At 70.2% G+C, this 115,343-nt stretch carries 92 protein-coding genes and 5 pseudogenes (1 of these 97 running past the window's edge); 70 read left to right on the plus strand and 27 right to left on the minus strand.

Annotation, left to right across the window (positions count from 1 at the left end):
• Positions 1-161, minus strand: a pseudogene (locus H149_RS23130) (IS5/IS1182 family transposase); the annotation flags it as partial.
• A 30-nt stretch (positions 162-191) separates the two neighbouring features.
• Here H149_RS23130 and H149_RS24465 point away from each other — a divergent pair.
• The 3 genes from H149_RS24465 (at position 192) to H149_RS0107735 (ending at position 4,694) form a co-directional block, all read left to right on the plus strand.
• Complete coding sequence (locus H149_RS24465) at positions 192-461, plus strand: permuted SH3 domain-containing protein (RefSeq protein WP_211213563.1); 270 nt, start codon at positions 192-194, stop codon at positions 459-461.
• A gap of 22 nt (positions 462-483) precedes the next feature.
• Positions 484-3,588 carry an efflux RND transporter permease subunit gene (locus H149_RS0107730; RefSeq protein ID WP_020649174.1) on the plus strand — a complete coding sequence of 1,035 codons (3,105 nt, stop codon included), beginning with the start codon at positions 484-486 and terminating at the stop codon, positions 3,586-3,588.
• A 146-nt stretch (positions 3,589-3,734) separates the two neighbouring features.
• Positions 3,735-4,694 (plus strand): beta-ketoacyl-ACP synthase III, encoded by a 960-nt coding sequence (locus H149_RS0107735; RefSeq protein ID WP_020649175.1) that lies wholly within the window; start codon positions 3,735-3,737, stop codon positions 4,692-4,694.
• Between the two features lie 568 nt (positions 4,695-5,262).
• Here H149_RS0107735 and prpR read toward each other — a convergent pair.
• Positions 5,263-6,888, minus strand: a complete 1,626-nt coding sequence (gene prpR, locus H149_RS0107745; protein WP_020649176.1) for a propionate catabolism operon regulatory protein PrpR — start codon at positions 6,886-6,888, stop codon at positions 5,263-5,265.
• Between the two features lie 240 nt (positions 6,889-7,128).
• Here prpR and prpB point away from each other — a divergent pair, with 240 nt between their 5' ends.
• The 5 genes from prpB to prpF all read left to right on the plus strand — a co-directional run bounded on the left by prpB (position 7,129) and on the right by prpF (position 13,769).
• A complete protein-coding gene (gene prpB, locus H149_RS0107750) occupies positions 7,129-8,013 on the plus strand; it encodes a methylisocitrate lyase (protein WP_026352974.1) in 885 nt (294 codons plus the stop codon).
• A 36-nt stretch (positions 8,014-8,049) separates the two neighbouring features.
• Positions 8,050-9,207: a bifunctional 2-methylcitrate synthase/citrate synthase gene (gene prpC / locus H149_RS0107755; RefSeq protein ID WP_020649178.1), complete on the plus strand. Its 1,158-nt coding sequence runs from the start codon at positions 8,050-8,052 to the stop codon at positions 9,205-9,207.
• A 147-nt stretch (positions 9,208-9,354) separates the two neighbouring features.
• Positions 9,355-11,970 (plus strand): Fe/S-dependent 2-methylisocitrate dehydratase AcnD, encoded by a 2,616-nt coding sequence (gene acnD / locus H149_RS0107760; protein WP_020649179.1) that lies wholly within the window; start codon positions 9,355-9,357, stop codon positions 11,968-11,970.
• 115 nt (positions 11,971-12,085) lie between these two features.
• Positions 12,086-12,535, plus strand: coding sequence for an SRPBCC family protein (locus H149_RS0107765; protein WP_020649180.1), 450 nt, complete (start codon positions 12,086-12,088; stop codon positions 12,533-12,535).
• Between the two features lie 31 nt (positions 12,536-12,566).
• Positions 12,567-13,769: a 2-methylaconitate cis-trans isomerase PrpF gene (gene prpF, locus H149_RS0107770; protein WP_020649181.1), complete on the plus strand. Its 1,203-nt coding sequence runs from the start codon at positions 12,567-12,569 to the stop codon at positions 13,767-13,769.
• Between the two features lie 115 nt (positions 13,770-13,884).
• Here prpF and H149_RS23135 read toward each other — a convergent pair whose 3' ends face one another.
• On the minus strand, positions 13,885-14,358 hold the full coding sequence (locus tag H149_RS23135; RefSeq protein WP_154654695.1) for a hypothetical protein: 474 nt from the start codon (positions 14,356-14,358) through the stop codon (positions 13,885-13,887).
• Between the two features lie 242 nt (positions 14,359-14,600).
• On the opposite strand from H149_RS23135, the gene H149_RS0107775 reads away from it, so the two are divergent.
• Positions 14,601-16,058, plus strand: coding sequence for a bifunctional 2-methylcitrate dehydratase/aconitate hydratase (locus H149_RS0107775; protein WP_026352975.1), 1,458 nt, complete (start codon positions 14,601-14,603; stop codon positions 16,056-16,058).
• Between the two features lie 72 nt (positions 16,059-16,130).
• On the opposite strand, the gene H149_RS20150 is transcribed toward H149_RS0107775, so the two are convergent.
• Together H149_RS20150 and H149_RS0107785 are read right to left on the minus strand one after the other, a co-directional pair.
• Positions 16,131-16,901 (minus strand): DUF2182 domain-containing protein, encoded by a 771-nt coding sequence (locus H149_RS20150; RefSeq protein ID WP_020649183.1) that lies wholly within the window; start codon positions 16,899-16,901, stop codon positions 16,131-16,133.
• Positions 16,902-16,908: 7 nt separating this feature from the next.
• Positions 16,909-17,676 carry a DUF899 domain-containing protein gene (locus H149_RS0107785; protein WP_020649184.1) on the minus strand — a complete coding sequence of 256 codons (768 nt, stop codon included), beginning with the start codon at positions 17,674-17,676 and terminating at the stop codon, positions 16,909-16,911.
• A gap of 353 nt (positions 17,677-18,029) precedes the next feature.
• Here H149_RS0107785 and H149_RS0107790 point away from each other — a divergent pair, with 353 nt between their 5' ends.
• From H149_RS0107790 to bcsG, 9 genes are all read left to right on the plus strand, one after another.
• Positions 18,030-19,250 carry a hypothetical protein gene (locus H149_RS0107790; protein WP_020649185.1) on the plus strand — a complete coding sequence of 407 codons (1,221 nt, stop codon included), beginning with the start codon at positions 18,030-18,032 and terminating at the stop codon, positions 19,248-19,250.
• Between the two features lie 44 nt (positions 19,251-19,294).
• Positions 19,295-19,942 carry a Vgb family protein gene (locus tag H149_RS0107795; protein WP_020649186.1) on the plus strand — a complete coding sequence of 216 codons (648 nt, stop codon included), beginning with the start codon at positions 19,295-19,297 and terminating at the stop codon, positions 19,940-19,942.
• A gap of 289 nt (positions 19,943-20,231) precedes the next feature.
• Entirely contained in the window at positions 20,232-21,626 is a 1,395-nt protein-coding gene (locus tag H149_RS0107800; protein ID WP_020649187.1) for a TAXI family TRAP transporter solute-binding subunit, read from the plus strand.
• Positions 21,627-21,689: 63 nt separating this feature from the next.
• Complete coding sequence (bcsR, locus tag H149_RS0107805) at positions 21,690-21,881, plus strand: cellulose biosynthesis protein BcsR (RefSeq protein ID WP_020649188.1); 192 nt, start codon at positions 21,690-21,692, stop codon at positions 21,879-21,881.
• The gene (locus tag H149_RS0107810; RefSeq protein ID WP_020649189.1) at positions 21,878-23,473 is read left to right on the plus strand and encodes a BcsE family c-di-GMP-binding protein; all 1,596 of its coding nucleotides are present in this window, start codon (positions 21,878-21,880) and stop codon (positions 23,471-23,473) included. Before bcsR ends, H149_RS0107810 begins: the two co-directional genes overlap by 4 nt.
• Positions 23,470-23,685: a hypothetical protein gene (locus H149_RS0107815; RefSeq protein ID WP_020649190.1), complete on the plus strand. Its 216-nt coding sequence runs from the start codon at positions 23,470-23,472 to the stop codon at positions 23,683-23,685. Before H149_RS0107810 ends, H149_RS0107815 begins: the two co-directional genes overlap by 4 nt.
• A 7-nt stretch (positions 23,686-23,692) precedes the next feature.
• Positions 23,693-24,433: a cellulose biosynthesis protein BcsQ gene (gene bcsQ / locus H149_RS0107820; RefSeq protein WP_020649191.1), complete on the plus strand. Its 741-nt coding sequence runs from the start codon at positions 23,693-23,695 to the stop codon at positions 24,431-24,433.
• Positions 24,430-26,973, plus strand: coding sequence for a UDP-forming cellulose synthase catalytic subunit (bcsA, locus tag H149_RS0107825; protein WP_020649192.1), 2,544 nt, complete (start codon positions 24,430-24,432; stop codon positions 26,971-26,973). Before bcsQ ends, bcsA begins: the two co-directional genes overlap by 4 nt.
• A 7-nt stretch (positions 26,974-26,980) precedes the next feature.
• Positions 26,981-28,558: a cellulose biosynthesis protein BcsG gene (gene bcsG / locus H149_RS0107830; protein WP_020649193.1), complete on the plus strand. Its 1,578-nt coding sequence runs from the start codon at positions 26,981-26,983 to the stop codon at positions 28,556-28,558.
• Here the strand turns inward: bcsG and H149_RS0107835 are convergent.
• Positions 28,552-32,094 (minus strand): cellulose biosynthesis protein BcsC, encoded by a 3,543-nt coding sequence (locus H149_RS0107835; protein ID WP_020649194.1) that lies wholly within the window; start codon positions 32,092-32,094, stop codon positions 28,552-28,554. The genes bcsG and H149_RS0107835 overlap by 7 nt on opposite strands.
• Entirely contained in the window at positions 32,091-34,331 is a 2,241-nt protein-coding gene (gene bcsB, locus H149_RS20155) for a cellulose biosynthesis cyclic di-GMP-binding regulatory protein BcsB (RefSeq protein WP_083930880.1), read from the minus strand. The genes H149_RS0107835 and bcsB overlap by 4 nt, the downstream gene beginning before the upstream one ends.
• 316 nt (positions 34,332-34,647) lie before the next feature.
• On the opposite strand from bcsB, the gene H149_RS20160 reads away from it, so the two are divergent.
• From H149_RS20160 to H149_RS0107880, 8 genes are all read left to right on the plus strand, one after another.
• On the plus strand, positions 34,648-36,063 hold the full coding sequence (locus tag H149_RS20160) for an alkaline phosphatase family protein (RefSeq protein WP_020649196.1): 1,416 nt from the start codon (positions 34,648-34,650) through the stop codon (positions 36,061-36,063).
• 160 nt (positions 36,064-36,223) lie between these two features.
• Positions 36,224-37,471, plus strand: coding sequence for an alkaline phosphatase family protein (locus H149_RS20165; RefSeq protein ID WP_039748470.1), 1,248 nt, complete (start codon positions 36,224-36,226; stop codon positions 37,469-37,471).
• 5 nt (positions 37,472-37,476) lie between these two features.
• Complete coding sequence (locus tag H149_RS0107855; protein ID WP_020649198.1) at positions 37,477-39,093, plus strand: Aq_1262 family (lipo)protein; 1,617 nt, start codon at positions 37,477-37,479, stop codon at positions 39,091-39,093.
• Positions 39,094-39,246: 153 nt separating this feature from the next.
• On the plus strand, positions 39,247-39,957 hold the full coding sequence (nfi, locus tag H149_RS0107860) for a deoxyribonuclease V (protein ID WP_020649199.1): 711 nt from the start codon (positions 39,247-39,249) through the stop codon (positions 39,955-39,957).
• A gap of 186 nt (positions 39,958-40,143) precedes the next feature.
• Positions 40,144-40,833 carry a heavy metal response regulator transcription factor gene (locus H149_RS0107865; RefSeq protein WP_020649200.1) on the plus strand — a complete coding sequence of 230 codons (690 nt, stop codon included), beginning with the start codon at positions 40,144-40,146 and terminating at the stop codon, positions 40,831-40,833.
• Positions 40,830-42,200, plus strand: a complete 1,371-nt coding sequence (locus H149_RS20170) for a heavy metal sensor histidine kinase (protein ID WP_020649201.1) — start codon at positions 40,830-40,832, stop codon at positions 42,198-42,200. Before H149_RS0107865 ends, H149_RS20170 begins: the two co-directional genes overlap by 4 nt.
• A 121-nt stretch (positions 42,201-42,321) precedes the next feature.
• Entirely contained in the window at positions 42,322-42,651 is a 330-nt protein-coding gene (locus tag H149_RS0107875) for a high-potential iron-sulfur protein (protein WP_020649202.1), read from the plus strand.
• Between the two features lie 159 nt (positions 42,652-42,810).
• The gene (locus H149_RS0107880) at positions 42,811-43,848 is read left to right on the plus strand and encodes a hydrolase (protein ID WP_020649203.1); all 1,038 of its coding nucleotides are present in this window, start codon (positions 42,811-42,813) and stop codon (positions 43,846-43,848) included.
• Here H149_RS0107880 and H149_RS0107885 read toward each other — a convergent pair.
• Positions 43,812-44,849: a YeiH family protein gene (locus H149_RS0107885; RefSeq protein WP_020649204.1), complete on the minus strand. Its 1,038-nt coding sequence runs from the start codon at positions 44,847-44,849 to the stop codon at positions 43,812-43,814. The two genes, H149_RS0107880 and H149_RS0107885, sit on opposite strands and share 37 nt — an antisense overlap.
• A 113-nt stretch (positions 44,850-44,962) precedes the next feature.
• Here H149_RS0107885 and H149_RS20175 point away from each other — a divergent pair, with 113 nt between their 5' ends.
• Entirely contained in the window at positions 44,963-45,865 is a 903-nt protein-coding gene (locus H149_RS20175) for a LysR substrate-binding domain-containing protein (RefSeq protein ID WP_020649205.1), read from the plus strand.
• On the opposite strand, the gene H149_RS20180 is transcribed toward H149_RS20175, so the two are convergent.
• Together H149_RS20180 and uvrA are read right to left on the minus strand one after the other, a co-directional pair.
• The gene (locus H149_RS20180) at positions 45,855-46,565 is read right to left on the minus strand and encodes an SIR2 family NAD-dependent protein deacylase (protein ID WP_020649206.1); all 711 of its coding nucleotides are present in this window, start codon (positions 46,563-46,565) and stop codon (positions 45,855-45,857) included. The two genes, H149_RS20175 and H149_RS20180, sit on opposite strands and share 11 nt — an antisense overlap.
• A 197-nt stretch (positions 46,566-46,762) precedes the next feature.
• Positions 46,763-49,600, minus strand: coding sequence for an excinuclease ABC subunit UvrA (gene uvrA, locus H149_RS0107905; RefSeq protein WP_020649207.1), 2,838 nt, complete (start codon positions 49,598-49,600; stop codon positions 46,763-46,765).
• A 150-nt stretch (positions 49,601-49,750) separates the two neighbouring features.
• Between uvrA and H149_RS20185 the strand changes: the two genes are divergently transcribed.
• Together H149_RS20185 and H149_RS20190 are read left to right on the plus strand one after the other, a co-directional pair.
• Positions 49,751-50,134 (plus strand): YbaN family protein, encoded by a 384-nt coding sequence (locus tag H149_RS20185; protein WP_020649208.1) that lies wholly within the window; start codon positions 49,751-49,753, stop codon positions 50,132-50,134.
• A gap of 185 nt (positions 50,135-50,319) precedes the next feature.
• Entirely contained in the window at positions 50,320-51,498 is a 1,179-nt protein-coding gene (locus H149_RS20190; RefSeq protein WP_020649209.1) for an MFS transporter, read from the plus strand.
• A 78-nt stretch (positions 51,499-51,576) separates the two neighbouring features.
• On the opposite strand, the gene H149_RS0107920 is transcribed toward H149_RS20190, so the two are convergent.
• Positions 51,577-53,802: a xanthine dehydrogenase family protein molybdopterin-binding subunit gene (locus H149_RS0107920; protein WP_020649210.1), complete on the minus strand. Its 2,226-nt coding sequence runs from the start codon at positions 53,800-53,802 to the stop codon at positions 51,577-51,579.
• A gap of 4 nt (positions 53,803-53,806) precedes the next feature.
• Positions 53,807-54,259: a (2Fe-2S)-binding protein gene (locus H149_RS0107925; RefSeq protein WP_020649211.1), complete on the minus strand. Its 453-nt coding sequence runs from the start codon at positions 54,257-54,259 to the stop codon at positions 53,807-53,809.
• 304 nt (positions 54,260-54,563) lie between these two features.
• Here H149_RS0107925 and ssb point away from each other — a divergent pair, with 304 nt between their 5' ends.
• The 11 genes from ssb to H149_RS0107980 all read left to right on the plus strand — a co-directional run bounded on the left by ssb (position 54,564) and on the right by H149_RS0107980 (position 64,730).
• Positions 54,564-55,046, plus strand: coding sequence for a single-stranded DNA-binding protein (gene ssb / locus H149_RS0107930; RefSeq protein WP_020649212.1), 483 nt, complete (start codon positions 54,564-54,566; stop codon positions 55,044-55,046).
• A 123-nt stretch (positions 55,047-55,169) separates the two neighbouring features.
• Positions 55,170-56,144, plus strand: a complete 975-nt coding sequence (locus H149_RS0107935) for an NADPH:quinone oxidoreductase family protein (protein ID WP_020649213.1) — start codon at positions 55,170-55,172, stop codon at positions 56,142-56,144.
• Between the two features lie 140 nt (positions 56,145-56,284).
• Positions 56,285-56,722, plus strand: a complete 438-nt coding sequence (locus H149_RS0107940; RefSeq protein ID WP_020649214.1) for a low molecular weight protein-tyrosine-phosphatase — start codon at positions 56,285-56,287, stop codon at positions 56,720-56,722.
• A 158-nt stretch (positions 56,723-56,880) separates the two neighbouring features.
• Positions 56,881-58,257, plus strand: coding sequence for a tRNA (N6-isopentenyl adenosine(37)-C2)-methylthiotransferase MiaB (gene miaB, locus H149_RS0107945; protein ID WP_051101820.1), 1,377 nt, complete (start codon positions 56,881-56,883; stop codon positions 58,255-58,257).
• Positions 58,258-58,271: 14 nt separating this feature from the next.
• The gene (locus H149_RS0107950; RefSeq protein ID WP_020649216.1) at positions 58,272-59,237 is read left to right on the plus strand and encodes a threonine dehydratase; all 966 of its coding nucleotides are present in this window, start codon (positions 58,272-58,274) and stop codon (positions 59,235-59,237) included.
• Positions 59,234-60,241, plus strand: a complete 1,008-nt coding sequence (locus tag H149_RS0107955; RefSeq protein ID WP_020649217.1) for a PhoH family protein — start codon at positions 59,234-59,236, stop codon at positions 60,239-60,241. Before H149_RS0107950 ends, H149_RS0107955 begins: the two co-directional genes overlap by 4 nt.
• The gene (gene ybeY, locus H149_RS0107960; RefSeq protein ID WP_020649218.1) at positions 60,238-60,705 is read left to right on the plus strand and encodes an rRNA maturation RNase YbeY; all 468 of its coding nucleotides are present in this window, start codon (positions 60,238-60,240) and stop codon (positions 60,703-60,705) included. The genes H149_RS0107955 and ybeY overlap by 4 nt, the downstream gene beginning before the upstream one ends.
• On the plus strand, positions 60,702-61,571 hold the full coding sequence (locus tag H149_RS0107965; protein ID WP_020649219.1) for a CorC family transporter: 870 nt from the start codon (positions 60,702-60,704) through the stop codon (positions 61,569-61,571). The genes ybeY and H149_RS0107965 overlap by 4 nt, the downstream gene beginning before the upstream one ends.
• A 101-nt stretch (positions 61,572-61,672) precedes the next feature.
• Positions 61,673-62,929: a lipoprotein N-acyltransferase Lnb domain-containing protein gene (locus H149_RS0107970; RefSeq protein ID WP_020649220.1), complete on the plus strand. Its 1,257-nt coding sequence runs from the start codon at positions 61,673-61,675 to the stop codon at positions 62,927-62,929.
• 218 nt (positions 62,930-63,147) lie between these two features.
• Positions 63,148-63,555 carry a GFA family protein gene (locus tag H149_RS0107975; RefSeq protein WP_026352979.1) on the plus strand — a complete coding sequence of 136 codons (408 nt, stop codon included), beginning with the start codon at positions 63,148-63,150 and terminating at the stop codon, positions 63,553-63,555.
• Between the two features lie 266 nt (positions 63,556-63,821).
• Positions 63,822-64,730, plus strand: coding sequence for a DMT family transporter (locus H149_RS0107980; protein ID WP_020649222.1), 909 nt, complete (start codon positions 63,822-63,824; stop codon positions 64,728-64,730).
• Here H149_RS0107980 and H149_RS0107985 read toward each other — a convergent pair.
• Together H149_RS0107985 and H149_RS0107990 are read right to left on the minus strand one after the other, a co-directional pair.
• A complete protein-coding gene (locus tag H149_RS0107985; protein WP_020649223.1) occupies positions 64,727-65,488 on the minus strand; it encodes a class II aldolase/adducin family protein in 762 nt (253 codons plus the stop codon). The two genes, H149_RS0107980 and H149_RS0107985, sit on opposite strands and share 4 nt — an antisense overlap.
• 97 nt (positions 65,489-65,585) lie before the next feature.
• Positions 65,586-66,611, minus strand: coding sequence for an MBL fold metallo-hydrolase (locus H149_RS0107990; protein WP_020649224.1), 1,026 nt, complete (start codon positions 66,609-66,611; stop codon positions 65,586-65,588).
• A 143-nt stretch (positions 66,612-66,754) separates the two neighbouring features.
• Here H149_RS0107990 and H149_RS0107995 point away from each other — a divergent pair, with 143 nt between their 5' ends.
• The 11 genes from H149_RS0107995 (at position 66,755) to H149_RS20205 (ending at position 79,005) form a co-directional block, all read left to right on the plus strand.
• Positions 66,755-67,351: a Maf family protein gene (locus H149_RS0107995; RefSeq protein WP_020649225.1), complete on the plus strand. Its 597-nt coding sequence runs from the start codon at positions 66,755-66,757 to the stop codon at positions 67,349-67,351.
• A complete protein-coding gene (gene rng, locus H149_RS0108000) occupies positions 67,348-68,805 on the plus strand; it encodes a ribonuclease G (protein WP_020649226.1) in 1,458 nt (485 codons plus the stop codon). The genes H149_RS0107995 and rng overlap by 4 nt, the downstream gene beginning before the upstream one ends.
• A 137-nt stretch (positions 68,806-68,942) precedes the next feature.
• On the plus strand, positions 68,943-72,851 hold the full coding sequence (locus H149_RS0108005) for a YhdP family protein (protein ID WP_020649227.1): 3,909 nt from the start codon (positions 68,943-68,945) through the stop codon (positions 72,849-72,851).
• Entirely contained in the window at positions 72,848-73,696 is an 849-nt protein-coding gene (locus tag H149_RS0108010) for a carbon-nitrogen hydrolase family protein (RefSeq protein ID WP_020649228.1), read from the plus strand. The genes H149_RS0108005 and H149_RS0108010 overlap by 4 nt, the downstream gene beginning before the upstream one ends.
• 140 nt (positions 73,697-73,836) lie before the next feature.
• Positions 73,837-75,282: a metalloprotease TldD gene (tldD, locus tag H149_RS0108015; RefSeq protein WP_026352981.1), complete on the plus strand. Its 1,446-nt coding sequence runs from the start codon at positions 73,837-73,839 to the stop codon at positions 75,280-75,282.
• Positions 75,279-75,737 (plus strand): GNAT family N-acetyltransferase, encoded by a 459-nt coding sequence (locus H149_RS0108020; RefSeq protein WP_020649230.1) that lies wholly within the window; start codon positions 75,279-75,281, stop codon positions 75,735-75,737. Before tldD ends, H149_RS0108020 begins: the two co-directional genes overlap by 4 nt.
• A 65-nt stretch (positions 75,738-75,802) precedes the next feature.
• Positions 75,803-76,153 (plus strand): TfoX/Sxy family protein, encoded by a 351-nt coding sequence (locus H149_RS20195; protein ID WP_020649231.1) that lies wholly within the window; start codon positions 75,803-75,805, stop codon positions 76,151-76,153.
• A complete protein-coding gene (gene rsmD, locus H149_RS20200) occupies positions 76,153-76,719 on the plus strand; it encodes a 16S rRNA (guanine(966)-N(2))-methyltransferase RsmD (RefSeq protein ID WP_020649232.1) in 567 nt (188 codons plus the stop codon). The genes H149_RS20195 and rsmD overlap by 1 nt, the downstream gene beginning before the upstream one ends.
• Positions 76,720-76,779: 60 nt before the next feature.
• The gene (gene coaD / locus H149_RS0108035) at positions 76,780-77,289 is read left to right on the plus strand and encodes a pantetheine-phosphate adenylyltransferase (protein ID WP_020649233.1); all 510 of its coding nucleotides are present in this window, start codon (positions 76,780-76,782) and stop codon (positions 77,287-77,289) included.
• Positions 77,290-77,341: 52 nt separating this feature from the next.
• Entirely contained in the window at positions 77,342-77,590 is a 249-nt protein-coding gene (locus H149_RS0108040; protein ID WP_020649234.1) for a YfhL family 4Fe-4S dicluster ferredoxin, read from the plus strand.
• Between the two features lie 86 nt (positions 77,591-77,676).
• Positions 77,677-79,005, plus strand: coding sequence for a gamma-glutamyltransferase (locus H149_RS20205; protein WP_051101822.1), 1,329 nt, complete (start codon positions 77,677-77,679; stop codon positions 79,003-79,005).
• A 24-nt stretch (positions 79,006-79,029) separates the two neighbouring features.
• Here the strand turns inward: H149_RS20205 and H149_RS20210 are convergent, their stop codons facing one another.
• Positions 79,030-80,025 carry a hypothetical protein gene (locus tag H149_RS20210; protein WP_020649235.1) on the minus strand — a complete coding sequence of 332 codons (996 nt, stop codon included), beginning with the start codon at positions 80,023-80,025 and terminating at the stop codon, positions 79,030-79,032.
• A 147-nt stretch (positions 80,026-80,172) separates the two neighbouring features.
• On the minus strand, positions 80,173-80,958 hold the full coding sequence (gene xth, locus H149_RS0108055) for an exodeoxyribonuclease III (RefSeq protein ID WP_020649236.1): 786 nt from the start codon (positions 80,956-80,958) through the stop codon (positions 80,173-80,175).
• Between the two features lie 163 nt (positions 80,959-81,121).
• Between xth and H149_RS20215 the strand changes: the two genes are divergently transcribed.
• Positions 81,122-82,870, plus strand: coding sequence for an alkaline phosphatase family protein (locus tag H149_RS20215; protein WP_020649237.1), 1,749 nt, complete (start codon positions 81,122-81,124; stop codon positions 82,868-82,870).
• 85 nt (positions 82,871-82,955) lie between these two features.
• Here the strand turns inward: H149_RS20215 and H149_RS0108065 are convergent, their stop codons facing one another.
• The 3 genes from H149_RS0108065 to H149_RS0108075 all read right to left on the minus strand — a co-directional run bounded on the left by H149_RS0108065 (position 82,956) and on the right by H149_RS0108075 (position 86,673).
• Positions 82,956-85,019: a M3 family metallopeptidase gene (locus H149_RS0108065; RefSeq protein WP_020649238.1), complete on the minus strand. Its 2,064-nt coding sequence runs from the start codon at positions 85,017-85,019 to the stop codon at positions 82,956-82,958.
• 140 nt (positions 85,020-85,159) lie between these two features.
• Complete coding sequence (locus H149_RS20220; RefSeq protein WP_020649239.1) at positions 85,160-86,092, minus strand: GIDE domain-containing protein; 933 nt, start codon at positions 86,090-86,092, stop codon at positions 85,160-85,162.
• A gap of 8 nt (positions 86,093-86,100) precedes the next feature.
• The gene (locus H149_RS0108075; protein ID WP_020649240.1) at positions 86,101-86,673 is read right to left on the minus strand and encodes a LemA family protein; all 573 of its coding nucleotides are present in this window, start codon (positions 86,671-86,673) and stop codon (positions 86,101-86,103) included.
• Positions 86,674-86,767: 94 nt separating this feature from the next.
• Between H149_RS0108075 and H149_RS20225 the strand changes: the two genes are divergently transcribed.
• The 6 genes from H149_RS20225 (at position 86,768) to H149_RS0108105 (ending at position 93,613) form a co-directional block, all read left to right on the plus strand.
• Positions 86,768-87,748, plus strand: coding sequence for an alpha/beta hydrolase (locus H149_RS20225; protein ID WP_020649241.1), 981 nt, complete (start codon positions 86,768-86,770; stop codon positions 87,746-87,748).
• A gap of 7 nt (positions 87,749-87,755) precedes the next feature.
• Positions 87,756-88,286 carry a gamma carbonic anhydrase family protein gene (locus H149_RS0108085; RefSeq protein ID WP_020649242.1) on the plus strand — a complete coding sequence of 177 codons (531 nt, stop codon included), beginning with the start codon at positions 87,756-87,758 and terminating at the stop codon, positions 88,284-88,286.
• Between the two features lie 216 nt (positions 88,287-88,502).
• Entirely contained in the window at positions 88,503-89,255 is a 753-nt protein-coding gene (gpmA, locus tag H149_RS0108090) for a 2,3-diphosphoglycerate-dependent phosphoglycerate mutase (RefSeq protein ID WP_026352983.1), read from the plus strand.
• A gap of 244 nt (positions 89,256-89,499) precedes the next feature.
• A complete protein-coding gene (locus H149_RS0108095; protein WP_026352984.1) occupies positions 89,500-90,798 on the plus strand; it encodes a cytochrome c in 1,299 nt (432 codons plus the stop codon).
• A gap of 29 nt (positions 90,799-90,827) precedes the next feature.
• Positions 90,828-91,313: a (2Fe-2S)-binding protein gene (locus H149_RS0108100; RefSeq protein ID WP_020649245.1), complete on the plus strand. Its 486-nt coding sequence runs from the start codon at positions 90,828-90,830 to the stop codon at positions 91,311-91,313.
• On the plus strand, positions 91,310-93,613 hold the full coding sequence (locus H149_RS0108105; RefSeq protein ID WP_020649246.1) for a xanthine dehydrogenase family protein molybdopterin-binding subunit: 2,304 nt from the start codon (positions 91,310-91,312) through the stop codon (positions 93,611-93,613). Before H149_RS0108100 ends, H149_RS0108105 begins: the two co-directional genes overlap by 4 nt.
• Before the next feature lie 61 nt (positions 93,614-93,674).
• Here H149_RS0108105 and H149_RS0108110 read toward each other — a convergent pair whose 3' ends face one another.
• From H149_RS0108110 to H149_RS0108140, 7 genes are all read right to left on the minus strand, one after another.
• Entirely contained in the window at positions 93,675-94,196 is a 522-nt protein-coding gene (locus H149_RS0108110; RefSeq protein ID WP_154654698.1) for a C40 family peptidase, read from the minus strand.
• On the minus strand, positions 94,193-96,346 hold the full coding sequence (locus tag H149_RS0108115) for a TonB-dependent receptor (protein ID WP_020649248.1): 2,154 nt from the start codon (positions 96,344-96,346) through the stop codon (positions 94,193-94,195). The genes H149_RS0108110 and H149_RS0108115 overlap by 4 nt, the downstream gene beginning before the upstream one ends.
• A 54-nt stretch (positions 96,347-96,400) precedes the next feature.
• Positions 96,401-96,697 (minus strand): hypothetical protein, encoded by a 297-nt coding sequence (locus tag H149_RS0108120; RefSeq protein WP_020649249.1) that lies wholly within the window; start codon positions 96,695-96,697, stop codon positions 96,401-96,403.
• Positions 96,698-96,746: 49 nt separating this feature from the next.
• Entirely contained in the window at positions 96,747-97,964 is a 1,218-nt protein-coding gene (gene clsB / locus H149_RS0108125) for a cardiolipin synthase ClsB (protein ID WP_020649250.1), read from the minus strand.
• Positions 97,961-98,725: an endonuclease/exonuclease/phosphatase family protein gene (locus H149_RS0108130; RefSeq protein ID WP_039748537.1), complete on the minus strand. Its 765-nt coding sequence runs from the start codon at positions 98,723-98,725 to the stop codon at positions 97,961-97,963. The genes clsB and H149_RS0108130 overlap by 4 nt, the downstream gene beginning before the upstream one ends.
• A gap of 98 nt (positions 98,726-98,823) precedes the next feature.
• A complete protein-coding gene (locus tag H149_RS0108135) occupies positions 98,824-99,300 on the minus strand; it encodes a hypothetical protein (RefSeq protein WP_020649252.1) in 477 nt (158 codons plus the stop codon).
• Positions 99,301-99,389: 89 nt separating this feature from the next.
• Positions 99,390-100,433 carry an AraC family transcriptional regulator gene (locus H149_RS0108140; protein ID WP_020649253.1) on the minus strand — a complete coding sequence of 348 codons (1,044 nt, stop codon included), beginning with the start codon at positions 100,431-100,433 and terminating at the stop codon, positions 99,390-99,392.
• Between the two features lie 199 nt (positions 100,434-100,632).
• On the opposite strand from H149_RS0108140, the gene H149_RS20230 reads away from it, so the two are divergent.
• From H149_RS20230 to H149_RS20240, 5 genes and pseudogenes are all read left to right on the plus strand, one after another.
• Positions 100,633-103,248 (plus strand): efflux RND transporter permease subunit, encoded by a 2,616-nt coding sequence (locus H149_RS20230; protein ID WP_154654699.1) that lies wholly within the window; start codon positions 100,633-100,635, stop codon positions 103,246-103,248.
• A gap of 39 nt (positions 103,249-103,287) precedes the next feature.
• Positions 103,288-104,643, plus strand: coding sequence for a DUF1329 domain-containing protein (locus H149_RS0108150; protein ID WP_028009266.1), 1,356 nt, complete (start codon positions 103,288-103,290; stop codon positions 104,641-104,643).
• Positions 104,644-104,750: 107 nt separating this feature from the next.
• Positions 104,751-107,246 carry a DUF1302 domain-containing protein gene (locus H149_RS0108155; protein WP_020649256.1) on the plus strand — a complete coding sequence of 832 codons (2,496 nt, stop codon included), beginning with the start codon at positions 104,751-104,753 and terminating at the stop codon, positions 107,244-107,246.
• 12 nt (positions 107,247-107,258) lie between these two features.
• Entirely contained in the window at positions 107,259-108,218 is a 960-nt protein-coding gene (locus H149_RS20235) for a YCF48-related protein (RefSeq protein WP_020649257.1), read from the plus strand.
• Positions 108,219-108,258: 40 nt separating this feature from the next.
• A pseudogene (locus tag H149_RS20240) lies at positions 108,259-109,588 on the plus strand (transposase).
• Positions 109,589-109,727: 139 nt separating this feature from the next.
• Here H149_RS20240 and H149_RS0108170 read toward each other — a convergent pair.
• The gene (locus H149_RS0108170) at positions 109,728-110,126 is read right to left on the minus strand and encodes an AraC family transcriptional regulator ligand-binding domain-containing protein (protein WP_020649258.1); all 399 of its coding nucleotides are present in this window, start codon (positions 110,124-110,126) and stop codon (positions 109,728-109,730) included.
• A gap of 436 nt (positions 110,127-110,562) precedes the next feature.
• Here H149_RS0108170 and H149_RS20245 point away from each other — a divergent pair, with 436 nt between their 5' ends.
• From H149_RS20245 to H149_RS0108210, 7 genes and pseudogenes are all read left to right on the plus strand, one after another.
• Positions 110,563-111,396 carry a fatty acid desaturase gene (locus H149_RS20245; protein ID WP_245540487.1) on the plus strand — a complete coding sequence of 278 codons (834 nt, stop codon included), beginning with the start codon at positions 110,563-110,565 and terminating at the stop codon, positions 111,394-111,396.
• A pseudogene (locus H149_RS24210) lies at positions 111,396-111,653 on the plus strand (ferredoxin reductase domain-containing protein); the annotation flags it as partial. The gene H149_RS20245 and the pseudogene H149_RS24210, both read left to right, overlap by 1 nt.
• A 36-nt stretch (positions 111,654-111,689) precedes the next feature.
• Positions 111,690-112,426, plus strand: a pseudogene (locus H149_RS20250) (transposase); the annotation flags it as partial.
• Between the two features lie 81 nt (positions 112,427-112,507).
• A complete protein-coding gene (locus H149_RS0108190; protein ID WP_020649260.1) occupies positions 112,508-112,828 on the plus strand; it encodes a 2Fe-2S iron-sulfur cluster-binding protein in 321 nt (106 codons plus the stop codon).
• Between the two features lie 55 nt (positions 112,829-112,883).
• Positions 112,884-114,293, plus strand: a complete 1,410-nt coding sequence (locus H149_RS20255; protein WP_051101823.1) for a cytochrome P450 — start codon at positions 112,884-112,886, stop codon at positions 114,291-114,293.
• A 460-nt stretch (positions 114,294-114,753) separates the two neighbouring features.
• Positions 114,754-114,975, plus strand: a pseudogene (locus H149_RS24355) (transposase); the annotation flags it as partial.
• A 46-nt stretch (positions 114,976-115,021) separates the two neighbouring features.
• Positions 115,022-115,343, plus strand: the 5' end (the start) of a protein-coding gene (locus tag H149_RS0108210; protein ID WP_020649264.1) for an MFS transporter. Its footprint extends 719 nt past the window's final position; 322 of the gene's 1,041 nt are visible here — the first part of the coding sequence; it begins with the start codon at positions 115,022-115,024; the stop codon falls past the right edge of the window.

Consider the following 115,343-nt stretch of genomic DNA (forward strand, 5'->3'; position numbering starts at 1 on the left):
AGGCCTTCGATCGGGCGTCCCTGCCGGTCCTGACGGGCAAAGCACGGCGCCAGCGCCGATTCGATCTCGGCCCACGGCATGCGGGTTGCCAATACCGCGAGCGGGTGACGCAGATCGATCATCGCATCCAGCCGGGCGCGGAAAAAGTCCGGGGTGGTCATTGAAAACCTGCGCTCCAAATCTTCCAGAAAGTGAATGCGATTGCACTGGAAACTGGAGGATTCGGCAAGGCCTCAAGGGTGCTCAGCCCGCGCCGGGTAAGGGGCGGGCGGGTTGTTCAGGGCCGACTCGTTACTGTCGGTCCGACGCGTGGCGACCAGATCGCGATCCTCAAGGGCCTGAAGGCGGGCGACGAAGTCGTCACCAGCGGCCAGCTCAAGCTGAAGACCGGCACGGCGGTGACCATCGACAACAAGGTGCAGCCGCTGAACGAGGCCGATCCGCGGCCGACCGAAGAATGAAGGGGCGGCCCGGGGCGCAGCCATGAAATTCACAGACATCTTCATCCGCAATCCGGTCCTGGCGACCGTGGTGAGCCTGCTGATCCTCGTGCTCGGCCTGCGCGCGCTCGCGCAGCTGCCGGTGCGCGAGTTCCCGCAGTCGGAAATCGCCACGGTCACGGTGACCACGCAGTACTACGGCGCCAACTCCGACGTCATCGCCGGCTTCATCACCACGCCGCTGGAGGCGGCGATCGCGCAGGCGCAGGGCATCGACTACATGAGCTCGACGAGCCTGGCCGGCACCAGCACGATCACCGCCAGCCTGCAGCTCAACTACGACTCGAACCGCGCGCTGACCGAGATCAGCGCCAAGGTCAACTCGGTGCTGAACCAGCTGCCGCCGCAGTCGCAGCAGCCGGTCATCACCGTGTCGACCGGCGAATCGACCGACTCGATGTATCTCGGCTTCTCCAGCGAGACGCTGCCGGGCAACAAGATCACCGACTACCTGATCCGCGTCGTCAAGCCGAAGCTGCAGACGATTCCCGGCGTGCAGCTGGCCGAGATCCTCGGCGAGCGGCAGTTCGCGCTGCGCGCCTGGCTCGATCCCGACAAGCTCGCCGCGCACGGCCTGACCGCGCAGGACATCTACACGGCGCTGTCGGCCAACAACTACATCTCGGCGCTCGGCAGCACCAAGGGCCAGATGGTGACGGTCGACATCACCGCCGGCACCGATCTGCACACCGTCGAGGAATTCAAGCAGCTCGTCGTCAAGCAGAGCGGCATCTCGGTGGTGCGGCTGCAGGACGTCGCCAACGTCACGCTCGGCGCCGAGCAGTACGACTTCGACGCGCTGATGGACGACCGGCAGGCCGTGTTCGTCGGCATCAAGGTCGCGCCCGAAGCCAACGTACTGGAAGTGATCAAGAAGGTCCGCGACGCGTTCCCGGACATCCAGGCGCAGCTGCCGGCCGGCATCAACGGCAAGATCAACTACGACGCCACCGACTACATCAACAACGCCATCGACGAGGTCATCAAGACGCTGATCGAGGCGCTGGTGATCGTCACGCTGGTGATCTTCCTGTTCCTCGGCGCGCCGCGCTCGGTGCTGATTCCGGCGCTGGCGATTCCGCTGTCACTGATCGGCGGCTTCTTCATCATGCTGGTGCTCGGCTACTCGATCAATCTGCTGACGCTGCTGGCGCTGGTGCTGGCGATCGGCCTGGTCGTCGACGACGCGATCATCGTCGTCGAGAACGTCGACCGCCATCTGAAGGAAGGCAAGACGCCGATGCAGGCGGCGCTGATCGGCGCGCGCGAACTCGCCGGTCCGATCATCGCGATCTCGGTGGTGCTGATCGCGGTCTACGTGCCGATCGGCTTCCAGGGCGGCCTGACCGGCTCGCTGTTCTCGGAGTTCGCGTTCACGCTGGCCGGCGCCGTCGGCGTGTCGGCGGTGGTGGCGCTGACCCTGTCGCCGATGCTGGCCTCGCGCTTCCTCAAGCAGGAGCATCAGGAGAGCCGGCTGGTCAAGCTGATCGACCGCAACTTCGAGTGGGCGCGCGGCCGCTACGAGCGCATGCTCGGCGCGATTCTCAAGGGCTGGCCGGCGGTGGTGACGTTCGGCTTCATCATCATCGCCCTGATCTTCGTGATGGTGAAGATGTCGCAGCAGGAGCTGGCGCCGGAGGAAGATCAGAGCTTCATGATCGTCTACGGCTACTCGCTGCCGAACGCCTCGACGCAGCAGATGCGCGGGTACAGCAAGCAGATCTACGACATCATCGCCTCGCATCCGGAGCACCAGCAGGTGTTCCAGTTCACCGGCGTCAACGGCCAGAACACGACGCTCTCCGGCATCATCCTCAAGCCCTGGGACCAGCGCGAGATGACCGCCGGCCAGCTGCAGCCGATCCTGCAGAACGAGGTCAACGGCGTCGCCGGCGCGACCGTGTACGCGTCGCTGCCGCCGCCGCTGCCGGTCGGCACCGGCGGCGTCAACACGCCGGTCGCCTTCGTGCTCGGCACGACCGAGCCGTTCGCCAACCTCGACGAGGTCGCGCAGCGCATCCTCGCCAAGGCCCAGGCCAGCGGCAAGTTCTTCTACATCGATACCGATCTGAAGATCGACAAGCCGCAGGTGACGGTCAATGTCGACCGCAACAAGGTGGCGGCGCTGGGCCTGACGATGCAGGACGTCGGCAGCGCGCTCGGCGCCATGCTCGGCGGTGGCTACGTCAACTACTTCAGCATCTCGGGACGTTCGTACAAGGTCATCCCGCAGGTCCAGCAGTTCGACCGCATCAATCCGGAGCAGTTGAAGGACTACTACATCCGTACCGCCAGCGGCGCGGTGGTCCCGGCGTCGACGGTGATCTCGATGAAGACCGAGGCGATCCCGACGCGCATCAGCCACTTCCAGCAGCTGAACTCGGCGACGTTCTCGGCGGTGCCGAACGCGTTCGCCGGCGTCACGCTCGGCGATGCGCTGACGTACCTGCGCGGCCTCGCCGACGAGATGGCGCCGCTCGGCTATACCGTCGACTACGCCGGCCAGTCGCGCCAGTACATGCAGGAGTCGAGCTCGTTCGCGCTGACCTTCGCGTTCGCCGTCATCATCATCTTCCTGGCGCTCGCCGCGCAGTTCGGCAGCTTCCGCGATCCGCTGATCGTGATGATGTCGGTGCCGATGGCGATCTTCGGCGCGATGGTGTTCATCTTCTGGGGCGTCAAGAAGGCGACGCTGAACATCTACACGGAAGTCGGTCTCGTCACCCTGATCGGCCTGATCGCCAAGCACGGCATCCTGATCGTGCAGTTCGCCAACGACGAGCAGAAGGCCGGCCGCTCGAAGTGGGACGCGGTGACGGCCGCGGCCGGCATCCGCCTGCGTCCGATCCTGATGACGACGGCGGCGATGGTGCTGTCGGTCGTGCCGCTGGTGATCGCCACCGGCGCCGGCGCCGTCGGCCGCAACCACATGGGTCTGGTGATCTTCGCCGGCATCTCGATCGGCACGCTGTTCACGCTGTTCGTGGTGCCGGCGATGTACCTGTGGCTCGCCGCCGAGCATCGCCAGAAGGAAGTCGGCGCCGACGAGGACGTCGACGCGGTCCATCCGGCACCCGGCGTGCCCTGAGGCGCGCCGCGCTCTCGCGTCGGATCTGGCCCCGCGGCTCGCCGCGGGGCTTTTTTCGTTTGGCCCGCGCGCCGCGCTAAGATGGCGGACCGGCCGCAACGCACGGCCCCCGGACGACAAGTCCTCATATCCCCTGCGAGAAAGAGATGGCGTATTCCCGTATCGTCGGTACCGGCAGCTACCTGCCTGCCCAGGCCCTGAGCAACCAGGAGCTGGAGAGCCGCATCGACACCAGCGACGAGTGGATCTTCTCGCGCACCGGCATCCGCAGCCGCCACGTCGCGGCGCCGGACGAAAAGACCTCGGATCTCGCGCTGAACGCCGCGCGCCAGGCGCTCGACGCCGCCGGCATCGAAGCCGCCGAGGTCGATCTGATCGTCGTCGCGACGACGACGCCGGACATGATGTTCCCGTCGACCGCGGCGCTGCTGCAGCACAAGCTCGGCATCAAGGGCTGCGCCGCGCTCGACGTGCAGGCGGTCTGCACCGGCTTCGTCTACGCGCTCGCGATCGCCGACAAGTTCGTCTCCAGCGGCCAGAGCAAGTGCGCGCTGGTCGTCGGCGCCGAGGTGTTCTCGCGCCTGCTCGACTGGAGCGACCGGCGCACCTGCGTGCTGTTCGGCGACGGCGCCGGCGCGGTGGTGCTCAAGCGCAGCGACACGCCGGGCATTCTGTCGACGCATCTGCACGCCGACGGCAGCCAGAGCGGCATCCTCAACGTGCCGGGCTCGGTCCACAACGGCGAGATCCAGGGCCGCGCCTTCGTCTACATGGACGGTCCGGCAGTGTTCAAGTTCGCGGTCAAGGTGCTCGACGAGGTCTGCCGCGAGGCGCTCGACGCCAACGGCCTGAAGGGCAGCGACCTCGACTGGCTGGTGCCGCACCAGGCCAACATCCGCATCATCCAGGCCACCGCCGACAAGCTCGGTCTGCCGCGCGAGCGCATCGTCACCACGGTCGAGCAGCAGGGCAACACCTCCGCCGCCTCGGTGCCGCTGGCGCTCGACGCGGCGGTGCGCGACGGCCGCATCCAGCGCGGCCACAAGGTCATGCTCGAAGCGGTCGGCGGCGGCATGACCTGGGGCGCCGCGCTGCTGGTGTTCTGAGCGCGAATTCGCCTGCTGCGCGGGCCGATCTCGCGTCCCTCGTGCTCGCTGTGCACTAGTACCGCTGTGCGCGGCGAACGCGGCCTCGGCCCTGCTTGCAACGGCGACTTTTCCGCGCGGTGAGCGGGATGTGGCCGGGCGCGGCGCGGCGCTTCGCGCGCGCCGCAAGAGTCCCGAAGAGTCCGTGCAGCCAGGCATCCAGCTGGAGCGCAGCGCCGCGCCGTTGCGTCGGCTCTTGCTTTTTTGGGGGCCCTGAGGGGCGCACCGAGCAGTGCAGCGCGCACAGGGGATGGCGTGCCAGGACGGCGCGACCAGTCGCCATCGCGACCGGGATGTCGCGTTGGCAACGACCCCGAACACGTGAGCAGCGCAGACTCCGCTCGCGTCAGCGAGCGGTGCGGCCCTCAGGGTATACTTTCTTTTGGCCGAAAGGCGAAATGAAAAGGCCGGATCCAGAAGCACGGCGCAAAGATGCGGCACGCGCGCAGGGCCGGGAACGCCGCTTTCGTCACGATGACGGTCCCGGGCCTGGTGGACTTCCGTTGCTGCGGACGACAAGCTCGGCGCCTCAGAGTCGCGCCTTCTCCATCGCCTTCAAATGCCGCCACAGCGTCGTGCGCGAGATGCCGAGGGCGTCGGCGGCGCGCTGGCGGTCGCCGCCATGGCGCCGCAGGGCATCGGCGATCCGCGCCGGGTCGAGCGTGCCGCGCGCGGCCTTCGTGTCGGCGGCGACGGGCGCGGGCTGCGGCGCCGGCGTGGCGGCGACCGGCGCGGACGCCGCGGCATCGGCGAGCTCCGGCGCGCAGCGCAGCAGCAGCGGCCGCGTCAGCGCCGACAGCGGCGATTCGGCATGCGCGAGCACGGCGAGCCGCTCGGCGAGATTGCGCAGCTCGCGCACGTTGCCGGGCCAGGCGTACTGCAGCAGCAGCGTCTGCGCGGGATCGTCGAGCGTCATCGCGCCGGCGCCGGCGGCGCGCAGGAAGTTCATCAGCAGCAGCGGGATGTCGTCCGGGTGCTCGCGCAGCGGCGCGAGCGCGATGCGCAGCACGTTGAGGCGATAGTAGAGATCGCGCCGGAAGCGGCCGTCGGCGGCGAGGCGGTCGAGCGCGCAGTGCGTGGCGGCGATCACGCGCACGTCGACCGGCGTCGGCCGCGTCGCGCCGACACGCAGCACCTCGCGCTCTTCGAGCACGCGCAGCAGGCGCGTCTGCAGCGGCAGCGGCATCTCGCCGATCTCGTCGAGGAACAGCGTGCCGCCGTTCGCCGCCTCGATCAGGCCGACGCGGCCGCCGCGCCGCGAGCCGGTGAACGCGCCTTCGGTGTAGCCGAACAGCTCGGATTCGAGCAGCGATTCGGCGATCGCGCCGCAGTTGACGGCGATGAAGGGCGCGTCGCGCCGCGGACTGGCGCCGTGCAGCGCCTGCGCGACCAGTTCCTTGCCGGTGCCGGTCTCGCCGGTGATCAGCACGGTGCGGTCGGAGATGCCGTAGAGGCGCACCTGGTCGCGCAGCGCGACCATCGTTTCGCTGTTGCCGATCAGGCGGCGCAGGCTGTAGCGCGCGTCGGACGAGGCCGGATTGCGGCGCGGCCCGCTGCGCGCGCTCGCCAGCAGGCGCGCGAGGTCGATGGCCTGCTCGAACGCGCGGCGGATCGACGCCGGCGAGTACATGAGGATGCCGGCGACGCCGGCGCGGTCGGCCAGCTCGGAGATGTAGCCGGTGCCGACGATCGCGCCGCAACCGAGCGCGACCAGCTCGGCGACCGCGTCGCGCGCTTCCTCGGCGTTGCTGTACGAGCGCTGCTCGATCTGCAGGCCGAACTGCTGCTTGAAGGCGCTGAACGCGGGCAGGTCGCCGCCGTAGGTGACGATGCCGATGCGCGGCGAGTGGTGGCGGGCGCGCGTCAGCGCCTGCATCAGATCGAAGCCGTCCGGGCGGATCAGGACGATCGGCTTGTCGATGCGGTTGCGCAGGTACTCGCCGTTGCTGCCGGCCGAGAGCACGACGTCGCAGTCTTCGGTGCGCAGGCGCTCGCGGATGCGCGTGACCGCTTCCTCGAAGCCGACATCCAGCGTCTCGATATGGGCGCGGCCGTCGAACTCCGGGGTGATGTCGCGCAGCAGGCTCGACAGCCGCGTGACGCTGACCGTCCAGATCGTCGGCAGGAAGCCATCCGGGGTTTGCATGGCGCGCATTATGTTCCAAGTCGGCGTTCACGTGTTTCGTGAAACTCGAGATTGAAACATTGCGTGTTTCATCGCGTCGTGGCGCCTTGTCCGGTGCTCGACGATATTTCTTTTCAATCAAAGAGCTATGAACGGTCTGGCAATTCGGGGCCGGCTGGCACGGCCCTTGAGTGCAAAGCGCCACCATTCACCGGTGGACGCCCCGGCCCTGCGCCGCGCTGTTCGTCCGCCGATCACTGAGGAGCCGTCATGACGTCTTCCGCCGGTGCGCGTTTCCGCGCCGCCCTTGCTGCCGAAAAGCCCTTGCAGGTCATCGGTGCCATCAATGCCAACCACGCGCTGCTCGCGCAGCGCGCCGGCTTCAAGGCCATCTATCTGTCGGGCGGCGGCGTCGCCGCCGGTTCGCTGGGCCTGCCGGACCTCGGCATCAACACCATGGACGACGTGCTCACCGACGTCCGTCGCATCACCGACGTCTGCGAGCTGCCGCTGCTGGTCGACATCGATACCGGCTTCGGTCCTTCGGCGTTCAACATCGAGCGCACGATCAAGAGCCTGATCAAGGCCGGCGCCGCCGCCTGCCACATCGAGGACCAGGTCGGCGCCAAGCGCTGCGGTCATCGTCCCGGCAAGGAAATCGTCTCGCAGGGCGAGATGGTCGACCGCGTCAAGGCCGCCGCCGATGCCAAGACCGATCCGGACTTCTTCCTGATCGCCCGCACCGACGCGATCCAGGCCGAAGGCGTCGACGCCGCGCTCGAACGCGCGATCGCCTGCGTCGAGGCCGGCGCCGACGCGATCTTCGCCGAAGCCGCCTACGATCTGCCGACGTACAAGAAGTTCGTCGATGCGCTGAAGGTGCCGGTGCTCGCCAACATCACCGAATTCGGCGCCACGCCGCTGTTCTCGCGCGACGAGCTGGCCTCGGTCGGCGTCGGCATCCAGCTGTACCCGCTGTCGGCGTTCCGCGCCGCCAACAAGGCCGCCGAGGCGGTCTACACCTCGATCCGCCAGAACGGTCACCAGAAGGACGTGCTCGATCTCATGCAGACGCGCGCCGAGCTCTACGACCGCATCGGCTATCACGCTTTCGAGCAGAAGCTCGACGCACTGTTCGCCGCCAAGAAGAAGTAAGGCTGCGTCGCCCCACACAACAGGAGAGCATTCACGATGAGCGAAACCACCGCTGCCCCGACCTTCAAGCCGAAGAAGTCCGTCGCGCTGTCCGGCACCGCCGCCGGCAACACCGCGCTGTGCACCGTCGGCCGTTCCGGCAACGACCTGCACTATCGCGGCTACGACATCCTCGATGTCGCCGCGCAGTGCGAATTCGAGGAAATCGCCCACCTGCTGGTGCACGGCAAGCTGCCGAACGTCGCCGAGCTGGCCGCCTACAAGGCCAAGCTGAAGTCGCTGCGCGGCCTGCCGGCCGCCGTGAAGACTGCGCTCGAACAGCTGCCGCCGTCGGCGCATCCGATGGACGTCATGCGCACCGGCGTCTCGGTGCTCGGCTGCGTCAAGCCGGAGAAGGATGACCACAATCATCCGGGCGCGCGCGACATCGCCGACAAGCTGATGGCCTCGCTCGGCTCGATGCTGCTGTACTGGTACCACTACGCCTACAACGGCAAGGTCATCGACGTCGAAACCGACGACGACTCGATCGGCGGTCACTTCCTGCACCTGCTGCACGGCGTCAAGCCGCCGGAGAGCTGGGTCAAGGCGATGCACACCTCGCTGGTGCTGTACGCCGAACACGAGTTCAACGCCTCGACCTTCACCTGCCGCGTCGTCGCCGGCACCGGCTCCGACATGTACTCGGCGATCTGCGGCGGCATCGGCGCGCTGCGCGGCCCGAAGCACGGCGGCGCCAACGAAGTCGCGTTCGAGATCCAGAAGCGCTACGACAATCCGGACGAAGCGGAAGCCGACATCAAGGCCCGCGTCGAGAAGAAGGAAGTCGTCATCGGCTTCGGCCACCCGGTCTACACGATCGCCGACCCGCGCAACAAGGTCATCAAGGAAGTCGCGCGCGATCTGTCCAAGGAAGCGGGCAGCATGAAGATGTTCGACATCGCCGAGCGTCTGGAAACGGTGATGTGGGACATCAAGAAGATGTTCCCGAACCTCGACTGGTTCAGCGCCGTCAGCTATCACATGATGGGCGTGCCGACCGACATGTTCACGCCGCTGTTCGTCATCGCCCGCACCTCGGGCTGGAGCGCGCACATCATCGAGCAGCGCATCGACGGCAAGATCATCCGTCCGTCCGCCAACTACGTCGGCCCGGAAGATCTCAAGTTCGTGCCGCTGAAGGACAGAAAGTAGCGCTGCGAGTAGCGTGGCGGGCCCCCACGCGAAAGCGTGGGGATCCTAGCGTTACGAGTCAGCGCAATCGGCGTCTCGCGATAGCGAGGCGCCGATCGTTGCGAAACCATTGTCTTCTTCTGTTGCAGCCAGCGTTCAGTGCAAGCCATGACCAACACCGCCTTCCGCAAGAACCTCCCGGGCACGCAGCTCGACTACTACGACGCGCGTGCCGCCGTCGATGCCATCAAGCCCGGCGCCTGGGCGACGCTGCCGTACACGGCGCGCGTGCACGCCGAGAACCTCGTGCGCAAGGCCGAGCCCGGCAAGCTCAATGCGTATCTCGGCCAGCTCATCGAGCGCAAGCGCGATCTCGACTTTCCGTGGTTCCCGGTGCGCGTCGTGTGCCACGACATCCTCGGCCAGACCGCGCTCGTCGATCTCGCCGGCCTGCGTGATGCGATCGCCGACATGGGCGGCGATCCGGCCAAGGTGAATCCGGTCGTGCCGGTGCAGCTGATCGTCGACCACTCGCTGGCCGTCGAGCACGCCGGTTTCGAGAAGGATGCGTTCGCCAAGAACCGCGCGATCGAGGATCGCCGCAACGACGACCGCTTCCACTTCATCAACTGGACCAAGGAAGCGTTCAAGAACATCGACGTCATTCCGCCGGGCAACGGCATCATGCATCAGATCAATCTGGAGCGGATGAGCCCGGTGATCTACACGCAGGACGGCGTCGCCTTCCCGGATACCTGCGTCGGCACCGACTCGCACACGCCGCACGTCGATAGTCTGGGCGTCATCGCCATCGGCGTCGGCGGCCTCGAAGCCGAGAACGTCATGCTCGGCCGCGCGTCGTGGATGCGCCTGCCGGACATCGTCGGCGTCGAGCTCTCCGGCAAGCCGCAGCCGGGCATCACGGCGACCGACGTGGTGCTCGCACTGACCGAGTTCCTGCGCAAGGAAAAGGTCGTCGGTGCATATCTGGAATTCCGTGGCGAAGGCGCTGCGGCGCTGACGCTCGGCGATCGCGCGACGATCTCCAACATGGCGCCGGAGTATGGTGCGACGGCGGCGATGTTCTTCATCGACCAGAACACGCTCGACTACCTGACGCTGACCGGCCGCGACGCCGCGCAGGTCAAGCTGGTCGAGACCTACGCGAAGACCGCGGGCCTGTGGGCGGATGATCTGAAGACCGCGCAGTACGAGCGCGTGCTGAAGTTCGACCTGTCGACCGTCGTGCGCAACATGGCCGGCCCGTCGAACCCGCACAAGCGCCTGCCGGTCAGCGCGCTGCACGAGCGCGGCATCGCCGTCGATCTCGACAAGGCGCTGCAGCAGGAAAGCCAGGGCCTGATGCCGGATGGCGCGGTGATCATCGCCGCGATCACCAGCTGCACCAACACCTCGAACCCCGCCAACGTCATCGCCGCCGGCCTGCTCGCGCGCAACGCCGTGCAGAAGGGTCTCGTGCGCAAGCCTTGGGTCAAGACCTCGCTCGCGCCCGGATCGAAGGCCGTCGAGCTGTACCTGAAGGAAGCCGGCCTGCTCGACGATCTCGAAGCACTCGGCTTCGGCATCGTCGCCTTCGCCTGCACGACCTGCAACGGCATGTCCGGCGCGCTCGATCCGAAGATCCAGCAGGAGATCATCGACCGCGATCTGTACGCGACCGCCGTGCTGTCGGGCAACCGCAACTTCGACGGCCGCATCCATCCGTACGCCAAGCAGGCCTTCCTCGCGTCGCCGCCGCTGGTCGTCGCCTACGCGATCGCCGGCACCGTGCGCTTCGACATCGAGAAGGACGTGCTCGGCAAGGACAAGGACGGCAAGGAAATCCGTCTCAAGGACATCTGGCCGAGCGACGAGGAGATCAAGGCCGTCATCGCCAGCAGCGTCAAGCCGGAGATGTTCCGCAAGGTCTACGACCCGATGTTCACGTTCAAGGTCGTCGACGACAAGAGCACCAAGCCGCTCTACAACTGGCGCCCGCAGAGCACCTACATCCGCCGCCCGCCGTACTGGGAAGGCGCGCTGGCCGGCGAACGCACGCTGAAGGGTCTGCGTCCGCTCGCCGTGCTGCCGGACAACATCACCACCGACCATCTCTCGCCGTCGAACGCGATTCTCGGCAACAGCGCCGCCGGCGAATACCTGGCGAAGATGGGCCTGCCGGAGGAGGACTACAACTCCTACGCGACGCACCGCGGCGATCACCTCACCGCGCAGCGCGCAACCTTCGCCAATCCGCAGTTGATGAACGAGATGGTGCGCAACGCGGACGGCACGGTGAAGAAGGGTTCGCTGGCGCGCGTCGAGCCGGAAGGCAAGGTCATGCGCATGTGGGAAGCGATCGAGACCTACATGGAGCGCAAGCAGCCGCTGATCATCGTCGCCGGCGCCGACTACGGCCAGGGCTCGTCGCGTGACTGGGCGGCCAAGGGCGTGCGTCTGGCCGGCGTCGAGGCGATCGTCGCCGAAGGCTTCGAGCGCATCCACCGCACCAACCTGATCGGCATGGGCTGCCTGCCGCTCGAGTTCAAGCCGGGCACGACGCGCCTGACGCTGGGCATCGACGGCACGGAGACCTTCGACGTCGTCGGCAAGCTCGCGCCGCGCACGACGCTGACGCTGGTGATCCATCGCAAGAACGGCGAGAAGGTCGAAGTGCCGGTGACCTGCCGTCTCGATTCCGACGAGGAAGTCTCGATCTACCAGGCGGGCGGCGTGCTGCAGCGCTTCGCGCAGGACTTCCTGGAGTCCAGCAAGGCGGCCTGAGCGCGGTCAGAATCTCATCCGGTTGTCGATTTCGCCGGCGCCCGTTCGACGTATCGGCAGGAGGACAGCACAGGGGTGCTGTCCCCGGATGAGATTTTCTGAAGGAGAAACTGCCATGACCGGTACCGTCCGCTTCCACCGTGTCCTTCGCGCGCCGGCCGAGCGCATCTACCGTGCGTTCATCGACCCGGCGGCGATGTGCAAATGGCTGCCGCCGTACGGTTTCACCGCCACCGTGCACAGCATGGATGCGCGCGTCGGCGGCAGTTACCGCATGTCATTCACCAACTTCGGCACCGGCCACACGCATTCGTTCGGCGGCAAGTATCTGGAGCTGAAGCCCGGCGAGCGCCTGCGCTACGTCGACGCGTTCGAAGACCCGAACCTGCCCGGCGAGATGCAGGTGAGCGTCGATCTGAAGGCCGTTTCCTGCGGCACCGAAGTCACGATCGTCCAGGAAGGCATCCCCGACGCGATCCCGACCGAGTTCTGCTATCTCGGCTGGCAGGAATCGCTGGCGATGCTCGCCAACCTCGTCGAACCCGATATTCCCGACGGCGCCTGATGTCCTCGCGCGTCGGCCCACAGAGGCTCACATGACCCACGTACCGCAGATCAAAGTCCCCGCCACCTACATGCGCGGCGGCACGTCGAAAGGCGTGTTTTTCAAGCTCGACGACCTGCCGGAGCGCTGCCGCGTGCCCGGCGAGGCGCGCGACAAGTTCCTGCTGCGCGTGATCGGCTCGCCGGATCCGTACGGCGCGCAGATCGACGGCATGGGCGGCGCCACGTCCAGCACCAGCAAGACCGTGATCCTGTCGAAGAGCTCCAAGCCCGACCACGACGTCGACTACCGATTCGGCCAGGTGTCGATCGACAAGCCCTTCGTCGACTGGTCCGGCAACTGCGGCAACCTCACCGCCGCGGTCGGCTCGTTCGCGATCAACAACGGCCTCGTCGATGCGGCGCGCATCCCGCAGAACGGTCACTGCGTCGTGCGCATCTGGCAGACGCAGATCAACAAGACCATCATCGCCCACGTGCCGATCACGAACGGCCAGGTGCAGGAAACCGGCGACTTCGAACTCGACGGCGTGACCTTCCCGGCCGCCGAAGTGCAGATCGAATTCCTCGATCCCGCCGAGGAGGGCGACGAAGGCGGCTCGATGTTCCCGACCGGAAATCTCGTCGACGACCTCGAAGTGCCGGGCGTCGGCACGCTCAAGGCGACGATGATCAACGCCGGCATCCCGACCGTCTTCATCAACGCCGCCGACATCGGCTACACCGGCACCGAGCTGCGCGAAGCGATCAACAGCGATGCCAAGGCGCTGGCCATGTTCGAGACCATCCGCGCCTACGGCGCGCTGCGCATGGGCCTGATCAAGGACGTCAGCGAAGCCGCCAAGCGCCAGCACACGCCGAAGGTCGCCTTCGTTGCGCCACCGAAGGATTACAAGGCGTCGAGCGGCAAGGAGATCAAGGCCAGCGACATCGATCTCAACGTGCGCGCGCTGTCGATGGGCAAGCTGCACCACGCGATGATGGGCACCGCAGCCGTGGCGATCGGCACCGCCGCGGCGATCCCCGGCACGCTGGTCAACCTCGCCGCCGGCGGCGGCGAACGCGAAGCGGTGCGCTTCGGCCACCCGTCCGGCTCCTTGCGCGTCGGCGCTGCCGCCGTGCAGGAGCCCTTGCCGAACGGGGGGGCTCAGTGGGTCGTCAAGAAAGCCATCATGTCGCGCTCCGCGCGCGTGCTGATGGAAGGCTGGGTGCGCGTGCCGGGCGATGCGTTCTAAGCGCTTGCGCTCATGATGCGGTCGTAAAGCAAAGGCCCGGACGGCGACGTCCGGGCCTTTCTGCATCTAGTGCTGTGGCGGCTTGGTGCCAATTGCGGTCGTTTAACGCCTAGCTTCACCTGCGGCCTTGACGACGCGAAGCGGCGGCAAGGACGTCGGGTGGAAGCGTTGGTTGGGCATGAACCGCAGCCTCAGCGAAGGAGCGCAGAGGGTTGTCTTGTGGTGCCGCCGAGATGACGGCGGAGTAAAAATCTTGAGGCGAACGAAGATAGAGCGGCACTGACCAAGCCATGCCCGAGGCTCGTGAAATACGGACATAAGGCAGCCCCAAAAAAGAACGCGCCTTTGCTTCTGTTATGTCGGGCCAGCTCAGACGGCTGACTCGGTAGAGCACCAGACCCTGCTCACTGATTGACACGGTGCAAATAGCCACGCACATGGCAAGCATGAGCACCACTTTTGCAGTTAAGGCGACCGCAACCCAATAGTGGGGCCACAGAGCTAAGAGCAGCACACCGAGAAGAATGAGTAGAAGCCACCAGCGACGCAGCCCGACCTCAAGGTAGAACACGCGGCTCATGCTGTTCATGCCCAACAGCTAATAGACGGATGCTGGGGTCAGCTTATTCATTCCGCCGGCTACGGCTGTAAATCCCGATAAGCGATTGATTCCCATATCCCGTTCCCCTGCGATGCGGCATAAGCATGCCGAGCGATCCCCGCCTCATGATGCCGTATCGCACAACGGGATGTCCCACGATCCTGAGAACTGGCGCACGCTGCCCGAAGGTGCATCATGGCGGCGCCTATCCCATGCGAGGAGCCGCCGCCATGTCTTCTCCCGATACGCCGTCCGCCGCCCGCCCCGAATGGGATGCGGTGCTCGTCGACATCGTCGATTACGTCGAGCGCCACGAGGTGCGGTCGGCGCTGGCCTATGAGACCGCGCGCCACTGCCTGATCGACACGCTCGGCTGCGGGCTGGAAGCGCTCGGGTATCCGGCCTGCACCAAGCTGCTCGGGCCGCTGGTGCCGGGCACGGTGGTGCCGAACGGCGCGAAGGTGCCGGGCACGCCGTTCCGGCTCGATCCGGTGCAGGCGGCGTTCAACCTCGGCACGATGATCCGCTGGCTGGACTTCAACGACACCTGGCTCGCGGCGGAGTGGGGGCATCCTTCCGACAATCTCGGCGGCATCCTCGCTGTGGCCGACTGGCTGAGCCGCGAGGCGGTCGCCGCCGGCAAGCCGCCGCTGGCGATGCGCGCGGTGCTCACGGCGATGATCAAGGCACACGAGATCCAGGGCTGCATCGCGCTGGAGAATTCGTTCAATCGCGTCGGCCTCGACCACGTGGTGCTGGTCAAGGTGGCGACGACGGCGGTGGTCGGGCAGTTGCTCGGCCTGTCGCGCGAGGAAATGCTCAACGCGGTGTCGCTGGCCTGGGTCGACGGCCAGTCGCTGCGCACCTATCGCCACGCGCCGAACACGGGCTCGCGCAAGAGCTGGGCGGCGGGCGACGCGACCAGTCGCGGCGTGCGTCTGGCGCTGATGGCGCGCACCGGCGAGATGGGTTATCCCTCGGTGCTCACGGCCAGGACCTGGGGCTTCTACGACGTCAGCTTTGGCGGCCAGCCGTTCCGCTTCCAGCGCCCGTACGGCTCGTACGTGATGGAGAACGTGCTGTTCAAGATCAGCTTCCCCGCCGAGTTCCACGGCCAGACCGGCGCCGAGGCGGCGATGCAGGTGCATGCGCTGCTGAAGGCCTGCGGCAGGACGGCCGCGGACATTCGCCGCATCACCATCCGCACGCAGGAAGCCTGCCGACGCATCATCGACAAGCACGGGCCGCTCGACAATCCGGCCGACCGCGACCACTGCATCCAGTACATGGTCGCGGTCGCGATCCTCTACGGCCGCCTGACGGCGGACGATTACGAGGACGAGGTCGCCGCCGATCCGCGCATCGACGCGCTGCGCGAGAAGATCGTCTGCGTCGAAGACCCGCAGTTCACCAAGGACTATCACGACCCGGACAAGCGCAGCATCGCCAATGCGCTGCGCGTCGAGTTCACGGACGGCAGCGCGCTCGACGAGGTCGTCGTCGAATATCCGATCGGCCATCGCCGGCGCCGTGCCGAGGGCCTGCCGCTGCTCGAAGCCAAGTTCAAGACCAATCTCGCGCGCCGTTTCGCGCCGCGCCAGCAGCAGCGCATCCTCGACGCCTCACTCGACCCGGCCACGCTGGAGCGCTTGCCGGTGCACGAGTACGTCGATCTGTACGCGCTCTGAGCGGCGTGGTCCGAGCGCACGCCGGACGTACACAGGTCGGCGCGTACGCGGAGCGGTCTGCGTGCGCGGCCTTCACAATCCGGCCGCGCGCGCGACGAACACCAGCCCGGCGCCGATCAGGCCGAGGCCGACGAACTGCGCGATGCGTACGCCGCGCGGCGTCAGCCGCTCGGCGCTGATCGCGGCGCTCACCAGCAGCATGGCGCGCAGGTCCATGAGGCCGGTGACGAGCAGCACCGCCGTGAGATTGGCGCAGCAGGCCACGCAGCGCCGCCCGAGGCGCAGGCCGTGCCGCCACGCGGCGCCGGCACCGGGCGCGGCGTGCGCGCACGCATCGGCCTCGCGGCAGCAGGCCAGACGACGCTGCTTCCAGGTGCCGAGCTGCATCGCGCCGGCGATCAGGACCACGAGGGCGCTTGCCAGCGGTTCGGCGCGCGCCAGTGACGGCAGCCGCCATTCGGCCGCCGTCAGCGCGACGCTGAGCGCGAAGACCACTGCGCCGGCCGCCGTCCACACGCTGCAGTAGCCGAGGCCGGCGAGCGCGGTCAGACGCGCGGCGCGGGGCACGCACGCTGCGGCGAGCGCCTGCCGGTAGCGCCACAGCGGCGGCGTCGCCACCGGCAGCATCATCGCCGCCATCATCACGATCCACATGACGATGAACGCGGCGGCAGCGCCCGGCCCGCTGCGCTCCGGCAGCCACATCGTCTTCATCGCGCCGCCGCCGCACATCGGCAGCGCCGCGAAGGGCGGCGCCGGCAGGCTCCACGCGACCGTCAGCGCGGCGCTGCCGGCGAACAGCAGGGCCGCGCCGCCGAAGAAGGCGCGTCGCGACGCGTCCACGCGCCGCTCAGCGCGCGCCGTACTCGTCGTGGCGACGCCACCAGACGCCGCTTTCGTTGCGGCCCTTCGGGGCGTGGTCGAGCCACTGGTACATGCCCCACAGCCGATCGACGCCGCGCGAGTACGCCGAGTAGGTGTGGTAGACGACGCCGTCTTCGAGCACGAAGGTGCTGAGCCCCGGTCGGTCGCGTGTGTACGTGGGTGCGTCGGTGCCGCTCATCGCCGCCTGGATGGCGACCGGCTCGGGCACCGCGGTCGTCGCGTCCATGACGTGGCCGGCGCGGTGGTAGTTGTATTCGATGCTGCCGTCGCGCTGCTGCTGCTCGGTGAAGGCGACGTTGAAGTCGAAGTTGAAGTCGCTGTCGCGCGAGGACGCCCACGGAAAGGTCCAGCCCATGCGTTTCTTGTAGGCCTGAAGTTTTTCGAGCGGCGCGCGCGAGACCGCGGTCAGCGCGACGTCGTGGTTCGCGAGGTGCACGGCGATGCCGTTGAAGCCGTCGGCGATCGCCGAGCACGACGGACAGCCGGCGGTGTAGTCCGGGCCGAACATGAAGTGATAGACCATCAGTTGCGAGCGGCCGCCGAACAGCTCGGCCAGTGTCGCCGGGCCCTGCTCGGTGTCGAAGCGGTAATCCTGATCGACGCGGACCCAGGGCAGCGCCTGGCGCTGCGCGGCGAGCGCGTCGCTGCGCCGCGTCAACTCCTTCTCGGCGGCGAGCAAATCAAGACGCGCTTGCAGCCACTGCGCGCGGGTGGCGGTTTTGTGCTTTTCCATGACGGGACTCCTGGGTGGGATTGCGAAGGTTCGTGCCGCACGACCGTTCAAGTTCGCCACGACGGGCGGCCGGGCCGGTGTATGTGCCGTGCATCCGGACCGCGGGCGAAGGATGGCCGGCGTCTGCGAGCGGATCGGGTGAGGCTTGCGTCCGCACCTGCGGCGCGCCGCAGCGTCGACATGGCGGTGCGCAGGAGTCTTTCGGTCGCGATGGCTTCCACTGGCTTTGTCTCCTGCGGATCGGTCGTTGCGTCGTCGCCGGCGACGGCGGTCGTCGGCCTTGCGCTAGATTAGGAATGGACCGGGCAACGCAGGGAGTGACAAGTGTGTCGCGATTGCGGTGAGCGCTTGCGATGGATTCGCTGATCACGGCTGCAGGGCGCGCGCTCGCCGCCGGCGATCCGCTCGGCGCCCTGCAGCGCGTGGCCCTGCGCGACGACGCGCCGGCGCTCGCGCTGCGCGGCATCGCGATGGCGCAGCTCGGCGATCTGCCGCGCGCGCGCCAGCTCGTGCGACGTGCGGCGCGGGCGTTCGGCGCCCGCGCGCCGGTGTCGCGCGCACGCTGCGTCGTCGCCGAAGCCGAGATCGCGCTCGCTGCGCGCGAGCTCGGCTGGCCGGTGAAGTCATTGCATCTGGCGCGCGCGACGCTGGCCGCGCACGGCGACGCCGTCAATGCCGCACACGCGCAACTGCTCGACGTGCGCCGCCTGCTGCTGCTCGGCCGCCTCGACGAAGCCGAGCAGGCGCTCGACGGCTGCGCGGCGTCGCCATTGCCGCCCGCGTTGCGCGCCGTGCACGGCCTGCTGGTCGCCGGCATCGCGCTGCGGCGCCTGCGGACCGATGCGGCGCAGCGCGCGCTGGCCGGCGCGGCGCAGGCGGCCGCGCAGGCGCGCATCGCGGCGCTCGGCGCGGAGGTCGAGCACGCGGCCCGCGCATTGCACGAGCCGGCGGCGCGGCTGATCGCGCGCGGTCGCGAACGCAGCCTGCGGTTCGCCGAGGTCGAGGCCTTGCTCGCCTCGCGTCGCTTCGTCGTCGACGCCTGCCGCTACGCGGTGCGGGATGCGGACGTGCAGGTCTCGCTGGCGCGGCGCCCGGTGTTGTTCACGCTCGTGCGCGTGCTCGCCGAGGCCTGGCCGGCCGACGCCTCGCGCGACCATCTGGCCGCGCAGGCTTTTCGTGCGCGGCAGCTCGATGCGTCGTACCGCGCGCGCCTGCGCGTCGAGATCGGACGGCTGCGCCGGGCCTTGCGGCCGCTCGCCGAGGTGTATGCCACGGCGGCGGGTTTCGCGCTGCGCCCGCACCGGGCGCGCGAGGTCGTGGTGCTGGCACGGCCGCGGCACGAGAACCACGCCGCCGTGCTGGCGCTGCTCGCCGACGGCGAGTCCTGGTCGAGCTCGGCGCTGGCGCTGGCATTGGCGACGAGCCAGCGCAGCGTGCAGCGCGCGCTCGAAGCGCTCGCCGCCGACGGCAAGGTGCAGGCCTTCGGTCGCGGCCGCGCGCGGCGCTGGCTGACGCCGCCGCTGCCCGGATTCGCGACAAGCTTGTTACTCCCGACGCCGCTGCCGGGCGATTAAGGTGAGTCCGGCGCCGATCGCGCCCGACGATGGAGGATGACCGCATGAAACGACAGGCAGCCGAGATCATTCGCGAGCAGGGACCGTTTCCGGGCATCGCCCAGGTGCACGGTGTGAGTTACGACGGCCACGCGGTCTGGATCGCCGGCGGCGACCGTCTGGCCGCGCTCGATCCGGACAGCGGCGAAATGCAGCGCGCGCTCGATATCGCCGCGCATGCCGGCACCGCGTTCGACGGCGCGCACCTGTACCAGATCGCCGAGGACCGCATCCAGAAAATCGATCCGCGCAGCGGCCGCGTCGTCGCAACGATCCCGGCGCCGGGCGGCGGCGGCGATTCCGGCATGGCCTGGGCGGAAGGCTCGCTGTGGGTCGGGCAGTATCGCGAACGCAAGATCCATCAGATCGATCCCGACAGCGGCGCGATCCTGCGCACGATCGAGTCGAACCGCTTCGTCACCGGCGTGACCTGGGTCGACGGCGAGCTGTGGCACGGCACCTGGGAAGGCGAGCAGAGCGAACTGCGGCGCATCGATCCGCGCAGCGGCGAGGTCCTTGATGCGCTCGAACTGCCGCCGGGCGTCGGCGTCTCCGGGCTCGAGTTCGACGGCGGCGAGCGCTTCTTCTGCGGCGGCGGCAACAGCGGCAAGCTGCGCACGCTGCGCCGCCCGAAGCGCGGCGCGGCGAGCTAGCGCCGATCCGGATGGCGCCGCCGTCGCGAGGCCGGCGCACCGTGGCGATGGCGCCCCGTGGCGATGCTGAGACGTCACTGGCGGCGTGCGCCGCGGGCGGGCGCCTCGCCATGATGAGGTACGGTTTTTCAGCAGTTCACTGCGCGCCGGCGCACGAGCGTCGGCCGAGCGCCGCGCGATCGTCGGCGCCGCGATGTGCCGCGATGCACCGTGGTCGCGGCCGGCGCGGCATTGATCGTCGCCGCCGTTCTGGCAAGCTGCGCGCCGGAACTTTGCAGGAAGCCCCGTTGTGACCAACGCTGAAGCCGGGAAGAACGGCAAGATCGAAGGCGTGCGCCGCCGCCTGCTCGGCCTGCGGCCGGTGTCGCTGGTGTCGTGGCGCGACGCGATCGCGACGCTGACGCCGATTGTGCTGCTCAGCGCCGCGGCGATCTTCGCGACCCTGCACTTCGTGCGGCCGGCGCCGCCGCTGCATCTGGTCATGGCCGGCGGCCCGGACGGCAGCAACTTCCGCGCGGTCGCCGAGCGCTACCGGCAGATCCTCGCGCGCAACGGCATCGAGCTGCAGGTGCTGTCCTCGCACGGCTCGGCGGACAACCTCGACATGCTGGCGGAGAACAAGGTCGACATCGCCCTCGTGCAGTCCGGCGTGACGCGCGACGGCGACGTTTCCGACATCGTCTCGCTCGGCACCATGTTTCGCCAGCCGGTGACGATCTTCTACCGCGCGCCGAAGCCGATCGAGCGCCTGTCGCAGCTGGCCGGCCGGCGCATCGCCATCGGCCACGAGGGCAGCGGCACGCGCGTGCTGGCGATGACGCTGCTCGACGGCAACGGCATCGAGCCCGGCGGCGCGACGCAGTTCTTCGATCTCGAAGGCGGCGACGCGGCGGCGGCGCTGCTGGCGCGCAAGATCGACGCGGCGTTCCTGTCCGGCGATTCGGCCAACCTCGGCGCCGTACGCGATCTGCTGCATGCCGACGGCATCCGCCTGTTCGACTTCGTGCAGGGCGAGGCCTACGAGCGCCGCTATCGCTACCTCAACCGCTTCGAGCTGCCGCCGGGCGCTTTCGATCTCGGCGCCAACCTGCCGGACCATCGCATCACGATGCTGGCGCCGACCGTCGAGCTGCTCGCGCATGCGGATCTGCATCCGGCGCTGTCCGATCTGCTGGTCGAGGCCGCGCAGGAAGTGCACGGCCGCGGCACGCTGATGCAGAACCCCGGCGAGTTCCCGCACGCGATCGAACACGATTACCCGATGAGCGACGACGCGGCGCGCTACTACAAGTCCGGCAAGGGCCTGGCGTACCGCTATCTGCCGTTCTGGCTCGCCAGCCTCGTCAATCGCGCCGCGGTGGTGCTGCTGCCGATCGTCGTCGTGCTGATCCCCGGCCTGCGCTTCGCGCCGTATCTGTACGGCTGGCGCATCAAGCGGCGCATCTACAAGCACTACGGCGAGCTGATGGCGCTGGAGCGCGCGATGCTGGAGCCGATGACGCCGGAGCAGCGCGCCGCGCTGCTCGCGCAGCTCGACAAGATCGAGAAGTCGGTGGTCGGCACCAAGATGCCGGGCGCGTTCGCCGATCAGGCCTACATCCTGCGTCGCCACATCCACTTCGTGCGCGACGGCCTCGGCGCCGGCGCGACGCGCGAGGACGACGAGGTGGCGCTGCTGCGCTGAGGCGCGTCGCCACGCGGCAGCCGCTTTGTTGCGCGGGTCTGTGCCATTGCGCATGCTGTCCGCGTGAATGACGATCCGGCCGCCGACAACGACATCGCCCGCCTCCAGGCGCATCTGGGCGCGCCGGGCAGCCTGCGCTATGTCGACCAGCACGAACTCGATGCGGTGGCGCTCGCGCTCGCGCGCTGGCCGCTGCTGAACGCGCTGCAGGCGGAGCGGCGCGCGGCGAGCGTCGGAGCGGAGGTCTCGGCTTGACGACAAGCGCGGCGACGCCGCTCGGCATCGGCGGTCTGCCGCCCGGCACCGACGCGCTGCGACCCGGCGCCTGCTATGGCCTGGCCTGCGCGCCGCATCCGCCGCCGGCGCTGCTGCTCGGCCTCGTGCGCGCGGCGGCCGGTGCCAAGCGGCCGGTGCTCGTGCTCTGCGCCGATCCTGCCGCGCTCGCCGCGGAGCTGGCCGGGCAAGGCATCGAAATCCGGCGCGCGCAGCAGCGCGGCAGCCTGCGCTGGCTGCAATGGCGGGCCGACGCCGTGGCCCGCGGCCAGCGCGCCGGCGCGCTGCAGCTGTTCGACGAACTCGATCACTACGGCTGCGCCGACGGCGCGCTGGTCGTCGTCTGGGGGCTGCATGGCCTGCCGCCGTCGGCCTCGGCCGCCGCTTGCGCCGCCTGGGCGCGCGCCCGCCGTGCGTCGCTACTGCTGGTTGCCGACGGCGCGGACGAGGCCGCGGTGGCGGCGCGCGCGGCGCTCGACGGCGACGCGACGATGAACGCCGGGACGGGCGCCGGCGAGGCGCCATGGACCTTGCGCTTGCGGCACTGGAACGGCGCCGCCGGACGGCCCGGACCGGCGCTGCCCGCGCAAAAGCTGAAGCTCGGCGACGACGGCGCGCTGACGGTGATCCTCGACGACGCCGCCGAGCGCGCGCGCTGGGTGCAGGTGGCGGCGACGGCGGCGGACCGCACGCATGTGCTCCTCACCGAGCGCGCGGCCGACGGCCGCGACGACTGGCCGGCCGACTGGACGATCGTCGCCGACGGCGCGGCGCTCGAAACCGCGGCCGCCGGCGCGCAGGCGGCCTGCTGCGTGCTCGACTACGCCGATCTGCAGGCGCAGGCGGCGCTGGTGCGGCGCGTATATCGCCTGCGCCAGCAGGCCGGGCGCGCGCTGAAGATCGTGGTCCGCGCCTGCGGCCTGCGCCTGCGTCACGGCCAGATCCAGCTGCTGCTGGCGCTCGGCGCCGACGCCGTCGTCGACCGCGGCGCGACCCCGGCGGCGCTGGTCGAGCGCGTGGCGGCGCTGCAGGGCCGGATCTACGAGCGCCCGCTCGACGTCGACATCGAGCGCACCATCGCCGCGGCGATGCCGCTGCGCGGCGGCTATCTGCCGCTGCCGGCCTTCGTCGACGAGGTCGAGCGCGCGATGCACACCGTGGTGGGCGACGACAGCGTGCTGGTCCGTCTGGTGCCGCTGCCGGATCTGCCGCTGGTCGACGCGCTGCGCTACTGCCGGCCGCGCCGTCCCGGCGATTGCTTCAGCGCCGACGAGCGCGAGGCTTATCTGTTCCTGCCCGGTTGCGCCACGGCGGAGATCGAAGGCGTGCTCGAACGGATCTTCACGCGCGTGCCCGGCGATCTGTTCCTCGGCTACCTGCTGCAGACCGGTGCCGGTCCGATCGGCGAGGCCATGCGCGCCTTGCGCGCGCGCGCGGCCGCACAGCCGCCGCTCGATCTCAGCGACGCGCTGCTGCGCATTCCGTTGCGCCAGGAAGCCGAGCCGCTTGCGGCCGCGGTGCCGGCGCCGCGCACGGTGCACGCCGCGCCGCGGCGCACCGGGAGCGCGGCATGAGCGCCGCCGTCGCGTTCGCCGTGAAGCTCGCCGTGGCCGCGCTGCTGCTGCTCGGCGTGCTGCTCGGCCTGTTCGTCGCCGACCGGCGGCTGGCGCCGCGGCGCTGGTATCCGAGGCTGCGGCGTCTGCGCCGCCGTCTGCTCGGCCGCGCCTGGTATCCGGTCCTGCTCGAACCGTGGACGCCGCCGGACTCCGGCGCGAAGCGCCCGTGAGGCCGGCATGAAACTCGTGGCCATCGTCTCGCCGTGCGGCGGTGTCGGCCGCAGCATGCTGAGCGCCGCGCTCGCCGATGCGCTGCATCGCCGCGGGCATCCGGTGCTGGCGATCGACTGCGATCCGCACAACGACCTGGCCCTGCATCTCGGGGCGACGGCGCGCCCGCAGCGCGGCTTTCTCGCGGCGATCAGCGACGGCAGCGACTGGCGCGAGACCGCGCTCGCCAACTCGGACGGCGTGCAGTTCGTGCCGGCCGGCGCCGCCGGCGACGATCTCGCCTCGGCCTGCGCGGTCGCGCTCGGCGCCGATCCCGAGGGGCTGCGCAGCCGCTTCGACGTCGGCGAATGGCAGGACGACGCCATCGTCCTGGTCGACACGCCGTCGCTGCCGTCGCGGCTGGCCGCGCAGGTGGCGGCCGTCGCCGACCGCGTGCTCGCGGTGCTCGGCGCCGACCCGATTTCGTTCGGCGGCATCGCTCGCACCGAGGCGCTGCGGCCCGGGCAGGTGCATTACGTGGTCAACGGCTTCGAGCCGAACCGCCCGCTGCAGAACGACATTCGCGTGCTGCTGCGGCGCGAGCTCGGCGAGCGCCTCGCGCCCTATGCCGTGCATCGCGACGGCAGCGTCGCCGACGCGCTGGCGCGCAACCGCGCGCTGCTCGCCGATGCGCCGGCCAGCCAGGCCGCCGCCGACCTGCAGCTGCTGGCGTCGTGGCTGCTGCGCGCGCTGGACGTGACGGCGTGAACGGCGACGCGCTGCTGGGCCGGCTCGCGGCGCCGCTCGGCGTGCGTCATCCGCGCGCGCTGCGCGAATGGCTGCGCAACCTCTTCCTGCTGCCGGCCGAGCAGATGCGGCCGTGGCCGGCCTGGCTCGAGGTGCTGGCCGCGCCGCCGCTGCGCCTGGCGGCGCGCGAGCTGGGCGTCGCACGGCCGGATTCGGCGCGCGACTGGATCATGGCGCTGCTGTTGTTCCGCCTGCCGCTCGACGCGGCGCCGACGCCGGCTCCGCGCGCGCCGCTGCTGCGCGCGCTGCACGAGCTCGGCGGCGCCGTGTCGGCGCTGCTGCGCCTGCTGCTGTGGCCGTTCCGGCGCTTCGAGCAGCTGCTCGACCGCTACGATTTCCAGCCCGCGAGCGCGCGCCTGCACCGGCTCGCCGATCGCGTCGATGCGGTGCCCGTGCCGCTGCGCGTCACCGCCGGCGTGCTGTCCGCCGTCCTGCTCTGGGTCTGCGCGACCACGCCGCTCGGCTACGCCGAGCAGCTGCTGCTCGGCGCGCTGATGTGGACCAGCGCGCTGATGCTGCGCCGTCTGCCCGGCAATCTGCCGACGCTGGTGCTGATCGCCTTCTCGCTGATCGCGTCGAGCCGCTACATCTGGTGGCGTCTCACCCACACGCTCGATCTGCAGACCGACTTCGACCGCCTGTTCGGCTACGGCCTGATCGCGGCCGAGTGCTACACCTGGCTGATCCTCGCGCTCGGCTATCTGCAGTACTGCTGGCCGCTGCACCGCAAGCCGGTGTCGCTGCCGGCCGACACCGCGCGGTGGCCGACCGTCGATGTCTTCGTGCCGACCTACAACGAACCGCTGCGCGTGGTGCGGCCGACGGTGCTCGCCGCGCTCGGCATGGACTGGCCGCGCGACAAGCTGCGCGTCCACATCCTCGACGACGGACGGCGCGACGAATTCCGCGCCTTCGCCGCCGAGTGCGGCGCGCGCTACCTGACGCGGCCGGACAACGCCCACGCCAAGGCCGGCAACCTCAACCGCGCGCTCGGCCAGACCGACGGCGAGCTGATCGCGATCTTCGACTGCGACCACATCCCGGTGCGCTCGTTCCTGCAGACCACGGTCGGCTGGATGCTCGCCGATCCGAAGTGCGCGATGCTGCAGACGCCGCATCATTTCTTCTCGCCGGACCCGTTCGAACGCAACCTCGGCACCTTCCGCCGCGTGCCGAACGAGGGCAGCCTGTTCTACGGCCTCGTGCAGGACGGCAACGATCTGTGGAACGCGACCTTCTTCTGCGGCTCCTGCGCGGTGCTGCGCCGCAAGCCGCTGGAGGAAGTCGGCGGCATCGCCGTCGAGACCGTCACCGAGGACGCGCACACGGCGCTGAAGATGCAGCGCCGCGGATACAACACCGCCTACCTGCGCCTCACGCAGGCCGCCGGCCTGGCCACCGACAGCCTGTCGATCCACGTCGGCCAGCGCATCCGCTGGGCGCGCGGCATGGCGCAGATCTTCCGTCTCGACAATCCGCTGTTCGGCCCGGGCCTGAATTTCTTCCAGCGGCTCTGCTACAGCAACGCCATGCTGCATTTCTTCAACGGCCTGCCGCGCCTGGTCTTTCTCACCGCGCCGCTGGCCTATCTGTACTTCGAGATGCACGTCATCAACGCGGCGGCGGCGACGCTGATCACTTACGCGCTGCCGCATCTGTTCCTCGCCAACCTCACCAACTCGCGCGTGCAGGGCCGCTACCGGCATTCGTTCTGGGCCGAGGCCTACGAGACGGTGCTGGCCTGGTACATCGCCTGGCCGACCACGGTGGCGCTGTTCCGCCCGCATGCCGGCAGCTTCAACGTCACCGCCAAGGGCGGCCTCGTCGAGCGCGACTATTTCGACTGGCGCATCGCCATGCCGTATCTGGTGCTGATGATCGCCAACGTCGTCGGCGTGGCGCTCGGTGTCGTGCGCCTGGTCGACTGGAACCGCTTCGAACCGGCGACGGTGCTGATGAACATGGCCTGGGCGGTGTACAGCCTGATCATGCTCGGCGCGGCGCTCGGCGTGGCGGCGGAGATGCGTCAGGTGCGCGTCGCCTCGCGCGTGCCGATGCGCGTGCCGGCCTCGCTGTATCTGCCGGACGGCTGCGCGCTGGCCTGCACGACCAGCGATTACTCGATCCAGGGCCTGGGTCTGGTCGCCTCCGCGCCGGTCGAGCTGGCGCGCGGCACGCCGGTGCGCGTGCTGCTGCGCCACGGCGATCAGGAGTTCTCGTTCGGCGCGCAGGTGGCGGCCGTCCAGGGCCAGCATCTCGGCGTGCTGCTCGACGACATGAGCGTCGAGCAGGAACGCCGGCTGCTGCTCTGCACCTTCGGCCGCGCCGACGCCTGGCTCGACTGGAATCAGCAGACGACCCCGGACCGGCCGCTGGCCAGCCTCGCCGAGATCATCCGCTTCGGCGGCCTGGGCTACGTGCGCCTGTGCGAATCGCTGCTGCGCGGTCTGCGCCGCGGCCTCGCGGCGCGGCGCGCCGCCGTCTCGCCGCAGCCGGTCTGAGGGTGCCATGGGATTCTGGAGCTTCTACTTCTTCGCCAAGCTGCTGCTGTACTACCGCGGCGACATCGGCTTTCACGTCCTCTACAACCTCGGCTTCGCGGCGCTGACGGCGTGGCCGCTGCAGCGGCGCTGGCTGCGCGTGACGCGTCAGGTGCTCGCCGTGCCGCTCGGCATTTCGCTGCTCTACTACGACTCCTTCCTGCCGCCGATCCGGCGCGTGCTGGCCACGGCCGGCGACGTGATGACGTTCTCCGGCGCCTATCTGCTGGAGCTGGCGGCGCGCTTCTTCAATCCGCACGTGGCGCTGGTGCTCGCCGCGCTGCTGCTGGCCTGGCTGCTGCTCGCGCACCGCCTGCGCATGGCGACGTTCGCCATCATCGGCATCCTGACGGTGCCGGCGGTCGGCGCGCTGCAGCAGCTGCGCGTCGCGGCGCCGGCGGTGGCGGCGTCGGGCGCTCCCGGCGCCGCCGCTGCCGCCGGCGCGAGCGTCGCGCTGACCGACGCTTCGCTGAGCGAGCGCCTGCAGGCCTTCTACGCCAGCGAAGCGCCGCGCCGCGTGCGCTTCACGCCGCCGCCGGCCGACAGCGCAGCGTTCGACGTGCTGATCGTGCACGTCTGCTCGCTGGCCTGGGACGATCTGCAGTACGTCGGCGCGCAGGACCATGCGCTGCTCAAGCGCTTCGACCTGCTGCTGCGCAATTTCAATACGGCGGCGAGCTACAGCGGGCCGGCGGCGATCCGCGTGCTGCGCAGCGCCTGCGGGCAGACTTCGCACGCGGCGCTGTACAAGCCGGACCCGCCCGAGTGCCACCTGCTGGCGGATCTCGCGGCGGCCGGTTTCGAGCCGCACTGGACGATGAACCACGACGGCCATTTCGGCGATTTCGTCGGCGACGTGCGCGCCAACCTCGGAGTCGCCGCCCGCCAGGACGTCGACCCCGGCGCACGCGTGGCGATGCACGCCTTCGACGGCTCGCCGATCTACGACGACTACGACGTGCTGTCGCGCTGGTGGCAGAAGCGGCAGGCCCTGCCGGCGGCGCGCGTCGCGCTGTTCTACAACACGGTGACGCTGCACGACGGCAACCGCATCGACGGCTATCGCCCGGCGAACTCGCACGACAGCTACCAGCGGCGCGTGACGATGTTCCTCGACGACGTCGGCCGCTTCCTGGATCTGGTTGCGCAGTCGGGGCGGCGCGCGGTCGTCGTCATGGTGCCCGAGCATGGCGCCGCGGTGCGCGGCGACCGCATGCAGATTTCCGGCCTGCGCGAGATCCCGACGCCGGCGATCACGCTGGCGCCGGTCGGCGTCAAGCTGATCGGCCCGGGCTACGCCGCGCAGCCGCAGCGCGCCGTCGAGACGCCGACGGCGCTGCTCGCGGTGGCGCAGCTGCTGGAGAATCTGATCGCCGATGCGCCGTTCGCCGGCGGCGACGCGCTGGCCGCGGCGGCGGCCAACCTGCCGCAGACCGATGCGGTGTCCGAGAACGAGCAGACGGTGCTGATGCGCGTTGGCAGCGACTACCAGATGCGTACGCCGGACGGCGCCTGGACGCGCTACGACACCCGCAGCGATCAGTAGTCGGCGTAGGGGCGCGGCGGTTCCGGCGGCGCGCGCAGCACGCTGCCGGGCAGCAGCAGGCGGCGCACGTAGAGCGTGAGGAAGTTCGGCTCGTAGTAGTCGGAGCGGTCGAGCGCGCCGCGCAGGCCGAGCGCCCAGTCGCCGTCCAGCGCGTATTCGATGCGCGCCTGCAGGCTGCGCCCCCAGCCGCTGCTCGAACCGCCGTCGTAGACCGGCCGCGTGTAATGCGGTGGCAGCGGCGACAGTGCGGCGCTCGCCTGCAGCGCCGCGTCGTCCGGATAGAACGGCGCGTCGTCCTCGCGGCTGTTGGTGTGCGACAGCGCCGCCTGCAGCTGATAGCTCCAGCGCTCGCTGCGGCCCTGCCATTCGAGCGGCAGACTCAGCGACAGATAACGCTGCGGGCTGTAGTAGCCGCCGTGGCCGAGCGTGTAGTAGCGCAGGTTCTTCTCGTAGTCCCAGTAACGCAGGCCGAGGCCGATGTAGACGCGCTGCGCATTGCGGTCGTAGAGCCGGTAGTCGGCGCCGGCGCTGCCGCCGATGTAACGGTTGTCGGCGACGTTGCGGCCGTCCAGATACGACGCGCCGAACGACGCGCGCCAGCTCAGCGCGCCGCCGTACTGCGCCAGATCGAGCGTCAGGCCGTTCTCGCGCACGCCGCCCCAGATTTCGTGCGTGACCGGATCGCGCGTGCCGGCGTAGGCCAGCAGCGTGCTCGTCACCGGCCGCCGCGCGAGGTCGATCGAGTAGCCGAGCGGGCCCAGCTCGCCGTCGTAGCGGATGCCGCCGAGCAGATCCTGCACCGGAAAGCCGAGCGGGCTGGTGCCGAGATCGAGGCGCAGGCCGCCGCTGGTGTAGCCGGCGGCGAGCGCGACGCCGCTGGCCGACTGCTCCAGCCCGGACGGGAACGCCAGGACCGCGTCCGGGCCGCGCGCCTGCACGCTGCCGAACAGCGACGCGTCGTCGTAGTTGCCGGGCAGTCGGCCGGCATCGAGATCGATGATGTCGGCATGCGCGAACAGCTGGCCGTCGTAGCGCCAGGGCCAGCTGACCTCGATCGGCAGCTGCAGGCTGCGCGTGTCCGAGTAGCCGGGCTCGCCGGCCTTGCTCTGCCAGTCGAGGCCGGCGATCACTTCGGCGTGGCGCTGCGCGGCGAGTGCGGCGAGCGCGGCGCCGAGCGCGGCGTCGTCGGGGCGCTGTGCCAGCGCCGCGCGGTATTCGCGCACCGCGCGCGTGTCATGGCCGGACAGCTCGCTGAGCCGCGCCGACTGCGCCAGCCAGTCGGCGTCGCGCGCGCCGGCGGCGCCGGCCGCGTCGAGGGCGCGGCGCGCCGCTTCGTAGTCGCCGAGCGCCTGCAGGCGGCGCGCGGCGCTGCGCAGGACCGCGGCGTCGCCGCCGGCATGGCGCAGCGCGACGTCGATCTCGGCGCGCGCCGCCTTGCGCTGCCCGGTTTCCTCGAGCGTGCGCGCATGGTCGAGGCGCAGGCCGGCGTCGTCCGGACTGCCGGCGAGCAGCTGCGTGTACTGGCTTTCGGCCTGCGGCCAGCGTTGCTGCGCGGCGAGCGCGTCGGCGTACAGGCGGCGCAGGCCGGCGTCGTCGCTCTGCCCGAGGGCGCGTTCGTAGACGGCCAGCTGCGCCTGCGCATCGCCCTTGGCGAGCGCGGCCTCGGCCTCGCGCTGCACGAGCCCGCGGCGCAGTGCGGCGGCGGTCGCGGCGAGCGCGGCCGGCGCGTCGGCCGGCACTGCATCGAGCGCCTTGCGCAGGGCCGCGTCGTCGCCGGCGGCTTCGAGCACGCGCAGGCGCGCCGCGCCGAGTTCGGCGCGGCCGGCGGCGTCGATTGCCGGCGGCGGCGCGTCGAGCACCGCCAGCGCGGCCTCGGCGTCGCCGATCGCGGCCCAGTACTGCGCCAGCTGGCCGAGCAGGGCGGGGTCGTGGCCGGCCGCCAGCTGCGCGGTGAGCAGATGGTTCTGCGCCGCCGCCAGATCACCGCCGCGTTGCGCCTCGACGGCCGCGCGTCCGGATACGGCGACCTGCAGGCTCGCGTAGTGGCGCTGCATGCCGGCGCTGCGCTGCGCCGCCGGCACCGCCTGCAGGGCCTGCAGGGCGTCGGCGTCGGCGCCGAGGGCCGACAGGTACAGCGATTGCGCGTAGCGGCTGTCGGCGTCGGCCGGCGCGAGCGCCGCACCCTCGGCCATCAGCGCACGGCCGCGCTCGGCCTGGCCGAGCCGTGCGTAGGCGCGCGCCAGCGCATAGCGCAGCCAGGGATCGGCGGGCGTCGCCTGCAGGGCCTGGTCGAGATCGGCGACGCCGGCCTCGCTGCGGCCTTCGGCGAGCGCCTGCTCGCCGCGCGCTTCGTGGAGCACGGCGCGGGCGCGGCTGACGTCGGCGCCCGCGTCCGGCGCCTGCGCCAGGAAGGCGTCGGCGACCGCGAAGCCTTCGTCGTAGCGGCGCAGCGCGGCCAGCGTGCGCACGCGGCCGAGCAGGGTGCGCGCGAGCGTCGGCTCGCGCGCCGCGGCCCGCTCGTAGGCGGCCAGCGCCGCGGCGAGCGCACCGCTCTCGCGCAGGCGGTCGCCTTCGTCGGCGGCGCTGCGCGCCTCGGCTTCCGCCTGCTGCTGCGCCCGCTGTGCCTCGGCTTCGGCTGCGGCCTGCGCTTCGGCGCGGCGCCGGGCTTCGGCCGCGGCGAGCGCGCTTGCCTGGCGCGCTTCGGCTGCGGCCGCGGTTTCCGCCGGCGCCGGGGTGGTGGCCGCTTCTGCCGTTGCGGTCGCGGCGCGGGGCGTCAGTCGCAGCGCCGGCTCGTCGTCCGGCGCGAGGCGCGCGTAACGCGCCAGCATTGCCGCCGTGACTTCGCCGGGGCCGGCGTCTTCGAGCGCTTCCTTCCAGGCGTTCATCACCGGCTCGTGGCGGACGTCGTCGCGCTCGGCGAGGTCGGCGAGCAGGGCCAGCGCCCGCGGCCGCGTCGCGGGTCGCGTGGCGAGATGCTCGGCGAGCGCCAGCAGGTAGCGCGGATCGCTGGGCGTGTCGGCGACGAGCTTTTCGAAGCCCTCGCGCGCGGCGTTCCAGCCGTCCGGCGTGCGGCCGATCACCCGGTAGTACTCGATGCCGAGATCGTGGCCCGGCGGCCCGTCCGGGAACAGTTCGCGCAGCGCCGCGAGCGCCTGTGCGTATTCGGAGATTTCGAGCAGCCGCCGGATCGAGGCGAGCTTGATGCGGTCGCGCGTCGATACGCGATAGGCAGTGTCGAACTCGCGCGTCGCCGCTGCGTCGGGGGCTTGCGCCCGCATCGCGGCGAGGCGCCGGCCGGCGTCCTCGAAGCGGCCCGAGCGCAGCTCCAGCAGGCCCATCTCCAGCGCGATGTTCAGGTCGTCCGGGCGCGAGCGCTGCAGCTTGGTCAGCGAGTCCAGCGCCAGATCGCCGCGGCCGTGCGCCTCCCAGACCCAGGCGCTGCGCCACAGCACCGCGTCCGCCGAATCGACGGCCAGCGCGTTGCCGCTCGCGGCGAGCAGGGCGACGGCCAGCAGTCGGCGCAGGTCCGGGTTCACTCGGCCCGCAGCCGCGTCTCGGCGCGTCGCCGCAGATAGCCGTAGATGCCGAACGCGGAGAGGAAGCCGGCGACCAGCGCGAGCAGCAGCAGCAGGCCGGGGTGCCGGGCGAGGTGGAACCAGATGCGGCGCCAGAGGCTGAGGTCGCCGACGTAGTACGGGCGCTCGCTGGCGAAGCTCGCCACCTCGTGCTCGCGCACGATGGCGGTGTCGCCGCGGATGTCGCGGATCATGCCGGGGCTGTCGAGCGCCTCGATCAGCGCGTCCTGCGCCGGCACCGTGTTGGCGACCAGCGCGACCACGCTGCGGCCCGGGCGCAGCGGCGACTCGAAGGCCAGGAAGGCGGCGAGATGTCCCGTCGTCCTGAGGCTGACGCTGCGTTCCGCGGCGCGGTGCGGGTCGGGTTGCAGGGCATTGGCCTTCATCGACGGCGGCACCGGCGCGTTCCGGAACTGCCGCTTGGCGTCCTCGATCGTCAGGCTGAGCTCGTGGCCCCACTGCGACAGCAGATCGCCATTGCGGCCGCGGCCGATCACCAGCAGGTCGGCGTCGTGCAGGCTGGCCAGGTCGTGGCTGTCGGCGATGCGCACGCGCAGCGCCGGCGCGCCGGTGATGCGGCCCATGCGGCCGAGCAGGAACAGCATCGTCTCGAGGTCGTGCGCGCCCGGCGCGTCGGGCAGCACGACGGCCGTTTCGGCGAGGTCGGCGTAGGTCGTGAACGGATAGCCGGCGTTGGCGAACAGCGCCAGGTCGGGCAGCGCCGTGTAGTGCGCGAAACTGCTGATGTCGATCGTCGAGTCGGCGTCGATGCCGGCGCGCAGCAGATCGGTGAAGGTGCCGCGGCACAGGCCCTGCTTGTCGTACTCGATCGCGTACTGGAACTGCAGCTGGTTGTCGCTGCCGATCGCGAACGCCGGGATTTCGAGGCGGCGGTGATCGACGATGCTGCCGTCGCCAAGCACGCCGTCGAGCAGATTGCCGTCCTGGCCCGGCGTCGGCGCTTCGCGCAGTGCGTAGGAGCGGATCAGCTGATCGTTGAGGCTCAGCGACAGCATCGAATTGCCGCGTACCGCCGGCGGCGTGTAGCGGTAATAGAGGTCGAGCGGGATGCCGCGATCCCAGAACAGCAGGTCGGGCGGCAGCCGCAGGTTGACGCGCACCGGCGCCGGCGCGTGGCCGTGCGCCTGCAGGTCCGTGGGATCGTCGACCAGCTCGCCGAGCTTGACCGGGCGGTCAGCGCGCACCCAGTTCGGCGCGTCGTAGGCCGGCCGCCGCTGGCCGAGCTCGACTTTCTGCACGGTGGTCTGCGGCCCGCTCAGCGCGGCCTGGCCGAGCACCAGCGCTTCGGCGGCGAGCGCCAGCTGCGCGGCGTCGGCGCCCTGCACGACCAGCAGCATGGCCTGCGGTTGCTGCGGATTGCGCAGCATGCTCAGCGTCGGCGCCTGCACGGCCGGCAGATCGAGGCCGCTCGGCCGCTCGGCATTGGTGGCGAACACCAGCGCGTGGCCGTCCGGCAGCGTGTCGAGCGAAACCGGGAAGTGCGCGCCGCGGTAGCCGGCCAGCACGCCGAACCACGAGGCGACGACGCCGGCGCTGCGCAGCAGTTCCTTCGAGGGCTTGGCCGGCAGCAGTACCGGCAGGTCGAGCCGCTTGTTGTCGCGGCGGTCGAAGAACGGCGCCGGCAGCAGCGCGAGATCCGGCGCCAGCGGCAGCGGCCGCAGCCGCAGGTCGAGGCGGCTGCCGGTGCTGATGGTCGCCCACAGGCTGCTGTGCGCGGGGTCCTCGCATTCGCGCGTGTAGTGTCCGATCAGGTCGAAGCGCAGGCGGTTGAAGTCGCTGAAATACGCCGGGTCGATCGGGATCTCGCGCTCGACCTCGACGCCGGCGTGCTCATGGTCGAGCGGCACGGCGGCGATGACTTCGTCGTTGACGCGGATGCGCAGATGCGAGAGGTCCGGCAGCAGCGCTGGCGAGTAGGTGTAGCGCAGGTGCAGCGTCGCCGCCGTCGCCACTTCGTCGAGGCGGATGCCGAGCGGCACGCCGGCGATGCCCTCGACGCCGCGCAGTTCGAGCGGACTGCCGACGCCGAGCTCGCGAAAGTCGATCTGCACGTCGCGGGCCGGCGGCTGCAGCGCCTCGGGTTGCTCCGGCGCGGCCGCGGCGGCCAGCGTCACGGCGCAGGCGCAGGCGGCCGCAGAGGACAGCCATCGCGAGCGCGGTCGGCGCCTGGTCGTCATGGATCTCCCTATCCTTCTGGTTCGACGTCGGGCGACATCGCACGGGCAGTGTAGGCCAAGCCGCCGGCGGAACCGTAGCCGGGCGCTGGCCGGCGCCGCCGGACGATCGGGCGAACGGTCTTCCGGCGGCGCCGCGCCGGTCTGCCGCGGGTGGGCCGCCGCCTGCAGCGCGAACGCCGCGGGCGGCAGCGGCGCGGGCCGCGGCGGCCCTGCGGCCATGATTCATTTTTACCAGCGCCGCCGGCGTTTCCTGTCATGGCGACGACAAGCAAGCGGTCTACGCTTTCCGGTTTTCGGGAATCAGGCGGAACGCGCGATGGACAACAACGACAACGGGGCCGGCAAGCCGGTCGATCTGACGCGGCGCAAGGTGCTGGCCGGCATCGCCGCGACGGCCGGCGCGGCCGGTCTGGCGGCCTGCGGCGGCTCGGGCGACACCAGCGATGATGCGGCCACGCAGCCGCTGCCCGCGCCCGAGGCGTCCGGCATCGACCACATCGTCGTGGTGATGATGGAGAACCGTTCGTTCGACCATTACTTCAGCTGGGTGCCGGGCGCGACGACGGTCAACCTGTCCCGGCTCAAGCTGCTCGACAGCGACGGCAACGCGGTCGCCGGGCGGCAGCTGACCGACTACCAGAACTGCCAGCTCGCCGACCCGGATCACGGCTACGACGGCGGCCGCCTGCATCTCAACGGCGGCAAGATGGACGGCTTCCTGCTGACGCAGCCGGTCGGCGACGACTTCCCGATCGGCTTCTACACCGCCGACGATCTGCCGTTCTACAAGGGCGTGGTCGAGAACTTCACGCTCTGCGACCGCTACTTCACCGGCATCCTCGGCCCGACCCAGCCGAACCGCTACTACATGCACGCCGGCCAGACCGACAAGAAGAACAACGACATCACCTTCTTCTCGCAGCCGACGGTCTGGGACGGTCTGAAGAGCGTCGGCCGCAGCGGCCGCTACTACTACGGCGATCTCGCCGGCTGGGCGCTGGTCAGCCTCGAATTCGCCGGCCACAACCCGGGCGTCGCCAACATCCGTCCGTACGCGCAGTTCCTCAAGGATGCGGCTAGCGGCGACCTCGCCGATGTCACCTACATCGATCCGTCGATGCTCGGCGAAGGCGCCGGCACCTCCAACGACGATCATCCGCTGGCCGACATCCGCAAGGGCCAGGTGCTGCTCAACGAGATCTACGACGCGCTGCGCAACAGCCCGGCCTGGGAAAAGACGCTGCTGATCATCAACTACGACGAGTGGGGCGGCTTCTACGATCACGTCGAACCGCCGTTCGCGCCGGTCACGTACGAGGAATACCAGGCCACCGGCAACGACGGCCGCCTCGGCTTTCGCGTGCCGTGCATGGCGATCGGCCCGCGCGTGAAGCGCGGCCACATCGCCAAGCAGCAGCTCGATCCGAATTCGATCCTCAACATGATCTCGTGGCGCTTCGGTTTCGCGCCGCTCGGCGCGCGCGGCACCACGTCGATGAACTTCGCGCACATCCTCGACTTCAAGTCGGCGCCGAAGCTCGACGCGCCGGCCTTCAACGTGCCGGACGATGCGTCCTACGGCCAGGCCTGCTCGGCGCAGCTGTCGTCGGCCAAGACGACGATGACGGCGGAGCGCTACGCGGAAGTGCAGCGCCGCCACGCCGAGCACATCGACGAGTGGAAGGGGCTGGTGCAGGCGGCGCTCGACGCCGGGCTGGTGCCGCCGAACTGAGGCGGCGCGCGACGCCGTCGGGGTGGCGTCAACTGTCAAACCACTGACACGCTCGTCAGCTAGAGTGCGGCGTTCGGAAGGGGACCGGACGCCGCACGCACGGCGCCGGCCTCGTACAGCCGCCATGCAGGCGGCCCTGCGTCGTTTCGGGAATCAGAGAATGGACAAGCGGTTGGGTTTGGCGCTGCTGGCAGTACTCGGTCTGCTCGGGCTCGCCGCCTGCGGCGGCAGCAACGGTGCCGGCGGCTCGCCGGCGAAGACCGACAGCGTCGGCCATGTCTTCGTCATCGTGATGGAGAACAAGAGCTACGACAAAACCTTCGGTCCGGATAGCGCGGCGCCGTACCTCGCCACGCAGCTGCCGGCGATGGGTGTGCTGCTCGAGAACTACTACGCGACCGGCCACGCCAGTCTCGACAACTACATCTCGATGGTCAGCGGCCAGGGGCCGAACGCCGACACGCAGGCCGACTGCGCGATCGTCTTCGACAGCTTCCTCAGCAACATCGACAGCGACGGCCAGATCCAGGGCCTGAGCTGCATGTATCCCGACACCGTGCCGATGCTCGCCGACCAGTTCCGCGCCGCCGGCATCAGCTGGAAGGGCTACATGCAGGACATGGGCAACGACCCGAGCCGCTACGACTCGGCGCTCGCTGCTTCGGACGCCCGCCCGCAGGGCCCGCGCACCTGCGGCCACGCCGCGATCGGCGGCGTCGACAACACGCAGTCGGCGACCGCCGACGATCAGTACGCGATGCGGCACAACCCGTTCATGTACTTCCACAGCGTCATCGACGATCAGCCGTACTGCGACGAGCACGTCGTCAATCTCGACGACGCTTTCGCCGAGGATCTCAAGCGCATCGACACGACGCCGGCGTTCAGCTTCATCACGCCGAATCTCTGCGACGACGGCCACGATTCGAGCTGCGCCGACGGCACAGTCGGCGGCCTGACCGGCATCGACCGTTTCCTGCAGAAGTGGATCCCGATCATTATGGCCTCGCCGGCTTACCAGAAGGACGGCCTGATCGTCGTCACCTACGACGAGTCCTCGAACAGCGCGAGCAATTCCGGCGACATGGACGCCTGCTGCGGCGAGAAGGGCACCGGCTGGCAGCTGCTGTTCAAGCCGGGCATCCTCGGCCCGGGCGGCGGCCGCGTCGGCGCCGTGCTGATCTCGCCGTTCATCAAGCCCGGCACGGTGTCGACGCTCGCCTACAACCACTATTCGCTGCTGCGCAGCGTCGAGGATATCTTCGGCCTCGACTACCTCGGCCACGCCAAGGACGGCAACACCGCGAATTCGGTCTCGCCCTGCGAGCACGACAAGCAGCCGTGCAGCTTCGGCGCCGACGTCTACACGCGGCAGATGCCGAGCATGCCGCCGCGCCCGGCGGGCTGAGCACGTTGCGGTTCCTGCTGCGCCGCCGCTGCGCCGCCGCGCTGACGCTCGCGGCGATGGCGCTCGCCGCCTGCGGCCCGGCCTACGATCCGACCGCCGCGGCTGCCGCCGAGAAGGCGCGCGGCCGTATCGGCAACGTGCTCGCGCACATTCCGCCGCAGTGCTATACCGCGACCGAAGGCGGCGCCAATCCGTGCTGGGTCTGCCACACGGCGAAGAACAACCGCAACGGCGCCGACGACCGGGAACTGCAGGCGCAGTACCAGTTGAATCCGATGGGGCGCGTCAATCACTGGACCAACCTGCACGCCGACCGCCGCGCGGCGGTCGCCGCGCAGACCGACGCCGACACGCTGCGTTATGTGCGCGAGGACAACTACGCGCCGCTGCGCGCGGCGCTGGCGCGGCTGCCGGCGGCGCAGCGTCCGCGCTGGCAGCCGGATCTCGATCTGGCGCGCGGCTTCGCCGCCGACGGTTTCGCGCGCGACGGCAGCGGCTGGCGCGCGTACCGCTACAAGCCGTTCCCCGGCACCTTCTGGCCCACCAACGGCAGCGCTGACGACGCCATGGTCCGCCTGCCGCCGGCCTTTCGCCGCGATGCCGCCGGCCGTGATTCGGACGCGGTCTATCGCGTCAACCTGGCGATCGTCGAGGCCGCCGTCGCGGTGCCGGACACGCGCGGCGACGCTGCGCTCGATCTGCCGACCGAGCCGCTCGACGAGCGCGCCGCCGGTTTCGATCTCGACGGCGACGGCCGCCTCGGCACGGCGCGCCGCATCGCCGCGCTGCCGGCGCACTACGCCGGCGCCGCGCAGGAGATCGCGGTGAAGCGCTACGCGTATCCGCTCGGCACCGAGTTCATGCACGGCGTCTACTACCTCGATCCGGACGCGCCCGAGATGCGCGCGCGCCGCCTCAAGGAACTGCGCTACGCGCGCAAGATCTTCGAGCTCGACGACGCGCACCTCGCGCTGCAGTACGCGAAGGACGCGCGCGAGCAGCAGACCGGCGGCTGGCCGTACTTCGGCGGCGACGCCTTCAGCGGCCTCTTCAGCGAATACGGCTGGCAGCTGCAGGCCTACATCGAGCAAGCCGACGGCCGCCTGCGGCTGCAGACGCGCGAGGAGCAGATGTACTGCATGGGCTGCCACAGCGGCATCGGCGTCACCGTCGACGGCAGCTTCAGCCTGCCGCGCAAGCCGCCCGGCGCGGCCGGCTGGGGCTATGCGCGTCTCGCCGGACTCGTCGACGCGCCGCAGGCCGGCAGCGACGAACCCGAATATCTGCGCTACCTGCGCCGCGCGCACGGCGGCGACGAATATCGCGCCAACGACGAGATGCTCGCGCGCTACTTTCCGGGCGGCGTGCTCGACGAGGCGCGCGTGCGCGCCGCCGCGGTTGCCGAGCTGATCCTGCCGTCGCGCGAGCGGGCGCTGGCGCTCGACAAGGCCTATCGCGCCGTGGTCCGCGAACAGAGCTTCACGCTGGGCCGCGACGCGCTGCCGGCGCCGGCGGCGCATGTGCATCGCCGTGTCGACGGCGCCGAGACCGGCCTGCGCGAGGTGGACGGCCGCGTCTACCGGGACGGCCGTCTGTGGCTGGACGGGTCCGCGACGCCCTGAGCGGCGTTTCCTGCCGCCCGCGCGCGGCGCGCGACTGCGGGCCGTGATCGGCTGGGGCGGGCGCGCCCGCCCACCCGATGCGCGCCGCGCCCGGCGCGAGGGGCGCGAGGCCGCGGCTCTTGCGCGTGACGCCCGGCGTGCGACGATGCGGCGATGAGCGTCAAGACCTATCCCGTCGATGCCGCTGCGTTCGCCGGCTGGGACGGCAGCATCGCCGGCGCGCGCCGCCTGCAGCGCGAACTGGCGCAGCGCGTGCGGCTGGTCGACGACTTCGCGCCGCTGCGGCGGATCGCCGGGCTCGACGTCGGCTTCGAGGACGGCGGCACGGTCACGCGCGCTGCCGCCGTGCTGCTCGATGCGCACAGTCTCGCGCTGCAGGCGGAGACGGTCGTGCGCCGGCCGACGACCATGCCCTACGTGCCGGGCCTGCTCTCGTTCCGCGAACTGCCGGCGCTGCTCGAAGCGCTGCGCGCGCTGCCCGAAGTGCCCGATCTGGTCTTCGTCGACGGCCACGGCATCGCCCATCCGCGCCGGCTCGGCATCGCCGCGCATGTCGGTGTGGTCAGCGGCCTGCCGACCATCGGCGTCGCCAAGAGCATTCTCGTCGGCACACATGCCGCCGTCGGCGAGACGCGCGGCGCGCGCGCCGAGCTGCGCGATGGCGAGACGCCGATCGGCACCGTGCTGCGCAGCAAGGATCGCGTCGCCCCGCTGATCGTCTCGCCGGGCCACCGCGTCAGCCTCGCCACGGCGCCCGAGCTGGTGCTGCGCACGGTGACGCGCTACCGCCTGCCCGAGCCGACGCGACTCGCCGACCGTCTCGCCTCGCGGCGTGGCGGCTATACCGGCGCGCCGCGCCCATGAACGCCGCACCGCTGGACGACCGCTGCCCGTGACGCGGCTGTCAGCTTCGGGTCAGCGGTTCAGCCTCGGGGCTCCGTTACAGTGCCCGGCCTGCGCCGCCCGCCGGATCCCGGCCGCCCCGATATGATGCGGAAGGCTGGTGGTCCGCCGACGCGGCCGGCACGCCTGAACCGAGACTCGCCCCAGATGAAGATCCTCATCGTCGAAGACGAAAGCAAGACCGCCGACTACCTGCAGCGCGGCCTCACCGAGCAGGGCTACGTCGTCGAGGTCGCCAACAACGGCCCCGATGGCCAGCACTACGCGCTGCAGTACGACTACGACCTGATCATCCTCGACGTGATGCTGCCCGGCGCCGACGGCTTCGCGGTGCTGCGCGCGATCCGCGCCGTCAAGCAGACGCCGGTGATCATGCTGACCGCGCGCGACCGCGTCGACGACCGCGTCAAGGGCCTGCGCGACGGCGCCGACGACTATCTCGTCAAGCCGTTCTCGTTCCTCGAACTGGTCGCCCGCATCCAGGCCATCACGCGCCGTGGCCGCGGTCAGGATCCGATGCAGATCAACGTCGGCGACCTGCAGATCGATCTGCTCAGCCGCCGCGCCTGGCGTGACGGCCGCCGCCTCGACCTCACCGCCAAGGAGTTCGCGCTGCTCGCCGCGCTGGCGCGCCGCCAAGGCGAGATCATCAGCAAGACGGTGATCGCCGAGCAGGTCTGGGACATCAACTTCGAGAGCAACGCCAACGTCGTCGAGGTGGCGATCAAGCGCCTGCGCGCCAAGATCGACAACCCGTTCAAGCACAAGCTGCTGCACACCATCCGCGGCATGGGCTATGTGCTCGAATCGCGCGACGGCGAGGACGGCGCGACGTGACATCGACGTCGATCGCGCGGCGCCTGTCGCTGATGTTCGCGACGGTCGCCGTGCTGATCTTCGCGCTGGTCGGCGTCGCCCTCTACCAGGTGCTGCGCACCGAGCTTGAGCGCCAGCAGCTCAACGAGCTGTCGACCAAGTTCAGGCTCGGCGAGCAGCTGATCGAGCACTGCACGACCTATGTGAAGTGGGAGTTCGTGACCGGCCGCCTGGCCGGGCTGTCGCCGGGTGACGACAGCACGCAGTTCTGGGCGCAGAGCGCGGACCCGCGCTTCCGCTTCGGCGATCTCGGCCGCCTCGACAGCCTGCGTCCGCCGGTGCCGGACGGCTTCAGCCATCTCGAACTGAGCGGCCACCGCGCGCCGCTGCGCAGCTTCGCGCGCACCATCGCCGCCAGCGGCGAGCGCCCCGACGTGCGCTTCATCGTCGCCATCGACGCCTCGCCGTACCTGCACACCGAGCGCACCTTCGCGATCGCGCTGGCACTGATTTCGGCGCTCGGTGTCGGGCTCGCGGCGCTGCTCGGCCACTGGGTGGCGCGCCTCGGGCTGGCGCCGCTCGATCGCCTGTCGCGCGAGGCGCAGCATCTGAGTCCGCAGCACCTTTCGCAGCGCCTCGTGCTGGAGCCGCTGCCGCGCGAGCTGTCGGAGCTGGCGGCCTCGTTCAACGGCGCGCTCGATCGCCTGGAGCGCGCCTACATGCAGCTGCAGGCTTTCAACGCCGACGTCGCCCACGAGCTGCGCACGCCGCTGACCAATTTGATCGGCCAGACCGAGGTCGCGCTCGCCAAGAAGCGCGCGCCCGAGGAGCTGGAGGACGTGCTGCAGTCGAATCTCGAGGAGCTGGATCGCCTGCGCGCGATCATCAACGACATGCTGTTCCTCGCCCGCGTCGATCAGGGCGCGCAGGCCGAGACGCGCGCCAGCGTGTCGCTCGCCGACGAGGTCGGCAAGGCCGTCGAGTTCATGGACGTGGTGCTCGACGAGGCCGGCATGCGCGTGGAGGTCGAAGGCGACGCGCGCGCCGGCATCGAGACCTCGCTGTTCCGCCGCGCGATCACCAACCTGCTGCAGAACGCCGTGCAGTATTCGGCGCCGGGCGCCGAGATCCGCGTGCTGATCGAGCCGCGCGAGCAGGCGGTACAGGTCGCGGTCGCCAACCCCGGCGAGCCGATCCCGGGCGAGCACCTCGGCCGCCTGTTCGACCGCTTCTATCGCGTCGATCCATCGCGCGGCAGCGGCGCCGCCAACCACGGCCTCGGCCTGGCGATCGTCAAGGCGGTGGCGACGATGCACGGCGGCACCGTCTTCGCGCGCAGCCGCGACGGCATCAACACCATCGGCTTCACGCTCGCGCGTCCGGCCTGAGCGGCGGTGCGCAAAGCAAAATGAGAACGCTTCCGACAGCGTGGCCGACGCTCCGGCATCATCAGCTTCCTTGTTCAACCACCACCACGTTCTGGGGCCTCCAACCCCGAGGAGACGGGTCATGAAGCACAACCTCGATCGCCGCCATTTCCTGAAGACCGCCGCCACTTCGGCCGCCGCCGTCGCCGCCTGCGGCCTGTTCACGCTGCCGGCCGCCGCGCAGGAAAAGCTGTCGCCGAGCGATCCGACCGCCAAGGCGCTGAACTACACGGAAGACGCCGCCAAGGTCGATCCGGCCAAGGCGCCGACCTTCAAGAAGGGCAGCCACTGCGCGAACTGCGCGCTGTACCAGACCGCCGCCGCCAAGGGCGACTACGCGCCGTGCGGCGCCTTCGGTGGCCGCCTGGTCGCCGGCAAGGGCTGGTGCGCCGCCTGGGCCGCCAAGGCCTGAAGCTGAAAACGGCGCGGCGCGCTGCGCGCCGCGCCATCGCCGGCGGGCCCCGACGGCCCGCCGGTCGTCCGCTCTGCCGCGACCGGCGCCGCGTCGTCCGCCTGGCTCCGCCCATCATGGCTGTCCTGATGCGCGCGCCGACGCCGGCATAATGGCGCCATGAACGCTCCCGTCGCGGCCGCGCACGGCCGCATCATCCGCAGCGAATTCCGCCCTCATCCCTGGCTGCGCGGCCCGCACGCGCAGACCCTGCTGCCGACACTGCTGCGTCCGCCGCCGGCGGTCGATTTCGAGATCGAGACGCTGGAGCTGCCGGACGGCGACTTCGTGCGCGTCGGCTGGAGCGGTGCGGTCCAGGCCGGCGGCCGCATCGCCGTGCTCGTGCACGGTCTGACCGGCGGGTTCGAGTCGAAGTACCTGCGCGGCCTCGCGCGCCTGCTCGGCGACGCGGGCTGGCGCGTCGCCGCGCTCGAACTGCGCGGCGGCGCCGACACCCCGAACCGCGTCGCGCGCAGCTACCACCACGGCGACACCGCCGACCTGCGCCTGTTCTGGCAGCGCCTGCGCGAGCGCGATCCGGCAGCGCGCATCGCCGCGGTCGGCTGGTCGCTCGGCGCCAATGTCGTGCTCAAGGCGATGGGCGAGGCCGGCGCCGACGCGCCGGTCGAGGCCGCGGTCGCGGCCAGCGCGCCGTTCCTGCTCGAACCCTGCGCGCACAAGCTGCGCAGCGGCTTCGCCCGCGTCTATCAGGCGCGCCTGATCCGCGATCTGCGGGCGATGGTCGGGCGCAAGCGCGAGCTGCTCGCCGCGGCCGGTGTCGATGTCGGCGCCGTGCTGCGCGCCCGCGACTTCATCGAGTTCGACGACGCCTACACGGCGCCGCTCAACGGCTTCGCCAACGCGCGCGACTACTACGCGCGCTGTTCCTGCGCACAGTTCCTCGGCGCGATCGCGCGGCCGACGCTGATCGTCAACGCGGTCGACGATCCGTTCATGGTGCGTTCGATCCTGCCGAGCGCCGAGCAACTCGCGCCGCCGGTGACGCTGGAGCTGTCGCGGCGTGGCGGCCATGTCGGCTTCGTCGCCGCCGGCACGGACGGCGGCTTCTCGTACTGGCTCGAACAGCGCATCGCCGCCTGGCTCGAACAGACCGTGCCGGCTCAGGCCAGCAGTGCCAGCGCGCGGTTGACGGCGTAGCCGCCGACGCCGAGCACCGCGAACAGGATCGCGCCGAGCAGCAGCGGCCGCGGGCCGGCGGCGCGCAGCATGCTCAGGCGTGCCGACCAGCCGAGCGCGGCCATCGCCAGCGCCAGCAGCAGCGCGTCGAGCTGCAGCAGCGCCGCTTCGAGTCCGGCCGGCAGCAGGCCCAGCGAGTGCACGACGACCAGCGCGACGAAACCGAGCACGAAGCCCGGCACCGGCGGCGTGCGCCGGCCCTGCGTGGCGGTGCCGTCCGGGCGGTGCCGCGCGAGCAGCACGAGCAGCGGCGCGAGCAGGGCGACGCGCAGCAGCTTGACGATCACCGCCTCGTCGCCGGCGGCGGCGCTGACCGCCTTGCCGGCGGCAACGACCTGCGCGACTTCGTGCACGGTCGAGCCGACGAACATGCCGTACTGCTGCGGGTCGAAGCCGAGCAGCGGATAGAGCGCAGGGTAGAGGAACACCGCGCAGGAGCCGAACACGGTGACGGTGGCGACCGCGATCGCCACCTTGTGCGGCGGCGCGCGCAGCACCGGTTCGGTGGCCATCACCGCGGCGGCGCCGCAGACCGCGCTGCCCATGCCGACCAGCAGCGCGGTGTCGCGATCGAGCTTCAGCCAGCGCGTGCCGACCCACCAGGCCGTCGCCAGCACCAGCGCGATCATCGTCACGTCGGCCGCGAAGCCGCGCACGCCGCAGGCGGCGACGTCGTGCCACGTCAGGCGCAGGCCGTAGAGCGCGACGCCGGCGCGCAGCAGCGTGCGCTGTGCGAACGCGGCGCCGTCGCCGGCGCGTGCGTGCACCGAGGCCGGCACCAGATGCGCGGCGAGCATGCCGAGCGCGATTGCCACCGTCAGTGCGCCGATGCCCGACGAAGCGAGGCCGGGCAGGCGGTCGAGGACGATGGCGGCGGCGGCGATTGCGGCGACGATCAGCAGGCCCGGCAGCGTCGCGCGCAGCGCGGCGGACGGCGAGCGGGGACGTTCGTGATGGATCATGGCGCGGCCTGCGGGCGAGGAGAACGGATGCAGGCTAAGGCGCGGACATCAATCGATCCAACGGATTTATCGTATAAGATGAATCGGTTTTCTGGATAAGAGAGGCGAGCTCGATGCGCATCAGCCTGCGCCAGCTCGAAGTGTTCGACGCGGTCTGCCGGCTCGGCAGCGTCACCGCCGCCGCGCAGGCGGTGAACCTCTCGCAGTCGGCGGCGAGCCAGGCGCTCGCCGAGCTGGAACTGGCACTCGACGGCGCGCTGTTCGCGCGCATCGGCCGTCGCCTGCTGCTCAACGAGCGCGGCGAGCAGCTGCGCGCGCAAGCCGCCGAACTGCTCGAACGCGCCTCGACGATCGAAGCCACGCTGCGCGGCACCACGGTCGTGGCACCGACGCTGCGCATCGCGGCGTCGCGCACGGTCGGCGGCTATCTGCTGCCGGAGCGGCTCGCCGCCTATCTGCAGGCGCAGCCGGACGCGCGCATCGAGCTGGCGGTGATGAACACCGAGGCGGTGGTCGACGAGGTTGCCTCGCTGCGCGCGGTCGCCGGTTTCGTCGAGGGCAGCGTGCATCGCGCCGACGTCGTCGCACACCGCTGGAGTGACGACGCGATGATCGTCGTCGCCGCGCCCTCGCATCCGCTCGTCGCACAGCGCCCGACCGTCAAACGTTTCGCGGCGGCGCGCTGGATCATGCGCGAGCGCGGCTCCGGCACGCGCGAGATGTTCGAGCACGCCGCCCAGCTCGCCGGCTTCGTGCCGGATGTCGCGCTGGAACTCGGCGCGCCGCAGGCCGTGGTGCGCGCGGTGGCGGCCGGCGCCGGGCTCGGCTGCATGTCGCGGCTGGTGGTCGGCGACGCGCTGCGCCGCGGCGATCTCGTCGAATTGCCGGCGCCGTTTCTCGACCTGCGCCGGCCACTGATGGTGGTGCTGCGGCGCGGCGCCTACGTCGGCGCCGGCCTGCGTGCGCTGCTCGACGCGCTGGCGCCCGGCGTGGTGCCGGCGCGCCTCAGGCGCTGAAGCGCTGTGACAGCGCCGCGCTCGCCGGCTCGCGCAGCGTGCGCATGAACAGCGGCGAGGCCTCGGTCGCCTGCGGATTGATCTCGACCATCGTGGCGCCATGGCGCTGCGCGAGCGGAATGAAGCTCGCGGCCGGATAGACGACGGCCGAGGTGCCGACGGCGACGAACAGCTCGCACTGCGCAATCCGCTCGCCGGCGCGCGCGAACACATCCTCGTCGACCGGGTCCTCGAACCAGGTGATGTCCGGTCGCAGTGGCGCGCCGCAGTCCGGGCAGGCGCGCGTCGCGTACGTCGCCGCCGCGAGATCCTCGCGCACGCCGTGCCGCGCGCAGCGCACGCGCCACAGCGAGCCGTGCAGCTCGGCGGCGACCCGCACGCCGGCACGCTGCAGCAGGCCGTCGATGTTCTGCGTGACGACGTGCAGCTGCGGATGCGCGGCCTGCAGCGCCGCGAGCGCGTGGTGGCCGGCGTGCGGCGCGCAGCCGAGCACGGTCTGGCGGCGCAGCTCGTGGAAATCGAGCACCTTCTGCGGATCGCGATCGAAGGCGCGCTGGCAGGCGTACTCGCCGTAGTCGTACTGCGCCCAGATGCCGCCGCGGCCGCGATAGGTCGGCACACCGCTCTCGGCCGACATGCCGGCGCCGATGAAGAACACGGCGGAGCGGAAGTCGGCGAGGCGGATGCGGGTATCTTCCATGGGCGTGAATGCTATTACGGCGCTGCCGAGCGCGTTCTCGGTGCGGTCGACGGTTCAGCGATGTCCATCATTCCGCGGTCGGTATGACGGGCGAGGCGCATGGTGGCGCAGCCGTCCGGCGGCGTGATCGGATCGGGCCGCACACTAGATGGCTGCGCTGCGCTCGCCATGACGATGTGCAGCGGCGCAGATTGTCCTCAACGCTTCAGCAGCGGTTTGAGAAAACGTCCCGTATGCGAGCGCGGATTCTTCGCCACCTCTTCCGGAGTGCCGACGGCGATGATCTCGCCGCCGCCGCTGCCGCCCTCGGGGCCGAGGTCGATCAGCCAGTCGGCGCGTTTGATGACGTCGAGGTTGTGCTCGATGATGACCACGGTGTTGCCGTGGTCGCGCAGGCGTTCGAGCACCTTGAGCAGCTGCGCGACGTCGTGGAAGTGCAGGCCGGTGGTCGGTTCATCGAGGATGTACAGCGTCTGGCCGGTGTCGCGCTTCGACAATTCCTTGGCGAGCTTGACGCGCTGCGCTTCGCCGCCGGACAGCGTCGTCGCGTTCTGGCCGAGCGTGATGTACGAGAGGCCGACGTCCATCAGCGTTTCGAGCTTCTTGCGCAGCGCCGGCACCGGCTTGAAGAACTCGAGCGCCTCCTCGACCGTCATGTTCAGCACTTCGTCGACTGACTTGCCCTTGTACTTGATCTCCAGCGTCTCGCGGTTGTAGCGGCGACCGCGGCAGGTGTCGCAGACCACGTAGACGTCGGGCAGGAAGTGCATCTCGACCTTGATGACGCCGTCACCCTCGCAGGTCTCGCAGCGGCCGCCCTTGACGTTGAAGCTGAACCTTCCCGCTTCGTAGCCGCGCGAACGCGATTCCGGCACGCCGGCGAACAGCTCGCGGATCGGCGTGAACAGCTGCGTGTAGGTCGCCGGATTGCTGCGCGGCGTGCGGCCGATCGGCGACTGGTCGATATCGATGACCTTGTCGAGCTGGTCGAGCCCGTCGATGCCGTCGCAGATCGCGTGCTGGGTCGCCGCGTTGTTGAGCTGGCGCGCCGCGTAGGCGTACAGCGTGTCGTTGATCAGCGTCGATTTGCCGGAGCCGGAGACGCCGGTCACGCAGGTGATCAGGCCGAGCGGAATCTCGGCGCTGACGTTTTTCAGATTGTTGCCGCGCGCCTTGCGGATCGTCAGGTGCTTGTCCGGCTGGCGCGGCGTGCGCAGGTCCGGGACTTCGATGCGCGACGCGCCGGACAGATAGCGGCCGGTGATCGAATCCTTGTTCTTCTCGACCTGTTTGGGCGTGCCTTCGGCGATCACGCGGCCGCCGTGGACGCCGGCGCCGGGGCCGATGTCGACGACGTGATCGGCATGACGGATGGCGTCTTCGTCGTGCTCGACGACGATCACGGTGTTGCCGAGGTCGCGCAGCTTGAACAGCGTCTGCAGCAGGCGCTCGTTGTCGCGCTGGTGCAGGCCGATGCTCGGTTCGTCGAGCACGTACATCACGCCGACCAGGCCGGCGCCGATCTGCGAGGCGAGGCGGATGCGCTGCGCCTCGCCGCCGGACAGCGTCTCGGCGCTGCGCGCCAGCGTCAGGTAATCGAGGCCGACGTTGTTGAGAAAGCCGAGGCGCGCGCCGATTTCCTTGATGATCTTGTCGGCGATGCTCTGCTTGTGGCCGGGCAGCTTCATGGCCTTGAAGAAGGCCTCGGCGTCGCGCACCGACAGCTCGGTGATCGACGGCAGATTGCGGTCGGCGACGAAGACGTTGCGTGCGGCGCGGTTGAGGCGCTGGCCGCTGCATTCGGGGCAGGGCTTGTCGCTGAGGTACTTGGCGAGTTCCTCGCGCACCGCGTCGGATTCGGTTTCGCGGTAGCGGCGTTCGAGGTTCGGGATGATGCCTTCGAAGCGGTGGTTGCGCGTCTGCAGGCGGCCACGCTCGTCCGGGTACTGGAAGTCGATGCGCTCGTCGCCGCTGCCGTGCAGCAGCACGTTGCGGACCTTGGCGGAGAGCTTCTCGAACGGCTTCTCCGGATCGAACTTGTAATGCTTGGCGAGCGAGCTGACGAAGTGCCAGTAGTACGGGTTGCGCTTGTCCCAGGAGCGGATCGCGCCGGCGGCCAGCGACAGCTCCGGATGGGCGACGACGCGCTCCTCGTCGAAGATCTGCAGCGTGCCGAGGCCGTCGCACTTCGGGCAGGCGCCGTGCGGCGCGTTGAACGAGAACAGGCGCGGTTCGAGTTCTTCGAGCGAATAGCCGCAGTGCGGGCACGACATCTTCGACGAGAAGGTCATTTCGGCAGGCGGGTTGCCGCCCGCGGCGGCGCCGTGCGGCGCCACGTAGACGATGCCTTCCGACAGGCGCAGTGCGGTCTCGAACGACTCGGCGAGGCGCTGCTTCAGATCGGGCCGCACCTTGAAGCGGTCGACGACGATCTCGATGTCGTGCTTGAGCTTGCGGTTGAGTTTGGGCAGTTCTTCCAGTTCGTAGACGCGACCGTCGACGCGCAGGCGCACGAAGCCCTGCGCGCGCGCCTGCTCGAACCATTCCAGGTGCTCGCCCTTGCGGCCGCGCACGACCGGGGCGAGCAGCATCCACGCCGATTCCGGCGGCAGCGCGAGCACCTGATCGACCATCTGCGAGACCGACTGCGCTTCGAGCGCGACGCCGTGATCCGGGCAGCGCGCGGTGCCGACGCGCGCATAGAGCAGGCGCAGGTAGTCGTAGATTTCGGTGACGGTGCCGACCGTCGAGCGCGGGTTGTGCGAGGTCGATTTCTGCTCGATCGAGATCGCCGGCGACAGGCCCTCGATCGAATCGACGTCCGGCTTGTCCATCTGGCCGAGGAACTGGCGCGCATACGCCGACAGCGATTCGACGTAGCGGCGCTGGCCTTCGGCGTACAGCGTATCGAACGCCAGCGAGGACTTGCCGGAGCCCGACAGCCCGGTGATGACCGTGAGCTTGTCGCGCGGCAGGTCGAGCGAGACGTTCTTGAGATTGTGCGTGCGGGCGCCGCGGATACGGATGGAGTCCATCGGGGGGAGAAGCGGGGAGTCGGAACGCTCCACTATAGGGGCGGCAGTCGGCGTATTAAAGAGCGCCGTTCGTCGAAAAGCGCGGCAGAATCGCAGCGCCGCGCCATCGCCAGCCGCTAAGCTGCCGCCATCGTCCTGACACGATTCGTCATGCGCTACGCCCTGCTCGCTCTCGCCTTTCTCAGCCTCTCGCTCGGCATCGTCGGCATCTTCGTGCCGGGCCTGCCGACGACGGTGTTCGTGCTGATCGCCGGCTGGGCGGCGGCGCGCAGTTCGCCGCGCTTCCACGACTGGCTGGAGAACCATCCGCGCTTCGGGCCGATGCTGCGCAACTGGCGGCAGACCGGCGCCGTCAGCCGCCGCGCCAAGTGGAGCGCGACGGCGATGATGTCGCTGAGTGCGGTAATCCTGTTCGCTACCGCGCCGCAGCTGTGGATCGCCGAACTGGCGACGGCGATCATGGCGACGGTCGCGGTGTGGCTGTGGCTGCGTCCGGAACCGCAGGCGATGATCGCGGTCTGTCGTTCCGGCTGAGCCTGCGCCGGTTCGTGGCGTGACGCGGTAACATGCGGACTCGCCGGGCGGGGCCCGGCGGGTCTCACGACGTGGTGAGGCCAGGGCAACGCCGCCACCGGCCGTGAGCCCGCGCAGTGCCGGATCGCCGGCGCCGGCGCGGTTCATGCCCTCCGTCGTCTTTCTCGTTACCGCAGCGAAAGTTCATGAATCGTTTCGAATGGCGCGCCACCGCCGCGCTGTCCCTGCTGCAGGCTCTGCGCATGTTCGGCATGTTCATGATCCTGCCGGTATTCGCGCTCTACGCCCGCGACCTGCCCGGCGGCGCGACGCCCGCGCAGGTCGGCCTGGCGATCGGCCTGTACGGTCTCGTGCAGGCCGTCCTGCAGATTCCGTTCGGCATGCTGTCCGACCGCGTCGGCCGCAAGCCGGTGATCGTGCTCGGCCTGCTGCTGTTCGCGTTCGGCAGCTTCGTCGCCGGCCACGCCCAGGAGATCCACTGGATCCTCGTCGGCCGCGCGCTGCAGGGCGCGGGCGCGATCTCCGGGGCGCTGTCGGCGCTGCTCGCCGACAGCACGCGGCCGCAGGTGCGCACGCAGGCGATGGCGATCATGGGCGCCGGCATGGGCCTGTCGTTCATCGTCGCGCTGGTGCTCGGGCCGGTGCTCAGCGGCTGGATCGGGGTCGACGGCATCTTCACGCTGACCGGCGCGCTGGCGCTGCTGGCGGTGCCCGGCATCCTGCTCGCGGTGCCGACCGTGCCGCGTGTGCCGAGCCAGCCGGGCAGCCTGCGTCGCGCGCTGGCCGACACGCAGCTGCTGCGTCTCGACGGCGGCATCTTCCTGCTGCACGCGATGATGACGACGCTGTTCATCGCCGCGCCGCACGCGATCGAGGAAACCCTGCACCTGCCGGCCGCGCGCCACTGGGAGCTGTACCTGCCGGTGCTGCTGCTGTCGGTGCTGCCGGTGTTCGCGCTGATCCGCCGCGTCGAAGGCGCCGGCCTGCTCAAGCCGACGCTGCTCGGCGCGATCGTACTGCTGTCGGTCGCGCTGCTGGGCGCCGCGGAGCTGCACACGGTCGCGGTCGGCCTGTGCCTGACGCTGCTGGCGTTCTTCGTCGCCTTCAACTATCTCGAAGGCACGCTGCCGTCGATGATCTCGCGTCGCGCGCCGCCCGAGCACAAGGGCGCGGCGCTCGGCATCTACGCGAGCAGCCAGTTCCTCGGCGGTTTCGCGGGCAGCTCGATCGGCGGCTTCGCGCTCGGCCACTGGGGCATCGACGGTGCGTTCGCGGTGGCCGGCCTGCTGCCGCTGCTGTGGCTCAGCTTCGCCGTCAGCCTGACGCCGCCGCCGGTGCCGCGGCTGGAGTCGAGCTCGTCGTAGCGCCGCGCGCGGACCGGGGTCCGGCATGCAGAAAAGGCGGCCCGCGGGCCGCCTTTCTCGTTGCCGCGACGGTGTGTCCTACGTGGCGGTGCCGAACGACTGGCGCGCGAACGGCAGGCTGCGCACGCGTTGCCCGGTGAGCCGGTAGAGCGCGTTGGCGACGGCCGGCGCGAGTGGCGGCACGCCCGGCTCGCCGACGCCGGTCGGCGCCGCCGCGCTCGGCACGATATGGACCTCGACTGCCGGCATCGCCGGCAGGCGCAGGACCGGGTAGTCGTGGAAATTGCTCTGCCGGGCGGCGCCCTGGTCGAGGTCGATCGCGCCGTACAGCGCGGCCGCCAGCGCGAAGCCGACGCCGCCCTCCATCTGCGCGCGGATCACGTCCGGGTTGATCGCCGTGCCGCAGTCGACGCCGACCACCACGCGCTCGACCTTCGGCTGGCCGTCGACGAGGCGCACGTCGACGATCTGTGCGACCACCGTGTTGAACGACTCGTGCAGGGCCACGCCGCGGGCGATGCCGGCGGCCGGCTTGCGCTGGCCCCAGCCGGCCTTGTCGGCGGCGAGCTTGAGCGCGGCGACGTGACGCGGTCGGTCCTTGAGCAGCGCCAGGCGCAGCTCGACCGGATCGCGCCCGGCGGCTTCGGCGATCTCGTCGATCAGCGTCTCGACCACGTAGGCGGTGTGGGTGCTGCCGACCGATCGCCACCACAGCACCGGCAGGCCGACCTTGGTCGAATGCAGTGTCAGCGCGTGGTTCGGGATCGCGTACGGCAGCTCGGCGGCGCCCTCGACCGAGGTCGGATCGACGCCGTCCTTGATCATCATCGCGAACGGCGTGCCGGCAACGATCGACTGGCCGACGATCGTGTGCTGCCAGGCCGCCGGCAGGCCCTGCGCGTCGAGGTCGAGCCTGACGCCGTGCACGTACAGCGGGCGGTAGTAGCCGGCCTGCATGTCGTCCTCGCGCGTGCGCTGCACGCGCACCGGCGCGCGGCCGCCGATCGCCTTGGCGACGTGCACCGCTTCGACGACGAAGTCGGCCTCGGCGTTGGCGCGGCGGCCGAAGCTGCCGCCGGACACCAGGGTGTGCAGCGTGACTTTCTCCGGCGGCAGGCCGGCGGCCTTGGCGGCGTTCATCTGGTCAGTGGTCTGCAGCTGGTGGCCGCTGTAGGTTTCCAGCTGGCCGTCGTGCAGCCAGGCCACGCAGTTCATCGGCTCCATCGCCGCATGCGCGAGGAACGGGAATTCGTAGACCGCCTCGATGCTGCGCGCCGCCGGCGCGGCGGCAGTCGCCGTGGCCTGCGGCTTGCTCGCCGGCACGCCCGGCCGCTTGGCCAGCTCGCGGTACTCGGCGAACAGCTGCGCCGACGAACGCGCGTCGACGCCGGCGAGATCCCAGTCCAGCTTCAGCGCCTTGCGGCCCTGCAGCGCCGGCCACATGCCGGTGGCGACCACGGCGACGCCTTCCGGCACCTGCACGACGTCGGTGACGCCCTTCACCTGCCGGGCGGCGCTCGCGTCGAAGCTTTTGAGTCTGGCGCCGAACGCCGGCGGCCGCGCGATGACGGCGGTCAGCAGGCCCGGCAGCTTGACGTCGATGGTGTAGGTCGCGGTGCCGGTCGACTTGGCGAGCGAATCGAGGCGGCCCTTGCGATCCTTGCCGATCAGCGTGAACTGCGCGGGGTCCTTGAGCGGCACGTTCGCCGGCGGCGTCAGCTGCGCCGCCGCGCCGGCCATCTCGCCGTAGCGCGCGCGCTTGCCGGACGGGTGCGTGAGCACGCCGTTGGCGGTCCTGATCTCGGCGGCCGGCACCTTCCAGCTGTCGGCGGCGGCCTGCACCAGCATCGCCCGCGCGGTCGCGCCGGCCTTGCGCATCTGCTCCCAGGAATTGGCCATCGCCGTCGAGCCGCCGGTGCCCTGGATGCCCATCGCCAGATTCGCGTAGCGCTTCGGATCGGACGGCGCGTACTCGGCGACGACCCGGCTCCAGTCGGCGTCCAGCTCGTCGGCGGCGATGGTCGCCAGGCCGGTGGTCGCGCCCTGGCCCATCTCGTGATGCTTGATCATGATCGTGACGGTGTCGTCCGGCGCGACGCGGATGAACGCGTCGGCGGCGAGCACGCCGGGCTGGCCGGCCGGATCGGCGAGCGCCGCACCCGACCAGCCGAGCGGCACGGCGACGACCAGACCGGCGGCGGCGCCGGACTTCAGGAAATCGCGACGCGACAGCGCCGGGGCGGGCGTCGTCTCGGCGAGCGTCTGGCGCAGCTGCGCCTGCTGCAGCGTATCGAACATGCGCATGGCTTCAGGCCTCCCGGGCGGCAGCGTGGATCGCGGCGCGGATGCGCTGATAGGTCGCGCAGCGGCAGATGTTGCCGGCCATCGCACCGTCGATGTCGGCGTCGCTCGGTTTCGGCTTCTGCTCGAGCAGGGCCACCGCCGACATGATCTGTCCCGACTGGCAGTAGCCGCACTGCACGACGTCGAGCGCGACCCAGGCCTTCTGCACCGCCTTGGCCGCCTTGGACTGCAGGCCCTCGATCGTCGTCACCGACTTGCCGGCGGCGGCGGCGACGGGAAACGAGCAGGAGCGGATCGGCGCGCCGTCCAGATGCACGGTGCAGGCGCCGCACTGGGCGATGCCGCAGCCGTACTTGGTGCCGGTGAGACCGAGATCGTCGCGCAGCACCCACAGCAGCGGCGTTTGCGGATCGGCGTCGACCGTGCGGGTCTGGCCGTTAACCTTGAGTGTGATCATTTTCTCCCCCTTGGGTTCTGGCGGGCGCGGCGCCGGGTGCGGCGGGCGGCCGGCGGCGGGCTGGGCTGGAGCGGCCGAGCTTACCCAAATCGCCGCGCGCGCGGACGACGCTCCGGCAGACGTGGACTTTTAGGCAAGCCTGCGCCACGTTTCGCCGCTGCCTTTGACGCCTGCCTGCTGCCGCAACGGGTTTGTGGTCTAATTCCGCCGGTCATTTTTGTCGTCGCCCGCGGCGCGGTCCGCACCGGGGAAACAATAGGCGGCGATCGTTCTCGTAGCTCTCGTACGGATTCTCGGAGGCAGCATGGCCCGTGGCGTCAACAAGGTGATTCTGATCGGCAATCTCGGCAAGGACCCCGAGGTGCGCTACTTCCCGAGCGGCGACGCCGTGGCCAATGCGACCATCGCCACCACCGAGAGCTGGAAGGACAAGCAGAGCGGCGAGCAGAAGGAAGCGACCGAGTGGCACAACGTCGTGTTCCCGGGCAAGCTCGGCGAGATCGCCGGCAAGTACCTGAAGAAGGGCTCGAAGGTCTACGTCGAAGGCTCGCTGCGCACGCGCAAGTGGACCGACAAGGAAGGCAAAGACCGCTACACCACCGAGATCCGCGTGCAGGACATGCAGATGCTCGACGGCCGTCCGGGCGGCTCGGCGCCGATGGGCGATGACGCCCGCGGCGGCTACGGCGGCGGCGCTCCCGCGCGCGCGCCGGCGCGCAGCGCCCCGGCCGCCGCGCCGGCGGCCGACATGGATGCGCCGTTCGAGGACGACGACATTCCGTTCTGAGTGCCGCGCCGCATCGGCGCGTGACCCGCAGGCCCGCCTTCGTGCGGGCCTGTTCGTTTTTGCGGGCCGGCGTGCCGCGCGGCGCCGTACACTGCGCGCTCGAAAATGATCCGGAGGAGCGTCATGCGAGCCGTCGTCTGCAAGGAGCTGGGCCTGCCCGAGCAACTGGTCGTCGAGGCGCTGCCGTCACCGCCCTGCGGGCCGTCCGGCGTGCGCATCAAGGTTGCCGGCGCCGACGTGAACTTTCCGGACGTGCTGATCATCCAGGGCAAGTACCAGATGAAGGCGACGCCGCCGTTCGTGCCGGGCGCCGGCGTCGCCGGCACGGTGCTCGAGGTCGGCGAGAAGGTGAAACACGTGAAGCCGGGCGATACGGTGGTCGCGTTCACCAATGTCGGCGGCTTCGCCGAAGAGGTGGTCGCCGACGCGGCACTGTGCCTGCCGCTGCCGCCGGGGCTCGATCTCGCCGAAGCGGCGGCCTTTCCGCTGGTCTACGGCACCTCGTATCACGCGCTCAAGCAGCGTGGGCAGCTGAAGGCCGGCGAGACCCTGCTGGTGCTCGGCGCGTCCGGCGGCGTGGGGCTTTCCGCCGTGCAGCTCGGCAAGAAGATGGGCGCGCGCGTGATCGCCGCGGCTTCGAGCGTCGACAAGCTGGCGCTGGCCAAGGCCAGTGGCGCCGACGCGCTGATCGATTACTCGAAACAGAGCCTCAAGGATGCGGTCAAGGAGCTGACCGGCGGGCAGGGCGCCGACGTGATCTACGATCCGGTCGGCGGCGCGCTCGGCGAGGAATGCCTGTCGTGCATCGCCTGGAACGGCCGCTACCTCATCATCGGTTTCGCGTCGGGGCCGATTCCGAATCTCGCCGCCAACCGCCTGCTGCTCAAGGGCGCGTCGGCGGTCGGCGTGTTCTGGGGCGCGTTCGCGCAGCGCGAGCCGCAGCTCAACGCCGCCAACTTCCGCGAGCTGTTCGCGTGGTACGCCGCCGGCGAGATCCGGCCGCACGTGTCGAAGCGCTATCCGCTCGCACAGGCGCCGCAGGCGCTGCGCGACATGATGGACCGCAAGGTCACCGGCAAGATCGTCGTCGTGCCCTGAGCGCGGCCTGCGCGGCGCGGCGCAGCACGCGGCCGTGCATCGCCGCGCATTGCGGCGCGGGCGTTGCGGGTAGAATCCGGACTCCGCACCGCCATTCATGACTGGCCCGCGCCGTCCACCGGCCGAGCCGCCGCCATCGCATGTTCAATCGCATCATCGTCGTCTGCACCGGCAACATCTGCCGCAGCCCCATCGGCGAAGGCCTGCTGCGGCAGCGCCTCAACGGCCGCAACATCGAGATCCTTTCGGCCGGCACCGGCGCGCTCGTCGGCTTTCCGGCCGATCCGCTCGCCGTCGAAGTCGCGGCCGACCACGGCCTCGACATTTCCGCGCATCGCGCCCAGCAGGCGACGCTGCCGCTGCTGTCGTCGATGGATCTGGTGCTGACGCTCGACCAGGGCCACAGCGACTGGATCAACGCGCGCTATCCGCAGCTGCGCGGCCGCGTGCACAAGCTGCTGAAATGGCGCGAGAACGCCGACGTCGCCGACCCCTACCGCCAGCCCAAGCAAGCCTTCGAGCAGGCCTGGTCCGACATCGACGCCGGCGTCGACGACTGGCTGCGGAAGCTGGGCTGACGCGCGCCGGCGGGCGGCGGCCGGACCGGCGCGCCGGATGACCGCCCAGCAGCGGGCGCCGCCGTGAAAGTGGGTGAAATCCCGCCCGCCGGCTGCACCGGCGGCCGTCCTTTATACTGTCGGGCCTCATGTCCGCCGGCCGCGATGGCCGATCTTCGATGTCCGACGCCGTACCCTCCGCTTCGCCGAGCCGCCCGCAGCGCAAGCTGTACCTGATTTCCTGGGGCTGCCAGATGAACGACTACGACTCGGCCAAGATGGCCGACGTCCTGGCCGCGTCGCACGGCTATGCGCGTACCGACAAGCCGGAGGAAGCCGACCTGCTGCTGCTGAACACCTGTTCCGTGCGCGAGAAGGCGCAGGAGAAGGTGTTTTCCGAGCTGGGCCGCTGGCGCGACTGGAAGCAGGCCGCGCCGGGCCGCGTGATCGGCGTCGGCGGCTGCGTCGCCTCGCAGGAAGGCGAGGCGCTCGCCGAGCGCGCGCCGATCGTCGACCTGGTGTTCGGCCCACAGACCCTGCACCGCCTGCCGCAGATGCTCGACGCCACGCGCGCCGCGCAGCGGCCGATGGTCGACGTCAGCTTTCCGGAGATCGAGAAGTTCGATCGTCTGCCGGAGCCGGTGGCCTCGGGGCCGACCGCCTTCGTCTCGATCATGGAAGGCTGCTCGAAGTTCTGCACCTTCTGCGTGGTGCCGTACACGCGCGGCGCCGAAGTCTCGCGTCCGCTCGACGACGTGCTGCTCGAATGCGCGCAGCTGGTCGAGCAGGGCGTCAAGGAAATCACCCTGCTCGGCCAGAACGTCAACGCCTACCGCGGGCGCATGGGCGACACCGCCGAGACCTGCGATCTGGCGCTGCTGATCGACTACCTCGCGCAGATTCCGGGCCTGGCGCGCATCCGCTACACGACCTCGCATCCGGCCGAGTTCACCGACGCGCTGATCGAGTCGTTCGCCGCGCAGCCCAAGCTCGCGTCGTACCTGCACCTGCCGGTGCAGTCCGGCTCCGACCGCATCCTCGGCATGATGAAGCGCGGCTACACGCGCGCGCAGTTCCTCGACAAGATCCGCCGCGTGCGCGCGGCGCGGCCCGACCTGTCGCTGTCGTCGGACTTCATCGTCGGCTTTCCGACCGAGTCGGACGACGATTTCGTGCAGACCATGGACCTGATCGCCGAGGCGCGTTTCGACTGCGCGTTCTCGTTCAACTACAGCCCGCGTCCGGGCACGCCGGCCGCGAACCTGCGCGATACCGTGCCGCCGGAGATCAAGGACCAGCGTCTGGCGATCCTGCAGGCGCGTATCCGCCAGTTCGACGACGCTTTCCGTCACGCGCTGGTCGGCACCACGCAGCGCATCCTCGTCGAGCGTCCGGCCCGGCGCGGCGAAGGCCGCATGGCCGGCCGCACGTCGAGCAACCGCGTGGTCAATTTCGAAGGGCCGGAGACGCTGATCGGCCAGCTCGTCGACGTCGAGATCACCGAGGCCGCGAGCAACTCGCTGCGCGGCCGCCTGTCGGGGGCGGAGGCGGCGTGAGCGCCGTCCCCGCCATGCCCCGCTACACGCTGGACGAGCTGCGCGACGCCGCACGCAGCGTGCAGGCGGCGATGACGCCGACGCCGGCGCAGCGCTGGCCGCTGCTCGAAGCCGCGCTCGGCACCGAGGTCTGGCTCAAGCATGAGAACCACACGCCGCTCGGCGCCTTCAAGCTGCGCGGCGGCCTGGTCTACTTCGAGCGTCTGCTGCGTCGCGAGCCGGACATCGCCGGCGTGATCTGCGCGACGCGCGGCAATCACGGCCAGTCGGTCGCCTTTGCCGCGGCGCGCGCCGGCCTGCGCAGCGTCATCGTCGTGCCGCACGGCAACAGCCGCGAGAAGAACGCGGCGATGCGCGCGCTCGGTGCCGAGCTGATCGAACACGGCGAGGATTTCCAGGCAGCGCGCGAGCACGCCGAAGGTCTCGCCACCGCGCGCGGCCTGCATCTGGTGCCCTCGTTCCACGACGATCTCGTGCTCGGCGTCGCCAGCTACGCGCTCGAACTGTTCGAGAGCGCCGGCCCGCTCGACGTGGTCTACGTGCCGATCGGCCTCGGCTCCGGCATCTGCGGGACGATCGCCGCGCGCGACGCGCTGGGCCTGGCGACCGAGATCGTCGGCGTCGTTTCGGCCGGCGCGCCGGCCTACGCGCGCTCGCTCGCCGCCGGCCGGGCGCTGCCGCATCCGGTCAGCACGCAGATCGCCGACGGCATGGCCTGCCGCGTGCCGGAGCCGCGGGCGCTGGCGATCATCGGCGCCGGCGCGGCGCGCGTCGTCGAGGTTTCCGACGCCGAGGTCGCGGCGGCGATGCGCCTGCTGTTCGAAACCACACACAACGTCGCCGAGGGCGCCGGCGCCGCGAGCACCGCCGCCGCGCTGCAGGCGCGCGACGCCCTTGCCGGGCGCCGCATCGGCCTCATATTGAGCGGCGGCAATATCGACCGCCCGCTTTACACGGCCGTACTGGCCGGATCCCTATGAGCAAACCTGTCACGACCGCCAGGCTCGACCTGGTCCTCGAATCCGATGACGCGCAGCGTCTCGCCAATCTGTGCGGGCCGTTCGACGCGCACCTGCGTCAGATCGAGCTGCGCCTCGGCATCGAGATCCGCAATCGCGGCAATCGCTTCCAGCTGGTCGGCGGCCGCAACGACATCCGCCGCGGCGAAGCCGTGCTGCAGGAGCTGTTCAATTTCGCCGCCGACGACACGGTGACGACCGAGAACGTGCACATGGCGCTGGCCGAGCAGCTCGGCGCCGCCGACGAGACGGCCGACGACGACGAGCCGGCCTCGCGCGACGACGTCGTGATTCGCGGCAAGCGCGGCGTGATCCGCGGCCGCGGCGTGCAGCAGAAGCAATACCTCAAGAACATCGCCACGCACGATCTCAACTTCGGCATCGGTCCGGCCGGCACCGGCAAGACCTATCTCGCCGTCGCCAGCGCCGTGCATGCGCTGGAGCGCGACCGCGTGCGCCGCATCGTGCTGGTGCGGCCGGCGGTCGAGGCCGGCGAGAAGCTGGGCTTCCTGCCCGGCGACATGGCGGAGAAGATCAACCCGTACCTGCGCCCGCTGTACGACGCGCTGTACGAAATGCTCGGCTTCGAGCGCGTCGCGCGCCTGACCGAGAAGAACGTCATCGAAGTCGCGCCGCTGGCCTTCATGCGCGGCCGCACGCTGAACGAATCGTTCGTGATCCTCGACGAGGCGCAGAACACGACCATCGAGCAGATGAAGATGTTCCTGACCCGCATCGGCTTCGGCTCGGTCGCCGTCGTCACCGGCGACATGACGCAGACCGACCTGCCCAAGCACATGACCTCGGGTCTGAAGCAGGCGCTGACCGTGCTCGACGGCGTGCCGGGCATCAGCTTCACGCACTTCCGCAAGGAAGACGTCGTGCGCCATCCGCTGGTGCAGGCCATCGTCCACGCCTACGAACAGCACGAGCGCGCCGCGCCGCGCGAAGGCGGCGAGGCATGAGCGCGAAGAAGGCCGCGGCCGCCGGCGGCGAGATCGTCGTGCAGCGCCAGCTGGCGTCGGCGCGCGGCGTGCCGTCGGCGCCGAGCCTGCGCGCGTTCGCGCGCGCGGCGCTGCCGAAGCGCTTCGGCGAGCTGACGATCCGCATCGTCGATGAAGACGAGAGCCGCGCGCTCAACCGCGACTATCGCGGCAAGGACAAACCGACCAACGTGCTGTCGTTCGACGGCGATGCGGCGATGAGCGCGCAGGGCGTGCTCGGCGATCTGGTGATCTGCGCGCCGGTCGTCGCCCGCGAGGCCGTCGAGCAGAACAAGACGCTGCGCGAACACTGGGCGCACATGGTCGTGCACGGCTGTCTGCATCTGCAGGGTTATGATCACGAGATCGAGCCCGATGCCCGGCGCATGGAAGCCCGCGAGATCCGTATCCTCAAGAGCCTGGGATTCCCAGACCCTTACCAATGACCGACGACGAAGAAGACGACAGTCCGCAGCGAGAAGAAACCCAGCTGAGCAACTGGTGGCGGCGCGTCACGCACCGCCTGGCCGGGGGGCCGCGGACCCGCGAGGACCTGCTCGAACTGCTGCGTGACGCGCGCGAGGCGCAGCTGATCGACAACGACGCGATGTCGATGTTCGAAGGCATCGTGCAGACCACCGAGATGCACGTGCGCGACGTCATGGTGCCGCGCGCGCAGATGGTCATCGTCGAGGCGGACTGGACGCCCGACCGGATCTTCAGCGTCGTCATCGAATCCGGGCATTCGCGTTTCCCGGTGATCGGCGACTCCAAGGACGAGGTCGTCGGCATCCTGCTCGCCAAGGACCTGCTCAAGCTGAGCTCCGGCGTGCCGGGTTTCGGGCCGGGCACTTTCGAGCTGTCGCGCCTGCTGCGTCCGGCGACCTTCGTGCCGGAGTCCAAGCGCCTCAACGTGCTGCTCAAGGAGTTCCGCCGCAGCCGCAACCACATGGCGCTGGTCGTCGACGAATACGGCGGCATCGCCGGCCTGATCACCATCGAGGACGTGCTCGAACAGATCGTCGGCGAGATCGACGACGAGTACGACGAGGCCGAGGGCGCGCGCATCCTCAAGCAGGACGAGCGCCGCTATCTGGTCAGCGCGCTGGCGACGGTCGAGGAGTTCAACGCCTACTTCGGCACGCAGTTCCCGACCGATGAGTTCGACACCATCGGCGGCTTCGTGCTGCACCGCTTCGGGCATATGCCCAAGCGCGGCGAGAACGTGCGCATCGACCGTTTCAGCTTCAACGTGCAGCGTGCCGATACGCGGCGTGTGCACCAGTTCATGGTGACCGTGTCCGCGTCCTGAAGGCGCGCCCGCGGCCCGCCGCCGATCGGCGGCGGGTGCGCACCGGGGGCGTTCGTGCGCCCGCCATCGCCGTTTCGATGTGCCCGACAAGGAACCGTCGCATGCGTTCGAGCGTGTACCGCTGTCTCGCGCTGCTGTGCCTGCTGTTCGCCGCGCCGCTGTTCGCGCAGGGGGCCGCCGATTCCGCCGCCGCGCCGGCGACGGCTGACGAGACGGCGCCGAACATCGAGCTGATCACCTTTGGCCCCGGCCCGATCTACTGGGAGCGCTTCGGCCACAACGCCATCCTCGTGCGCCAGCCGGGCAGCAGCCGCGGCCTGCTCTACAACTACGGCATGTTCGATTTCGGGCAGAAGAATTTCTTCCTGAACTTCGCGCGCGGCTACATGCAGTACCGCCTCGCCGTGCAGCGCTTCCCGCAGGCGCTCGACGGCTACGCGCAGGAAGCGCGCTGGGTCTACTTCCAGAGCCTCGATCTGCCGCCCGCCGCGCGCCGCGAGCTCGCCGCCTTTCTCGCCTGGAACGCCGAGCCCGAGCACGCCGAGTACCGCTACGACTACTTCATCGCCAACTGTTCGACGCGCGTGCGCGATGCGCTCGACGTCGCCACCGGCGGCGCGCTCAAGCGCCAGAGCGAAGGTCTGGCGACGCAGCGCAGCTACCGCTTCGAGGCGACGCGCCTGATCGGCCCGGACCTCGTGCTCGCGCTCGGCATGGATCTCGGCATGGGGCCGGCGGCCGACCGGCCGATCGATCTCTGGCAGCAGAGCTTCGTGCCGATGGTGCTGATGGACGCGGTGCGCAAGGTGCAGCTCGGCGATGCCGACGGCCGCACGCATCCGCTGGTCGCGCGCGAGGGCTGGCTGCTGCAGAGCGAGGCCTGGCCGGAACCCACCGCACCGCCCTCGGCGCTGCTGCCGCTGCTCGCCGCCGGCCTCGCCATCGGCGCGCTGCTGGTCCTGCTCGACCGCGCGCGGCGCCGCGCGCCGGCGCGCTGGGCGTTCGCGCTGCTCGCGTTCGCGATCAGCCTCACGGCGGGCGTCGGCGGACTCGTGCTGGTCGCCGGCTGGACGCTGACCGAGCACTGGATCATGTGGGCCAACCGCAATCTGCTGTTGCTCAGCCCGCTGTGCCTGCTGCTGCTGCCGGCCTGGATCGCGTCGGCGCGCGCCGGCTGGCGGCCGCGCCGCTGGCAGCGCACGCTCGCCGTGCTCGTCGCCGCCGGCGCCGCGTTGAGCGTGCCGCTGCTGCTGCTCCCGGGCGCGCAGCACCATCTGCCGTGGATCGCGCTCTGGCTGCCGGCGCAGCTGGCGCTGGCCCGGAGCCTCGTCCGCGCCGCGCGTGCGTCGTCGCGCTAGGCAGGCTCTGAAAGAGTTCATGCGGCGTCGTGGCGCGGCGCCACGGGCGACGACGCAGACCAGTGGCGCGCGACGCCAAAGGCATTTCCGGATCGCCACGGCGCGCGGCGCGGCCTGGCGATGACAGCGTCATGGAGCCCGTCCGTCGCGCCGCGCGAATCTTGCAGCGCGACCTTGCGCCGCGAGGCGAGGGTGAGCGGAGCGGAGGAGACAGACGAATGAGCCAGAACACTGCGGGATCGTGCCTGTGCGGCGCCGTGCGCTTCGAGGTGGAAGGCGACTTCGAGCGCTTCTATCTCTGCCACTGCGCGCGCTGTCGCAAGGACACCGGTTCGGCGCACGCCGCCAACCTGTTCTCGTCGAGCGCGCGGCTGCACTGGCGGTCGGGGCAGGAGAACGTCCGCAGCTTCGGGTTGCCGGGCACCCGGCATCGCCGCAGCTTCTGCGCGGTCTGCGGTTCGGCGCTGCCGGATCTGCAGATGAACGGCGAGCTGCTGGTGGTGCCGGCCGGCAGCCTGGACACGCCGCTGGCGCTGGCGCCGGATGCGCACATCTTCACCGCCAGCCGCGCCGACTGGGATCACGAGCTGCAGCGGATTCCGTCGCTGGCGCGCGCTCCGTCCTGAGCGGACGCGCGGCGATCGTCGGTTCCTGTACGGCTTCCTGCCCGGTGCGCCGATCGTGGCGGCATAGTGGCGCGGCCCGGCAGCCGGCTCCCGAAATGAGGTGGCCGGCTTTCGATTGCACCGGAGGCGAACTCGGCCGGGCCCCGACGCGCATCCGGCGCACGCGCCGCCGACGCTTTCCGTTTCGTGCTGTGCGCGGACTTCTGCGGCGATCTGTACTCGCGCTGTGGCTGTCGCGGCCGTGTCGTGCCGAACACAATGCGGCGATGTCTTCCCTCTCTTCCAGCGCCTGGCGCAACGGTCTGATCGGCGTGCTGATCTTCAGTGGCTCGCTGCCGGCGACGCGCGTCGCGGTGGCGGCGCTCGATCCGTGGTTCGTGACTTGGGCGCGGGCGGCGATCGCGGGCCTGCTCGCCGGCGGCCTGCTGCTCGCGCTGCGGCAGCCGTGGCCGCGGCGCGACGAGCTGGCTTCGCTGGCGCTGGTGATGCTCGGCGTCGTCGTCGGCTTTCCGCTGTTCAGTGCGCTGGCGCTGCAGCAGGTCAGCTCGGCGCATGCGCTGGTCTTCGTCGGGCTGCTGCCGCTGGCGACGGCGGGCTGCGCGGTGCTGCGTGGCGGCGAGCGGCCGCGGCCGGCGTTCTGGCTGTTCGCGCTGCTCGGCAGCGCGCTGGTGCTCGGCTACGCGCTGCGCCGCGAGACGGCGGCGCCGGCAGGTTTCGGCGTCGGCGACGCCTGGATGCTGGCGGCGATCGCGGTCTGCGGGCTTGGCTACGCCGAAGGCGCGCGCCTGTCGCGCCGGCTCGGCGGCTGGCAGACGATCTGCTGGGCCTTGCTGCTGGCGCTGCCGCTGATGCTGCCGCTCGCCTGGCGGACGCGGCCGGCCACGCCGCCGCCGGCCGTCGCGGCGTGGCTGGCGCTCGCCTACGTCTCGCTGTTCAGCATGCTGCTCGGCTTCGTGTTCTGGTACCGCGGCCTCGCCCAGGGCGGCATCGCCGCGGTCGGCCAGCTGCAGCTGCTGCAGCCGCTGTTCGGGCTGCTGCTCGCCGGCCTGCTGCTCGGCGAGACGGTCGAGCCGGCGATGATCGGCGTGGCCGTCGCCGTCGCGCTGTGCGTGGCCGCGGCGCGCCACCACGGCGCGCGGCCCGCGCCGGCGGTCGCGGCTGCCGTCGAAACCTAATCGCGGAACGAGGGATCGAGGCGATCGAGCCGGCGCAGCAGGCCCGGCCAGGCGAGCGCGCCGCCGAGGCCCTTGGTCACCGCCGCGGCGGCAGCCTGCACGCCGGCGATGATCTGCGGATGGACCTTGACCAGCTCGCCGCCGCCGGCCAGCGCCCGCACCTGGATCATGCAGGCGGCCTCGAACACGTACATCGCCAGGAACGCGTCGGCCGGCGTCGCGCCGACCGTCAGCAGGCCGTGGTTGCGCAGCATCAGAAAGATCCTGTCGCCGAAGTCGGCGACCAGGCGCGGCTTCTCGTCGTCGCGCAGGGCGATGCCTTCGTAGTCGTGATAGGCGAGTGAGGCGAGCACGATCGTCGCCTGCTGCGAAATCGGCAGCACGCCGTCCTTCTGCGCCGAGACGGCGACGCCGTTCAGCGAATGCGTGTGCATGACGCAGTGCGCGTCCGGCCGCGCGGCGTGGATCGCGCTGTGAATGGTGAAGCCGGCCGGATTGACCGGATGCGGCGAGTCCATGACCTTGCGTCCGGCGAGATCGATCTTGACCAGGCTCGACGCGGTGATCTCGTCGAACAGCCAGCCGTAGGGATTGATCAGGAAGTGGCCTTCCTCGCCTGGCACGCGCGCCGAGATGTGGGTGAAGACCAGATCGTCCCAGCCGAAGTGCGCGACGAGGCGATACGCGGCGGCGAGATCGACGCGCGCCTGCCATTCGGCTGCGGAAACCTGGGCGCGGACGGAGACGGAATTCGACATGGGGTTCTCCTCGGATGGGTCGCCGGATGTTCTGATGGCGCCGGCGACGGGACGTCGGCGACGGTAGCGCAAGCCGGCTGTGCTGCCTTGAGCGCGATCATGGCGCCGCCGGCAGCGAAAAGTGTTCGCCCTGCCGCGGCAGGCGGAAGCGCACGCCCAGCGCCGGCGCGGCGGCCAGCTGCGCGGCGATCAGCGCGCGCGGATCGGCGCCGGCCTGCAGGCTCGGCTTGATGTGGGTGACGACGACGTCGAGGCCGCTCAGCGCGCCGGCGCCGCCGGCTTCGCGTTCGAAGCGCCGGAGTTCCGCCAGCAGCCATTGCGGTTTCAGATGGCCGAACAGGCGCGTGTCCTCGACCGCGTCCGGATACGAGCACTCGATGATCAGGCCCTTGAGCGCGCCGCGGCGCTGCAGCGGGCCGAGCACCTGCCAGACGCGCGCCAGCCGTGTGCTGCGCTGCACTTCGTCCGGGCCGGTGTCGCCGAAGTAGGCGAGGTAGGCGTCGCCGTGCTGCACGAGGATCATCGAGGATTCGAGGCGATCGTGCGCGAGCGGATAGAGGCGCGCGCGCAGCGCGGTGCCGTCGATCGCGAAGGCCTGTTCCGGCGGCTGCGCCCGCAGCGGGTACTGGCCGAGCGCCGGCGCCGCGCCGCGATCGGCGAAGTTCGGCCATGCGGCCCAGTTGAAGTAGTCGTCGCTGAGCGTCTGCAGCGTCGCGGCCAGGCCGTAGACCGGCTTGCGCGTGTCGTCGGTGGACGCGATCAGCAGGCCGGCGAGATGGTCGAGATGTGCGTGGCTGATGAAGTAGCCGGCGATCGCTTGGCGCAGCACGGCGCCGGCCGGCGTCAGCGCGCCGTCGGGCGCGCGGTCGGCGAACGCGCCGGCGCGCAGTGCGGCCTCGATGCCGGGCAGCAGGGTGCCGGCGTCGAGCGCCAGATAGTGCGCCTCGCCCGGGGCGCGCAGCAGCCAGGCATTGAGCTGGCCTTCGTGCAGGCCGCCTTCGCTGCCGAGCGTGACCAGCTCGAAGTCGGCGGCGGCGGCGAGCCGGGTGATGCCGGCCAGCAGCAGGACGGCGAACGCGGCGCACAGGCGTGCGGCCAGGCGAAGGCGGGAACGGGCGGACATGGCCGCAGCGTAGAGCAGCGCCGGCCGCCGCGGCCAGCGCCGCCTGCGCCGGGCCGCCGATCTCGTCCGGGTGGCGCTGTGGCCGGCTGCCGAGTTCGGCTACGCTGACCGCATCCCGTCCTCGTTTCCGGAGTCCACGCGTCGTGTTCGCGCCTCAGCTGCTGCTCGCCTCGCAATCGCCGCGCCGCGCCGAACTGCTGCGCCAGATCGGCCTGCGCTTCGTCGTCGCGCCGGCCGACGTCGCCGAGGGCGCGCGCGCCGGCGAGACGGCGGCGGACTACGCGCGGCGCATCGCGCTGGAGAAGGCGCGCGCCGGCTGGCAGGCCTCGGATCGCCGCCTGCCCGCGCTCGGCGCCGACACCGACGTGGTGCTCGACGGCCGCATCCTCGGCAAGCCGCGCGGGCGCGACGAGGCGCTGGCGATGCTCGCCGCGCTGGCGGATCGCGTGCACGAGGTCTACTCGGCGGTCGCGTTGGTCGACGGCACGCGCGAGGCGCTCGCGCTGTCGGTGACGCAGGTCGCGTTCGGGCCGATCGCGGCGGCACAGGCCGAGGCCTACTGGGCCAGCGGTGAGCCCGCCGACAAGGCCGGCGCCTACGGCATCCAGGGCCTCGGCGCGCTGTTCGTGCGCGAGATCCGCGGCTCGTACAGCGGCGTCGTCGGCCTGCCGCTCTACGAGACGGCCGCGCTTCTGGAACAATTCGCTATCCGACCTTTGTCCTTTCCCGCCCATTCATGAGTACCGAGATCCTGGTCAACATCGGGCCGCAGGAGACGCGCGTCGCGCTCGTCGAAGGCGGCACCGCGCAGGAGATCCACGTGCAGCGCGCGTCGCGGCACGGCCTGACCGGCAACATCTACAAGGGCGTCGTGCAGCGCGTGCTGCCGGGCATGCAGGCCGCGTTCGTCGAGATCGGTCTGGCGCGCACCGCGTTCCTGCACGTCAACGACATGGTCGCCACGCCGCCGCCGGGCGAGCCGCTGCCGCTGATCACGCAACTGCTGCACGAAGGCCAGCAGGTGCTGGTGCAGATCGTCAAGGACCCGATCGGCAGCAAGGGCGCGCGCCTGACGAGCCTGCTGTCGATCCCGTCGCGCTATCTGGTGCTGCTGCCGTTCGAGCCGCACGTCGGCGTCTCGGCGCGGCTCGAAGGCGAGGCCGAGCGCGCGCGTCTGAAGGGCCTCCTCGACGAACTGCAGCAGCGTCTGGCGCCGAACTTCGGCGTGATCGCCCGCACCGCCGCCGACGGCGTCGACGCCGCCGCGCTGGAGGCCGACCTCGGCTTTCTGCTGCGGCTGTGGGCGGCGGTGCGCGAGCAGGCCGAGACCGCGCCGCCCGGCACGCTGGTGCACGGCGACCTGCCGCTGTCGATGCGCATCCTGCGCGATCTGCTCGGCACCACCGTCGAGCGCGTGCGCATCGACTCGGCGGCCGAATGCGAGGCGCTGCGCGAGTTCGCGCAGACTTTCATCCCGCAGGCGGCGCCGCTGGTCGAGCTGTACCGCGGCTCGGCGCCGATCTTCGATCTGTTCGGCGTCGAGGACGACATCAGCCGCGCGCTGGAGCGCAAGGTCGAGCTCAAATCCGGCGGCCATCTGGTCATCGACCAGACCGAGGCGATGACGACGATCGACGTCAACACCGGCGCCTACATCGGCCATCGCAACCTCGAGGAGACGGTGCTGAAGACCAACCTCGAGGCGGCGCAGGCGATCGCCCGCCAGCTGCGGCTGCGCAACCTCGGCGGCATCATCATCATCGACTTCATCGACATGAAGTCCGAGGACCATCGCGCCCAGGTGCTGCGCGTGCTGGAGCGGGCGCTGGCCGCCGACCACGCGCGCACCCAGGTCTATCCGTTTTCGGCGCTCGGCCTGGTCGAGATGACGCGCAAGCGCACGCGCGAATCGCTCGGCCACATCCTTTGCGAGCCGTGCCCGGCCTGCGGCGGCCGCGGCACGATCAAGACCGTCGAGACGGTCTGCCACGAGATCGCCCGCGAGGTGCAGCGCGCCGCCCGCCAGTTCGAGGCCAAGGGTTTTCTGGTGCTGGCCGCCCCGCACGTGGTGCAGAAACTGGTCGAGGAGCAGCCGTCCGGGCTCGCCGCGCTGGAAGCCGGCCTGAACCGGCCGATCCGCCTGCAGGCGGAGCACGGCTACACGCAGGAGACCTTCGACGTCGTGCCGCTCTAGGGCCGGCCGGCACCCTGGCGCGCGGCGCCGGCCAAGCGTGATCTGGCTCAGGTGCCGTTCAGCCGGTGCAGTGGCTCCGGCGGGCGCGGCACGCGACAATAGCGCCATCCCGCTGCACCCTCCCGTACCCTGAGAGCATGGAACGCGTCAAACGCCGCTGGTGGACCTGGGCGATCACGCTGCTGGCCGCCCTGGTCATCGTCGGCGCGGTCATCAGCGGCCTGTTCCAGCTCGCCGTGCTGGCGCTGCCCAGCTATCGCGCCGATCTGTCGGCGTGGATCACGCACGTCGCCAACCGTCCGGTGCAGATCGGCGGCATCAATCTCGGCTGGCGCGGCATCGAGCCGCGCCTGGATCTCGACGACATCACGCTGTTCAGCGACGACGGCGACGAGAGCCTGACCCTGGATCGCCTGAGCCTCGGCTTCAGCGTGCCGCGCCTGCTCACCGGCAACCTGTTCCCGGACCGCCTGGAGATGTCCGGCCTGACGGTGGTGATCGAGGTCGACGAGGACGGCCAGTGGACGATCGCCGGCTTCACGTCCGGCGCCGCGCAGCTGCCGCCGCAGAGCCGCGACAACTGGTCGCGCGATCTGGCGCGCTTCCGCCACGTGGTCCTGCAGAACTGCACGCTGGTCTTCAGCGGCCCGCGCTTCGGCGCGCTCGAAAAGCAGGTGCGCGTCGCGCGCATGGAGATCGACCAGACCGACGCCGGCTTCGATGTCGACGGTCGCCTGCAGCTGCCGGTCACGCACGGCGACAGCGTCCAGCTGTCGGCCGAGATCGAGGGCGCGATCGCCGAGCCGGCACGCTGGCGCGGCGACTTCGAGCTCGACCTCGCGCGCCTGCGCCCGCAGGGCTGGCTCGAAGGGCTGCTGCAGCCCGGCGTGCAGATCGGCGCCGAGAATCTCAACGCGACGATCGACGGCCATCTCGAGGCCGGCCGCCTCGCGCACGCCGACCTCGCCGTCGATTCCGGGCCGCTGGTGGTCGCGCGCGGCGGCAAGTCGAACGGCGCGCGCAAGGCGCGGCTGCGCGCCGCGGTGCGCAGCGAGGCGCGCGGCTGGATCGCCGATCTGCGCGAGCTGCGCTTCGACGACCAGCGTCTCGCCCACGGCAGCCTGCGCTGGGCGCGCGACGCGCAGGGCGACGAGCTCGACGTCGACGCCGACGAGCTGCAGCTCGGCCGCCTGATGCCGTGGACCGGCATCTGGCGCGACACGCCGCCGGCGGTCGCGCAGGCGGCGCGGCTGTCGGGCACCTTGCGCAATCTGGTGCTGCGCCTGCGCCGCGACGGCGAGGCGACGCCGCGCTATTCGGCGACCGCGCGGCTCGACGGTCTGGCGCTGGCCCCCGACACGCACGTCGGCTTCTCCGGCTTGAGCGGCGATCTGTCGGCGAACGAGAACGGCGGCCAGCTGCGCCTCGGCCGCGTGCCGCTCGATCTGCTGCTGCCGTCGACGCTGAGCGAACCGCTGCGTTTCGACGCGCTCGACGCGCAGCTGCAGTGGTCGCGCGCCAGCGACGGCTGGAAGCTCGGCGCGCCGGCGTTCGCCTGGCAGCTGGCCGGCAGCGAGGGCAGCGGCCGCTTCGAGCTGCAGCTGCCGCAGGCCGGCGGTTCGCCGCAGCTCGACCTGCAGGCGCGCTTCAGCGCGCAGGACGTCAACCTGCTCAAGCCGTACATGCCGACGCACTGGTCGCAGCATCTGCGCGACTGGCTGCGTGACAGTCTGCTGCGCGGCCGCGCGACGCGCGGCGATCTGCTGATCCGCGGTCCGCTCGCCGACTTTCCGTACGCCTCGCATCCGACCGGCGTCTGGAAGCTCAACCTCGACACCGCCGGCGTCGACCTCAAGTTCGCGCCGGACTGGCCGCAGCTCGACGACGTCGCCGCGCGCCTGACATTCACCGGCGCCGGCCTGGCGATCAACGCGATCTCGGCCAGGCTCAACGGCAACAGGATCGACCGCGCCGTCGCCCGCTTCGACGACTTCGCCACGTCGCTGCTGACCGTCGACGCCGCGACCAGCGGCGAGATCGCGCGCTTCTACGATTTCCTGCGCGCCTCGCCGCTGCACGCGCGCCTGTCGGGCCTGCTCGACCAGACGCGCGCCGCCGGCAATGCCAGCGTCGCCGTCAAGCTCGACCTGCCGCTGCACGACATCCAGTCGACCCGCGTCAACGGCAGCGTCGCGCTCGACAACGTGCAGATGTTCTACACCAAGCTCGATCAGCCGATCAGCGGCATCCGCGGCACTGTGCAGTTCGACGACCACGGCGTCAGCGGCGAAGGGCTGGCCGGCCGCTTCGAGGATCTGCCGCTGGCGGTGCGCATCGTGCCGCGCGCCGGCACGCACGGCGTGGTGATGGCCGACTTTCCGTTCGCACCGAACGACGACGGCATCGGCGCCAGCCAGTTCATCCCGGCGCTGATCCGCGGCGGGCTGCACGGCGAGAGCGCCTGGCACGCCGAGCTGCCGATCCAGGAGCACGACACCGCGCTGCTGCTGAGCAGCGAGATGCGCGGCACCGAGGTGACGCTGCCCGAGCCGCTGGCCAAGCCGGCCGACGCGGCGCTGCCACTGAGCGTGCGCATCGGCGGCGACGCCGAGGCGCCGCTGCGCATCGGCATCGGCTACGGCCAGCGCCTGGGCGGCGACCTGGCGTTCGGCGACGGCGGCGGCCGCAGCCTGCGCCTCGACGGCATGGCGCTGCGCTTCGGCGGCGCCGCGCCGAAGGCGACCAAGGGCCGCTACGTCGTCGACGGCCATGCCGGCACCGCCGATCTCGCCGCCTGGATCGCGCTGCTGGCCGGCGACACTACGCCGGCGCCGACCGCCGCGGCGCCGGTCACTGCGGCCGGTGCGGCCGCGCCGCCGGCGCCGGCGGGCGGCGGCGCGCGCGTTGACCTCATCGACCTCGATCTCGCCCACGTGCGCTGGCAGCATCAGCTCAGCGGGCCGACGCACCTGCGCTGGGTGCCGCTGCAGAACGGCTGGCGCGCCAACCTCAGCGGCGACGGCGCGCAGGGCGTCGTCGAATACGCCGGGCCGGCGCCGGGCCGGCTGATCGCGCGGCTCGAGCGTCTGGCGCTGACGCCGCAGGCGCCGCCAGGCGAAGCCGAGGCGGAGAAGGCGGGCGCCGCCGGCAGCGCGCCGGTGGCGGCCGAGCCCAATACAACGCCGGTCGAGCCCGGCCGCTGGCCGGAGCTCGACGTGATCTGCGAGGCCCTCAGCGGCGGCGGCGCCGACCTCGGCCGCTTCGAGCTGAAGACCGCGCGCATCGCCGGCGGCCAGCGCATCGAGCGGCTCAAGGCCGGCGGCGGCATCGTCACCCTCGACGCCGCCGGGCAGTGGACGCGCAGCGGCGGCCGCTCCACCGCCGAGCTGCGCTCGAAGATGACGTCGAGCGATTTCGAGGCGGTGCTCAAGGCCTTCGATCTGGAGCCGAACTTCAGCGCGCGCAGCACGCGCATCGACGGCGATCTGAAGTGGGCGCCCTCGCCGACCGGCCTGGCCTGGCAGGCCGCCGCCGGCCGCGTCGAGCTGGAGGCGGAGAGCGGCCAGGTGCGCACGGTCAAGCCGGGCGCCAGCCGCGTGCTCGGCCTGCTGAATTTCTATGCGCTGCCGCGGCGTCTGACGCTGAACTTCAGCGATGTCACCGAGGACGCGCTCGCCTTCGACCGCGTCGACGGCCACTTCGATCTCGGCAACGGCGCGGCGGTGACCGACGATCTGACCGTGCGCGGCCCGTCGCTGCGCATGGATCTGCGCGGCCGCATCGGCCTGGCGGCGCGCGACTACGACCAGCGCGTCACCGTCTACCCGACCGGCATCTCGTCCGGCGTCACGCTCGGCGCCGCGCTGCTCGGCGGTCCCGCGCTCGGTGCGATCGTGCTGCTGGCGCAGCAGGTGCTCGACAAGCCGCTCGACCAGGTCACGCAGCTCAGCTATCACGTCTCCGGCAGCTGGGACAATCCGAAGGTCGAGAAGCTCGATGCGCGCACGCTGCGCGCCGCCGAGCAGAAGGGAGCGAAGAAGAAATGAGCGAAACGGCCCGGCCGGCGCGCCTCGCGGCGCTGCAGATGAACAGCGGCGACGACGTCGCCGCCAACCTCGACGCCGCCGCGCAGCTGCTGCGCGAGGCGGCGCGCGCCGGCGCGCGCGTCGCCGTGCTGCCGGAGAACTTCGCGTTCATGGGCCGTCGCGATCGCGACAAGCTCGCCCACGCCGAGGCCGACGGCCACGGGCCGATCCAGGATCGCCTCGCGGCGCTGGCGCGCGAGCTGGACCTGTGGATCATCGCCGGCACCCTGCCGATCCGCGTCGACGGCGAGGAGCGCGTGTACGCGGCCTGCTGCGTCTACGACAGCGACGGCGCGCGCGTCGCGCGCTACGACAAGATCCATCTCTACGACATCGACGTGCCGGGCGGCGGTGGCGAGCGCTATCGCGAATCCGCGAGCATCGCGCCGGGCCGGCTGCATCCGGTCGTCGTCGACACGCCGGCCGGTCGCGTCGGCCTGTCGGTCTGCTACGACCTGCGCTTTCCGGAGCTGTACCGCGCGCTGGTCGAGGCCGGCGCCGAAATCCTGGTCGTGCCGGCCGCGTTCACCGTCAAGACCGGCGAGGCGCACTGGGAGCTGCTGCTGCGCGCGCGCGCCGTCGAGAACCTCTGCTATGTGGTCGCGCCGGGCCAGTGCGGCACGCATCCGAGCGGGCGCGGCACCTACGGCCACAGCCTGATCGTCGAGCCCTGGGGCCGCGTCGTTTCGAGCCGCGACGCCGGCACGCCGGGCGTGGTCACGGCGACGCGCGATGCCGAGCGTCAGGCCGAGCTGCGCCGCGAATTCCCGGCGCTCGCGCACCGGCGTCTGCCGGCGCGCTTCTGAAGGCGCCGCAAGAGCGCTTGCAAACCGGCGCTGCGCCCGCATTCAGAGAGGAACGCCGCCGGTCGGCGGCACCCCTTTTCCGCGCTATGCTGCGGCGCTTTCCGTCGCCGCAGCGGCGGACCGACTTCCAGCGGACCGACATGACCGACAGCCTCGAACTTGCGCAAGCCACGCTCCTCGAACCCGCGGAGCTCGACCAGGATCGCGTCGCCGACGTGCTCGGCCGGCTGATGCGGCCCGGCGTCGACAGCGCCGATCTCTACTTCCAGCACGCCGTCACCGAGACCTGGTCGCTGGAGGACAGCCTGATCAAGTCCGGCGCGCACCACGTCGAGCATGGCGTCGGCGTGCGCGCCGTGGCCGGCGACAAGCAGGGCCTCGCGTACTCCGACGATCTGCGCCTCGCCGCGCTCGCCGACGCCGCCGGCACCGCCGGCGCGATCGTGCGCGCCGGCCAGATCGGCGCGGTGCAGGCTTTCGCGCCGCGCGCAGTCAAGCCGCTGTACGCGCCGGTCGATCCGCTCGCCAGCTGGCCGACCGACAAGAAGCTCGAACTGCTGCGCCGCGCCGACGCCGCCGCGCGCGCCGCCGATCCGCGCGTGATCCAGGTGATGTGCTCGCTGGCCGGCAGTTTCGAGACCGTGCTGATCGCCGCCAGCGACGGCACCTGGAGCGCCGACGTGCGCCCGCTGGTGCGCATGGACGTGTCGGTCATCATCGAGCACCAGGGCCGTCGCGAGACCGCGCACGCCGGCGGCGGCGGTCGCGCGCGCTACGCCGAGGTCTTCGACGGCGACATGCCGGAGCGCTACGCGCGCGAGGCGGTGCGCCAGGCGCTGATGCTGCTCGAAGCGGTGCCGGCGCCGGCCGGCACGCTGCCGGTCGTGCTCGGCCCGGGCTGGCCCGGCGTGCTGCTGCACGAGGCGGTCGGCCACGGCCTCGAAGGCGATTTCAACCGCAAGGGCACCTCGGCGTTCTCCGGCCGCATCGGCGAGCAGGTGGTGTCGCCGCTGTGCACGATCGTCGACGACGGCACCCTGCTCAACCGCCGTGGCTCGCTGTCCGTCGACGACGAGGGCACGCCGACGCAGTGCACGACGCTGATCGAGAACGGCGTGCTGAAGAACTACATCCAGGACAAGCTCAACGCGCGCCTGATGAAGATGGCGCCGACCGGCAACGGCCGCCGCGAGTCGTACGCGCAGCTGCCGATGCCGCGCATGACCAATACCTACATGCTGCCCGGCAAGAGCGAGCCGGGCGACATCATCGCCTCGGTGGAGAAGGGCCTGTACGCGGTCAACTTCGGCGGCGGTCAGGTCGACATCACCTCCGGCAACTTCGTGTTCTCGGCGAGCGAGGCCTACCTGATCGAGAACGGCCGCATCACGCGGCCGGTGAAGGGCGCGACGCTGATCGGCAACGGCCCGGAAGCGCTGTCGCGCGTGTCGATGGTCGGCAACGATCTGAAGCTCGATACCGGCGTCGGCGTCTGCGGCAAGGACGGCCAGAGCGTGCCGGTCGGCGTCGGCCAGCCGACGCTCAAGCTCGACGCCATCACCGTCGGCGGCACGCAGACGGCATGAGTGCGGTGCTGCGCGTTTCGAACGATCGCGACGCCCTCGACGTCGAGCTGATTCACGATTTCCTGACGCGGCAGTCGAGCTGGGCGCGCGGCATTGCGCGCGCCACCGTCGAGACCTCGCTGCGTCACTCACTGTGCTTCGGCGGCTATCTCGACGAGGCTGGCGCGGCGCGGCAGGTGGCGTTCGCGCGTGTGATCTCGGACTACGCGACCTTCGCCAATCTGGTCGATGTGTTCGTGCTGCCGGCGTACCGCGGGCGCGGCTACAGCAAGGCGCTGCTGCGCGCGATCGACGCGCATCCGCAGCTGCAGGGCCTGCGCCGCTTCACGCTGGCCACGGCCGACGCGCACGGACTCTACGCGCAGTTCGGTTTCACGGCGCCGCTCAAGCCGCAGACGCTGATGGAGCGCTACGTGCCGGACCTCTATCGCCGAACGCCGGCGGCAGCCGAGTGAGGCGGTGCGGATCGCCGGCGCAGCGCCGGGTTGACGGCGGCGTGCGGCGCATTAAAGTCGGCGCCATGCCCAAGCAAGCCGCCACACTGCACAACGAAGCCTGTGCTCAGGCCTTGTTCGCGCGCGTCGACGGCGGTGTCGGCGCCTGGCGCGAGCGGCGCCTGTTCGGCGGCGTTTGCCTCGACGGGCCGCAAGGCCTGTTCTGCATCGTCTTCGGCGGTCGCCTGTACCTGCGCGTCGACGACGTCACGCGCGCGCGCCACGAGCGCGCCGGCATGACGGCGTTCCAGCCCTACGGCGGCCGCGCGATGCGCGGCTACTACGAAGTGCCGGACGACGTGCTCGCCGACGGCGCGCAGCTGCGGCAATGGATGCAGGCTGCGGCCGAACTGCCGCGTCGCGGGGAGAGCGTCTGATGCCGCGTGCGGAAGGGCGGCTGCGCGTGATCGGCGGACAGTGGCGCTCGCGCGTCGTCGAGTTCGACCCGGCGAGCGGCGTGCGGCCGACGCCGGATCGCGTGCGCCAGACGCTGTTCGACTGGCTGGCCCCGTACATCGACGGCGCGCGCTGCCTCGACCTGTTCGCCGGCAGCGGCGCGCTCGGTATCGAGGCGCTGTCACGCGGCGCGGCCTCGTGCTGCTTCGTCGAACAGGGCCGCAAGCAGGCCGGCGCGATCCGCACCGCGCTGCTGCTGCTGAAGGCACAGCACGCCGAGGTGATCGAACTCGATGCCGAGTTCTACCTGGCGCAGACCTGGCATCGCTTCGATCTCGTTTTCCTCGATCCGCCGTACGGCAAGGGCCTGCTCGAACGCGTGCTGCCGGAGCTGCCGAAGGCGCTGGCGCCGCACAACCGCATCTACCTCGAATGGCCGGCCGGCACGGCGCCGCAGCTGCCGCCGGGCTTCGAGCTGCTGCGGGAAAAGAAGGCCGGTCAGGTATGCTTCGGCCTCGCGACCTATCACCACCCGGCCGAAAAGTAGCTGTCCCGGGTCGCGCGCGACGCGCGCGGTTCGGCTGCACAACACCAAGAACGAGGCAACATGGCGGACATCATCGCGGCGTACAGCGGCACCTTCGATCCGGTCACCTACGGCCACTACGACATCATCAAGCGCGCCGCGAAGATGTTCCCGAAGCTGATCGTCGCGGTCGGCAGCAACATCGCCAAGAATCCGAAGTTCACGCTCGAGGAGCGCATCGCGCTGATCCGCAAGGTGTCGCGCGGTCTGAAGAACGTCGAGGTGCAGGGCTTCTCGGGCCTGGTCGTCGATTTCGCGCGCGAGCACGGCGTGACGGTGCTGGTGCGCGGCGTGCGTACCACCGCCGATTTCGACTACGAGAAGCAGATGGCGGTGATGAACCGCGATCTGTATCCGCAGCTCGACACGGTGTTCTTCAATCCGTCGCCGCAGTACGCGCACCTGTCCTCGTCGCTGGTGCGCGAGCTGGCCGGCCTCGGCGCGCCGGTCGAGAAGCTGGTGCCGGAGGCCGTCATGCCGATCCTCATGGAGCGTTTCGGACGCAAGCCGCCGAACGCGAAGAAGGGCTGAAGGCCGCCGCACGGCGGTTCGGCACGCGCGAGCGGCGCGCTACAATGGCGCCATGGCTCTGAAGATCACGCACGATTGCATCAACTGCGACGTCTGCGAGCCGGTCTGCCCCAATCACGCCATCTCGCAGGGCATCGAGATCTACGAGATCGATCCCGATCTCTGTACCGAGTGCGTCGGCCATTTCGACAAGCCGCAATGCCAGGCGGTCTGCCCGGTCGCCTGCATTCCGCTCGATCCGGATCATGCCGAGACGCCGGAGCAGCTGCTGGCGAAGTACAAGCGGCTGATCACGCTCTAGGTCGCGCGGCCGCGCCAGCCGTTCCTCGCATCGAGCCGCCCAGATGAAAAACCGACTACGTCCGCTGCTCGCCGCGTGTGCGCTGTGTGCCGCCGCGGCGCAGGCCGCGCCGCCGTCGCCGACCCCGCCCGGCTACGCCTGCGCGACCCCGCATCCGCTGGCGACGCAGGCCTGCCTCGAGCAGCTGGCCGCTGGCGACGCTGCTGGCACCGGCCATCCGCCAGGCGCGCGACGGCGTCGCCGTCGACGCGGCGCTGGCGCGCGCGATCGTCGCGCAGACGCCGCAATTGTCGTGGGCGGCGCGCAAGCTGCTGGTGCCGGACGGCCGGCCGCTGGCGGCCGGCGCCGTGCTGCGCCAGCCGGATCTGGCGGCGACGCTGGAGCAGCTCGCGCAGCGCGGCCGCGCCGGCTTCTACGAAGGTCCGGTCGCCGCGCAGCTGCTGAAAGCCGTGCAGGCGACCGGCGGCGTCTGGAGCGGCGAAGATCTCGGCCGCTATGCGGCGGCCGAACGCGAGCCGCTGCTATTCGATTACCGCGGCTATCGCGTGATCACCGCACCGCCGCCTTCGTCCGGCGGCGTCGCGCTCGCGCAACTGCTCGGCCAGCTCGAAATTCTCGGCTGGCGCGACGACGGTTCGGTTGCGTCGCGGCACGCCTGGATCGAAAGCCAGCGGCGCGCCGGCGGCGAGGGCGCTGCGGACCTCGGCGATCCGGACCGGGTGCGTGTGCCGACCGCCGAACGGGTGTCGCGCGCGCAGCTGCGCGCGCTGGCCGGGCGCATCGCCGCGAACCATGCGACGCCGGCGGCGAGCGGTGCCGAAGCGCTGCTGGTGGCGCCCGCTGGCGAAGCGGCCGCGGCGCCGATCGTGGTGCTCGATGCGCAGGGCAACCGGGTGGCGGCGACGCTGTCGCTGGCGCGGCCGTTCGGTTCGGGCTTCGTCGCGCCGGGCACCGGCGTGTTCCTCAACGCGGCGATGGAAGATTTCTCGCCGGCCACCGTCCGTCCGGCCAACGCGCTGTCGCCGCGCAAGCGGCCGCTGTCGCCGCTGGCGCCGGTCTTCGTCGAAGGGCCGCGCGGCCTGCTGGTGCTCGGTGCCGCGGGCGGGCCGCGCGGCGTCGCGACGACCGGCGCGGCGATCAGCGCCTGGACGCGCGGCCTCGATCCGGCGGCGCTGGTCGCCGCACCGCGTCTGGCGCTGGCCGGTGCGCCGCCGCGCGTGCAGTTCGAGGAAGGGGCGCTCGACGCCGCCACGCGCCAGGGACTGACTGCGCTCGGCCATACGCTCGAAGCGGTGCCCGCCTACGGCGAGCTGCAGGTGCTCGGCTGGGACGTGGCGGGCGACACGCTCTCGGCCGCCGCCGATCCGCGCGGCAGCGGTCGCGGCACGGCCGTGCGCACGCGCGCGGCGCCGTAGCGCCGCTGCGCCGCCGCGCGGCGCCTACGCGGCGTGCGCCAGCGCCGGCGTCGGCCGCCTCGGCGCAGCCTCGGCGAGGATTTCGCGCAGGCGCTCGCGGTTGATCGCGACCGGGCGCAGGCGCAGTTCGTCGAGGCGCTCGTCGCGCACCAGCGCGGTAATGCGCGAAAGATGCGCCGTGATCGCTGCGCTGTACGGATCATGGCCGCCGAAATGCGCGGCGAGATAGCGATGCACGCCGCCGAAGTAGCCGTCGAGGCGCTCTTCCCAAAGCTGATGGTTGAAGGCGCAGGTCTTCTCGAGCAGTTCGCGCGCAGTGCGGTAGATCGGCGCCGGGCGCCCCGGCTGCGGCTCGCCGGCGAGCCCGCAGATCGAGAACTCGCGGAACAGGAAGTCGCGGCATTTCTCGAGGTAACAGCGGTCGGCGGTCTGCGCGAGGATGTCGGCGCTGCCGAGCAGGAAACCGAGCCGGCGGTCCTTGGCGTTGCGGACCTGGATTTCGTCGAGCGCGATTTCGTAGCCGGTGAAGTGCACGATCTGCCGCGCCTTGGCGACGTCCTCACCGTAGCCGATGCGCGGCAGCAGCTCGCCGAGGAATTCGCCGCTGCGGCGCACGTGGGTGAGCGTGAACTCGGCGCCGTTGCGGGCGCTGTCGCCGCGGCGGCGGATGTAGCCGGCGTCGTGGAACAGCGCGATCAGCAGGCCGAGCACGGCGCGCCGCGGCCCCAGCTGCTGCGCCGCCGTGACGCTGCGCTCGTGGCCGTCGATGAGACGCGCCATCGCCAGCGCGCAGTCGAGGCTGTGCTGGGCGTCGTGGTACCAGGTGTCGCAGCCGGCGTAGCCGGGCAGGGTGCCGGCGTAGAGCCGGCCGAAGGTCGAGAAGCCCTGGCGCAGCGGCTTGAGGTCGAGGCCCGGATAGCGTCTGCGCAGCAGCGTGCAGACGGCGGCGCAGACATCCTGCGGATGCGAGATCTGCACCGTGTCGGTGACGTCGTAGTGATTGCGCCGCTCTGCCGCCATCGATTCACTCCTTGCGTGAACCGCGTGAAAGCGCCCGATCTTAGGCACTCGCCGGGGCAGCCGGAAGGACCTTGTTCTCAGTCGCCGGCCGGGTTCGGCCAGCGACTGACGGAGGGTCGCGCGCCGCCGCCGGATGGTAGCGGCGGCTCAGGCTTGCAGGCCCAGCTCGACGAGCAGCGGTGCGTGGTCGGACGGCCGTTCGAGGCGGCGCGGCGCCAGGTCGATGCGGGCGGCGCGGGCGCGTGCCGCCAGCGGCGACGACAGCAGCCAGTGGTCAATGCGCAGGCCCTGGTTGCGCGCGAAGGCGCCGGCCCGGTAGTCCCACCAGGTGTAGCCGCCGGGCGCCTGCGGGAACAGGCGGTAGACGTCGTGCAGACCGAGCGCCTGCAGGCGGCGCAGGCCGGCGCGCTCCGGCTCCGAACAGAGGATTTCGCCCTCCCAGGTGTTCGGATCGTGCGTGTCCTCGGGCGCCGGCGCGATGTTGTAGTCGCCGCCGACCGCGAGCAGCGGATAGCGGTCGAGCTCGGCGGCCAGATAGTCGTGCAGCGCTTCCAGGAAGCGCAGCTTGTAGGCGTACTTCTCGCTGCCGAGCGCCTGGCCGTTGACGACATAGACGCTGACGAAGCGAATGCCGCCGATCGTCGCCGCGATCACCCGCTTCTGGTCGTCGCCGAAGCCGTCCATGTCGCGCACCACGTCCTGCGGCTCGCTGCGCGCCAGCAGCGCGACGCCGTTGTAGGTCTTCTGGCCGTTGCTGACCGCGCGATAGCCGGCCTCTGCCAGCGCCGCGTGCGGAAAAGCCTCGTCGACCAGCTTGAGCTCCTGCAGCGCCACCACGTCGACCGGCCCGCTGCTCTCCTGCGCCTTCAGCCAGTCGAGCAGATGCGGCAGGCGGACGTTGAGCGAGTTGACGTTCCAGGTGGCGATCTTCATCGGGCGGCGCGGCGCAGGGAGGGCTCGCCATTCTAGAGGCTCGGGCCGCGCGCCGACGGCGCCGCCCGCTGTCCCGCCGCCGTCATCGGGCGCCGGCATGCTGGACGGGCCCGGGCAGTACGGTGACGCTATGGGCGTAAGCAAGGTCCGAGGGGACTTCTCCATGAATCGTGTCCGCATCGCCGCGCTGGCGGCGCTCGCGGTGTGGTCCGGCGCGCCGGCGTTCGCCGCCGCACCGCCGCCGAAGCTGATCGTCGCCATCTCGATCGATCAGTTCTCGGCCAACTTGTTCGAGCAGTACCGCAGCCAGTTCCGCGGCGGGCTCGCGCGTCTGGCCGGCGAGGGCGTGGTGTTCCCGAACGGCTACCAGAGCCACGCCGCGACCGAGACCTGCCCGGGCCACTCGACGTTGCTGACGGGCCGGCATCCGGCCGCGACCGGCATCGTCGCCAACACCTGGTTCGCGCCCGACGGGCAGAAGATCTACTGCGTGCAGGACGACGCCAACACGGTACCGGGCCGCGAGCAGGGTCGCGGGCCGGCGCACTTGCGCGGGTCGACGCTCGGCGAATGGCTGCACGCCGCCGATCCGGCGTCGCGCACGGTCGCCGTGTCCGGCAAGGACCGCGCCGCGATCATGATGTCCGGCCACGATCCGGCCGCCATCTACTGGTGGGACGACGAGCGCGGCTTCAACACCTACGTCGGCCCCGGCCAGACCGCCGCCGCGCGCCTGCGGCCGGTGGTCGCGTTCAATGCCGAGATCGAGCGGCGCTGGGCCAAGGCCCCGCCGCAGTGGCGGCCGACGACGCGGCGCTGCGCCGCCCTCGACGGCGCGCGGACCTACGGCAGCTTGCGGCTCGATCATCGCGTACCGCCGCCGCTGCCGCGCGATGGCGCACGGCCGCTGCGCGCGGACCCCGGCTTCCAGCGCTGGCTGCGCGCGTCGCCGGAGCTCGATCGCCTCACGCTGGCGCTGGCCGAACACCTCGTCGACGAGTTCGCGCTCGGCGCACGCGGTGCGACCGACCTGCTCGCCGTCAGCCTCAGCGCGACCGATTACGTCGGCCATCGCTACGGCAATCAGGGTCCGGAGATGTGCGAGCAGCTCGCGCAGCTCGATGCGATGCTCGGCGATTTCCTGGCGCGCCTCGATCGTCGCGGCCTGCCGTATCTGGTCGTGCTCAGCGCCGACCACGGCGCGATGGATGCCGCCGAGCGCGTCGCCGAACGTGGCGTCCCGGCGCAGCGCCTGTCCGGCGGCAAGGCCTGGCTCGCGCAGCTCAACGAGCGCATCCGCGGCGAACTCGGGCTCGCCTACGCGCCGCTGTTCGGCGACGAGCAGGCGCTGTATGTCTCGGCCCGGGCCGACGCCGCGCAGCGCGCAAAGATCGTCGCGGCGGCGCGGGCGGCGCTCGCTGGCACGCCGCAGCTGGTTGCCGCGTACACCAAGGACGAGGCGCTGGACGCGAAGATCCCGCGCGAGCGGCCGGCTGACGAGCTGAGCCTGCTCGAACGCATCGCCGAGAGCACCGACGCGCAGCGCTCCGGCGATCTGCAGCTGATCTGGCAGCCCTACATCTCGTACGGCCAGCCGGAGCAGCCGGGCGATACGATCGCCGGCCACGGCTCGCCGTGGAACTACGACCGGCGCGTGCCGATCATTTTCTGGTGGCCGGGCGCGCGCGGCTTCGAGCAGTCGCTGCCGATCGCGACCGTCGATATCGCGCCGACGCTCGCCGCCGTGGTCGGCGTCGCCACGCCGGCCGTCGACGGCGTCTGCCGCGATCTCGATCGCGGCGCCGCGTTGACCTGCGTGCTGTCGAACAACGCGCCGCCGGCGCGTACGCCGTACGGCGCGACGAGGCTCTGCGTGGCGCCGTCACCGACCAGCGTGCCGCCGGTGCGCTAGGCGCGGCGGGCCGGCCGGGCGGCGGATCGCTGCAAGTCTGCCGTCGCCCCGGCGCGTTCGCCGCCGGGCCGCGTGGCGCCAGGCCTCAGGCGGTTTCGCCGAGGCCGTTGTGGCGCAGCAGTGCGTCGATGCTCGGCTTGCGGCCGCGGAATTCGACGAACAGGTCCATCGCGTCCTTCGAGCCGCCCTGGGCCAGGATGGTGTCGCGGAAGCGGTAGCCGATCTCCGGCGAGAACTCGCTTTCCTCGAAGGCCGCGAAGGCGTCGGCCGACAGCACTTCGGCCCACTTGTAGCTGTAGTAGCCGGCTGCGTAGCCGCCCGCGAAGATGTGCGAGAAGCTCCACGGCATGCGGTTGAAGGCCGGCGGCTTCATCACCGCCACTTCGTCGCGCACGCGGTCGAGCAGTTCCAGCACGCGCGCGCCGTGCTCGGACTTGCGGGCCGGATCGAAGTCGCGATGCAGGCGCAGATCGAACAGCGCGAATTCGAGCTGGCGCACGGTGCCCAGGCCGGCATGGAAACTGCGCGACTGGCGCAGCTTGCCGAGCAGTTCCTCGGGCATCGGCGCGCCGCTCTGCCAGTGACGCGCGAAGTGCTTCAGCGTCGCCGCGTCGTAGCACCAGTTCTCCATGAACTGGCTCGGCAGTTCGACCGCGTCCCAGGCGACGCCGTGAATGCCGGCGACCGAGGCTTCGTCGACGCGCGTCAGCAGGTGGTGCAGGCCGTGGCCGAACTCGTGGAACAGCGTGACGACTTCGTCGTGCGTCAGCAGCGCCGGCTGGCCGGGCAGCGGCGGCGTGAAATTGCAGGTCAGGTAGGCGACCGGCTGCTGCACGCCGCCGGGGGTACGGCGGCGGTTGATGCACTCGTCCATCCACGCGCCCGAACGCTTCTCGGCGCGCGCGTACGGATCGAGATAGAACAGGCCGAACGGCACGCCGTCGCCGTCCTTGAGCACGTAGGTGCTGACGTCGGCATGCCAGGTGGCGATGCCGTCGACCTTGTCGATGCCGATGCCGTAGAGGCGCTGCACGACGTCGAACATGCCGCGCACGACGCGATCGAACGCGAAGTACGGCCGCAGTTCCTCGTCGGACAGGCCGAGCTTCTGCTCCTTGAGCTTCTCGCTGTAGTAGGCCGCGTCCCAGGGCGCGAAGTCATCGAGGCCGTCGCGTTCGCGAGCGAACGCGCGCAGCTCGTCGAGATCGGCCTGCGCGCGCGGCTTGGCGCGCTGCGCGAGGTCGACGAGGAAGCGTTCGACCTCGTCCGGTGATTCGGCCATCTTGGTCGCCAGCGACAGCTCGGCGTAGTTGGCGTAGCCGAGCAGCCGCGCCAGCTCGTGGCGCAGGGCGAGGATTTCCTCCATCAGCGCGCCGTTGTCGAACTGGCCGGCCTGCGGGCCGTGGTCCGAGGCGCGCGTGGCGAAGGCTTCGTACAGCTCGCGGCGCAGCTCGCGGTGGTCGGCGTAGCTGATGACGGCGTCGTAGCTCGGGAAATCCAGCGTCAGCCAGTAACCCTTCAAGCCCTTGGCTTCGGCGCGCGCGCGCGCCGCCTGCTTGGCGGCGTCGGTCATGCCGGCCAGCAGCGCCTCGTCCTCGACGTGCTTGCCCCAGGCCTGGATCGCGTCCATGAGGTTTTCTTCGAACTTCGTCTGCAGTTCCGACAGGCGCAGCGAAATGTCCTTGTAGCGCGCCTTCTCGGCGGCCGGCAGGGCGATGCCGGACAGGCGGAAGTCGCGCAGCGCGTCGGCGATCACCTTGCGGCGCACGGCGCCGTAGCGCTGGTATTCGGCGGACGCGGCGAGCGCCTCGTAGGCGCGAAACAGCGGCTCGGACTGCGAGACCTCGACGCTGTACTCGGTGAGTTTCGGCAGACAGGCGTTGTAGGCGCGGCGCCAGTCGGCGGTCGAGACGACGCTGAACAGGTGCGAGACCGGACCCCAGGCGCGCTGGATGCGGTCGCTCATGTCCTCGAGCGGCTCGATCAGCGTGTCCCAGGTCGGCGCCTCGTTGCGGGCGAGCAGCTGTTCGAGCTCGGCGCGATTGCGGGCCAGTACCTCGTCGAGGGCCGGTTCGGCGTGTTCGGGGCGAATGGCGTCGAAGGCCGGCAGCGGCTGGGCGAGCGCGTCGAGAAGTAGCGGGTTTTGCATGGCGGACCGGTACAGCGGAAGGGATCGTTATTCTGGGGACGGTCCGGCCCGTTTTCGAGGACCGTTCGTTCAGGATGGCCGGAACGGCCGGTTTTGCGGCGTTTTTTGGCGCTTATCCACAGGCGGCCGCGGGGCCGGCGTCAGGCGCCGCGCAGGCCGAGCAGCCCGCTCAGGGCGCCGCCGGCGGCCAGGCCCAGCGCCAGCAGCGCCAGCCCCTGCGCGCGCAGCCGCCGTGCCAGCACGTGTTCGTCCAGCGTCGAGAGGATGAAATCGCGGCCGTCCGGCGGCACGGCCAGCACGTGCAGCTCGGGGTGCAGGCTCTGCTCGAGGTGCTCGGCGCGCACCTGCTGCTGCGCGGCGCGGCGCGCCTGTTCCCATTCGGCGAAATCGACCTCGCCGTCGCCGTTGGCGTCGAAGCGGCGCAGCAGCTCGTGGCGGTCGGTTTTCCAGACGCGCAGCAGGTCGCGGACCTCGGCGGCTTCGTCGTATTGCTGCGCCGCCGACTGCGTGCGGAACCAGCCGTGCACGTACAGCGGATCGCCGATGCCGATCAGCTGCTCGCTGTAGCGGTAGTTGCCGCTGGTGAGCCACGGCGTGCGCGCCGGGATGCGCGCCGGCCGCCGCGAGTCGCCCTGCCAGCGCCGCGACAGGCTCGGCCAGGCGCGCGCGCGATGCGGATCGACGATGCACTCGCCGCTGTCGTCGGCGAGCAGGAACAGCTCCTCCGAGCTGGCCTGCTCGATCACTTCCCAGTCGCTGCTGTGCCCGCTGCTGTCGTCCTCGGTGCGGCGGTATTCGATCCGGTAGCGCCACCACGCGCAGCGCACGCCGGACAGCGGCGAGACGATATCGGGGCCGGGCAGCAGCCGCGCGTAGCCGCGCAGCTCGACGTAGCCCTGCGCCGCCGAGCGGATGCGCGAGGTCGGCGTGTCTTCGAGGTGGCGGGCGCGACGCAGCCGCCGGAAGCCGCTCAGGAACGCCCCCGCCGAGAGCAGCGCCAGCAGCGTGCACATCAGCCAGAACGGCGCCGGCGGGGTGGCCGCCAGCTCACGGCCGAGTTCGAGCAGGGGCACCGCGGCGGCTAGTTGCGGAACAGCGCGCGCAGATCGACGTCGCGGGTTTCGTCGGCGCTGAACTGCAGCAGCTCGGCCGGCTTGAAGCCGAACAGACGGGCGACCAGCACGTCCGGGAACTGCTCGATGCGCACGTTGTTGAGATTGACGGCCTCGTTGTAGAACTCGCGGCGGTCGGCGATCGCGTTCTCGAGGCCGGTGATGCGGCCGAGCAGCTGCTGGATCGACTGGTTGGCTTTCAGTTCCGGATAGGCCTCGACGGTCGCCACCACGGTGCCGAGGCCGCCGCGCAGCAGGCTCTCCGCCTGGCCGACGCCCTTGACGTCGCCGGCCTCGCGCGCCTTCTGCGAGCCGGCGCGCGCCGCCATGATCTGCTCGAGCGCGGTCTTCTCGAACTGCATGTACTGGCGGCAGGTCTCGACCAGCTTCGGCAGCTCGTCGTGGCGCTGCTTGAGCAACACGTCGATGTTGCTCCAGGCCTTGCCGATGGCGTGCTTGAGGTTGACCAGGCCGTTGTAGACGATGATCGCGTAGGCGACCACCGCCAGGCCCGCGGCGAGCCAGATGAACGCAGTCAGCATGTTCCCCCCACAGGAAGCGTGACTTGAAAGTGGTGCAGCGAATCGGGAGCGCACGTTACCATACGGACGAATCGTGACATCGATCGAAAACCCCATGCTGCGAATCCTCGTGATGCTGTTGCTCGGCGCCGCCTCGCTGGCCGGGCTTGCCGGCTGTACCGGCCAGGAAGTCCTCAACGACATGACGACCCGGCGCGGCTATACGCTGACCGCCGACGTCCCGTACGACCGCACCAACAATCTGACGCTCGACGTCTACATGCCCGATAGCGCGCAGAACGCGCCGGTCGTGGTGTTCTTCTACGGGCGTCGCTGGCAGCAGGGCGACAAGTCCGACTACAAGTTCGTCGGCCAGGCGCTGGCCTCGCGCGGCTTCGTCGCGGTGGTTCCGAACGTGCGCCTGTATCCGCGCGTGCGCTTCCCGGACTTCGTCGAGGACGGCGCGCGGGCCGTGAAGTGGGCGCGCGACAACGCCGCGCACTACGGCGGGCGCAGCGACAAGCTGTTCGTCATGGGCCACAACTCCGGCGGCCACATTGCGGCGATGCTGGCGCTCAACGAGGAATATCTGAAGGGCGTCGGCGGCTCGCGCAGCTGGCTGCGCGGCATGGTCGGTCTCGCCGGGCTCTACAACTTCATGCCGATCACCGCGCCGGACCTGCGCGACCTGTTCGGTCCGGTCGACCGCTTCCCGTACACGCAGCCGATCTTCTTCGTCGATGGCAGCAACCCGCCGCTGTTCCTCGTGCACGGCGAGGACGACCAGATCGTCGACGTCGCCAACACCCGCACGCTGGCGCAGGCGGTGACCAAGGCGGGCGGTCCGGTCGAGACGCTGATCTATCCGAAGATGTCGCACGACCTCATCATCAGCTCGTTCGCGTCGCTGCTGCGCGGCCGCTCCGACGTGCTCGACCAGGTCGAGGATTTCATCCGGCGCAAGTCCGCCGGCCAGCCGACGCCGCAGGCCGGCAGTCTCAAGGCCGCGCCGCTGCAGCCGGACGCGGCGCCCGACACGCAGGGCGTGCCGTACTCGGATTCGATCGAAGCGGCGCCGCCGGTGCCGCTGCGGTGAGCGGGCGATGATCCGCCGCTACGGCGGTCTGGCGCCGACGCTCGGCGCGCGCGTCTACGTCGACGAGCAGGCCGCGGTGATCGGCGACGTCACGCTCGGCGACGACGTCTCGGTCTGGCCCTTCGTCGCCGCGCGCGGCGACGTCAACCGCATCGTCGTCGGCGCCCGCTCCAATATCCAGGACAACAGCGTCCTGCACGTCACGCACGACGGCCCGTATTCGCCGGGCGGCGTGATGCTGACGATCGGCGAGGACGTCACCGTCGGTCACGGCGTGATCCTGCACGCCTGCACGATCGGCGACCGCTGCCTGATCGGCATGGGCGCGATCGTCATGGACCGCGTCGTCGTCGAGTCCGAGGTGCTGATCGCCGCCGGCAGCATGGTGCCGCCGGGCAAGCTGCTGCAGTCCGGCTGGCTGTACCGCGGCGCGCCGGCGCAGCCTGCGCGCGCGCTGACGCCCGAGGAGCGCGCCCACTTCCGCTATTCGGCCGAGCACTACGTGCGGCTCAAGAACCGCTATCTCGAAGCCGGCTAAGGCCGGCGCGCCGCTCGCGTCGCTCGCCGCATTCCTCACAGCATCGCCCCCGTTCGGCGCTAAAATTGCCGGATCGCGGCGGAGGGTCTTCGCCGCGAAGACGAGCCCTGCCGTCCGGCGGGGTTCGCGCTTTCCGGCCGCAGAAGCCGGAAGCCGAGAGCCTGGATTGATCGCCACCTGTAGCTGCCGCGCGTGGCGCGGCGTTTGGAGCCTGATGTGACCCGTAAACTCGTGCTGCTGCGCCACGGCCAGAGCCAGTGGAACCTCGACAACCGCTTCACCGGCTGGGTCGATGTCGATATCACCGAGGCCGGCCGCCAGGAAGCCGCCGCCGCCGGCCGGCTGATGCGCGAGGAGGGCCTGCTGTTCGACGTCGCCCACACCTCGGTGCTCAAGCGCGCGATCCGTACGCTCTACACCGCGCTCGACGAAATGGACCAGATGTGGATCCCGGTCGACAAGACCTGGCGCCTCAACGAGCGTCACTACGGCGCCCTGCAGGGTCTCGACAAGGCCGAGACCGCCGCCCAGCACGGCGAGGCGCAGGTCAAGATCTGGCGCCGCTCGTACGACATTCCGCCGCCGCCGATGGCCGACAATGACGGCGGCCACCCGAAGTTCGACCGCCGCTACGCCAAGCTCGACGAGCACGTGCTGCCGGCCACCGAGTCGCTGAAGACCACGCTCGAGCGCGTGCTGCCGTACTGGCACGACGCCATCGCCCCGCAGCTCAAGAGCGGCCAGACGGTGCTGGTCACCGCGCACGGCAACTCGCTGCGCGCGCTCTACAAGTACCTCAACAACGTCTCCGACCACGACATCCTCGAGCTGAACATCCCGACCGGCATTCCGCTGCTGTTCGAACTGCACGAGGACCTGCGCGTGAAGTCCTACCGCTACCTCGGCGATCCGGAAGCGGCGAAGAAGGCGGCCGAGGCGGTCGCCAACCAGGGCAAGACGCGCAGCTGAGCGTCGCGCTCGCGCCGTGTGGCAAGCCAGGACCGGGCCTCGTGCCCGGTCTTTTGGTTTCGGCGGCCGGCCACGAAGTTGCCGCGTCATGCGTCATGCGTCACCGCGGCATACGGCATCGCGTCATACGCATCGCGGCGCCGGGCCGCGCGCCGGCCGGCGCGAGGGGATGCGCACGCACGCGCTGGATCGGGTGCGGCGGGCAGGGCTATGATCGGGCCAGTCGCGGCTCCGGGGATGCGTTGTGCTGAAACGGCGAGTGATCGTGGCGGGCGGGGTGATCGTCGTGGTCGCGGGCGCGGCGCTCGCGCTGGCCTGGCGCCCGGCGCTCGCACCGATCGCGCCGCCGCCGGCCGCCTCGTTCGCCGCGCAGCAGATCGCCCGCGGCGCGGTGCTCGCCGGCGCCGGCTACTGCGCGACCTGCCATACCGCCAAGGGCGGCCAGCCCTACGCCGGCGGCTACGCGATGGAGACGCCGTTCGGCGTCATCCATTCGACCAACATCACGCCGGACGTCGCGACCGGCATCGGCGCCTGGTCCCAGGCCGCGTTCAACCGGGCGATGCGCGAGGGCGTGGCGCGCGACGGTTCGCACCTGTTCCCGGCGTTTCCGTACGAGCACTTCAGCCGGCTCAGCGACGACGACCTTGTCGCGCTGTATGCGTACTTCATGACGCGTCCGCCGGTGCAGGCCGAGGCGCCGCGCAATACGCTGCCGTTCCCGCTCAACGTGCGCCTGCTGCAGGCCGGCTGGAAGCTGCTGTTCTTCCGTCCGCAGCGCGATGAGCCGCGCGCCGACCGCTCGGCGGAATGGAATCGCGGCGCCTATCTCGCCGAAGGTCTCGCGCACTGCGGCGCCTGCCATACGCCGCGCAACGCGCTCGGCGCCGAGCGGCGCGCGCAGGCCTATGCCGGCGCCGAGATCGACCACTGGATCGCGCCGCCGCTCGATGCCGCGAATCCGTCGCCGGTCGCCTGGGACGTCGATGAGCTCGTCGCCTATCTGTCGACCGGCGTGACCCGCTATCACGGCACCGTCGCCGGGCCGATGGCCGCGGTCACGCGCGGCATTGCGCAGCTGCCGGCCGAGGACATTCGCGCGATCGCCGTCTACTTCGCCGATCTCGCCGGCGCCGCGGCGCGCGCCGATGCGACGCCGGCGGCGGTCGCCACCGCGCTCGCGCGCGGCGCCGCCGGCAGCGGCCGCAGCGACGACGCGGCCGAGCCGCTCTACGCCGCCGCCTGCGCGTCCTGCCACTACAACGGCGCCGACGGCGTGAACCCGCTGCGGCCGGAGCTGGCGCTCGGCAGCGCCGTGCACCTCGACGATCCGACCAATCTGATTCAGGTGATCCTGTTCGGCCTCGACGCGCTCGACGGCGCGCCGGGCGTGGTGATGCCGGCATTCGGGCGCGGCCTGTCCGATGCCGACGTCGCGCGTCTCGCGGCGTATCTGCGGGCGACGCGCAGCGATCGGCCGCCGTGGCCGGATCTCGACAAGAAGGTCGCGCAGGTGCGCGCCACCGGCGCTAGCGCCGAATAGCGGCAGCAGGCTCTGTCAGGAAGAACGCGATGACGATCCGCTTCACCATCAACGGACGCGCGGCGACGAGCGAGGCGGAAGGCGATACGCCGCTGCTCTGGATCATCCGCGACGACCTCGGCCTGACCGGCACCAAGTACGGCTGCGGCATCGGCATGTGCGGCGCCTGTACCGTGCACGTCGGCGGCCGCGCGACGCGCGCCTGCATCACGCCGCTGGCGGCGGTCGACGGCGCCGCGGTGACGACGATCGAGGGCCTCGATCCGCAGGCCGCGCATCCGCTGCAGCGGGCCTGGCGCGAGCTGCAGGTGCCGCAGTGCGGCTACTGCCAGTCCGGCCAGATCATGCAGGCGGTGGCGCTGCTCCAGGATTTTCCGCAGCCAACCGATGCCGACATCGACGCGGTGATGGCCGGCTGCCTGTGCCGCTGCATGACCTACGTCCGCATCCGCGAGGCGATCAAGAAAGCCGCCGCGGCGATGGCGCCCGCGGCCGCGCCGGGAGCCTCGTCATGAGCCGCGTGCAGGCGCTCGCCGAAGCCGGCCATCCGCTGTCGCGGCGCGGCTTCCTGGTTGCCGCGGCGGGCAGCGCGCTCGCCTTCGGCTTCACGCGGCTGGCCGGCGCGGCGATGGATCCGGCCATGCCCGGCAACACGCCGGCCGCGGCGCTCGGCCCCGAGTTCGCGCCCGGGCTGTGGTTCTCGATCGACAGCGAAGGCACCGTCAGCGTCAACATCATTCGCGCCGAGATGGGCCAGCACGTCGGCACCGCGCTGGCGCGCATCCTCGCCGACGAGCTCGAGGCCGATTGGGAACGGGTGCGCGTGATTTACGTCGACACCGATCCGAAGTGGGGCCTGATGGTGACCGGCGGCAGCTGGTCGGTGTGGCAGACGTTCCCGGTCTTCAGTCGCGCCGGCGCTGCCGGACGCCTCGCCCTGATCGAGGCCGGCGCCAGACTGCTCGGCGTGTCGCCGGCACAGTGCACGGCGCGCGCCGGCAAGGTCAGCGCCGGCAGCCGCTCGATCACCTACGGCGAGATCGCGCGGCGCGGCGGCCCGGCGCGCCGCTTCAGCGCCGAGGAACTCGATCGCCTGCCGCTCAAGCCGGTTTCCGAGCGACGGCTGATCGGGCGGCCGACGCAGGCGCTCGACATCGCGCGCAAGGTCGACGGCAGCGGCCTGTACGGCATCGACGCCAAGGTGCCCGGCATGGTCTACGCGCGGCCGAAGCTGCCGCCGACGCGCAACGGCGCGAAAGTCGTGTCGATCGACGATCATGCCGCGCGCGCGATCAAGGGCTACCGGCAGTGCCTCGCGCTCGACGATCCGTCGGAGACGGTGACGGGCTGGGTGCTGGTGATCGCCGACAGCTATCCGGCGGCGCTGCGCGCGTCGCGGCTCGTGCAGGTGCAGTGGACGGCCGGGCCGGGCGCCGATGTCTCGGAGCCGCAGCTGCAGGATCACGCGCGGGCGCTGATCGATCGCGCCGACGCCGGCGTACGGCTCGACGTCGGCAGCGAGGATCCCGCGCCGCTGTTCCAGTCCGCCGCCAGCATCGTCGAGCAGACCTACACGACCGCGACCGTGCTGCACTTCCAGCTCGAACCGGTCAACGCGCTGGCCTTCGAGAAGGACGGCGTGATGGAAATCCACACCGGCAACCAGTGGCAGTCGCTGATCCTGCCGACGCTGGCCAAGGCGCTGGGCCGTGCCGAGACCAGCATCGTGCTGCGCACCTATCTGCTCGGCGGCGGCTTCGGCCGGCGTCTGAACGGCGATTACGCGGTGCCGGCGGCGCTGGCCGCCAAGGCGCTCGGCGTGCCGGTCAAGCTGGTGCTGACGCGCGAGGACGACTGCCATTTCGATTCGGTGCGCTCGCCGTCGGTGCAGCGCCTGCGCATGGCGTTCGGGGCCGACGGCGAGGTGCAGGCCATGGAGCACCACGCCTGCGCCGGCTGGCCGACGCAGGTGATGGCCGGCGCGCTGCTGGCCAAGGGCCTCGACGACGGCCGCTACGACCCGTTCGCGATCGCCGGCGCCGACCACTGGTACGACGTCGGTCGCCAGCTGGTGCGCGCGATTCCCAACGATCTGGCCAACCGCAGTTTCCGTCCGGGCTGGCTGCGCTCGGTCGGTCCGGGCTGGACCAACTGGGCCCTCGAAAGCTTCATGGACGAAGCCGCGCATCATGTGCGGCAGGACCCGCTGGCGTTCCGCCTCCAGCGGCTCAGCGGCAAGGGCCGCAACGCCGGCAGCGCGCCCAGTGCGGTCGGCGGTGCGCTGCGCCAGGCCGAAGTCCTGCGCCGCGCCGCGCAGCGCGCCGGCTGGGGTAGCGCGCTGCCGAAGGACAGCGGCCTGGGCATCGGCACCAGCTTCGGCCAGGAGCGCGACATGCCGACCTGGGGCGCCTGCGTCGCGCGCGTGCGCGTCGATCGCGCCAGCGGCAAGGTCACGGTCGAGAAGCTGACGATCGTGGTCGACGCCGGCACCATCGTCGATCCGGACGGCGCGCTGGCACAGACGCAGGGCGCCGCGCTGTGGGGCCTGAGCATGGCCCTGCACGAAGGCACCGAGTTCGTGAACGGGCAGGTGCGCGACGTGAACCTCAACACCTATACGCCGCTGCGCATCAACCAGGTGCCGGAACTGGACATCAGCTTCGTCGACAGCGCCGAGGTGCCGGTCGGACTCGGCGAGCCGGCGACGACGATCGTCGCCCCGGCGATCGCCAACGCCATCTTCGCGGCCGTCGGCGTGCGCGTGCGCGATCTGCCGATCACCGCGGCGGCGGTGCGCGCGGCGCTGGCGACGTAGGGCGGCGATCAGGCCAAAAAAGAAGCCGGGCGATGCCCGGCTTCTTTCGTTTCAGCTCACTTCACGGTTTCAGCACGCGGCGCACGGCGATCAGGCGCCGCTGCCAGGCCGCGTCGAGCGGCGCGACCACCACCTCGCCGGCGCTCGGCGAGGCGTGGACGATGTGCGTGCGGTCGAGCGCCAGCGCGACGTGCAGCTGGTGCGGCTGCCAGCGGTAGATCAGCAGATCGCCGGCCCGCGCCCGCGTGCGCGCCACCGGCACGCCGGTGTGCAGAAGCTCGCGCGCGGTGCGCGGCAAGGCGACGCCGGCGCTGGCGAAGATGCGCTGCATCAGGCCCGAGCAGTCGACCGCTTCATCGTCGTTGCGGCCGAAGCCGTACGCGGTGCCGAGCATCGCCAGCGCCTGGTCGTGGATCTGCGGCCACGCCGCAGCCTTCGCCGCTTTGGCATGCGCGCCGTGCGCCAGCGCCGCGAGCCCGAGCAGCAGCGCGATGACGTCGCCGGCGCCGCGGCGCAGACCGCGCCGGGCAGGCCCCGTGGCGGCGGCGCGGCGCCGCGCACGCATGCCGTCGCGCGCCCTCACAGCGACATCCGCACGCCGAGGTAGACCGAGCGGCCCGGCGCCGGCACCTGGTCCTTGATGAACGAGGTCGAGCGGCGGATCTCCTCGTCGAGCAGGTTGCTGCCGCGCAGATAGACGGCCGCCGCATGCTCGCCGTCGGCGGCGACGAAGAACTTGTAGCTGAGGTCAGCGTTCAGCAGGTTGTAGCCGGCGGTCGGCGTCTCCAGCGACGCGACGTCGTTCTGCCGGTCGACGCGCGTGTAGCTGAGGCCGCCGTCGATGCGCTGCCAGCTGCCGTCGAGGCCGAGGCCGTAGCGCATCGGCGGGATGCGCGGCAGGTTGTCGCCGCCGCTGAGCTTGGCGCGCACGGAGTCGCCGAACACGCGCGCGTTGAGCTTGAACGGACCTTCGACCAGCAGCGCGTAGCGGGCCTCGGCCTCGAAGCCGTAGAGCCTGGCGTTGGCCTGCTGGTAGTCGACGAGCAGGATCTCGCCGGCCGGATCGAACGTGCCGTCGCCGTCGACGCGGTCGGCGATGCCATCGCTCGACGGCGTGCCGCTGCCGTCGGCGTTGAGGCCCTGGTCGACCTCGGCGAGGTAGAGATAGTCGCTGATGCGGTTGTAGTAGACGCTGGCGTCAACGCTGAAGCGGCCCTGATGATGATCGAAGCCGAGCTCGAAGTTGTTCGAGGTTTCCTTCCGGGCGTCGAGATTGCCGCGCTCGAAGGTCGAGGTCGCGCCGTGCGGGCCGAACGCGTACAGCTCCTCCGGAACCGGCGAGCGCTCGCCGTGCGTGGCATACAGCTTCAGGTGCGAGTGCTCGCCGAGATTGAAGCTGGAGCCGAGCGAGGCGGAGAACGGCGTGTAGTCGCGTTGCGGATGGCCGTCCGGCGTGTTGGTGTTGCGTTCGACGCGCGCGCCGAACTCCAGCTTGCCGAGGCGGTACGGGCGTTCCTCGAGGAAGAACACGCCGTACTGGCGGCTCAGCACCGACGGCACGTAGGCTTCCTCGCCCTGCGCGCTGAAGTCGCGCCAATTCATCTGCACGCCGAACACGCCGCGGAAGCCGAGCACCGGCACGTGCACCGCCTCGACGCGGCCCTGGAACTGCTGGTTGTGGAAGATCGTGCCCGGCTCGCGCTTGGCTTCGAACTCGGTGTGATCGTAGTTGGAACTGCCGCCGCGGAACTTCAGCGACTCCAGGCCGTCGATCGGCCGCGCCAGGATCGCCTGCGCGTCGAAGCGCGTCTGGTGCATCTGGATGAACGCGGTGTCCTCGACCGGCAGGCCGTAGTTCGTCACGTAGCGGCTGCCGGCGACGCCGAACACGTCGCCGCTGCCGTCGATGTACGAGTACGAGGCCGCGCCGGACTGCGCGCGCACCTGGCTGTTGTTCATCGTCTCGTGGTTGCCGCTGCCGTCGACGTTGGACCAGCCGGGAATGCGGTAGTCCTCGGCCTCGCGAAAGCCGTAGTCGGCGTGCAGCATGTGCGCGCCGCGGCCGTAGTTCAGCTCGCCGCTGAACGAGCCTTCGTCGCCGTTCGTGCCGTAGTAAGTGTCGACGGCGCCGTGCAGGCCTTCCTCGACGGCGGTCGGCAGGCGGCCGTTGTCGACGTTGACGACGCCGCCCGAGGCGCTGTTGCCGTACAGCAGCGAGGCCGGGCCCTTGAGGATCTCGATCTGTCGGGCCTGCGCCGGCGCGATCGTCACGGCGTGGTCCGGCGACAGGTCGGAGACGTCCATCGCGCTCAGGCCGTTCTCCAGCATTTCGACGCGCGGGCCGGCGAGGCCGCGGATCACCGGCCGGCCGGCGCCGCCGCCGAAGTCGGTGGTCGAGACGCCCGGCTGGCTTTCGAGCGTCTCGCCGAGCGTGCCGCGCCGCACGCGGTCGAGGTCCTCGCCGCTGAGCACCTCGACCGGCTGGACCAGATCGTCCGAGGTGCGGCCGAGCGGGTTGGCGGTGACGACGATCTCGGCGATCGGCGGATTGTGCGGGTCGTTGTCGCCGGGCGCGGCGGCCTCGGCGCGGGCCAGCGAGGGGAAGGCGAGGCTGGCGGCGAGCAGCGGGCTCAGCGCGCAGACGGAACACAGGCCGGCGCGAGTGACGGCGGTCAGCGAAAAGACAGGAGGCAGCGCGCGCGCAGCGTGCGCACGCAGGAAAGCAGCGGTCATCGGACGAAATCCTTTAAAACGGCGAAAGAGGCGCGCAGGCGCGCGCCGTGGCGATCAGGCAGCAGAGGTGATCGCGAACGCCGGAGGACCGCGGATGTCGTAGGCCGCGAGCGGCGCGGCAAGTGTGCTGCGCGTGGCGGCGCCGGCCGGCGCTTCGCCGTGCGCGAGTGCCGTCGGCAGCGGCAGCGCCGGCGACAGCGCCGCGCCGTCCAGGCCCTGCGCGTGCGCGCAGATCTGGCACAGCGCATCGGCCTGCAGCGCCGGATGCTCGAAGGTATGCGCGAGCGCCAGCCACTGACCCAGCACGAGGGCCAGGGCGAGCAGCAGGGTTTTCGGCGAGCGCAGACGCATCGGCGGCGATTCTAGCGCAGGAAGCGCCGCGACAACGGCGCGAACGCGCTTACGGTTCGCGCATCTCGCCGGCGGCGGCCTGCGGCAGCGTCGCGCGCGTCGGCGCGTGCGCCGGCAGCCAGCCGGCGAAGGCCGGCAGGCGCCGCGTCGCATGGTAGGCGAGGTAGCTGAGCAGCTGGCGGACCAGCGTGCGGCGGCGCGCCGTCGCCGGATCGATCTCGCGGCAGTGCGCCGCGAGCAGGTGTTCGAGGCTGTCGCGCAGCGCCGCGGCAGCGCCGTGGTCGCGCGCGAAGACATTGGCTTCGAGATTGAGGAAGAGGCTCAGCGGGTCGAGGTTGCTGGAGCCGACCGTCAGCCAGTCGCCGTCGATCAGCGCGACCTTGGCGTGCATCGGCCGCTCGCAGTATTCGTAGATGCGCACGCCGGCGTGCAGCAGGTAGTCATGCAGGGTGTTGGCGGCCCATTGCACGAAGCGCATGTCGGGATTGCCCTGCAGGATCACGCGCACACGCACGCCGCGTCGCGCGGCGTGGCGCAGATCGCGCAGCAGCCGGTAGCCCGGGAAGAAGTAGGCGTTGGCGATGACGATGTCGTGGCGCGCGGCGCGAATGCCGAGGCGATAGAGGCGCTCGATGTCGGCGCGATGCCGATCGTTGTCGCGGATCACCACGGCGGCGACCGCCGGCCCGTCCTGCGGCTGCTGCTGCGGCGACACCGGTGCCAGCCGCTGCCGGCGCAGCCAGCGCCAGCGTCGCGGCGGCGGCGCCAGCACCTCGAGCATCGTGCGGTGGATGTCGGCGACGACCGGGCCCTCGATCTGCAGCGCGTAATCCTGCTTCGACTGCTCGCCGAAGTCGCGCAGGTGATCGTGCGACAGGTTGATGCCGCCGCAGAAGGCGAGCCGGCGGTCGATCACCGCGAGCTTGCGGTGCAGGCGGCGGAAGATGCGCGTGCGCTGGCCGAACAGACGCTGCACCGGATCGTAGACATGGATGTGCACGCCGGCCTCGAGCAGCGGCGCCGTGAACGTGGCGTCGAGGTCGGCCGAGCCGAAGCCGTCGATCGTGATCCGCACCGCCGCGCCGCGTCGCGCGGCGGCGATCGCCGCGTCGCGGAACTGCCGGCCGACCGGGTCGTCGAACAGGATGAACGTCTCGACCAGCACTTCCTCGCGGGCGGCGGCGATCGCCGCGAACAGACGCGGATAGTAGGCCTCGCCGTTTTCGAGCAGTTCGAGGCGATTGCCGTTGCGCCAGTGCGTGATCACAGGCGCGCCTCGGCGGTCAGCGCGGCATGGTCCGAGAGTCGCGACCAGGGTGGCGCCGACAGCACCTGCGGGCGCTCGACGCAAGCGTTGCGGAAATAGATGCGGTCGAGCCTGAGCAGCGGCCAGCGCACCGGAAACGAACGCGCCGGGCGGCCGCGGCGCAGGGCGAAGGCTTCGCGCAGGCCGCAGTCCTGAAGGCGGCGGTCGGCATGCAGGCCCCAGTCGTTGAAGTCGCCGGCGACGAACAGCGGGGCGGCCGCCGGTACCTCGGCGGCGATGAGCGTACAGAGCCGCGACAGCTGGACGCGCCGGTGGCTTTCGCGCAGGCCCAGATGGACGCAGATCACGTGCACGTCGAGCGGATGGTTCGGCAGGCGCAGCACGCAGTGCAGCAGCCCGCGCTGCTCGTGGCGGCCGACCGAGACGTCATGGTTGTCGAAACGCACGATCGGAAACTTGGAGAGCACGGCGTTGCCGTGGTGACCCTCGGTATAGACCGCGTTGCGGCCGTAGGCGAAGTCGCGCCAGATGGTGTCGGCGAGAAACTCGTATTGCGGCGCCGCCGGCCAGGTCGCATGCCGCACGGCATGCGCGCTGTGCATGCCCAGCACTTCCTGCAGGAAGACGATGTCCGCCGAAACGCCACGCACCGCCTCGCGCAGCTCGTGCAGCACGAAGCGGCGATTGAACGAGCTGAAGCCCTTGTGCGTGTTGAGCGTCAGCAGCTTGAAGGCGACGCTGGTGTCGGTGGCGTGGTCCATCGCGGGCGTCCGGCGATCCGGCTTCCAAGGCTCGCCACCGCGGCTGAACCGCGGCTGACGGCCGAGGCTGCGTCCGACGCCGCTCGCGCCGCGCATGCTCAGTAGCCCGGCGGACGCCGTCGTTCCAGCCAGGCGATGGCGTCGTCGGCATCGCCTTCGAACCAGGCCTGCGCCGAGCCGAGGATGAAGTGATAGCCCCAGGCGTCCATGTCGGCGAAGCACTGCGCGCGCGTGTAACCGGCCAGGCGCGCGGCGAGCAGGCATTCGAGATAGCAGACCGCGTGCTCCTCGACGTCCTCGCCGCCGGCGTTGGTGTGCATCGTCGCGCGTCGCGCCTCGTCGGCGCACAGCCAGTGGCAGGCCTCGTGCAGCGCCGAGTGCACGGGCGTGTCGCTGCGCACGTAGAGCGTCGCCCCGATCAGGCCGGCCTCGGTCTCGCCCCAGTAGCTGCCGGGGATCTCGACGCCGTCGTCGACGACCGCGACGCGCATGCCGAGCGGTTCGAGCAGCGCGCGCAGCGCCGCGTCGCCGATTTCGCGGCAGCGGGTCACGGTCGGTTCGGCTTCGGCGGGCATCGTGATTCGTCTCGGCGGCGCCGGCAGCTACCGGCGCGGCAGGCCGCGATTGTCCGCGCTGCGCGCGGCCGGCGTCCAGGTCGCGGCCGTCATGGCGACGGTTCGCGCCGGTCGCGATCGCGCAGCCGGTAGGTCGACGGGCTGCAGCCGGCGCGCTGGCGGAAGGCGCGCGTGAAGTTGGCGATGTCGCTGAAGCCCAGCGAGTAGGCGACTTCGGTGACGCTCAGGGTGCCGGCGGCGAGACGCTCGCAGGCGAGCTCGTGCTGGATGCGGCCGGCGATCTCGCGAAAGCTGCTGCCTTCGCGCTGCAGATAGCGGTTGAGCGTGCGCATCGACAGATTCAGCGTGCGCGCCATTTCCTGCAGCGAGGGGCCGCCGTCGCCGACTTCGCGCAGCGTCATCGCCACCCAGTCGGAGAAGCGGCGCTCGCGCGCCGCGTGCTGCACCAGCGCGTTGCAGCGCTCCTCGGCGACCTTGAGCGAGTTGGCGTCGGCCATGTGCATCGGGAAGCGCTCGAAGTCCTGCGCGTAGCTGACGCGGACGCCCGGCTGGCGCTGGACGCCGAAGCGGTACTGCAGATGTTCGAGCTCGGCGTAGCGCTTCACGTGTGGCGGCTCGGGGATCGAGAAGTACAGCTTCGCCGGCAGCGACGGATCGCCGGTCATGTCCTTCATGTCGCGCAGCGCCGCCATCGCGATCGCTTCGAGGTGAAAGGCCAGGCACATGTGCGACATGCCGACGACGGGCTCGAACAACAGCTCGGTGCTGCCGCCGTCGAGCCGCAGCCGCATGCGGAACGTCGGCATGACGAGGCGGAAGTAGCGCGTGATGAACTGCAGCGCGCCCAGCACGGTCGGGCTGCTGAGCATGCCGAAGCCGACGATGCTGTGCGTGCTCAGCGTCAGCAGCCGTCCCATCTCGAAGCCGAGATCGGTGCGCGGGCTGCGCAGGTGGAGCTGCTGCACGAGCCGTTCGACGCGCGAGAAGCGGATCGTGGCGTCGGCCGCCTTCAGTGCCGACAGCGGCGTCCCGGGCTGGATCAGCAGGTCGGCGATGTCGACGTGGTCGCGCGCCAGCACTTCGGCGAGCCGCAGGTAATACCGCGCCGGCACGAGGTAGTCGATCTTCGCCATGGCTGTCGGGTTTTTGCGTGTTGTCGCATTATGACAAACAAGTGGCGTGAAATGATAAGACCGCGATCGCTGCGCAAGGCAGCATCAAGCCCGTTAGCCGATCGCTCGATCGATCGGCGCCGCCGGTGACCCGAAGAACCGGCGCAAGACAACGACAACGCGCGTCTCAGCGCGGCGGTGATTGGAGAGGAGCAGCAGGGTGCATGATTCGAGAAGCGCGTTCGCGCAGGCTTTCGTGCGCGTCACGGAGCCGCTGATATTCAGCCGCCGTTACCTGACGCTGAGCGTGCTCGGCCTGATCACGCTGCTGCTCGCCTGGCAGGCGGCGCATCTGCGGCTCGACACCGGCTTCGAAAAAAAGCACCCGCTCGGCCATCCCTATATCCAGGTCTACAAGCAGTACGAAAAGGAATTCGGCGGCGCCAACGTGACGCTGGTCGCCGTGCGCCAGAAGTCCGGCGACATCTACAACGCCGCGTTCATGCGCACGTTGCGCGCCGCGACCGACGCCGTCTATTTCACGCCGGGCATGGACCGCGCGCGCGTCAGCTCGCTGTTCACGCCGGACGTGCGCTATCTGGAAGTCGTCGAAGGCGGCTTCGCCGGCGGCAACGTCGTGCCGGCCGATTTCCAGCCGACGCCGGAGATGCTGGCGCGCGTGCGCGCCAACGTCGAGAAGGCCGGCATCATCGGCCGCCTGGTCGCCAACGACCAGAGCGCGGCGATGATCTTCTCGGAGTTGCTCGAACGCGATCCGGTGAGCGGCGCCAAGCTCGATTACCTGAAGACCGCGCAGCTGCTGGAGACCATCCGCGAGCGCTTCACGCAGCCGCGCCTCTACCGCTACCGGCTCAAGCACGAACTCGGCGCGCTGAAGGCCGGCACCGTGGTCGGCAGCGCCTATCACGCGCCGCGCGCCTGGTCGTTTCCGCTGCAGCGCATCGACACCGATCCGGCGCTCGCCGCCGACGGCGCCGCGCCGCCGGTCGTGCGCGGCTACCAGGTCGAGATCGAGGCCGTCGACAACCCGGACTACAACCCGGACGTCGACATTCACATCATCGGCTTCAGCAAGGCGGTCGGCGACATCGCCGACAGCGCGATCGAAGTGTTCAGCTTCTTCGGCCTGACCGTGTTCCTGGTCTGGCTGCTGCTGTGGCGCTACTGCGGTTCGCCGAAGGTCGCGCTGCTGCCGCTGGCCTGCGGCATTCTCGCGGTGATCTGGGAGCTCGGCCTGCTGCATCTGGTCGGCCTCGCGCTCGATCCGTTCGCGGTGCTGATGCCGTTCATCGTGCTGGCGATCAGCACCTCGCACGGCATCCAGATCACCAGCTTCTGGCTCAACGAGATCGCCGACAACGGCCTGTCCTCGTTCGACGCCGCGCAGGCCACCTATCGGCGCCTCGTCATTCCGGGCCTGTCGGCGCTGGCGACCAACTTCGTCGGCTTCGGCACCATCCTGCTGATCCCGATCGACATCATCCGCGAGATGGCGATCAACGCCATGCTCGGCCTGCTGGCGATCGTGCTGTGCAAGAAGATGCTGCTGCCGTGCCTGCTGAGCTTCGCCTCGCTGAAGGACCCGGTCGCCTTCCGCGCCCACCAGCAGCGCCGCGACCGCCACCTCGCGCCGGTCTGGCACGCGCTGTCCGGCATCACGCGCAAGCCGGTCGCCGCGGTGGTGCTGCTGTCGGCCGCGCTGCTGTGGGGCTGGGGCGCGTGGGTCTCGCAGGACCTGAAGATCGGCGAGCTGCATGACGGCGTGCCGGAGCTGCGCCCCGACTCGCGCTACAACCGCGACTCGGCGCAGATCGTCCACGACTTCTCGATCGGCGTCGACGTGCTGAAGATCGTCGCCGAGGGCAAGGCCGACGGCTGTATCGACCACTCGATCGTCTCGCTCGTCGACCGTTTCGCGTGGCGCATGGAGAACACCGCCGGCGTGCAGTCGACGCTGTCACTGCCGAAACTGCAGCAGAAGGTCTACAACAGCTACAACGAGAGCAATCCGAAGTTCGACACGCTGCCGCGCGAGAGCGGCGCGCTGGTCATCACCGTGCAGCCGTTTCCGAGCTCGACCGGCCTGCTCAACGAGGACTGCAGCGCGCTGCCGGTGCTGGTCTTCACCAAGGACCACAAGGCCGAGACGATCGACGCGATCGTCGCCGAAGTGCAGCGCTTCATCGCCGAGCAGCCCAAAGACGCGCCGGTGAAGCTGCGCCTGGCGACCGGCAACGTCGGCGTCATGGCCGCCGCCAACGACGTCATCAAGGACACCGAGTACCGCGTGCTGCTGTGGCTGTTCGTCGGCATCGGCGTCTGCGTGCTGGCCTCGTTCCGCAGCTTCGCCGGCCTGGTCTGCGTGCTGGTGCCGCTGGCGCTCGTGCACATCGTCTCGTACGCGGTGATGGTCTACCTGCAGATCGGCGTGAAGATCTCCAACCTCGCGGTCGCCGCGTTCGCCGCCGGCATCGGCGTCGACTACGGCATCTACATCTACAGCGTGCTCGAGGAGAACGTGCTCAACAAGGGCATGACGCTGCGGCGCGCCTACGAGAACACCCTGCACCAGACCGGCAAGGCGGTGGTGTTCACGGCGCTGACGCTGGCGGCGACGGTCTGCACCTGGATGTTCTCGGACCTGCAGTTCCAGGTCGACATGGGCATCCTGCTGACGATGATGTTCGTCGCCAACGCGGTGGCCGCCGTGGTCCTGCTGCCGGCCTTCGCCGCCTTCCTGCTCAAGCCCAAACCCGCCGCGGTCGCCGAGACCGCTGCGGTCGCCGCCGCGCCCGTCGCCGGCCCGACGATTTGACCGGCATCGCGCAAGCGAGCCCATGACATGGAGAGAGAAATGAGGAAAAAACTGATGGCGGCGATGGTGGCGATGGTGTTCGCGCCACTGCCGCTGTGGGCGAAGGTGTCCGCCGACGAGGCCGCGCGCCTCGGCAAGGATCTGACGCCGGTCGGCGCCGAGCGCGCCGGCAACAAGGACGGCACGATTCCCGAGTGGACGCCGGCCAAGCAGTCCGGCGCCCTCAAGGGCGAGTATCCGAGCGACGCGCAGCTCGAAGCCGAGCAGCCGCTGTTCACGATCGACGCCAAGAACATGGCGCAGTACGAAGGCAAGCTCACCGAAGGCCACAAGGAGCTGCTCAAGCGCTTTCCGGCCACCTACAAGATGAACGTCTACAAGACGCATCGCAAGGTGAACTTTCCGGACAAGATCCTCGCCGAGACGCAGAAGAACGCGACGCGCGCGGTGCTCGAAGGCGTCGACAACGTCAGCGGCGCCTACGTCGGCTTTCCGTTCCCGATCCCGAAGTCCGGCGCCGAGCCGATCTGGAACCATCGCGTGAAGTGGCGCGGCGACGCCGTGCGCCGCTACAACAACCAGATGATCGTGCAGCAGAGCGGCACGTTCACGCTGACCAAGATCGTCGAGGACGCCAAGTTCTACTACGCGAACCTGTCCGATCCGAACCCGCCCGAACTCAAGCCGGGCGTCGACTTCCTGCGCTACCTCTCGGAGACGATCTCGCCGCCGCGCATCGCCGGCACCTTCATCCTGGTGCACGAGAAGGCCGGCTTCGGCACCGAAGGCCGCGCCGCGTGGCTGTACGCGCCGATCCTCAAGCGCATCCGCCGCGCGCCGGCGGTCTGTTGCGACAACCCCTACGAGGGCACCGACGGCCATCAGTTCTACGACCAGGTCGACATGTACAACGGCGTGCTCGAGCGCTTCACCTGGAAGCTGCTCGGCAAGCGCGAGGTCTACATTCCGTATGACGCGTTCCGCATCGCCGGCAGCAAGACCCGCTACGCCGACATGGCGCGTCCGAACCATCTGAACCAGGACCTGCCGCGCTACGAGCTGCACCGCGTCTGGGTGGTCGAGGCCGACAACAAGCCGGACATGCGCCACACCTTCAAGAAGCGCCGCTTCTACATCGACGAGGACAGCTGGAACATCGTGGCGATCGACAACTACGACCAGCAGGACAAGCTGATGCAGTTCCAGGAGGGCCACCTGGTGCCGTACTACAACATTCTCGGCGCGACCACGCAGCCGGAGGTGATCTATCACCTCAACTCGGGCCGCTACTTCGTCACCGCGATGATCAACGAGGACCAGCCGTACGACACCACGGTCCGCTTCAACGACAGCGCGTTCGACGCCGACACCGTGCAGAAGCGTACGTCCAAGTAGGTCGGTTCATACCGGGAGGGCCGGCGGCGCGTGCGCCGCCGGCCTGAAGGCGGGGGCCCTCGGCAGGGTGCCCCGGGCTTTGTCAGCCTTTTGCGGGGGAGAAAAACATGAAAGCCATTACGGCGACGGCTGCCGCGGCGGCCGGCTTCATCCTGCTCGGCGCGACGCCGGCGCAGGCCGTCGAATTCGACTTCAGCGTCGGCGACACCGATTTCACCGCCGTGCTCAACAACACGGTGACGATGGGCGCGTCGTGGCGCGTCGAGGACCAGGCGCGCTATCTGGTCGGCAAGTCCAGCCTCGATCCGGACGTCTGCGGCGGCTATTACCAGTCCTGCCAGGGCGTGCATCGCGATCAGGTCTATCCGGCGCAGCGCCTGTTCTCGGCGCCGGGCATGGCGTCGATGAACTTCGACGACGGCAACCTCAACTACAACAAGGGTGACGTCACGCAGGCGCCGCTCAAGCTGTCGCAGGACCTCAACATCAAGTTCGGCGATTTCGGCGTGTTCGTGCGCGGCATGGGCATCTACGACTTCGTCAACTACAACCATTTCAAGGAGCGGCACTACAACCGCATCACGGCGGACAACTACACGTCGGTCGGCAGCACCGGCGACGTCGCCGCCAACCGCTACTTCGCGCGCACCTACGGTCCGGGCGCGCGCATGCGCAGCGAGCGCTCGGAGCGCGAGGCCAAGCAGATCGGCCTGCGCTACGACCTGCTCGACGCCAATTTCTACGGCACGCTGCCGTACCTCGACGGCGAGCGCGAGCTGATCTTCCGCGTCGGCCGGCAGACCGTGAACTGGGGCCAGAGCACGGTCGCCGTGATCAACAGCGTCAACCAGGCGCAGCCGGTCAACGCCAACAGCCTTTACCGTCTCGGCTTCGGTCTGCTCGAAGAGCTGTTCGTGCCGGTCGGCATGGTGCGCGCGGCGACCGACGTCGCCGACGGCGTCAGCGTCGAGGGCTACTACCAGTACGAGTGGGAGCCGATCGAGATCCCGACGCCCGGCAGCTACATGTCGTTCGTCGACCTCGGCAATGACAATCTGCGCGGTTCGATCAACGCCGCGTTCGGCGGCTCCGCGGACGATCCGGATCATCGCGGCACCCTGCTCAACAACCCCCTCGGGCTGATCACGCCGACGACGCTGACGATCGACCGCCTGCGCGACAAGAAGGCCAGCGACCAGGGGCAGTGGGGCGTCGCGCTGAAGTACTACGCCGAGTGGCTCAACGACGGTACCGAGCTGAGCCTGTACGCGATGAACTACCACTCGAAGCTGCCGTACGTCAGCTTCTACTCGACCGACGCCAGCTGCGCGCGCCGCGAGGGCAACCGCCTCGGCATCGACGCGACCAACACGCTGGAGTTCCTGCAGGCCTGTCCGAACCTGCCGGTGTCGCAGCCTTCGGCGTCGACGCAGATCCTCGGCGACCTCACGCGGCTGACGCTGGCGCGGCCGGGCATCCTGCCCGAACTCGGCCTGCTGTCGGGCGGCGGCAGCACGGTCGGCGGCCTCGTCAATCTGCTGCTGCCGCGCCCCGGCCTGCCGGAGAGCGACGCCGTGCCGCTCGACACCGCGAAGTTCCGGCTCGAATACCCCGAGAACCTGAAGATGTATGGCTTCAGCTTCACGACCACGGCCGGCGATCTGTCGTTCCAGGGCGAAGTCTCGTATCGGCCGAACGTGCCGCTGCAGGTCGCGCTGGTCGATCTCGCGTTCGCGTCGTTCGGACCGACGCTGACGCGCTGCCACGAGCAGTCGCTCGGCTGCGCCGGCGCCTCGGCCGGCGTCGGCTACGATGCCAACGGCAATTACATCGTCTACGACCAGAACAACTTCGTCGACGCCGCCGGCAACAATCCGTATCCGGACGCGGTCAACCTGATCGTCGGCGCGGCGCCCGGCTCGGCGCGCTCGTTCCCGAACTTCATCATTCCGTACCGCGGCGGCATGGTCGGCGAAAACGCGCCGAATAGCTACATCCGCGGCTGGATCCCGGGAAAGGTCGCGCAGTACAACCTCGGCGCCACGCAGGTGCTCGGCGCGTCCGACAACTGGATCGGTGCCGATCAGGTGATCCTGCTCTACGAACTGGCGGCGACGCACGTGCTGAACATGCCGAAGTTCGATCGCCTGCAGATCGAAGGGCCGATGACGGCGACCACGCACGCCAGCGCCGGCGCCGACGGTAGCGGCGCCGACGGTTCGCGACTGGCCTGCTCGACGAATCCGGCCTGCTCGTACGGACCGGACGGCCTGCGCTTCAATCCGTTCCAGGCGCGGCGCAGCGCCTTCGCCGATCCGTTCTCGTGGGGCTATCGCGTGGTCGGCCGCATCAGTTACGAATCGGTGCTGCCCGGCATCAGCGTGCAGCCGCTGTTCATCTGGCAGCAGGACATCCAGGGCAACTCACCGGGCCCCGCCGGCAACTTCGTCGAAGGCCGCAAGTCGCTGAACCTGCTGCTCGAGACGCGCTACGAGAAGTCCTACTCGTTCACGATCGCCTACAACATGTTCTTCGGCGGCGGGCACAACAATCTCTACGCCGATCGCGACAACCTCGGCTTCTTCGCCAAGTACCAGTTCTAAGGGAGAACCGCCATGCGATTCGTCTTCGGCCTGAGCGCCGCGCTGCTCGCGCTGGGCGCCACCGCGTCACCGCCGGCGCCGGTGCCGTCCGAAATGGCGCCGCGCGCCGCGCACAGCTCGCTCACCGGCATCGCCGTCGCCGGCGAGCAGCTGATCGCGGTCGGCGCGCGCGGCCACATCCTGCGTTCCGGCGATGGCGACCGCTGGGAACAGGTGGCAGCGCCGGTCGACGTGCTGCTGACCGCGGTGCGCTTCGTCGATGCGCGCAACGGCTGGGCCGTCGGCCACGACGCCACCATCCTGCACAGCGACGACGGCGGGCGCAGCTGGCGACTGCAGCACTTCGAGCCGGGCCCGAACGTGCCGCTGCTCGACGTGCTGTTCCTCGATGCGCGCCACGGCTTCGCGGTCGGCGCGTACGGCCTGATGCTGGAGACGCGCGACGGCGGCGCGAGCTGGGAGCGGCGCGAGTCGGCGCTGACCGAGGAAGGGCTGCACTTCAACGCGCTGGCGCGCCTCGGCGACGGCTCGCTGCTGCTGGCCGGCGAGGCCGGCATGCTGGCGCGTTCCGCCGACGACGGCGCCAGCTGGCAGCGTCTGCAGTCGCCGTACGAGAGTTCGCTGTTCGGCGCCTTGCCGAGCGGCGCCCGCGGCGCGGTCGTCGCCGGACTGCGCGGCAACGTGTTCCGCACCGACGACGTCGCCGCCGGCACGTGGACGCGTGTGGCGACCGATTCGCAGCAATCGGTGTTCGGCCTGTCGGCCCTGGCGGACGGCAGCGTCGCGCTGGCCGGCTTCAGCGGCTTCCTGCGCGTGCTCGGCCCGGACGGGCGCGTCGCGCCGCCACGCCCCGACGGCGTGTCGCCCGAGGCGGCGCGCGACAGCGAAAGCAGCACGTTCAGCGGCGTGGTCGCCTGGCGCGATGAGCTGATCACGGTCGGCAGCAGCGGCGTGCAGCGCTGGCGCCGCTAGGAGCCTGGGCGGTAGAAAGCCATGGCGCTACGATTGGGTGATGCCGACGACCTGCCGCCCATACGACCCCGACCCGCTTCTGCTGCTACCCGCGTCACTCAAGGAGTGGCTGCCGGAGCAGCACCTGGCCTATTTCATCGCCGACACCGTGGCCGCGCTGGACCTCAAGGCGTTTCACGCACGCTATGAAGGCGACGGTCGACGGCGGCAGCCGTTCGATCCGTCGATGATGGTCTAAGGTGCTGGTGTATGCCTATGCCAGCGGCGTGTTCTCGTCGCGCAAGATCGCAGGTCGTCTGGAAGAGGACGTGGCGTTTCGCGTCCTGGGCGCGGGGAATTTCCCGGCGCACCGGACGCTGCGCGAGTTTTGCCAGCTGCACCTGGCCGAGTTCTCGGCGTTGTTCGTGCAGATCGTGCAGCTGGCGCGGGAAGCCGGCCTGGTGAAACTGGGCCGGATCGGCATCGACGGCCCCAGGATCAAGGCCAACGCCAGCAAGCGCAAGGCGATGAGCGATGGCCGGATGCTGGAGCAGGAGCGGCGGCTCAAGGCCGAGATCGCGGATCTGATGAAGCAGGCCGAGGCGCAGGACACGCAGGAAGATGCGCAATTCGGTGCGGACCGGCGCGGCGACGAGCTGCCTGACGAGCTGGCGCGCCGCGAGCAGCGACTCAAAGTGATCCAGGCCGCCAAGGCGCGGCTCGAAGCCCGGCAGCACGAGCAGGACCAGAAAGACGGACGCAGCATGGACGACGACGGCCAGACGCGCGGTCCGGGTGGACGCCCCTGCAAGCGCGCCTTCGTGTGCCCGACGACAAGGCGCAGGACAACTTCACCGGTCCGCAGTCGCGGATCATGAAGACGGCCGATGGTTTTCAGCAGGGCTACAACGCCAGGCGGCGGTGGACGAAGACAGCCACCTGATGGTCGCGACGGGGTTGACGGACTGCGCGGCGGACAGCGGGCAACTGCTGCCGATGATCGAGGCGACGACGCGCAACACGGGCGCCGCACCGATGATGACGCTGGCCGACAGCGGCTATGCCAGCGAGGACAACTTCGCGACGCTGGAGGCGCGGCAACTCACGGCGTGCGTGGCGCTGGCGCGTGAAGGCAAGACGTTGCGCCCGGTTGACCCAGAGCACCACCCGGCGACGCAGCGCATGGCCGAGCGCCTGGCCACGCCCGAGGGCAAGGACCACGACCGGCGGGCAAATACATTCCCGAGCCGGTCTTCGGCTGGGTCAAACAGGCGCTGGGCTTTCGGCGATTCAGTGTCCGCGGCCGGGACGCAGTGACCGGAGAGTGGAATCTGGTATGTCTGGCGCTCAACCTGCGGCGGATGCAGCGGCTGGGATGGGTGCCGGCGTAACCGATCAAGGGGGCAACGCGCCACGCACCGCAGGCCGCCAATTCTCGACCCGCTTCGATGCGACTCGTCTGCGCCACGCGCCAGACCGATCGTCGCTTCGCGCGCACTGCCTCGCGCAAATCAAGCTCGGCTGAAATTTTCAGCCGCCCAGGCTCCTGGCGCCAGCGCCAGCGCCAGCGCCGCGTCGCGGTCGCATGCGGAACGTCGGCATGACGAGGCGGAAGTGGCGCGTGATGAACTGCAGCGCGCCCAGCACGGTCGGGCAGCTGAGCATGCCGAAGCCGACGATGCTGTGCGTGCTCGGCGTCAGCAGCCGTCCCATCTCGAAGCCGAGATCGGTGCGCGGGCTGCGCAGGTCGAGCTGCTGCACGAGCCGTTCGACGCGCGAGAAGCGGATCGTCGCGTCGGCCGCCTCCAGTGCCGCCGGCGGCGTCCCGGGCTGGATCAGCAGGTCGGCGATGTCGACGTGGTCGCGCGCCAGCATTTCGGCGAGCCGCAGGTAATACCGCACCGGCACGAGGTAGTCGATCTTCGCCATGGCTGTCGGGTCTTTCCGTGTTGTCGCATTATGACAAGCAAGTGGCGTGAAATGATAAGACCGCGATCGCTGCGCAAGGCAGCATCAAGCCCACTAGCCGATCGCCCGAACCATCGGCGCCGCCGGTCACCCGAAGAACCGGCGCAAGACAACGACAACGCGCGTCTCAGCGCGGCGGTGATTGGAGAGGAGCAGCAGCGATGCATGATTCGAGAAGCGCAGCGATGCATGATTCGAGAAGCGCGTTCGCGCAGGCTTTCGTGCGCCTCACGGAGCCGCTGATATTCAGCCGCCGTTACCTGACGCTGAGCGTGCTCGGCCTGATCACGCTGCTGCTCGCCTGGCAGGCGGCGCATCTGCGGCTCGACACCGGCTTCGAGAAGCAGCTGCCGCTCGGCCATCCCTATATCCAGGTCTACAAGCAGTACGAAAAGGAATTCGGCGGCGCCAACGTGACGCTGGTCGCCATGCGCCAGAAGTCCGGCGACATCTACAACGCCGCGTTCATGCGCACGTTGCGCGCCGCGACCGACGCCGTCTACTTATCGAGACCTTCGCGATGAGCGGCCTGTACGCGGCGTTGTTGACCTGGGCGACGCTGGCCGGATACCTGTGGCCGGCGCTGCGCCTGGTGCTGCTGCCGCAGCGGCTCGCCGTGTTCGTGCTGGCCTGGTCGTTCGACTGGCTGCCGCATCACGGCCTGCGCGACACCGCGCGCAGCAACCGCTATCAGGCGACGCGCAACCGCATCGGCCGCGAACGGCTGCTGAACCCGCTGATGCTGTGGCAGAACTACCACCTCGTCCATCATCTGCATCCGTCGATTCCGTTCTTCACGTACCGCCGCGTGTGGCTGCGCAACGAAGCGCACTACCTGGCGCAGGAGCCGCCGCTGGCGACCGCGTTCGGGCGCACGTTGACGGCGGCGGCGTATCGCCGCGCACGCGGCCTGCCGCCGCCGGCGGTCGCCGGCAGCGGGCGGCGCCTGGAGTTCCACGCGCTGCGCGTGGCGGACCTGCAGCGCCTCACCGACGACAGCGTCGCGATCCGCTTCGCGGTGCCGGACGCGCTGCGCGAGACCTTCCGCTTCGACGCCGGGCAGCACCTGACGCTGCGCGCAGTCATCGACGGCATGAGCTGCCGGCGCAGCCACTCGATCTGTTCGCCGGCGCCGGACGGGGCGCTCGCGTCGCCGTGCGCCGGGTGCCGGACGGCGTCTTCTCCGGCTATGCGCTCGAGCGCCTGCGCGTCGGCGACCGCCTCGACGTGATGCCGCCGAGCGGGCAGTTCCGCACCGCGCTCGGCGCCAGCCGCGCGCGCACGCACGTCGCGATCGCCGCCGGCAGCGGCATCACGCCGATCCTGCCGCTGGCGATGACGACGCTGGCCGCGGAGCCGCGCAGCCGCTTCGTGCTGATCTATGGCAACCGCAGCGCGGCCAGCACGATGTTCCGCGACGAGCTGCGCGAGCTGCAGCAGCAGTATCCGCAGCGTTTCGAACTGCTGCATTGCCTGTCGCGGCCGGCGGCCGGTGACAGCGCCGGACTGCTCGGCGGCGAGATCCATGGCGGGCGCATCGAACCGGCCGCGCTCGCGGCGCTACTCGGCGCGCGCGTCGCACACGGCCCAGGCGAGGTCTGGTGTTGGGACGTGACCTGGTTGCCGACCCCGGTCGTCGGTCGCTGGTTCTGCCTGTACCTGATCCTCGACATCTACAGTCGCAAGATCGTCGGTCATGAGGTTCATGAGGTCGAGGCCGCCGAGCACGCCGCGCATCTGGTCAAGCGCACCGCCCTGGCCGAAGGCGTGCACGTCAGGGAAGACGGTCCGGTCCTGCATGGCGACAACGGCGGCATTCTCAAGGCCACGACCGTGCTGGCGATGCTGCACTGGCACTGGCTCGGGATCGCGCCGTCGTACTCGCGTCCGCGCGTGTCCGGCGACAACGCCTTTGTCGAATCGCTGTTCCGTACCGCCAAGTACCGGCCCGGCTACCCGGCCAACGGCTTCAAGACGCTGGACGATGCTCGGCAGTGGGCCGAGCGCTTCGTGCACTGGTACAACCACGACCGCCGCCACAGCGGCATTCGCTACGTTGCGCCAGCGCAGCGCCACACCGGCCATGACCACGCGCGATCCTGGCCGAGCGGCACGCGCTGTATCAGGCGGCTCGCCAGCGCCATCCCCGGCGCTGGACGACAAGCACGCGGAACTGGACGCCGATCGGTGCCGTCACGCTCAATCCCGAGCGCGATGCTGTCGTGCCGATCATGCTCGCCGATATTCAGGTCGCAGCGTGAAATTTCAGGCAACAACTACCTTGACGCGTACCGCTGTCACGCCAGCATCAAGTGAATCAATCGATTTTCGAGGAGAAAGCAATGGGCAGCATTACCTTTGTCGAACACGATGGCACCGAACACACGGTGGAAATAGAACCGGGCAAGTCCTTGATGCAAACCGCCAAGGACAATGGTGTACCGGGCATCGACGGAGACTGCGGCGGTGAATGTGCCTGCGGCACCTGCCATGTGATCATCGCAGGCGATTGGATCAAGGCCACCGGGGTCGCCAGCGATGGGGAATTGCAGTTGCTGGATATGACCCCGGAGCGTGCCGATACGTCACGGCTGGCCTGCCAGATCAGCACCACTGAAGCGATGAATGGCATGGTCGTGCGTCTGCCTGAATTTCAGATGTAGCCATCCTGGCTACCCCTCCCTCACAGCAGTACGTACCAATCTTTGGAGAAGCACTATGAATATCGTTGATCTGGTGGCAGAGAAAGGCGCTGCATTCGTACCGATGCCTCTGCAAATCAAGGCTGGCCATTTCATCTACAAGGCCAAAACGAAATTGGGCATCTACGCAGAGTTCCCCGAATTCGTTGAAAAGCCGGTGCCTGATGTGGCAACGCTGGCGATAGAAGATATCGATCTCAGCAACCCGTTCCTGTACAGGCAAAATCGTTGGGAGTCCTACTACAAGCGCTTACGCGACGAGTGTCCGGTACATTTCCAGAAAAACAGCCCGTTCGGTCCGTACTGGTCCATTACCCGCTTTGAGGACATCAAGTTCGTGGACAAGCACCACGAGCTGTTTTCCGCGGAGCCGTTTATCGTCATCGGTGAGGCGCCTAAAGAGCTTTACCTTGAGATGTTCATCGCCATGGACCCCCCCAAGCACGATCTACAGCGACAGGCTGTCCAGGAGGTTGTCGCACCGAAGAATCTCAAGGAAATGGAAGGGCTGATTCGTGGCCGCACCCAGGATGTTCTGGATCACCTGCCATTAGGTAAGCCCTTCAACTGGGTGGACGATGTTTCTATAGAGCTGACCGCCAGAATGCTGGCGACGCTGCTCGACTTCCCCTACGAAGAGCGCCGAAAGCTCGTTTACTGGTCCGATCTGGCAGGTGGCGGCGCCGAGATGACGGGCGGGTCGAACGACACCGATGAGCTGTTCAGGGGCATGGCGGATATGGCCAGACACTTTACGCACCTTTGGCGTGTGAAGGAGAAGCAAGCCGCTCGGGGCGAAAGTGGTTTTGACCTGATCAGCCTGATGCAGAGCAATGACAGCACCCGGAATTTGATCGACAAGCCGATGGAATTCCTGGGCAATCTTGTGCTGTTGATCGTTGGTGGCAACGACACCACCCGGAACTCCATGAGCGGGGGTGTCTATGCCATGAATCGGTTTCCGGACGAATTCACCAAACTCAAGAACAACCCCGGTCTGATTCCGAACATGGTGTCGGAAATCATCCGCTGGCAAACGCCGCTGGCCTATATGCGCCGCATTGCGAAAGAGGACGTCGAGCTGAACGGCCAGCGTATCAAGAAGGGCGACAAGGTGGTGATGTGGTACGCCTCCGGCAACCGCGACGAACGTGCATTCGACCAACCGGATCAGTTCATCATTGATCGCGAAGGGGCTCGCAATCACCTGTCCTTTGGCTATGGTATTCACCGCTGCATGGGCAATCGTCTGGCCGAGATGCAGCTACGCATCCTCTGGGAAGAGTTGCTGGCACGTTTCGACAAGATTGAAGTGATCGGCGAACCAGAGCGCGTGCAATCCAACTTCGTGAGAGGCTATTCAAAGATGATGGTCAAACTGACCGCCAACAGGAAGGCGAGGGATGGGCATCGAAGCAGCAAATAGTGGCTCTTCGTCAGAAGCCTGAGGTAGAGAAGGGATAGCCGCCTGCGGCAAGCCCTTGTAGAGCGAAGGTTCTGAGGCTTTCGATGACGAGGACCAATGGGAGCGGCTGTCCCAGCCCAGATTCTTGGGCTACGCGGGCAAGTGGTCAATGCGGTGACGGTGGGTGGCGAGGGCGTGATTCGGGTGAGCTGTCGTCGGGATGCGCGACGGCGTCCGATCGACCCGCGCACGGGACAACGAGGTCGAGCCCATCGCTGGCGACGGCGCACGGTGTGGGACGTGCCGATGGCCGGGCATCGGGTGGCGCTGGACATCGAGTACCTGGAGATTGCCGTCGGCGCGCGCGACCGGCGGGTCGAGCACCTCGACTTCGTAGCACCTGGCCAAGGCGGGCTCGCCGGGGCCCAAGCGCATCGGCATCGACGAGATCTCGATCAAGAAGCGCCACACCTACCGCATCGTGGTCAGCGATCTCGATCGGGGCCGGCCGATCGGGTTCGGCGGCGAGGATCGCTCCGAGGCCAGCATGGCGCAGTTCTACGCCTGGCTGGGCGAGAAGAAGAGCCGCCAGATCCGGCTGGCGCTGATGGACATGTGGAAGCCGTTTCGCAAGGCCACGCAGGCCCACGCGCCGCAGGCGGCGATTCTGTTCGACAAGTTCCACGTCATGCGCCATCTGGGCGAGGCACTCGACCAGGTGCGCAAGGCCGAGTACGCGCGGCTGGAAGATGACCGAGATTCCGTACGGCGCGTGGAGCCTCGCCTTGAGCTCCGACTACGCGCAACGCGCCCGGATCCAGGTCTGGCGCGGCATGGGCGTGCTGACCGGAACCTTGGTGTTCTATGCCGTGCCGTATGCCGCCAAGGCGCTCGGCTTCACGCAAAGCACGGCACTCGACCTGCAGACGCTGTCGCTGACCGCGGTGGTCGTGCTGCTGCTGGTGCCGGTGCTCAACGCCTGGTGCCTGCTCGCGGTGCCCGGTCGCGGCAGCGCGGCGCCGCGCGAGCGCCGCGCGGCGTCGGGTTCGTTGCGCGCGTTCGCGCGCTCGA

The sequence above is a fragment of the Solimonas variicoloris DSM 15731 genome (assembly GCF_000382285.1).
In the GTDB taxonomy this organism is placed as follows: domain Bacteria; phylum Pseudomonadota; class Gammaproteobacteria; order Nevskiales; family Nevskiaceae; genus Solimonas; species Solimonas variicoloris.

Coding starts and splice junctions, on each gene's coding strand:
- H149_RS0107730 (WP_020649174.1), top strand. CDS start 484: ATGAAATTCACAGACATCTTCATCCGCAATCCGGTCCTGGCGACCGTG.
- H149_RS0107735 (WP_020649175.1), top strand. CDS start 3,735: ATGGCGTATTCCCGTATCGTCGGTACCGGCAGCTACCTGCCTGCCCAG.
- prpR (WP_020649176.1), bottom strand. CDS start 6,888: ATGCGCGCCATGCAAACCCCGGATGGCTTCCTGCCGACGATCTGGACG.
- prpB (WP_026352974.1), top strand. CDS start 7,129: ATGACGTCTTCCGCCGGTGCGCGTTTCCGCGCCGCCCTTGCTGCCGAA.
- prpC (WP_020649178.1), top strand. CDS start 8,050: ATGAGCGAAACCACCGCTGCCCCGACCTTCAAGCCGAAGAAGTCCGTC.
- acnD (WP_020649179.1), top strand. CDS start 9,355: ATGACCAACACCGCCTTCCGCAAGAACCTCCCGGGCACGCAGCTCGAC.
- H149_RS0107765 (WP_020649180.1), top strand. CDS start 12,086: ATGACCGGTACCGTCCGCTTCCACCGTGTCCTTCGCGCGCCGGCCGAG.
- prpF (WP_020649181.1), top strand. CDS start 12,567: ATGACCCACGTACCGCAGATCAAAGTCCCCGCCACCTACATGCGCGGC.
- H149_RS23135 (WP_154654695.1), bottom strand. CDS start 14,358: ATGAACAGCATGAGCCGCGTGTTCTACCTTGAGGTCGGGCTGCGTCGC.
- H149_RS0107775 (WP_026352975.1), top strand. CDS start 14,601: ATGTCTTCTCCCGATACGCCGTCCGCCGCCCGCCCCGAATGGGATGCG.
- H149_RS0107785 (WP_020649184.1), bottom strand. CDS start 17,676: ATGGAAAAGCACAAAACCGCCACCCGCGCGCAGTGGCTGCAAGCGCGT.
- H149_RS0107790 (WP_020649185.1), top strand. CDS start 18,030: ATGGATTCGCTGATCACGGCTGCAGGGCGCGCGCTCGCCGCCGGCGAT.
- H149_RS0107795 (WP_020649186.1), top strand. CDS start 19,295: ATGAAACGACAGGCAGCCGAGATCATTCGCGAGCAGGGACCGTTTCCG.
- H149_RS0107815 (WP_020649190.1), top strand. CDS start 23,470: ATGAGCGCCGCCGTCGCGTTCGCCGTGAAGCTCGCCGTGGCCGCGCTG.
- bcsQ (WP_020649191.1), top strand. CDS start 23,693: ATGAAACTCGTGGCCATCGTCTCGCCGTGCGGCGGTGTCGGCCGCAGC.
- bcsG (WP_020649193.1), top strand. CDS start 26,981: ATGGGATTCTGGAGCTTCTACTTCTTCGCCAAGCTGCTGCTGTACTAC.
- bcsB (WP_083930880.1), bottom strand. CDS start 34,331: ATGACGACCAGGCGCCGACCGCGCTCGCGATGGCTGTCCTCTGCGGCC.
- H149_RS20160 (WP_020649196.1), top strand. CDS start 34,648: ATGGACAACAACGACAACGGGGCCGGCAAGCCGGTCGATCTGACGCGG.
- H149_RS20165 (WP_039748470.1), top strand. CDS start 36,224: ATGGACAAGCGGTTGGGTTTGGCGCTGCTGGCAGTACTCGGTCTGCTC.
- nfi (WP_020649199.1), top strand. CDS start 39,247: ATGAGCGTCAAGACCTATCCCGTCGATGCCGCTGCGTTCGCCGGCTGG.
- H149_RS0107865 (WP_020649200.1), top strand. CDS start 40,144: ATGAAGATCCTCATCGTCGAAGACGAAAGCAAGACCGCCGACTACCTG.
- H149_RS0107875 (WP_020649202.1), top strand. CDS start 42,322: ATGAAGCACAACCTCGATCGCCGCCATTTCCTGAAGACCGCCGCCACT.
- H149_RS0107880 (WP_020649203.1), top strand. CDS start 42,811: ATGAACGCTCCCGTCGCGGCCGCGCACGGCCGCATCATCCGCAGCGAA.
- H149_RS0107885 (WP_020649204.1), bottom strand. CDS start 44,849: ATGATCCATCACGAACGTCCCCGCTCGCCGTCCGCCGCGCTGCGCGCG.
- H149_RS20175 (WP_020649205.1), top strand. CDS start 44,963: ATGCGCATCAGCCTGCGCCAGCTCGAAGTGTTCGACGCGGTCTGCCGG.
- H149_RS20180 (WP_020649206.1), bottom strand. CDS start 46,565: ATGGAAGATACCCGCATCCGCCTCGCCGACTTCCGCTCCGCCGTGTTC.
- uvrA (WP_020649207.1), bottom strand. CDS start 49,600: ATGGACTCCATCCGTATCCGCGGCGCCCGCACGCACAATCTCAAGAAC.
- H149_RS20185 (WP_020649208.1), top strand. CDS start 49,751: ATGCGCTACGCCCTGCTCGCTCTCGCCTTTCTCAGCCTCTCGCTCGGC.
- H149_RS20190 (WP_020649209.1), top strand. CDS start 50,320: ATGAATCGTTTCGAATGGCGCGCCACCGCCGCGCTGTCCCTGCTGCAG.
- H149_RS0107920 (WP_020649210.1), bottom strand. CDS start 53,802: ATGCGCATGTTCGATACGCTGCAGCAGGCGCAGCTGCGCCAGACGCTC.
- H149_RS0107925 (WP_020649211.1), bottom strand. CDS start 54,259: ATGATCACACTCAAGGTTAACGGCCAGACCCGCACGGTCGACGCCGAT.
- ssb (WP_020649212.1), top strand. CDS start 54,564: ATGGCCCGTGGCGTCAACAAGGTGATTCTGATCGGCAATCTCGGCAAG.
- H149_RS0107935 (WP_020649213.1), top strand. CDS start 55,170: ATGCGAGCCGTCGTCTGCAAGGAGCTGGGCCTGCCCGAGCAACTGGTC.
- H149_RS0107940 (WP_020649214.1), top strand. CDS start 56,285: ATGTTCAATCGCATCATCGTCGTCTGCACCGGCAACATCTGCCGCAGC.
- miaB (WP_051101820.1), top strand. CDS start 56,881: ATGTCCGACGCCGTACCCTCCGCTTCGCCGAGCCGCCCGCAGCGCAAG.
- H149_RS0107950 (WP_020649216.1), top strand. CDS start 58,272: ATGCCCCGCTACACGCTGGACGAGCTGCGCGACGCCGCACGCAGCGTG.
- H149_RS0107955 (WP_020649217.1), top strand. CDS start 59,234: ATGAGCAAACCTGTCACGACCGCCAGGCTCGACCTGGTCCTCGAATCC.
- ybeY (WP_020649218.1), top strand. CDS start 60,238: ATGAGCGCGAAGAAGGCCGCGGCCGCCGGCGGCGAGATCGTCGTGCAG.
- H149_RS0107965 (WP_020649219.1), top strand. CDS start 60,702: ATGACCGACGACGAAGAAGACGACAGTCCGCAGCGAGAAGAAACCCAG.
- H149_RS0107970 (WP_020649220.1), top strand. CDS start 61,673: ATGCGTTCGAGCGTGTACCGCTGTCTCGCGCTGCTGTGCCTGCTGTTC.
- H149_RS0107975 (WP_026352979.1), top strand. CDS start 63,148: ATGAGCCAGAACACTGCGGGATCGTGCCTGTGCGGCGCCGTGCGCTTC.
- H149_RS0107980 (WP_020649222.1), top strand. CDS start 63,822: ATGTCTTCCCTCTCTTCCAGCGCCTGGCGCAACGGTCTGATCGGCGTG.
- H149_RS0107985 (WP_020649223.1), bottom strand. CDS start 65,488: ATGTCGAATTCCGTCTCCGTCCGCGCCCAGGTTTCCGCAGCCGAATGG.
- H149_RS0107990 (WP_020649224.1), bottom strand. CDS start 66,611: ATGTCCGCCCGTTCCCGCCTTCGCCTGGCCGCACGCCTGTGCGCCGCG.
- rng (WP_020649226.1), top strand. CDS start 67,348: ATGAGTACCGAGATCCTGGTCAACATCGGGCCGCAGGAGACGCGCGTC.
- H149_RS0108005 (WP_020649227.1), top strand. CDS start 68,943: ATGGAACGCGTCAAACGCCGCTGGTGGACCTGGGCGATCACGCTGCTG.
- H149_RS0108010 (WP_020649228.1), top strand. CDS start 72,848: ATGAGCGAAACGGCCCGGCCGGCGCGCCTCGCGGCGCTGCAGATGAAC.
- tldD (WP_026352981.1), top strand. CDS start 73,837: ATGACCGACAGCCTCGAACTTGCGCAAGCCACGCTCCTCGAACCCGCG.
- H149_RS0108020 (WP_020649230.1), top strand. CDS start 75,279: ATGAGTGCGGTGCTGCGCGTTTCGAACGATCGCGACGCCCTCGACGTC.
- H149_RS20195 (WP_020649231.1), top strand. CDS start 75,803: ATGCCCAAGCAAGCCGCCACACTGCACAACGAAGCCTGTGCTCAGGCC.
- rsmD (WP_020649232.1), top strand. CDS start 76,153: ATGCCGCGTGCGGAAGGGCGGCTGCGCGTGATCGGCGGACAGTGGCGC.
- coaD (WP_020649233.1), top strand. CDS start 76,780: ATGGCGGACATCATCGCGGCGTACAGCGGCACCTTCGATCCGGTCACC.
- H149_RS0108040 (WP_020649234.1), top strand. CDS start 77,342: ATGGCTCTGAAGATCACGCACGATTGCATCAACTGCGACGTCTGCGAG.
- H149_RS20210 (WP_020649235.1), bottom strand. CDS start 80,025: ATGGCGGCAGAGCGGCGCAATCACTACGACGTCACCGACACGGTGCAG.
- xth (WP_020649236.1), bottom strand. CDS start 80,958: ATGAAGATCGCCACCTGGAACGTCAACTCGCTCAACGTCCGCCTGCCG.
- H149_RS20215 (WP_020649237.1), top strand. CDS start 81,122: ATGAATCGTGTCCGCATCGCCGCGCTGGCGGCGCTCGCGGTGTGGTCC.
- H149_RS0108065 (WP_020649238.1), bottom strand. CDS start 85,019: ATGCAAAACCCGCTACTTCTCGACGCGCTCGCCCAGCCGCTGCCGGCC.
- H149_RS0108075 (WP_020649240.1), bottom strand. CDS start 86,673: ATGCTGACTGCGTTCATCTGGCTCGCCGCGGGCCTGGCGGTGGTCGCC.
- H149_RS20225 (WP_020649241.1), top strand. CDS start 86,768: ATGCTGCGAATCCTCGTGATGCTGTTGCTCGGCGCCGCCTCGCTGGCC.
- H149_RS0108085 (WP_020649242.1), top strand. CDS start 87,756: ATGATCCGCCGCTACGGCGGTCTGGCGCCGACGCTCGGCGCGCGCGTC.
- H149_RS0108100 (WP_020649245.1), top strand. CDS start 90,828: ATGACGATCCGCTTCACCATCAACGGACGCGCGGCGACGAGCGAGGCG.
- H149_RS0108105 (WP_020649246.1), top strand. CDS start 91,310: ATGAGCCGCGTGCAGGCGCTCGCCGAAGCCGGCCATCCGCTGTCGCGG.
- H149_RS0108115 (WP_020649248.1), bottom strand. CDS start 96,346: ATGACCGCTGCTTTCCTGCGTGCGCACGCTGCGCGCGCGCTGCCTCCT.
- H149_RS0108120 (WP_020649249.1), bottom strand. CDS start 96,697: ATGCGTCTGCGCTCGCCGAAAACCCTGCTGCTCGCCCTGGCCCTCGTG.
- H149_RS0108130 (WP_039748537.1), bottom strand. CDS start 98,725: ATGGACCACGCCACCGACACCAGCGTCGCCTTCAAGCTGCTGACGCTC.
- H149_RS0108135 (WP_020649252.1), bottom strand. CDS start 99,300: ATGCCCGCCGAAGCCGAACCGACCGTGACCCGCTGCCGCGAAATCGGC.
- H149_RS0108140 (WP_020649253.1), bottom strand. CDS start 100,433: ATGGCGAAGATCGACTACCTCGTGCCGGCGCGGTATTACCTGCGGCTC.
- H149_RS0108150 (WP_028009266.1), top strand. CDS start 103,288: ATGAGGAAAAAACTGATGGCGGCGATGGTGGCGATGGTGTTCGCGCCA.
- H149_RS0108155 (WP_020649256.1), top strand. CDS start 104,751: ATGAAAGCCATTACGGCGACGGCTGCCGCGGCGGCCGGCTTCATCCTG.
- H149_RS20235 (WP_020649257.1), top strand. CDS start 107,259: ATGCGATTCGTCTTCGGCCTGAGCGCCGCGCTGCTCGCGCTGGGCGCC.
- H149_RS0108170 (WP_020649258.1), bottom strand. CDS start 110,126: ATGGCGAAGATCGACTACCTCGTGCCGGTGCGGTATTACCTGCGGCTC.
- H149_RS0108190 (WP_020649260.1), top strand. CDS start 112,508: ATGGGCAGCATTACCTTTGTCGAACACGATGGCACCGAACACACGGTG.
- H149_RS20255 (WP_051101823.1), top strand. CDS start 112,884: ATGAATATCGTTGATCTGGTGGCAGAGAAAGGCGCTGCATTCGTACCG.